The organism is Alcaligenes sp. DN25, assembly GCF_023674485.1.
Lineage (GTDB): Bacteria > Pseudomonadota > Gammaproteobacteria > Burkholderiales > Burkholderiaceae_B > Alcaligenes > Alcaligenes phenolicus.
The window spans coordinates 2,330,666-2,443,740 of sequence record NZ_CP098408.1; the positions used below are offsets into that span (position 1 = coordinate 2,330,666).

The following is a 113,075-nucleotide window of genomic DNA, read 5'->3' on the forward strand; positions in this document are numbered from 1 at the left end:
GGCCTTCTGGCATCACTTCGATAATGCGGGTTGCCACGCCGGAGACGAACTCGCGGTCATGAGACACGAAGATCAGGGTACCTTCAAACTTTTCCATGGCCATCTGCAAGGACTCGATCGATTCCATATCCAGGTGGTTGGTCGGTTCGTCCAGGAGCATGACGTTGTGACGACCCAGCATCAGACGCGAGAAAGTCATGCGGTTTTTCTCGCCACCCGACAGCACTTTCACGGGCTTGATGATGTCATCGGCCGAGAACAACATGCGGCCCAGCACCGAGCGCAAAGACTGATCGTCGTCGCCGGCCTGACGGAACTGGCTGATCCAGTCAAACACATTGTCTTCGGTATCGAACTCGTCCGAGACGTCCTGAGCCATATAGCCGATATCAGCGTTCTCGGACCAGACCACCGAGCCGCTGTCAGGAGTCAGATCACCGGCCAGCAAACGCAGCAAAGTCGTCTTACCCACACCGTTCGCACCCACAATCGCAATTTTCTCGCCCGCTTCAATCATGGCCGAGAAGTTCTTGATGATGGGATGATCGTAGGACTTGCTCAAGCCCTCGACCGTCACGGCCAGGCGGTGCAGAACTTTTTTCTGTTCAAAACGAATAAACGGGTTCTGACGCGAAGAAGGCTTCACTTCGATGGTCTCTGCCTTCAGGCGACCAATCTGTTTCAGGCGCGAGGTAGCCTGACGGGATTTGGACTTGTTGGCGGCAAAACGGCGCACAAAGTCCTGCAGCTCGCCAATACGCTCTTTGGCCTTGGAGTTGGCCGCCAGCACACGTTCGCGCGACTGCACCGACGCCAGCATGTAATCGTCGTAGTTGCCGGGGTAGACACGCAGCTCGCCGTAATCCAGGTCAGCCATGTGAGTGCAGACCTGATTCAGGAAGTGACGATCGTGACTGATGATGATCATGGTGCTCTGGTAGCTGTTGAGCACATCTTCCAGCCAACGGATGGTGTTGATATCCAGGTTGTTGGTCGGCTCGTCCAGCAGCAGGACATCCGGGTTGGAGAACAGGGCCTGTGCCAGCAGCACACGCAGTTTCCAGCCCGGAGCCACTTCGCTCATGGGCAACTGATGCTGTTCGACCGGAATTTCCAGACCCATCAGCAATTCACCGGCACGGCTCTCGGCGGTATAACCGTCGTACTCGGCAAAACGGGCCTCCAGTTCGGCGGCCTTCATATAGTCTTCTTCGGTGGCCTCTGGATTGTCGTAGATGGCATCACGCTCTTGCATGGTGTTCCACATTTCTGTGTGGCCCATCAGCACCACGTCCAGCACACGTTTGTCTTCGTAGGCAAACTGGTCCTGACGCAGCTTGCCCAGGCGCACGCCCGGATCCAGCGATACATTACCCCCGCTTGGCTCCAGGTCGCCGCCAATGATTTTCATGAAGGTAGACTTGCCCGACCCGTTGGCACCAATCAGGCCATAGCGGTTGCCTCCGCCCAGTTTGACACTGACGTTTTCAAATAAAGGCTTGGCACCAAACTGGATCGTTAAATTAGCGGTGGAGATCACGTAAACGTACTTTGAAAAAGGTTGAGTTCAACCCAGTAGTGTATCAAGCAGGCGCGAAATCCGTTAGTGTTCGTGCTCATCCAGAACCAGATAAGCCATACCGTCCTCGGTAGCCAGGCCCACTTCCTTGCCAATAGGCAGGCTGACCTTGACGTCCACATGGCCATAAGGCAGGCCCGTTACGACCGGGACTTTAACGGTTTCACGCAACCAGCGCACCACCGAATCCATATCAAAGCCGTTATCCGAAGCGCCTGTCTTGTAAGCCGTAAAACGGCCCAATACCACCGCCATCTGACGATTGAGCACGCCGGCATGCCAGAGCTGCGTCAACATGCGCTCGACTCGGTACGGTGCTTCACCCACGTCTTCCAGGAACAAGATACCGCCGTTGATATTGGGGAAGTACGGCGTGCCCAGCAAGGAGCAAACCAGGGCCAGATTGCCGCCCCACAGAACACCGTGACCATCGACGGCATCCGAACCCTCGGACTCAAAGCTGAACAGCTCCAGCTCGCCACGCATCAATTCGCCAAACAGTTCGGTCGTCAATTCATCGGTTTCATCGCCACCAAAGTCCGCAATGGCGGTGGGGCCGGTGTAGCTGATGGCGCCAGTTTGCGCCAGCAAGGCCAGATTGAAGGCCGTGAAATCCGACATGCCGACAAAACGCTTGCCACTGTCGGCTACCGCGCGCCAGTCGATCTGGCCCAGAATGCGGCTTAAACCGTAGCCACCGCGTGTCGCCATCACAATGGGCTGAGGCTGTTGCAAGGAACGCTGTACCGCGGCCAGACGCTGAGCGTCCGTACCGGCAAAGCGTTCATCCACCGCCAGGGCGTCCGGGTCTATGTCCACGGCAAAGCCCAGCTGGTTCAGGCGCTGGCTTGCCAGCTCCAGGCGCTTGGGTTCAAGGATCTGGCCAGAGGGCGAAAACAGGTAAATGCCCGAACTGTCCTGCTGCCCACAATGGCACTGGCCATGTTCGTGGTGATGGTGATGATGGTCGTGCTCGGGGCTGCTCATGATTAACCTTGAAAATAAAGTGCTGACATTTTAGCGAGACTACTGGGCGCCATCCAGCGGCGATTGGACTGTTTGAGCCTGCTTTTGCAACTTCTTCTGTTCGCGTCGTTCGCGGAAAAAATCCCGCAAGGCCTGGGCCGCCTCTTCGGACATCAAACCACCCGAGACTCGGGTGTGGTGATTCAGAGTGGAATGCAAATGCAAGGACTCCACACTGCCACACACTCCGGTCTTCGGATCGGCTGCGGCCCACACCACCCGCGACAGACGCGCATGCAACAAGGCCCCCAAGCACATCATGCAAGGCTCCAGCGTCACGAACAGGCTGGCTCCGGGCAAACGGTAATTGCCAACTTTACGCGTCGCGGCGCGCAAGGCCACGATCTCGGCATGCTGGGTGGGATCGTGATCACAAACCGTGCGATTGGAGCCCACAGACAGCAACCTGCCGTCCGCATCCAATAGTACGGCACCTACGGGCACCTCGCCGATGCTGGCCGCCAGTTGAGCCTGCTCCAAGGCTAAAGCCATAGCCTGAGCATCACTCAAAACGTCACTCTCTGTTGGCGGTGGTAAGCTAGTTGGCATCGTCAAATCCATTGCGTTATTCAAACCCTGTCGGCACAGCAAAAGGGTCATTTTACTGTCTATGCAGAACACTCCTGATTCTCACGCTATTTTGCGTGTTCGAGGCCTGAGCAAACAATACGCAAACGGGCATCAAGCCCTGCACGCTTTGGACCTGGATATTTGGCGGGGCGAGATTTTTGCCCTGCTCGGCTCCAACGGCGCAGGCAAAACCACCTTGATCAGTATTATCTGCGGGCTGGTCAATCGCAGCAGCGGCACCGTTCTGGTAGATGGCGCAGACAATGTCGCCGACTACAAGCGCGCCCGCCAGAAAATTGGCCTGGTGCCGCAAGAGCTAAGCGCCGATTCCTTCGAGACAGTCTGGAATACCGTCAGCTTCAGCCGTGGCCTGTTTGGCAAAGCCCCCAATCCGGCCCTGATCGAACAGATTCTGAAGGACTTGTCGCTATGGGACAAGAAAGACAGCCCCTTGATTACGCTCTCGGGCGGCATGAAACGCCGCGTCCTGATCGCCAAGGCGCTTTCCCATGAACCGGAAATCCTGTTTCTGGATGAACCTACCGCCGGTGTGGACGTGGCCTTGCGCCAAGGCATGTGGGCCTTGGTGAAACGGCTGCGCAGCCAGGGGGTCACCATTATTCTGACCACCCACTACATCGAAGAAGCCCAGGAGATGGCCGACCGCATCGGCTTCATCAATAAAGGTTCACTGCAACTGGTGGAAACCAAAGACAATCTGATGCGCCGCCTGGGCGGTAAAACCCTGAGCCTGAATCTGGCCGAGCCGATCAGCGCCCTGCCCGCTGCGCTGGAAACGCTGGGACTGCAAAGCACTGCCGACGGCATGAGCCTGCTCTACCCCTTGACCAACCGCGAACAAGGTCATGACTTGAGCAATTTGCTGGCGGCAGTTGGGCAAGCGGGGCTGACCATTACCGACATCCATACCCGCGAGCGCAGTCTGGAAGATATTTACGTTGAGTTTGTAGGGGCACAGTCATGAACTGGTACGCCATCCTGGCCATTTATCGCTACGAAATGTCACGCACCCGACGCACCCTGCTGCAAAGCATCGTAGCCCCCGTGATTTCCACCGCCTTGTATTTTGTGGTGTTTGGCGCTGCCATGGGCCATCGTATCAATGAAATCGGCGGCGTGCCCTATGGCGCGTTTATCGTGCCTGGGCTGACCATGCTGTCGGTGTTGACCCATAGCGTCTCCAACGCCGCCTTCGGAATTTACTTTCCGCGCTTTACGCGCAATATCTACGAGATTCTTTCTGCCCCCATTTCACACTTCGAGGTGACCTTGGCTTTTGTGGGCGCAGCAGCCACCAAGTCACTGTTTCTGGCGGCCATCATCCTGATCACGGCGCGGCTATTTGTGCCTTACGAAATTGCCCACCCTATCTGGATGCTGTGCTTTCTGGCCTTAACCGCCCTGACCTTCAGTCTATTGGGTTTCATTATCGGTATCTGGGCCGACAACTTTGAAAAGCTGCAATTCGTGCCCATGCTGATTCTGACGCCACTGACCTTTTTGGGCGGCACCTTCTATTCCATCGACATGCTGCCCGAGTTCTGGCAGAAACTGACCTTGCTGAACCCGGTGCTGTACCTGATCAGCGGCTTTCGCTGGAGTTTCTTTGATCTGGCCGATGTGAATGTGTGGCTGAGCCTGGGCATGACACTGCTGTTTTTAAGTGTGTTTCTTGCCGTGGCGGGCTGGATTTTCAAAACGGGCTATCGATTGCGCCCGTAAATAAAAAAGGCCGGGAATATTTCCCGGCCTTTTTTTGAGAACTCGAACAGGACACGCAGCCGCTAGATACTGAACGTCTCCTCAGAACAGTTCAATCGGGATGCACAGCGCAATCCATAAAACTGGCTTGCTCTCCATACTGACGCAGCTTTGCTTCCAGCACGGGTGCAGGCACCCCTTCAATCGGCTTGTAGCCCAGACGCTGCCAATAAGCCACGGCAGGCCCCAAGGACACCAGACTGCAGCGACGCAAGCCACGCTGCCAGGCATAGCGGCGACCGGCTTGCAACAAAGCTCCGGCCACCCCACGGCCTTGCGCGCGACGCATCACGGCGCAGTCGTGAATAAACCATTGGTCTGCGGGCGAAGGCAGGCTATTCAACGCATCGCCCAGGGACGGCGGCAAAAGGCCCGCCCAAGGGTAGGACACCAAATAACCCTGCAGTTGATTATCGGTATCACGTGCCACCCAGCAGCTATCCGGAGCCAGATCCAGACGGTTCTGATAGAAGCTGCGGTCTTCCAGAATATCCGCGTCGTACACATCCGCCTGGACTTCCAGCACCTGACCCAGATCGTGCACACGCATTAATTCAATTCGTACATTCATAGCTGATACACGGCGGCGTCACGTCGCCACCGTGCCGTTTCACTCGGTTTAGTCGCGGAAGTTATCGTACTGCAAAGGCAATTCCACATCGGTCTGTTTCAACAGAGCGATGGCAGCCTGCAAGTCGTCCCGTTTCTTGCCGGTTACACGCAGTTTTTCACCTTGAATCTGCGTCTCCACTTTCAGCTTGGCGTTCTTGATGGCGGCGATCAGTTTCTTGGACGTAGGTTGGTCCAGACCTTGACGCACTTTCACTTTCTGCCGCGCGCCGGCCACGTTTTCCAGAACCTTCTCGGTCTCCAGGCAGCGCACATCAATACCGCGGGCAGCAATACGGCCACGCAGAATCTGCATCATTTGCTCGAGCTGAAACACGCTGGGAGCCGATTGCAAAATGGTGTTCTCGTCTTCGAGTTCAAATTTGGCATCCGTACCTTTGAAGTCAAAACGGGTAGCCAGTTCGCGGCTGGCTTGTTCCACTGCATTACGCAGTTCGTGGGTGTTGACCTCGGATACAACGTCAAAAGATGGCATTCCTAACCGTCCTGTTCCTTAAGTGCAGACAGGCCGCATGAAGCGACCTGTGTGCTTTTTAGAAAACGCTGGTCTTAGTCCGAAGCGGCTTGCTTGGCCTGCTGACGCAGCGCGAATTTCTGTATTTTACCTGTTGCCGTTTTGGGCAACTCCATAAAACTGAAATGTCGCGGTATTTTAAAGCCAGCCAAGTACTGACGGCAATGCGCTCGCAGTTCTTCCACCGTCACTTCCGCACCGGGGCGTAGCTCCACATAAACGTGAGGCGCTTCACCCCAACGCTCGTCCGGCTGGGCTACAACGGCCGCCGCCTGCACGGCTGGATGGCGATACATGACGTCTTCAATCTCGATGGAAGAAATGTTCTCGCCCCCGGAAATGATGATGTCCTTGCTGCGGTCCTTGATGCGTACGTAGCCGTCCGGCTCGCACACGGCCAGGTCGCCGGTATGGAACCAGCCACCGCCCAGGGATTCCTGGGTGGCCTGCGCGTTCTTCAAATACCCCTTCATGGTGATATTGCCGCGGAACATGATCTCGCCCATAGTCTCGCCATCGGCAGGAACGGGCTCCATGGTTTGCGGATTCAAAACCTGTACGCCCCCTTGCAGGTGATAACGCACACCTTGACGGGCATTGCGCTGCGCACGTTCCTGGATATCCAGTTCACTCCAGGGTGCATGCTGCGCACAGACCGAGGCGGGGCCATACGTTTCGGTCAGGCCGTAAACGTGGGTCAGCGCAAAGCCCATGCGCTCCATCCCTTCAATCATGGTGGCCGGAGGTGCAGCGCCTGCCACCATGGCCGACACGCCCTTGGGCAGCCGAGACTTCAGCGCTTCGTCGGAGTTGACCAGCAGAGAGTGCACAATCGGCGCACCACAATAGTGGGTGACGCCGTAATCGACCATATTGTCGACCATGGCCTGGGCTTCCACCTTGCGCAAACAGACGTTCACACCAGCACGGGCCGCAATCACCCAGGGGAAAGTCCAACCATTGCAATGAAACATGGGCAGGGTCCACAGATAGACCGCGTGCTTGGGCATGTCCCATTCCAAGACATTGGACAAGGCCCCCAGATACGCGCCACGGTGGTGGTAGACCACGCCTTTGGGCTTGCCGGTGGTACCGCTGGTGTAGTTCAGGGCAATCGCATCCCACTCGTTGGCGGGCAATTGCCAGTCGTAATCCGGGTCACCACCGTCCACGAACTCTTCGTAGGTTTGCGAGCCGATACGCTCTGCGCCGGTGTCAAAATAATTGTCCACGACGTCGATGACCAGAATGGGCTCTTTGCTTTCGCGCAGGCTCAAGGCTTCTTTCATGACGGCGGCAAATTCGCTGTCCACCAGCACCGCACGCGCTTCGCCGTGATCCAGCATATAAGCGATGGTGCTGGCATCCAGACGGGTATTCAAGGTATTCAGTACGGCACCGCACATGGGCACACCAAAGTGTGCCTGAACCATGGGCGGAGTATTGGGCAACATCACGGCCACGGTATCGCCTTTGCCAACCCCAGCCTTGGACAGCGCACTGCCCAGCTGACGAGTACGGGCATACAGCTGCGACCAGCTCATCTTGATGCCGTTTTGGGCGGGCCCGTAAACCAGAGCCGGGTAGTCAGGGTAGACAAAAGCACTGCGCTCGATGAAATCCAGCGGCGACAAAACACGATAATTGGCGTCTGTCTGGGGCAAATCCTGATCGTAAATACTCACCACAAAGTCTCCAAAAAAGGGCGGGCTAACCGAAATTCACGGCGGTCCGTCTGATAATTGCGCTCTTACATTAGCTGGCTACGCGCCTTTGGGCAAGATCGCCTTTTTAGCTATAGAGGCGCATAATGACACGCTATCCTAGGTATATATCGCGACCGGCTGACTGCTCGCTGACAGTTTGCCCCCTACCTGAAGGCTCTTCATGCCCGTAGCCATGCTGTATATTGCCGCCGGTGGTGCCCTGGGCGCATTGGCGCGTTGGTTCCTGAGTCAGGCTTTGAATGCCCTGTTCCCCACCCTGCCCCCCGGTACTTTGCTGGCTAACTTGATTGGCGGCTATTTAATGGGTATCGCAATGGCCTATTTCAGCGGCTTGGGCCTGGGTCACGAAGGCTGGCGCATGTTCGTCATGACGGGCTTTCTGGGTGGCCTGACCACTTTTTCCACCTTTTCCGCCGAGATCATGACCTTGATGATGCAGCAGCGTTATCTGTGGGCCATGGGCGGCATTGCCATCCACGTTGCCGGTTCCCTGCTCATGCTGGGTCTGGGCATGGCCACGTGGAGCCTGTTTCGGGGGCAAGCATGATAGACGTCCATTTTCTTCAGGCCGGCTCCCCTCCTCCTGATGTCGAGCAGCGTTTTGGCAACCAGAATGCCTGGTTCAAACGCGCTTTGCAGCCCCTGGATGTCAATGTCCACACCTGGCGAGTCCATCAGGATGATGCCCTGCCAGCGCCGGACTGCCCCGACCCGGTGGTAATCAGTGGTTCCTGGAACATGGTCACCGACAAACTGGACTGGAGTGAAAACCTGGCCGCCTGGATTCGGGAACGCTATCAGACACAAATGCCTTTGCTGGGTATTTGCTACGGCCATCAGTTAATGGCCCACGCCTTGGGCGGGCGCGTGGATTACCACCCCAAGGGGGCCGAGGTCGGCTACCTGCCCATTCACTTGTCCGAGCAGGCCCACGAGCATGAACTGCTTGCCAATCTGCCCATGCAATTTCCTGCCCTGCTGACGCACCAACAAAGCGTATTGAGCTTGCCCGAGCATGTGGAAATACTGGGCAGCTCTGCGCATGATCCGCATCAAATATTGCGTTATGGCCCCGCGCAGTGGTCGATTCAGTTTCACCCTGAATTTTTTGCCGGCCTGCTACGTTACTGCGTGCTACGCAAGGCCGAATCCTGGCGAGCCCAAGGCATAGATCCCCAAACACTGGCAGACCCTATTCAGGACACGCCCGACGCCCATCGTCTGCTGTGCAATTTTGTACAGGCTTACTCGTCCAGCGGCCCTAATGGCCGACGGAAAAACTCGCCGGGCGTTTGACCCATCAAATCCCGAAAAGCCGCCACAAAGGCCGACATGCTTTCATAGCCACAAGCTAACGCAACATCAGTGACACGCTCTTGCCGCTCCAGCAAAGGCAAGGCACTCATGACGCGCAGTCGCTGACGCCAGACCCGGAACGTCAGCCCGGTCTGCTGACGAAACAGACGGCTCAGGGTTTTTTCTGACAAACCCTGTTGCTCTGCCAAATCCTGCAAACTCCAATCGCCCGAAGGCTGGGCCTGCAATTGTTCGCAGACCTGCAAAAGACGCGGGTCCGAAGGCCAAGGCAGAATCAAACCACTTTCAGGCGCCGCCAGCAAACGATCCAGCAGGACTTGCACCAGACGCCCCTGCGCCCCCTCACGCTCGTACAGCACAGGCAAAAGGCTGAACTCGCGTATCAGTTCACGCAGCAAGCGGTCTACCACAACCACTCGACACACCGTAGGGGCCTCTGGCAAGGCGCTGACATCAATATAAAGACTACGAATCTGCGCATCAGGCGAGCTACGCACCCCATGTTCCACACCCGCAGGCACCCACACCGCCTGCTGAGGCGGCGCCATGAAACGCCCGCTGGCAGTACGCACTTCGATCACCCCCGTCAGCGCATAGGAAAACTGCACCCAGGGATGCCGGTGTGGGCGGGCAATGGCCTGATTGGGCAAGGTACGCTCCTGACCATATAAAGGCCTGGGTAGATAGCGCAACTGCTGCAAACTCTCCGGAATTCGCTCCGCAGGCATCAGAATGTCCGTTTGTCGATAATCCATATCCGTTTAGCGATAAACCCCCAAAAAGGTCTACGGTAAAGTGAGGCCTTTCATAACGCAAGCCTTTCAAGCCTCTAACAAACCCATGTTCTCTCAACTGCGACTGCTTTTTGACAACTTCACCCTGATCCTGATCGGCGTAGTGGCACTGGCAAGTTTCTTTCCCGCCTACGGCCAAGGTGCGGTGTTCTTTGACGTGATCACTGGCCTGGCGATTGCCCTGCTGTTTTTCATGCACGGGGCCAAGCTATCCCGCGAAGCCATCATTGCTGGGGCCACCCACTGGCGTTTGCACCTGCTGGTCTTTGGCTGCACCTTTGTCATGTTCCCCCTGCTGGGCCTGCTGTCCAAGCCCATCTTGCTGCCATTGCTGGGCATGCCCTTATTTGTGGGCATTCTGTACATGTGCGCCCTGCCCGGCACCGTGCAATCGGCCATTGCCTTTACCTCGATTGCTCGCGGTAACGTGCCTGCCGCGATTTGCAGCGCCTCGGCCTCCAGCCTGATCGGTATTGTGCTCACCCCCGTCTTGTTGAAACTGCTGCTTGATGCAGACGGTGGTTCGGCCACTTCGACCCTGGACGCCATCAAGAAGATCAGCCTGCAATTGTTGTTGCCTTTTGTGGTCGGCCACTTGATGCGCCCCCTGATTGGCAAATGGATGGATCGCAACCGTAAATGGCTGCGCAGCGTGGACCAGTCCTCCATCTTGCTGGTGGTCTACACCGCTTTCAGCGCCTCGGTGATTGGTGGCCTGTGGCAAACCGTACCGCCCAAGTCCCTGGCTATCCTGGCCGTAGTCTGCCTGGTCTTGCTGGCCATCATCCTGTTCCTGACCACCTGGCTGGCCCGCAAGCTGGGCTTCAATAAAGAAGACGAAATCACGATTGTCTTCGGTGGCTCCAAGAAAAGTCTGGCCACTGGCGTACCTATGGCCCAAGTGCTGTTTACTGGCGCCGCCATTGGCCCAGCCCTGCTGCCCATCATGATCTTCCACCAGATCCAGTTGATGGCTTGTGCATTCATTGCGAATAAGTATGCGCAACGGCCTGAGACTCCTGAGGAAGCGATCAGCTTGCAAAAGGCCTGATAGCACTCCATCGTCAGCAGCCCCCGACACGTGGGGCTTGCTTTGGAGACAGCGGCACAAAAAGAAACCGGCTTGATGCCGGTTTCTTTATTTATAGATTCGAGATGTAGACAAAGATATCGGTGCCGCCGTACTTGAACGAGCCATCGGGATTTTTTTGAGTGAGCACCTTGCGCAAATCGACCGGATGTAGCCAGCCTGCTCCCAGCAAACCGCCATTGATCGCCCGAATTTCGGTCCCTCCAACCGCGACGGCAGCATGGAAGAACTCCATGCCCTTGACTCGACAAAAGCCAATGGCCTTGCCGCCAGGCAAGGAATTCCGACCATCCCACATTCTGCCTTCAGCAAACTTGAATACCGGCAGCCAGTTCTGCGCCGAAATGGAAGTCAGCTGATCAAAACTGATTTTCGCATTATATAAATAACGCATATAAGCAGCGGCGTCATAACACACCCCTTTCATATAAGCCGTAATATCATCTGGCCCATGGATCAAGTGATTATCTGCATAGATAATTCTATCGGGCGCCGAAAGCTTCGCCGTCTTCGTTCCTTTCTCTGTCAAATTCATGGCTAAACCCTTGTAAACAGATAAAAAACAAGGGCCTATAGTAGCAGTCGAATTCTGTTAAAAACCTGAAACCAAGCTTGATTATCGATTGAATTAACTAATTGAAAACAAGGCGACAGCCTAATTAGCATCTTTATATTATTTGAATAAAAACTTGTTTATTCAAAAAAATAAAAATCAGTCAAAAATAAAAAGAAAAAACCGGAATCAATAGCAGCAAAATATTTCTATTTCAGCTTATTGATCTTGTCGTTCAAGGTTGCAGCAGACAACTCCCCGGCTCGGACATCCACCAAACGTCCCTGCTCGTCCAAAAACAAGGTGGTAGGCAAGCCACGGCTGCGCACGGCCTGGCCCAGCTGCATTTGCGGGTCGCGCCACATATTATCCAGCTCCAGATTCTCGTCTATCAGGTACTTCTGGATCTCGGCCAGTTCCTCGCCCTGGTTCGCAAACACGATATTCACGTCGGACCGGGTGGATTGCACTTGCTTGAAGGCAGGCATTTCGCGGCGGCACGGAGGACACCAGCTGGCCCACAAGTTAACGACCGTGACCTTGCCTTTATACAAATCCAGATTTTCCGGCGCACTGACATCAAGCTGCATAGGGATCAAGTCTATCTCGGGCAATGGCATGGCGGTTTCCACTCCCCCTCGCCCTGTCGCGACCATGATTAGCGAAAATGCCGCAACACCAACGGCCAACCCTCCCGATACAGCAGGCAAAACGGCCTTGTCACGCAGCACGCGCCACAGCACATAGAACCAGCCTGCCGTCACGGCTGCCGGAATCATCAGACCGCCGTCGCGCAAATCCAGCCAGCTCAAGGGTTCGCTTTGATAGAACTGCCATTGCTGGATCAGAAAACCCAAACGACCGACCAGCACACCCAGAATCATCGCGCGCCACAGCACCGATTCGGCTCGGGTCTGCTTGCGTCTATCCAGCCAGGCGGCCAGAAACAGCCCCAGCAATGCCGCGACCATAAAAGCAAATAGAGACGTGGCAAAGGTAAAGGGACCGAGCTGTATGCTTTGCATAAACATAAATCCTGACAAGACCAAATAAAGATCGACCCGCCATAAGCGGGTCGGGGCAATAAGTACAGACAGCGTCGCTGCTAAAAGATTCCCTCAATCAGGAGGCGCTACTCAAAATCTGCATGAATTGGCCCATTTTCATTTTGCATTTGATGCCCGGTTCCAGCTCGACTCCACTGCTGACATCAATCGCATAGGGGCGATGCAAGGCGACTCGTTCGGCCACATTGTCGATACGCATGCCTCCGGCAAGGACCAGCGGCGGCAGCCCGTCATGGCCTTCCAGACACGCCTGCAGCCCCTGAATCAGCTCCGGATCAAAAGCCGTACCGGTGCCGCCATAGGCATCGTGATAACCATCCATCAACCAGGCACGGGCATCCTGATACTTCAAGCATTGTTCCAGCAGGCCATCCACTGTATCCAGACCAGGCGCACCGACTCGGAAAGCCTTGATATACGGATGCGCGTAGCGACGGCATTCTTCCGGGCTTTCTTCACCGTGAAATTGCAGCAAGTCCGGTTGCACCTGTTCCAGAATTTCTCGAACAAAGCTCTCGGACGCATTCACAAACAGGCTGACTGCCTGCACAAACGCCGGCACACGGGCGCGCAGGGCAACAGCCTGCTCCGTACTCAGCATACGGGCACTTTTCGGGTAAAAGACAAAACCCACCGCATCCGCGCCCAACTGCACGGCAGCATCAATATCCTGCGCTCGGGTAAAGCCACAAATCTTGACTCGGGTACGGCTGAACATCACACATCCTTGAATAAGAAACGGGGGCCAGATGCCCCCGTGTGAATCATGAAATAAGCTTATTGGAAACTGCTGGCCGCGTCATCCGTTCCAAATCCGTAGCTGTCAGAACCGTAAGTCGATTCCGTACCAAACTGGATTTGCGAATCCTCCAGCAGAACTTCGCCGTGCTTATAGTGCGTAACCAGTCCGGGGAAGACCAGTACCGTTGCCACCATCAACAACTGAATGATAATAAACGGTACCGAGCCCCAGTAAATATCCGTTGTGGCCACACGCTTGATGCGCTCGCCCGTCACCTTGTCGGTGTAGTCCTCTTTGGGGGCCACCGAACGCAGGAAGAACAGCGCAAAACCAAAGGGCGGGTGCATGAAGGAGGTCTGCATATTGACCGCCAGCAAGACACCGAACCAGATCAGGTCAATGCCCATCTTGTCGGCAATCGGCCCGAGCAGCGGCACAATAATGAAGGCCAGCTCAAAGAAGTCCAGGAAGAAAGCCAGCAGAAAGGTCAGGATACTGACGATAATCAGGAAGCCCCACTCGCCACCGGGCATGTCGATCAAGAGGTGTTCCACCCACAGATCGCCATTAATGCCACGGAAGCTCAGGCTAAAGACGGTCGAACCCACCAGAATGAAGACCACGAAGCAGGACAGGCGGGTCGTCGATTCCATGGCCTGACGCAGCAGCTTCCAGGACAGGCGGCCGCGAGATACCGCCATGATGATGGCACCGACCGCCCCCATCGCCCCACCCTCTGTGGGCGTTGCCACCCCAATAAAGATCGTACCCAGCACCAGGAAGATCAGGAACAGCGGGGGCACCATCACAAAGACCACACGCTCGGCGATCTTGGACAGCATTTTCAGCTTGAGCAGCTTGTTGATCAGCGCGATCACCCAGGCCGTTACGCCCCACAACAGCAGCAGCACGACAATGTGCTCGTCCATCGGGATATTGGGATGCGTGGCAAAGTAATGCTGCGAGCCGAAATACGCCACGGCCGAGGCCACAATCGTCAAGGCGATCAGCGAAGTCAAACCACGACTGCCGTTAGGCTCTACATACACACGGGCCTCGGGTGGCAAGGCGGGAGCCGACTTGGGCTTGATGTAAGACATCACCACAATGTACAGAATGTAGATCGCTACCAGCAGCAGACCCGGCAGCATGGCGCCACGGTACATATCACCGATGGAGCGGCCCAGTTGGTCAGCCAGAATGATCAGCACGATGGAGGGCGGGATGATTTGCGACAAGGTGCCTGAGGCGGCAATCACCCCGGTTGCCAGCTTGCGGTCATAGCCGTAGCGCAGCATGATGGGCAAGGAGATCAGGCCCATGGAGATGACGGAGGCCGACACCACACCCGTTGTAGCTGCCAGCATGGCACCGACCAGCACCACAGCAATTGCCAAACCACCACGCAAAGGCCCAAAGAGCTGGCCAATGGTATCGAGCAGATCCTCTGCCATGCCTGATCGCTCTAATATCAGGCCCATCAAGGTAAAGAAGGGAACCGCCAACAAGGTATCGTTCTCGACAATACCAAATACACGTTGAGGCAAGGCCTGGAACAAGGCCGGCTGCATCATGTCCAGTTCAATGGCAACCAGTCCGTACAAAATCCCGATTGCCGACAAGGTGAAGGTAACGGGAAAGCCCAATAGCAAAAATACGATCAAGTTAAAAAACATGATCGGAGCCAGATTATCAACGAGAAATTCCATTATTACTGGCCCTTGGAAACAGAGGTTGTCGCTTCATTTGCCTGGGCCATCTCGCGAATCTCCTGGGCAAGTTCTTCTTCTGCACTCAGTCCGCCATTCCTTAATAAAGGATTAGGACAGGCACCAAGCAAAAAGCCTATGCATTTGATCAGGTGGGATACCCCTGCCAACGCTAACAGAGCAAAGCCGACGGGAATCAGCAACTTGACCGGCCAACGTACCAGCCCCCCCGTATTGGAAGACTGCTCGTTAAGCACGTAGGACTGCTCAAAAAATGGAATCGAGAGCCAGAAAATCAGCAAGGTCGCGGGCAGGAGAAAAAAGATCACGCCGATAATATCGATCCAGATCTGAACGCGCGGCGGAAAACGTTCCGCCAGGGCATCCACCCGAACATGCTCGTTCACAAAGAAGGTATAACCAGCGGCCAGCAAGAAAATTGCACCGAACAAATACCACTGCAATTCCAGCCACTGATTGGAACTGACGCCGTAGACCTTGCGTACTACAGCGTTAATCGCACTGACCAACACCACGATCAGGGTCAGCCAAGTCACGGACTTACCAACGACCGTATTCAGACGGTCGATCAAACTAGACAATCGTAAGAAGAATTTCATGGCCTTGCTCAGGATATGGTCGCCTTCAGGATTCGCTTGTGGCTAATGCTCGAAGGTGGTCGGCCTTATACAGATAAGAATGTAAGAGAAGAAAATGGCTTCACATTTTATACGATTGAAGCATGTGAAGCCGGTTCGAATACCGGGGATAAACCCTTTAGAAACGGACTAAATCATGATTTTTTCAGGCCGTTTCACCAAAACGCAATCCACTTAACTCATAGAGCAAATCGTAGGGATTGCTGGCGGGAATATCGAACTGCTTGGGGTAATCCACCCCGGCCAGATACAGGCCACTGGCATCGAAAGTCGGGGCTGACAAGCGGCGATCGCGCTGTGCCAATAAATGCAGCACCCAATCAGGCGGCTGACGGCCTTGGCCGATATAAATCAGCATGCCCATCAGATTGCGGATCATGTGATGTAAAAAGGCATTGGCGCTGAAACGGAACAGGAAAAAGTCGCCCTGCTGTTCAATCCGAATCTGCGACATGGTGCGCACCGGACTGGCCGCCTGGCATTGCGAGGAACGAAACGCGCTGAAATCATGTTCGCCCACCAGGTGCTGGGCGGCCTCTTGCATCAGAGCCAGGTCCAAAGGACGAAACACCCAGGCCACTCGACCATGCAACAAGGGGGAACGCACCCGGTGCTGGCGCAGCAGATAAACGTAATGACGGCCTTGGGCCGAGAAGCGGGCATGAAAATCATCCGGCACTTCGCGTGCCCATTGCACGGATACAGAGTCCGGCAGCAAGGCATTCAAGCCGCGTACCCACGACTCCAGGCTGCGCTCGGCAGCCGTATCCAGATGAACCACTTGATTGAGGGCATGAACGCCAGTGTCGGTGCGACCGGCGCAGATCGTAGAAACAGGCTGGGCCGTAAAACGGCCCAGTGCCTGCTCCAGAACATCTTGAACGGTGTTGCCACCGGCCTGACTTTGCCAACCCAGCCAGGGCGTCCCTTCATAGCAGACACCCAATGCAATACGTCTCATGGTGGGTTTGCCTTACTGACGAACGGGAGGCTCGTCCGAAGGCGGCTGATCCAAGTCCAGATTAATTTTTTCCAGCTTTTCCCGAACCATCGCTTCACTGACAGGCGCAGGGGAATCATCGCCATGGCGATTTTCAGTATTGGCACGACGCAAAACCCAGGTCACCAGGACCACAATCAACGCCAGTACCACGGCCATCACGACCAACATATTTTCTTGAATCCAGGACACGGTCTTTTTTGCCTTGTTAACTGCACCGGCCATCTTGCCCTGTTCGGGCTCGGACGGCACGGAAATCGCTCCTGCCACGGCGGCAGAAGAAGCGGCGCCTGAGGCGCCAGAAGAAGTACTACCAGTAGCAGCATCGCTGCCGGAGTCACCCAGACCCAGCTCCTGCGCTGAATCCAGGATCAGATCTTTAGCGGCCTCGCCTTGAGACTGCAAGGCACGGCCCAGGGTGGAGACATTCTCTTCCAGCTGCGAGACACGATCGCCGGTCTCGCGCAGCTCGTGCTGCATTTGCTGTTTGGCGTCACGGGCATCTGCCCCTGCCGACAATAGCAAACGATCCTGGCCTTGCACCTGAGCACCTGGCTCGCCGGAGCCTGTTTGTGCTACACCTTGAGACGCATCCGCCTGATCCTGCCCTGCTTGCGCAGCGGAGCGCAAGGCCTGAGCCTGGTCAACATAGAAGCGGCGAGCTTGGGCATCGTCAATGGACAACATGGCCGCCGCATCAGGAATCTGTAGCGTTTGGCCCGCCTTCAGGCGATGCATATTCTGGTCGATGAAGGCATTCGGGTTCTGCTTTTGAACCGCCATCATCCACTGATAAGAGCTGACACCATCCACCGCATGGCGGCGCGCCAAGGCATGCAAGGTATCACCCGATTTCACGCGTACCGCACTTTGGGTCTGCACACTGGATGCAGAGCTCGAAGCAGAAGCCTGCACGGATACCGGTGCCCGATACGCTGCCTGTGGCTGAGCCACTGCCTTCACGGCCACCGGGGCCGGAGCCAGTACGCTGACCTGATGCAGGAACTGCCCGCTATCACTTTGAATCTGCAAGAGCACATCGGCCACCGAGCCCGAGAACATCTGCTCGGAGGACAACCGAATGCGTCGTACTTGCCCCTGCCCATCCCGCTCGATCACGGCCTTCAAGGAGTCCAAGTCAACCGGAGGGGTCAAGCCCGCCTGTTGCCAGGCGGACAAGGGGGCAGGTGTCACCTTCAAGGACAGGCTTTCTTCAGGGCTGATCTGTCGAATGCCCACATCCAGCTTGAAAACCTGATTAGGAGCCGACACAAAACGACTATGACCGATTTCCAGGGCGGAAACCGGCGCAGCCGCCAGCATCCCGGCCAATAGCAGGGCCGAACCCAGCGTACGTACAGGATGCAGGCGGCCAGCCATGATTAGAGCTCGCCCAAAGCGATGCGCAACATGCGGCGCAGCGGTTCAGCCGCACCCCACAGCAACTGGTCGCCAACCGTGAAGGCGCTCAGGTACTCGGGGCCCATGTTCAGCTTGCGCAGACGGCCCACAGGGATATCCAGCGTGCCGGTGACGGCAACTGGAGTCAGCGCTTGGACCGTGGCTTGACGCTCGTTAGGCACAACCTTGGCCCACTTGGAACCTTCAGCCAGGATGTCGGTGATCTCGTCCAGCGGAACATCGCGGGTCAGCTTGATGGTCAGTGCCTGGCTGTGGCAGCGCATGGCACCGATACGCACGCACAGACCGTCGATAGGAATGTGCTTGTCCTGTGCACCACGGCCCAGGATTTTGTTGGTTTCCACACCGCCTTTCCACTCTTCACGCGTCATGCCATTGCCCAGATCGGAGTCGATCCAGGGGATCAAGCTACCGCCCAGGGGTACGCCAAAGTTTTTCTGAGGCAGATTGGGGTCGCGTTGTGTCTGCAAGACACCGCGGTCAATATCCAGAATGGCCGATGCGGGATCGTCCAGCAGGCTGGAGACGGACTGGTTGATCAGACCGAACTGAGTCAGCAGTTCGCGCATATGCTGTGCGCCACCACCGGAAGCAGCCTGGTAAGTCATGCTGGTCATCCACTCAACCAGATTCTGGTTGAACAGACCGCCCAGACCCATCAGCATGCAGCTAACCGTACAGTTGCCACCGATGAACTGCTTGCCACCTTTGGCCAGTGCAGCATCGATAACAGGACGGTTGATCGGGTCCAGCACGATCACGGAGTTTTCGTCCATGCGCAGCGTGCTGGCCGCGTCAATCCACAAACCATTCCAGCCAGCGGCACGCAGCTTGGGGTAGATCTGGCTTGTGTAATCTCCACCCTGGGCGGTCACAATAATTGGCAACTTTTTCAAGGCGTCAATATCGTGGGCGTCCTGCAATGGGCCAGCACCGTCAGCCCACGAAGGAGCTGCGCCGCCAGCATTGCTAGTCGAGAAAAACACCGGCTGAAAAAGGGAAAAATCGCCTTCGTCGCGCATGCGCTGCATGAGCACGGAGCCCACCATCCCACGCCAGCCGACCAAACCTACCGCTTGAGTCATGGTAATACCACCTGGATATATAAAAAAATAAAACGATAAAAGATACTATCGCAAAGCCTTGAGCACTGCATCCCCCATAGCACTGGTGCTCAGCAATTGGCAACCGTCTTCGTAGATGTCGCCGGTACGCAAACCTTGTTCGAGCACGCTGGCAACCGCCGCTTCGATACGCTTGGCCTGGTCTTCTGCATTGAGCGAGTAGCGCAGCAACATGGCAGCGGACAAAATGGTGGCCAAAGGATTGGCCTTGTCCTGACCGGCGATATCGGGTGCCGAGCCGTGGCTGGGTTCGTACAAACCTTGCTGGGATGCGTTCAGAGATGCCGAAGGCAACATGCCAATGGAGCCTGTCAACATGGCTGCTTCATCCGATAGGATATCGCCAAACAGGTTGCCTGTGACAATCACGTCAAATTCTTTTGGTGCGCGCACCAACTGCATGGCGGCATTGTCCACGTACATGTGGCTCAATTCCACGTCCGGATACTCACGGGCCACATCAATCATGATGTCACGCCAGAACTGGGATGTTTCCAGCACATTGGATTTATCCACGCTGCACAAGCGCTTCTGACGTTTTTGTGCGGCCTGGAAACCCACGTGAGCGATACGGCGCACTTCGCTTTCAGCATAGTGCATGGTGTCAAAGCCCTGACGCTCGCCCGCGAAGTTGCCCTCTTCCACCGTACGCACGCCACGAGGCTGACCGAAGTAAATATCACCTGTCAGTTCGCGCACGATCAGGATATCCAGACCGGACACAACTTCTGGTTTCAAGGTAGAGGCGTTAGCCAGTTGCGGGTACAGGATGGCGGGACGCAGGTTGGCGAACAGGCCCATGGCACGACGCAAACCCAAAATGGCTTGTTCGGGACGCAGGTGACGCTCCAGCGAGTCGTATTTCCAGCCACCCACGGCGCCGAACAGCACAGCGTCGGAGTTTTGAGCCAGGCTCAGCGTTTCAGGTGGCAGGGGGTGGCCGTGCAAATCGTAAGCGGCGCCGCCCACTGGAGCCACGGTCATTTCCAGATCCATGCCCAGAGCACCCAGTACGCGCTGCGCCTGTTCGGTAATCTCGGGACCGATGCCATCACCGGGCAATACTGCAATTTTATGAGTCATGATGAGTAGGACGTAAAAATTAGGGAATAAGTGTGAAGAACTCCGGCCTGATGGCCGGAGCATCTTGGCTGCCCCGGAAAGGCAGCAACAGCTAAGCTTCTACAAAACCTGCGCCCAGGCTCAAGGCTGACCAACCAGCCAGGGGTGACGGGCCAGACGCTCGGCTTCGTACTGACGGATCATGTCCGCTTTCTGCAAGGTCAGGCCAATTTCATCCAGACCATTCAAGAGGCTGTGCTTGCGCGACGCATCGATAGTGAACGGCAATTCACGGCCTTCAGGCGTGATCACGCGCTGTTCGGCCAGATCAATACGCAGCTTGTAGCCGGGGAAAGCTTTGACTTCATCGAACAGGCGGGCAATATCCAGCTCGTTCAGGACGATGGGCAGCAAGCCGTTCTTGAAGCTGTTGTTGAAGAAAATATCGGCAAAAGACGGCGCGATAATGGCGCGAAAACCATATTGCATCAAGGCCCAGGGAGCGTGCTCACGGCTGGAGCCACAACCAAAGTTCTTGCGCGCCAGCAGTACGGAAGCGCCCTGGTAGCGGTCCTGGTTCAGCACAAAGTCCGGGTTCAGCGGGCGGCGGGAATTGTCCATGCCGGGCTCGCCGTGATCCAGATAACGCAACTCATCAAACAAGTTGGGGCCAAAGCCGGTGCGCTTGATGGATTTGAGGAACTGCTTGGGGATGATCAAGTCCGTATCCACGTTCTCCCGATCCAAGGGAGCGACCAGACCTTCATGAGTAGTAAATGCTTGCATGGTGTGGATTTCCTCAGTTGAACGAACGCACGTCGACAAAATGGCCGGCAATGGCAGCGGCAGCCGCCATGGCTGGGCTGACCAGGTGGGTACGACCACCCTGCCCCTGACGTCCTTCAAAGTTACGGTTGGAGGTCGAAGCGCAACGCTCGCCCGGTTCCAGACGGTCAGCGTTCATGGCCAGACACATGGAGCAACCAGGCTCACGCCATTCAAAACCGGCGTTCAGGAAAATCTTGTCCAGACCTTCTTGCTCGGCCTGACGTTTCACCAGACCGGAGCCGGGAACAATCATGGCCTGCTTGACGTTGGAAGCGACTTTGCGACCCTTGGCCACGCTGGCAGCCGCACGCAAGTCCTCGATACGGGCATTGGTACAGGAGCCAATGAACACGCGGTCGATACGGATGTCGGTCAACGGCATATTGGGCGTCAGGCCCATGTACTCCAATGCACGCTCCATGCCATTGCGGGTGACTTCGTCTTTTTCTTTCTCTGGATCGGGTACGCGGCTGTCGATAGGCAAGACCATTTCAGGCGAGGTGCCCCAAGTCAACTGAGGGGTGATCTGACTGGCATCGATGCGAATCACGCGATCAAACTCGGCACCTTCGTCAGTGTGCAAGGTGTTCCAGTAAGCCACAGCCTGATCCCACAACACGCCTTTGGGCGAGTAAGGACGGCCACGCAGATACTGAATGGTTTGCTCGTCCACAGCCACCATGCCTGAACGTGCACCGGCTTCAATCGCCATATTGCACACGGTCATGCGGCCTTCCATAGACAAGGCGCGAATTGCCGAGCCGCCGAACTCAATGGCGTAACCGGTACCACCAGCAGTACCGATCTGACCGATCACGTACAGGATCAGGTCCTTGGCAGTACAGCCAAAAGGCAGCTTGCCGTCCACCTGGATCAGCATGCTTTTGCTTTTCTTCATCAGCAAGGTCTGAGTGGCCAGCGTGTGCTCGACCTCCGAGGTACCAATACCAAAGGCCAAAGCGCCCACGGCACCGTGCGTGCTGGTGTGAGAGTCACCACAAACCACGGTCATGCCGGGCAAGGTCGCGCCCTGCTCGGGGCCGACAATGTGCACAATGCCCTGACGCACGTCGTTCATGCGGAATTCGGTAATGCCGAATTCTTCGCAGTTGGCGTCCAGGGTATCGACCTGCAGGCGCGAGATCGGGTCTTCAATACCGTTCTGACGGGAGGTGGTGGGGACGTTGTGGTCCGCCACAGCCAGGTTGGCACTGATGCGCCAAGGCTTGCGGCCGGCCAGAGTCAAGCCTTCAAAGGCCTGGGGGCTGGTCACTTCATGCAGCAAGTGGCGATCAATGTAGATCAAACAGGTGCCATCCGTGTCCTGATGCACGACGTGTTCGTCGAACAACTTATCGTATAAGGTTTTTGCCATTGCGCTCTCGCGATTCAGTTGAAATTACAGTCCGCACAGAGCGGGCTGCACATTAATTTTTTCTTATTATGACAGGCGCAGTAACTGGGACAAGACCAGTTTCCATACTAGTATTGGGACTACCACCCTAAATAGAAACATGCCCCTGAAAAAGGTCCCCCGGAGCCTTGTCAAAGAAAGCTCTGAAAGACCAACATCGTCAGCCTTGGCGATTGCTTCAGGCCGGACTCTTGTTCAAGAAGGTTCAGCAATGGCCAAGCTCAAACGCTCTACCCATTCATCGGCCATGCCCTGATCGCTAATATTGGCAAAGCCCATCAACAGCCCCTTATGCACCGCAGGCGATATTTGCCAGTCGCTCAAAGCCTGAACGGCCAGGCCCTGTTCCTGGGCAGCCTTGGCCAAAGGCCGGTCATCTTCTGCCCTCCCCAAATTGGCAAGCACATGAATCCCGCCTGCCTGGCTTTGCACCTGCAAGCGCTCCCCCAATATCTGTTGCAGCGCCTGTACCAAATAAGCCCGACGTTGTGCATACAAAGCCCGCATCTTGCGCAAGTGCCGCGCAAAGTAGCCCTGCTCCATGAAGTCCGCCACGGTAGCCTGCGTCAGGATGGAACCCGGCCCGCCTGAATAGTGAGCCGCCTGCTGGAAACGCTCCACCTGGGACAAGGGTGCGACCAAGTACGCCAGCCGCAAACCGGGATTCAGAACCTTGCTGAAGGTGCCGGTATAGATCACCCTGTCGTCCCTATCCAGACTTTTCAGGGCAGGCAAAGGACGCCCATGATAGCGAAACTCGCTGTCGTAATCGTCCTCCACAATCCAGGCCTGCTGCTGTCTGGCCCACTCCAGCAATTGCAAACGCCTGGGTAGGGACATGGCCATGCCCATAGGGCTCTGATGAGTGGGGGTCACGATGGCAAAGCGTGCCTGTGGGCAATGCTGCTGCCCGGCTATAAGGTTCAGGCCCTCTTCATCCAGCGGCACCGCATGCACGTGCATGCCGGCCTGCTTCAAGAACTGGCGGGCAAAAATATAGCCAGGATTTTCGTACCAGCCCGCGTCACCCGGATTCAGAACGCTACGACACACGAGCTCCAGCGCCCCCCAATACCCGGCCGTCACAAAGATCTGCTCCGGCAGACAAGCTATGCCGCGCGATACGCCCAAATAAGCCGCAATAGCCCGCCGCAACGGCGCATAGCCCACCGGATCGGGGTAACGCATTGCCACGCCCCCCAAAGAGCGCTGATTCTGGTTGGCCAGTCGTGCCCAGGTCTTGCGCGGAAAGGCATCCAAAGCCGGCAGGCCCAGCTGAAATGGCAAAGGGGGTGAGTCTTCTGCTGGTGCATATGGCGAGGCACGCAGGGATGAGGCAGGGACACTGGCATATCTTTTCGCAGCCAAACTGGCCAACTGCGGTGACACCACCGTTCCTGCCGGCCCTCGAGCCAGAAAGTAGCCTTCACCCAGCAAGATTTGATAGGCCTGCTCCACCGTACCCTTGGCCACATTCAGCTCACTGGCCAGACTGCGTATGGATGGCACCCGGTCGCCGGGGCGCAATTGGCCTGCAGCAATCGCATCCCGAAAGCGCTCGTACAACTGCTGATAAACAGGAATGCCTGGTTCCCGGCTGGGTTTCCAGTGGCGTAGATCCATACCCATGTCCTAGTCAATTACTGATTTCTTGTCACTGATGACTGGGACATTACTCAGGGATAATCAACAAGTAAAGCAGATAGCCCGGCTTGATGACTAGACTGCTACAAACAGCGCATCAAACACAGCCACAGAACCAAAGTCTGCCCTGCCCTCTGTCTTACTTTCGATTGGATACGCCATGAGTACACTTCGCCTTCCCTACGACACCCTGTCTCCCAAAGCCTATCAAGGCCTGCTGCAAACGAAGCTTGCTTTGGACAAAAGCACTCTGGGCAAAGAGTTGATTGAGCTGGTTAATTTGCGCATTTCGCAAATCAACGGCTGCTCCTTCTGCCTGGAGATGCACGCAGCCTCCTTGCGCAGCTCGGGCGTGGCCAATGCCAAGATAGACAGCCTGGCAGGCTGGCGTGTCAGTGCGCACTTTAACGAACGCGAACGCGCGGCCCTGGAATGGACAGAATCCGTGGTGGATGTTGCTCACACTCATGCACCCGACGAGCACTTCGAGCCCTTGAAAGCCCATTTCAGCGATACAGAAATTTCGGATCTGAGTTTTGCGATTGCCTTGATGAGCGCCTTCAATCGCTTGGCCATCAGCATGCGCAAGTGAACGCGAAGGATGATTCTGCAGCGGCAAGAATCAAAAACCCTACGCCAGAAGTCAATCGTCAGACGGAATACGACCGTTCAGCGGCAACACTGAACGGTCAGCTTATTTGCCAACAATCCCGCCTTTACCGCAGGCCTTACCGCAAACACATCAAGCGATCCCTGAACTAGCCATGCAGCAAACCCCCGAAGCTTGGAGTAATGTCCAAGTTCCGGGGGGGGCAGTTCAGGGGCGGCTCCCCAATCTGCAGGAATGCGACTACTTCAGATCGGCCTTCAGGGTTTCCAGAGCCGCTACGGCGCACGCTTCGTCCAGGTGGCCGCCAGGGGCACCGCCCACGCCGATGGCGCCTATCGTGTCATTGCCGACCTTGACCGGCACGCCGCCGCCCAGCAGCAGAAAGCCCTGGATATCGCCCAGATTGGCGGCACCGGCATTTTTCTGCGAACCCTCCAGCATGGCGCTGGTCAGGCTGCGGGCCGAAGCGGACGTATAGGCCTTGTCGATGCTGGCATTGACCGTATGCGGACCGGCCTGGTCGGCACGTTGAAACGCACGCAATACGCCGGCGCGGTCAACCACAGCCGCAGACACGTTGTAACCTTTGGCCGAGCATTGCTTGACGGTTTCAGCAGCCAAACGGTTAGCCAGATCCAGGGAGATGTTTTTTTCGGTCAGCACACCCTGGGCCTGGGCGGCACCAGCGGCAAACAACAACGCCATCAAAAGGGAAGAGCGCAACATAGCAGTAATCTCCATTTATCAGTTCCGACAACACTGTCGGCATGGAAAAACTATACTTGCGCCGCCCGAACGTGACTATTCGGACGCTTACCCTGGCATCTACGTAGTTTTACGGAGAGACACTCACCAAGCTGGCGTAATGCCGAATCAGGTGGGCCAGGTTATCGACCTGCAGTTTGGCAAACAGGTTGGCACGATGCGTTTCAACTGTACGGGGCGACAGCGACAGCACACGACCTATCTCCTTGTTGGTCAAGCCCTCGACAATCAGCGCCAGCACCTCGCGCTCGCGCTCGGACAAACTTGTGTAGCGTTCACGCACCCACTGGTCGGCCGCAAGCCGCTCACGACGGCGCACGTGCTGACGCACGGCCTGCTGAACCGTGTCCAGCAACACATCGTCACTGACCGGCTTTTCAAGGAATTCGACAGCACCCGCCTTGAAGGCGCGCCGGCACATATCCACCGTGCCGTGCCCGGTCAACAGAATGATAGGCTGATCCACGCCTTGTTCAATCAGGGTATCGAGCAAGGTCAATCCACTGATGCCGGGCATGCGCACATCCAGAATCAATGCCCCGATAGACTGCCGATCAAAAGACTCCAGAAACTGCTGCGGATCCGCCCAAGTCTGCACCCGTAACCCGACTGTGCTGATCAGCAAGGACAAGCTTTGACGCACGGCGGCATCATCGTCCAGCAGGTGGATCAAGGGCGACAGGCTAGAGCCATTTTCAGTAGGGTTCATGATGCTTCCTCATCCACGAATTGCAGTTCCAGCGCAAACACGGCTCCCCCCATGGGATCGTTGAACGCCTTCAAGCCGCCGCCCATGGCCTGAGCCAGCGACTCGCTCAGGCTCAGGCCCAGCCCCAGGCCGTCGGAGCGCGTCGTAAAAAAAGGCTCGAACACACGATCCAGATGCTGCGGGACTATTCCCGGACCATTGTCACGCACGGTCAATTCCACGCGCCCTTGGCGCTGCAACACCTCGAGCCAGATGCGCGGATTGCTGATCTGGGCTACGCCCAAAGCGGATACGGCATTATTGAGCAGATTGTGGATGATTTGTCCGAGCGCCACGGGTTCACCAACAACAACGACATCGTGTGAAGGAAGGCGTTTTTCCAGGGTAATACCATGCCGCTCCAACTCCGGCATCAGCAAATGCACAGCCTCGCCCAACACCCGCGTCAAGGACACCGGGCAGCACTGCTCAGCCAGACCGCTTTCACGCAAGCTGTGCCGCAGGCGTGTCAACACGCTGGCCGCACGCTTGATCTGCTCCACCGAATGCGCCATGGCTTCACGTGCCGGCTCCAGGTCGGGGGGATCATCCTGCAAGAGCCGCAGGCTGGCTTGTGTATTGGCCAATACGGAGGTCAAAGGTTGGTTCAATTCATGCGCCAGGCCCGCGGCCATTTCACCGAGCGCATTCAAACGGCCCACCTGACCGATACGCAGCAACTCCTGAGCGCGCAAGGTCTGTTCACGCTGTTTGCGCACATAGATGACCAGCGCCACCAGCAAGGCACTGGCCAGGGCGAACAGTGCCGCCTGTCCCCAAGGCAGGTCGGCATAGCCCACGACGCGACGCGTGTGCAATTGAAAGGGTTGGCTGGTGGAAGTCATTGTCTTGCCTGACTGGAATACCACAGGCCCGGCATGGTCCAACCCAGGACTGATCACCCATTGTTGGTCCTGCCACTCCAGCACCACGCGCACGGGACTGCCATCACGCCGAAAAGGCCATTCGTCCCAGGCGATGGCGGCATTCAAATCCAGCAGCACGGCAAAGCTGGCCGGATGCGCCGCTACCAGCAGAACATAGCGCCCTTGTGCCAGTTGCACATCCGTCAACACGGCGCGCTCGGCCTTTAGAGACTGCAACTGCGCCTGCTGCCATTGAGGATTGGCCCACGCGACGTCGCTCTCTTCGCGATAGATCGCCATGATCTGGGGAAACATGGCTTTCAGCGTTCCCAGACGTTCAATGCGCTGCACGGGCGGCTGCAACAGGGCCAGCATTTGTAAAATGGCGTCATGCTGGGCCAGACGCTGGCCCAGCAGCCGGTAGGCTATATTGCTTTGCACCGTGAATGCCTCCTGCTGCCGCGCCAGTTCAGCGCGCGTCAACACGATGGCGCCGGCCAAAGACAGGCCGAGCCAAATCAACAAACCATACAGAAAAGTGCGATGGCGCGATTTCATGAGTGCATTGTGAGTATGGGAAACAATCAGATAAATAGGTCGACGGATCGAGAAACCAGGCTTTCCTATACTAAACAATGTCCCTGTCCCGCGCCGTTGCGAGCGGCAAGGTCTGGATCTCAGTTCCCACTCCATGATGAGAGCTGAGCTTGGCAATCTCCAACAAAGCCTCATCAAGGGTGTTGTTCATTTCAGATCATGAACCTCTGAAGCCAGCCTTTCACGGCTTGGCCGCCTGCTGATACAAGGGCATGACGCGTTCCGAGATCGCCTGCAAATCCGCAATACGGGTTGAGGAAGCCGGGTGAGTAGAGAGGAACTCCGGCTGACTTCTGCCCTGCTCCAGGGCCCCCATCTTCTGCCACAAGCTGACCGCAGCACGCGGGTCGTAGCCTGCACGCGCAGCCAGCTCAACCCCGATCAGATCGGCCTCGGATTCGTGAGTGCGGCTGTTAGGCAGTTCAAACATGACTTCGCTGAGCGTACCGCCCAAATCGTTCACAGCCTGCACACCAGTCAGGGCGGAGAGCACCGTCAAACCGAAAGAAGTCGCCATTTTCTGGGAAACCTGCTCACGCGAATGCTCGCGCAAGGCGTGAGCAATCTCATGCCCAATGACAGCAGCCAGTTCCGCGTCCGTTGGCTGAATCCGTTTGATCAAGCCGCTGTAAACCGCCATCTTGCCGCCCGGCATGCACCAGGCATTAACTTCGTCCTCATTGATGACGTGGACTTCCCAATTCCAGGAACGGGCGTCCGCCCGGAAAACACCGACTTGATCGATCAGGCGTTGGGCAATGGACTTGACCCGACGAGTCTGGGCCGCATCGGTATCCAGCGCCTTTTGCTGCCGAGCCTGGGACAAGACCTGAGCATAATTCTGGGCCGCCGCCTGATTGAGCTCGGCCTCGGACACCAGATTGGAGATAAATTGTTTGCGTTCGACACCTACCGTCCCGCTTTCCGTCGTCTGCACCGTGGCACAGCCCGTCATGGCCAGTATCAACCCCGCCGCCAAAAAGCGTTTTCCTTTCGCAATACCTTTCATGCTCAGCTCCAAAAAACAAACCTGACAAGAAAATGAAGTGCTAGGGTCCTGCGCAAACCCTCAGTTTCAGACGCCGCACTGCGAACGATGACGCAGACAATGATCCATCAAGACAATGGCCAGCAAGGCTTCGGCAATCGGCGTGGCACGAATACCCACACAAGGGTCGTGACGGCCCAGTGTCTGCACTTCAACCGCTTCACCGGCTCGATTCACGGAAGGACGCATGGTACGGATGCTGGCAGTAGGCTTGATCGCCAGAGAAACCGTCACGGCCTGCCCGGAGGAAATACCACCCAATACGCCACCGGCCTGGTTGGTCTTGAAACCATCGGGGTACAGCGCATCACCGTGCTCCGAGCCTTTTTGCGTAATGCAATCAAAGCCAGCGCCAATGGACACGCCTTTTACCGCGTTCAAACCCATCATGGCATGGGCGATATCGGCATCCAGACGGTCGTAAATAGGTTCACCCCAGCCAGCGGGCACGCCTTCGGCCACAACTTCAATGCGTGCGCCAATCGATTCGCCTTCTTTGCGCAGCTCGTCCATATAGGCTTCCAGCTGCGGCACCACGTCCATGTCTGGCGCGTAAAAGGGATTCTGCTCGACCACATCCCAGCTTTTGAAAGGAATGGCGATGGGGCCCAGTTGGCTCATATAGCCGCGAATCTTCACGCCGAAGTGCTCGGCCAGCCATTTCTTGGCAATTGCACCGGCCGCCACGGTAGGCGCAGTCAGGCGAGCTGAAGAGCGACCACCACCACGCGGGTCGCGGTTCTCGAACTTCTTCCAGTAGGTGTAATCCGCATGGCCGGGACGGAAGGTATCCAGCAGATTGCCATAATCCTTGCTGCGCGCATCGGAGTTGCGAATCAGTAGGCTAATGGGCGTGCCAGTTGTACGACCTTCGTAAATACCGGACAGAATTTCCACCTGATCCGGCTCACGGCGCTGAGTCACGTGGCGCGAGGTGCCAGGACGGCGGCGATCCAGTTCAAACTGAATATCCTGTTCAGACAGCTCCAGGCCCGGAGGGCAGCCGTCGATCACTGCGCCGATCGCTGGACCATGAGATTCGCCGTAATTCGTGACGCGGAAGCTTTTACCTAGAGTATTGCCGGACATAGAGAAAGTGAACGCAAAGAAATGAGGAAAAATGAAAGACAGGCACGATTATGGCATTGTTCCCGAATCCGGACATGCGCCGCGCCCGGTCTTTCAGGAAGAGCAACTGACGGCCAGCTCCGCACTGCCTTCTGGCGGCGGCATGGCATAGGCCTCAAAACCGGCCCGCTCGGTGTATGGGTCGCGCAGCAGCATCAGCAAGGTGTCGATTTCGCTGGCGTCATCCTTGGCAGCAGCCTGGATGGCCTGCTCAGCCAAATGGTTACGCAGCACATATAAAGGATTGACGCGATTCATGGACTCGCGCTGCTCTGGCGTGTCGGAACCGTCCAGCTTCAGACGCTGGCTATAGGCTTGCCACCAGGCCCGGGCCTGATCTTCGGAACCCTCAAACAGGCTCAGGAAAGCCTCGGGTGCCTTGCTGGCCTGTGCCAGAGCACGGAAGGACAAGGTGAAATCCGCCCCGCTGTTGTGCAGCAAGCGCCACCAGTCATCGACCAGTTGCGCGTCATCCGCCTGCCAGGTGCGCAGGCCCAGCTTGGCCTGCAAATTGGCGTGATAGCGCTTCAGAAAACTGGCTTCAAACGTCTGCAAACGCTCTTTCACCGCATCCACATCTGGATCCAGCACCATCAAGGCGCTGGCCAGGCGGTACAGGTTCCAATGCACAATCGCAGGCTGTGCATTCCAGGCGTAACGACCTTGATTGTCGCTGTGATTGCAGACGTGATTCACGCGGAATCGGTCCATGAAGCCGTACGGTCCGTAGTCAATGGTCAGGCCCAGAATGGACATATTGTCGGTATTCATGACGCCGTGGCAAAAGCCGACAGTCTGCCAGTCGGCCACCATTTCTGCGCTGCGATGCGTCACTTCCTGCAAGAAGCGGCAGACGCGCTCCTGCTCCGAATCGCCTTCGACCAGCAGTTCCGGATAGAACTCGCGCAGCACATAGTCCAGCAATTCACGCACACGGCTTGCGTCGTTGGCCCAATGTTCAAACGAGCCAAAACGCACAAAACTGGGGGCAACACGTGTCACAATCGCGCCCGTTTCCACGGTTTCCCGGTACACAGGCGTATCCGAAGTGACCAGGGCCAGGGCCCGGCTGGTGGCAATGCCCAAACCGGCCATGGCCTCACTGGCCAGATATTCGCGCACACTGGATCTCAGCACGGCACGGCCATCGCCCATACGGGAATACGGGGTTTTACCGGCGCCCTTCAACTGCAATTCCTGCGGGCCCGTGGGGGTGTCGATTTGCCCCAGCAAATGCGCGCGGCCATCGCCCAACTGTCCTGCCCAGACACCAAACTGGTGACCGCTATAGACAGCCGACACCGTCAGGCCACCCGGCAAGGGGGCTTGGCCGCTGACTACATCCAGAAATTCCTGTTCCCCCAAACGGGAGACATCCAGACCCAGTTGCGCCGCCAATTCCTTATTGACGTGCAGCAGGCGGGAATTGGCCAGGGGTTGCGGCGGAACCGCCGTATGGAAAGCCGAGGGCAAATCCGCAAAATGATGACTGATGGCCAGGCCATCGAACAAGCTGGACATACAGACCCCCTTAGGCCGATTTGGCGGCTTTGGCAGCCTCGGCTTTTTCGGCCTTGCTGCGCTGCTTGGCCGCTTTCTTGGCTGGCCAAAGATAAAAAATGGCGCAGAAATAATAAATCAGGGACAAGACAATTTCTGCAATCGCCCAGGGCATAACTTCAGCCACCGGGTCCGACCAGGCACGCATGACCCCTTCTGCGAAGTACAGCAGAATCATCATGGACGTCCATTGCAGGGTATATAAATTGCCCTTGAGCACGCTGCGCAGCGGCAGCACCAAAGGAATCACTTTCAGCACCAGCCAGGAGCCACCAGGTTTCAAGGGCGCAAAATGAAGCTCCCAGGCCAGGCACAAAGCAATCAAGGCGACCAAAGCCAGGGCCGCCACTCGATGAAGTATGGGGTTTAAAGGTTCATGCATGCTGTTATTATCACCTGAACCCTGTCGAAAAGCAGCGTCCGCCGCATCAAACCGCTATGAAAAACGACGAGAACTTCCCTATGCCCTCTGAGCAAGCTGAACAAACAGACTTGAACCCAGATAACACCGATCCTGTCTCCGCGCAGGAGCCCCCGCCCGCCCCCACCGCCAAGCATCACTTTTTAAGTGTGGCGCGCTTTGCCATCAAGCGGGTGGCTGAAAAAGATCTGATGAAGGTGGCCTCCAGCCTGACCTACACCACGATCCTGGCCATTGTCCCCATGCTGACGGTGGTACTGGCGCTGTTCACGGCCTTTCCACTGTTCCAGGAATTTGAAAGTGCCCTGGAAGGGTTTTTGACCCGTAACCTGATGCCCGAAGTGGTGTCAGAAAACATCATGTTGTATCTGAACCAGTTTGCCTCCAAAGCGTCAGGCCTGACGGCGGTAGGCAGCTTGTTCCTGATTGTCACGTCCATCATGCTCATCATGACCATTGACGAGACCTTCAACAATATTTTCCAGGTACACGTGCAACGCCCACTGGGACAACGCCTGCTGGTGTACTGGGCCATTATTTCGCTGGGCCCGATTCTGACCGGCGCCAGCCTGTGGGCCACGACCATTCTGGCTCGGGAGTCCTTGGGTTATATCGGCGACTTGTCCGGCATAGTGACCTTTGCCCTGTCTTACGTCCCCTTCCTGTTTACCGCCCTGGGGCTGACGGCGCTGTTCATGTATGTGCCCAACCGCCGCGTATGGTGGCGCGATGCGCTGATTGGCGGGGTGGTTACCGCTGCCTTACTGGAGCTGATGAAGGCCGGTTTCGCCTTTTACCTGACCCGCTTTCCCACCTACACGATTATCTACGGCGCCTTTGCCATCCTGCCGATCTTCCTGCTGTGGATCTACATTTCCTGGCTGATCGTCCTGCTGGGTGCCTCCATGGTGGCGATTCTGCCCGACTGGCGTGGCCGCAACTGGGTCAAGACCAATGTGCCCGGCATCGCCTTTACCGATGCCGTGAACCTGCTCTACCAGCTGTGGCTGAACCGTCAGAGCCAGCAGGGACTTAGCGTACGTGAACTCAGCCACAAGCTGGAACGCGACCCGGACGAGCTCTACAGCATTTTATGCAAGCTCAAGTCCATGGGACTGATTGCTGACACCCAGCAAGACAATGACGAACAGTGGGTACTGAGTTGCGATCTGCGTCAGGTCAGCCTGAAACAACTTACCAAGGCATTTCTGCTGGACCGCTCCCATACCCACGAGGGTCCGCTAGAATATGTATTCAATTATCTTTCTCAGTTTTTCGATCAGCGACTATCCAATCTGGAAGAACTGTTTGAGTCGCCGCAAGGCATTCTGACAGGACAACCAGCCATACTAAACGCCGATCCCGGTCAGGAGACCCAGTATGCTAAAAGTCAGTGAAATCCTGCGTGTCAAGGGAGACACGCTTTATACAGGCACCCCCGAAATGACCGTTGAAAAAGCGGTACAGAGCATGAGCGAGCTGGATATTGGTTCGCTGGTGATCATGGAGCATGGTCAGTTGGTGGGTATGTTGACCTTTCGCGAGATCATTCGCCACTGGCACGCTCAGGGCGACAAGGCCCAGGGCTTTACGGTGCGCAGCATCATGGATGACGCCCCTGTCAGCGTCACCCCCAACACCAGCGCCGACGAGGTACAGCGCCTGATGCTGAACAACCACGCACGCTATATGCCCGTGATGGACGGTCCGGTGCTGATGGGAGTTATTTCCTTCTTTGATATGGCCCGCGCCATTGTTCACGCCCAGCAGTTCGAGAACAATATGCTCAAAGCCTATATCCGCGACTGGCCTACCGATTCCGAGCAAGCCAGCGCATCTTGATCCCCTGGATCTGGCCGCCTTTACTGACGGCGTTGCAATTCTTCCCAGGCCTGCGCAAGCAGGCCTGGATCGTTTTTGGCCAACCAATGGTGATCTGACAAGGTACGACGCCACTGACGTGCGCCCTTCTTGCCGTGCGGCCAGCCCAACATGCTCTTGATCACAATGCGCAACGGCACACCCGCCTGAACATGGTGCCGGGCATAAGCAATCATCTGCTCCACCACGGCATCCTCGTCCATCAAGGGATGCTCGGGCCAGAGGCGACGATGAATCTCGCTTAATACCGCTGGCGTATGCCAGGCTGCCCGGCCCAGCATCACGCCATCGAACTGTTCTTCCAGCTCTACCGCCTGATCCGGCTCCTGAATGCCACCATTCAAGATGAACAGTGCTTCAGAAAAGTCCTTTTTCAACTGCATGGCCATGTCATAGCGCAAAGGCGGAATCTCCCGATTGTCCTTGGGCGACAAGCCTTTCAAGACCGCATTGCGGGCATGAACCGTAAAGACTCGACACCCGGACTCGAACAAAATCCCCACAAAGTCCCGCACAAAGTCGTAGGACTCGTTGTAATCCAGCCCCAGCCTGTGCTTGACCGTCACGGGCACAGAGACCGCGTCCTGCATGGCTTTGACGCAGTCTGCCACCAATTGCGGCTCGTTCATCAAACAGGCACCGAAAGCGCCTTTTTGAACCCGCTCCGAGGGGCAGCCACAGTTCAGATTAATTTCGTCGTAGCCCCACTTTTCACCTGCCAGAGCGCTGGTCACCAAGGCGTCCCGGTCGCTGCCACCCAGTTGCAAGGCCACCGGATGCTCTGCCTGATCAAAATCCAGATGACGTGCCTGATCGCCGTGCGTCAGTGCACCCGTGGTGATCATTTCAGTAAACAGCAAAGCGCGCGGCGCCAGCAGACGATGAAAAAAGCGGCTGTGGCGGTCAGTCACGTCAATCATGGGCGCCACACTCAAACGCCACATCTGGCTGTCCGGCATCACAAAATTAGTCATAAACAGGGAACAAATAGCCTGATTGCAGGCTTGGTGAAAAAGGGAAAACACCCATTTTAATGGTTTCAGCCGACCACAGGATGAAGATAAAGCGCGGTAAATCGCCGCAAGGCTCCAAAAAGCGGGCGCACTGGTCTAAAATCGGCCGTTTGACATACTTGCGCGCCTGATAGTGCGCCAACAACCGGACCCTCACTGAAAGCATGGCTGTTTTTACTTCTGTCAGCGAACTTGACGCCCGCGAACTGCTGGAACAATACACAATTGGCGAATTTGTTTCCTTACGTGGCATTACCGCCGGCATTGAAAACACCAATTACTTTCTGAGCACCACCCAGGGCGAGTACGTTCTGACCTTGTTTGAAGTCCTGACGCTGGAACAACTGCCTTTCTATATCGAGCTGATGCACCACCTGGCCGCCAAAGGTGTCCCAGTGCCCGAGCCCATGACTCGCCGCGATGGCAAACGCATCTGTGTCATGCACGGCAAGCCTTGCTCGATTGTGACGCGCCTGCGTGGTGGTTACGAGCCCGAGCCCACGGTTGAACATTGCCGCCAGATCGCCCGTACACAAGCTCAGGCCCACCTGGCTGCGCAGGACTTCCCTCTGGAACAACCCAATCTGCGCGGCCTGAGCTGGTGGCAAGCCACCGTGCCCCAGGTTCTGCCCTTTCTGGACGAGAGCCAGTCCGAGCTTATCCAGACCGTCTTGCAAGAGCAAAGCCGTTTTGCCGACAGCGACACCTATCGCTCCTTGCCACAAGGCCCGGCTCACTGCGACCTGTTCCGCGATAACGTGCTGTTTGCCGGCACCTCGGAAGCGCCCCAGATGGGCGGCATTATCGACTTTTACTTTGCCGGTTGCGACACCTGGCTGTTTGATGTGGCCGTTGCCGTAAACGACTGGTGTATCGACCGCCTGAGCGGTGCCCTGAACCTGGAAAAAGCCCAGGCCTGGCTGGAGTCCTACGCCCAGGTGCGCCCCTTTACCGAAGCCGAGCACAGCGCCTGGCCTATACTGATTCAGGCCGCCGCGCTGCGCTTCTGGATCTCGCGCCTGTACGACTTTTATCTGCCCCGCCCCGCGCAAACCCTCAAGCCGCATGACCCGCGGCACTTTGAGCGTGTGCTGCGCCAGCGTCGCGACCATGCTGTACCGGCGCTCCCTCGATAAACACGGATACTGATATGCAAGCTGCCAAGCTCCCCTTTCTTTACGGGTGGTACTGGATTCAGGAAGGATTGCGCTTGTTCAAGCTGCAACCGGCTGCTCTGTTCTTCTGGAGCTTGATCACCTCCATCCTGATCAACCTGAGCAATATTTTCCCCATCATCGGCCAGATGGTGCTGATCGTGCTGGTCCCGACCATGACCTTTATCATTCAGAATGCCTGTCGCCGCATTCATGAGGGAGAGGTCATTCGCCTGGGCATGTGGACCGAGCCCTTGAAGCCCGCCCCGGTACGCAACCGCCTGATCAAACTGGGCATCATTTACTTGTTGGCCTGCCTGGTCGTCGGCTTTGTGGCGACTTTCCCTTTTGTGAATGAGCTATCCCAGTTGATGGACAACAGCAATGCCACTCCACAGGAAGTCATGGCGGCCTTTCGCAAGCCCATCATTTTGTTCTTCGTGCTGTACCTGGGCCTGTCCGCCCTGTTCTGGCACGCTCCGGCCCTGGTAGGCTGGCATGCCATCCCGGTCAAGCAAGCCCTGTTCTTTTCCATGGTGGCTTGCTGGCGCAACAAGGCCGCCTTCCTGCTGTACGGCCTGTGCTGGGCGGCTGCTTTCTTCGCCATCCAGACCCTGGGCGAATTGCTGCTGGGTGCAGGTTTAAGCCCAGGCACGGCCACCATGGTGCTGACGCCTATCAATCTGGCGATGGCTGCCATCCTGTACGCCAGCTTCTACCCGGCTTACCGCAGCGTGTTTGGTGATCCGATGCGCGACGCCGCACAAGGCTAAGCCCGGTCCAGCCATACCCCGCCCCCTGTTTGACGTATTTCCTGCAGGGCGGCGGCCCAGGGCGAAAACTGCTCCGGCCCCGACAGAGAAGTGACCGGCGCCTCCAGTACCGATCTGGCTTTTCTGTGCCAACGTATCGCTCCCGCAGGTACAGCCGGACAAAACCTCAAGGGCTGATCATCTTCATCCAGAAAGCAGATATCCAGAGCCTGCCGCATTCCCCATAGGTGCACCGCCCTACAAGGCCGCAGCCACACCGCAACTGCGAAACTCTTGTTCTGTGGCAATGCCTTCCAGCCACGCCAACGGGCCCAGAAAATATTGGCGTCGAACAGATACAAGGGCTGCTGTGGCACCTGTTGCAGCGGCTGTTTGATCAGTACTGAGATAGACATCGCCCTAGCCTCCCCCTGCCAGCCAAGGGCCTAACAGGCTCATCGCAATCACCAGAAACGTGCAGGGGAAAATGCACACGACCAAAGGGGCCAGCAAATAAACAGGCAGCTTGAGGGCTCTTTGCTCAGCTTCCAAGTGCAAATGACTACGCAATTTTTCAGCTTGAGCGCGTAGCAACAAAGCCAAAGACAAACCCGTGTCCTGTGCCAGTTCCAAAGACAAAGCCAATTCTTCCAGCTCTGCCTGCCTGAAACTCAAAGCGACATTGCGCATGGCTTGCGGCAAACGTCGTCCCGCCCGAACCTCGCCCTGTACCTTGTTCAAGCTGATCAGCAGACTGCCTTGCGGTAGGGCCTGCGTTGCACGCGCCCAGGCTTGCTGCAAGCCCAGTCCGGATTCGACAGCCAGCACCAGCAGATCCAGAAAAAATGGCAAGTCCCGGCGGCAACGGAAATGATACTGACGCTGCAGTTTTCTTCCTCGTGAGATAGCTTGCAGTACGCTCAGGAAGAAGCCAGTCACAGCCAGCCCTGCAAGCTCCATCAATGAGGCTCCCTGAGTTAACAAGAAAGCACTGACAAGACTCGTGAGCAATCCAGTCAAGGCCAAACGTTTGCTTAAAAACCCCCGTACTTCCTTGGCATACGAACCCCACAATCGCTCGGGCCACTCATGCATAAAAGGCAAGGACAGGCAGAGATTCAGAGTTCTGGAAAACGGGGCTTCCCAAGCCTGCCAGGCCGCCTGCCCCAAACTGCTGCCTCCTTGCAGCAAAAGCAGATAACGACCGCGCCAAGCCCACAGGAATGCCATCAGGAACAAGGCTGCACTCAAGGCAGAGAGCATCCAGATCAGTGTGAGCATGATCACCCCTCCCCTCGCAGGATCACTTGCATCCACCACAGCCCCATCAGCAGCATGGCCACTAGCGCCCCCGCCACCCAAACACCCAATGTGTTGAACCAGGCCTGCTCAAATGCCGTGGCATCCAGAAGGTACAAGGCGCCCGCCACAAAACCCGGCAAGCAGAACATGATGCGCGCCTGCAAACGGGCCTGCGCGGTCAAGGCAACAATCTTGTCCTCGATGGTCAGTCGCGCCCGAATGGTTTGCGCCAATATTTTCAAACGCTCCCCCAATCCAGCCCCCGTGCTCTGGCCCATCTGCAAGGCACTGAACAACATGGCCAGTTCTGACACCGGCACTCGATCCAGAAGGTCTTGATACGAGTCCTTGGCACTCACCCCCAAGCGCTGCTGACGCAATAGCAAACGCAGCTCTTGCCCCAAGGGCGCAGGCAAAGATTGAGACAGCTGCTGCAAAGCCGCTTGCAAGGCCAAACCTGCTTGCAGGCTCAAGGCCAAAGACAGAACAAAGTCAGGCAACTGTCGTCGTAAGCTTGCCAAGCGCCGCTGTCCCATCCAGCGCAGAACCAGTAAAGGCGTGACTGCAGCCAGCAGGGCTACCATCGCTGCCAGCCAGAACGACTGCATCAGCCACCAAGCCGTCAAAAAGATCAGGGGCAATAAAGCCCAGGCCCCAAAAGCCAAATACTGACTGCGCACAAATACAAAATGTGATTGCAAACTCTGCTCGGACTGCATGAGCAGTTGCTGCCTATAACGCTTGGCAAGACGCTGTCCTGAACGTAGCAATACATAGGCCAACGCCGTGGTACCGAAGACAATAAGCAAAATACTGAGAAATCTCATGATTGCCTCTCTGCAGACGAAACATGTTCGGAACGCAAGCCACTGGCGGCAAAACCGAACTCCGGGCGATAGCGGTACAAGGTTTGCAGTTGAATACGCTGCGCCTCGATGCCGGTCACCTCCACAATCTCGTGCACCAAACGCTTGCCATCAGGCAAGCGGCTCAGTTGCACGATAATGTGCAAAGCCCGCGCGATATGCTCTCGCACAACCAGCAAAGGCAAATCCAGACCTGCCATCAACACCATCCCTTCCAGGCGGGACAAAGCATCGCGAGGCGTATTCGCATGCAAGGTCCCCATCGAGCCTTCGTGGCCGGTGTTCATGGCCGACAACATATCGAAAGCTTCTGCGCCCCGGCACTCCCCCACCACAATCCGGTCTGGCCTCATTCGCAAGGCTTGTCGTAACAGGCTCCGTATATCCACTTGCCCCTGACCTTCTGCATTCGCGGGTCGGGACTCCAAAGCCACCCAATTACTGTGCTGCAACTGCAGCTCAGCCGCGTCTTCCAGGGTCACGATTCTTTCACCTGAATCAATGCAGGTGCTAAGCACGTTCAGCAAAGTCGTTTTGCCTGTCCCGGTTCCACCCGAAACCAGAATATTGCAGCGTCGCTGCACCGCCTGTTGCAGGAAAGCGGCCATCTCCGGCGACAAACTGCCCGTCTGCAACAGATCCTCCAGCCCCAGGCGTCGTTTGGGGAACTTGCGTATGGTCACGCAGGTTCCCTTGACCGCAATGGGCGACAGTACGGCATGAAAACGCGAGCCATCGGCCAAGCGCCCATCCACTGCGGGCGAGCTGATATCCAGCCGTCTACCCAAGGGAGCCAGGATGCGGTCAATAATCGCCCGCAAGGCCGACTCGCTGCTGAACACCAGAGGATGGGCCTCAAGCCGCCCCGCCTGCTCAACAAATACCCGATCATAATGATTGACCATAATTTCCGAGACCGAGGCATCAGCCAGTAAAAGCTCCAGAGGACCCAAACCCACCGCTTCGGCACAAACACTGGCTTGCAGTCTGGCTTGCTCATGCTTGGGGACAGCACATTGGGCCTGGATCAAACGACCCAAGCAATCAAAGGCTTCCTGCTCCAACTGTTTGTCTGTGACGCGGGAGAGGTCTCGACGCTCCAATTCCAACGCACTCAACAAGGCTTGATGTAGGCGTTGCTGTTCCTGTCTGAACAGATCACTATCGGATACCGGAAGATCAGCTTGCCCAGGAGGGAAAAAACCTTGCTCACCTTGTGGTGTCTGACGCGGTTCTTCCATCGTAAAGGACTGCGGTATTGAGGTTTCCGGTGGGTTTCCCAAGTCCGAAACGGCCATATCAACTCTGGGCTGAACCTTCTGCCCAAAACCGGCAATCCGCAACTTGAACCCTCCCAGCACCAGGACATCACCCAAGCGCAAAGGCCCATCGTCATAAACCCGTTTGCCGTTAAGCTGTACGCCCGTCAAAGAGCCGTGATCCTGGATGTACACCGCCCCCGCCCGCTTCAGAAAACTGGCATGCTGGCGCGCGATACGCCAGGACGGCAGAACCACATCACAGGCCGGGTCACGCCCTATCAAGGCCGGCAAACTGACCGTGCAGGGGCGCGTCGTCCCCAGCTCCGACTCAAGCTCAAGGTTCAACACGAAATACCTCACTATCAGGTTCTACCCATTGCGACCAGGTACCTCGCCCTGCTCCCTTGGGGATGGCACGCACAGGTGTATTCAAGCGTGGAGCATCAGGAAAGCTTTGATCCAACCACTGGGTAGCATTCGCCTGCCGAGCCAGCAAATCAGGATGCTCTGCCGCCACCAAAGTCGGGGTCACAAATACCGCCAACTCCGTTTCCTGTCGGGCAAAGCGTTCGGAACGAAACAAGGCGCCCAACACTGGCAAACTGGCCAATCCCGGTAGACGATCCACATGCCGGGACTCTTCACGCGAGATAAACCCTGCCAGCACCAGCGTTTGTCCTGAACGGACATTGAACTCGGTCGAAGCTCGTCGGGTTTTCAAAGACGGCCCGGCGGGTTGGGACAGGCTGGCATCAAGGGAGCTAACCTCCACCTCGATCTGCGAACGCACCAACCCGCCACGCTCGACTCGCGGCACAATGCGCAGCGACACACCGTAAGGCTTGAAGCTGGTCTTGCTGTTTCCCTTGTCGTCCGTGGTGGTGTAAGGCAGCTCGCCCCCGGCCAGAAACTCGGCTTGAGAACCACTGCGTGCCAATAGCTGCGGTTGCGCCAGTACAACCGCATGTCCTTCCTGTGCCATGGCCTGAACGCGAGCAGACATCAAGGCGCCAACACCAAAGAATGCTGCCCCCTGCTTGGCAGGAAACGCCAAAGGCAAAACAGCTTCACCTGGCCTGTCCAAAAACTGATGAGTAGCCGCATCCCAGGCACCGCCCATACTCAAACCACCCTGAGAGCTCCCATCCCAACGCACTCCCAGCTCTCGCAGACTGTTGCGCGGCACCTCCACTACCTGCACATCCAGCAAGACCATCGGTTCCCAACCGTCCTGCTGCGTGAAATCCAGCAATTGAGGATGCTCCTGACTTAATGCCTGAATGCGTTGCTTGTCCTGATCACTTAAACCTTCTCCTTCCAGCACCAGCTTGCCACCCAGTTCGCTGATGCGTAACTCGGGAATGCGTTCCAGCAAACTTCGTAGCTCCGCCAAGGTTTGCCTATGATTTTCTGGCGACACCTCAATTTGGTAGGACTGGCTTTGCCCGGAATGGGACCAGACTTGCACCACCGTGCTGCCCGTCTTGCGTGCAAACAGAATCAATTCGCCCGATTCCGTGGTGACAGCGTGAACAATATCACCGTCGCCGACCGCCACCCGCTCCACCTGCGTGTCAGGCAGAACCATCAACTCACCGACTTGCAGCCCCAAGCCCTGGGCCTGGCTTTGCAAAGTTGCACTACACAGGGCACCAGACAGCAAACTCACAGCGGCCCGCCTACACCAATAGCGATTTTTGCTCATGGCTGCTGCCCCACAGAAAAGCCGTCCGGCATATCCAGCCAACCCAGACGCTCCACTTCTGTCTGGCCAAGTTGCCCTGCCGGTCTGTTGCCGTACAAAACTTGTACAGGCTGTTTGGGCCTTGCACCCGGCCCCAGACCCAGAATGTCAGCCAGCTCACCCCGCACGGCAGCCTGATGGGGTGTATGGTCATCCGGATTGCGCAGCAAGGCACTGATGCGTCCATGTTGCCTGGCTGCCAGCAACTTCAAGGCATCGTCCGGGCCTACATCCAGGGTCAAGGTGTTGTAGACGTCCTGATCCAATCTGGCCGTGGTCGAGCCTTCACCCGACCTTTGTCCGGTCGCCAGAACCAGAACAGACTGCAGCAAGGGGGCCGTTACCCGCCGCTGCCGATCATCAAAACTGACATAGATATCGATCAGATCTCCTGGCCGGATCAACCCCGACACCGAACTGATCGCATCCACCGGCACAGTCAGGGCACGCCTGCCAGAGAGCAATTGCTGTGAAAATGGACTGCTGACCTCCTGCACATGCGCCTTGCTGATCAAATCCCCTGCCCGCAAAGGCTGGCTGAGCACTTGCCCTAGCAGACTCTCAAACTGCGCTACATCCCAGCTGTCACTAGGCACCAGTTCAGCAGGAAAGGCGCGGGCGGCCAAATGCTCCGCCTGCAACACCGTCCCCGCTGTCAGACTGGAGGCGGCTACCACCCTATCCAATTGCACACGATGCGCCGCTTGCCGCAGAGCCTCTTCCTGCCGGTCCAAGTAACGGCTGCTGGTCCCGGCGGCCATCAAACCAGCCACCAAGGCCAGCAGGCCAAACCCTGCGCTGGGATGACGGCATAGCCACAAGAATTTCACCCGTATCATGAGGCCTCCTTTCCACAGGCACGGCAGATCAAGAGCAAGTAGCGCTGCCGCTCATGCTCCAGCTCCATGACATCCAGTTCGGCCGGGCCTTTGCGCCAATAACGCTCGCCCGCCTCGGCTCCCCAGTCCTTGCGCCGCAAATCGGCTCGCCATCCAGGCTCGGCCTTCAACAGCCAGCTTTGCACTTGCCCTGGCTGTTCGTGTTGCCACAGGACGGCACCAGCAACGGGTGGCGCTGACCAAACCGATGAGGGGGAAACAGGCTGACTGTGTTCGGAAACACTTAACAAACCCGACAAGGTCGAGGCCTGTATATCCTCCAACCACAAAACGCAATTCCTGCCATCTTTGGCACGCAGAAATACCCATTGCCCTTCCAATCTGATTGCGCCGTAATGAGCTCCACAGAATGGCTCCAAACGAGAAGCCAAAGTCTGCGCATCCAGGTCTGTGCTCAGTCCCCAGCTATACACAGGTCCAACATCGGTCTGTGCCATTTGCCCTTGACCCCACTGAACTTGGGAGTCCTGCAAAGGTAGGAGCAAGGGCCGCGTTTTGGCCGGCAAAGGGCTGAACATCAAGAAAAACAGCAAGATCAAGGCAAGCAGCTGTCTCATGGTCGCTCCTTGGGGCCATGATCCGGCACGTAATCCTGCCACCGGCTCAGCCAATCCAAATCGGCTCGTGTCCGCCCCCAGGCCGCGTCCATACGCCCTGCCTGCCGTATCGTTTCTCTGGCAGCGGGCCGGCTTGAGGCCATGGCCTCACCCCAAGCAGTCGTACTGTTTTCCAGACGCTGACGTGTTTGTTGTGTACTGCTAGCCTGCCCCGCAGCCGCCCACAGCCGGGATTGGCGCTGCAACTGTGTTTTGATGGACAGAGTTGCCAGCCAACGCGGCCACGGAATGGAAACACGCGACTGTGCCGTCCAGAATCCACTGCGCAAGCTCAAAAGCTCCCATTGCAAGGGCTGGGTTGTCGCTATCGGCGACTCCGAAAAACGGGTCGGTACTGCTTCTTGAACGGGGCTGCTCGCTGCTCGAACTGGCTTGCCATGGGCATCGTGCGTGAACAGGCTCAAGTGTGTACTCTGCTGCATTTGCTGCAAGCGATACTGCTGCTGCATCAGCCAACGTCCCGCCATCACCATCAGGCCCAACACCACACCCAGCAAACAGGCCTCGACCAGTGCGATCCCTTTTTGTCGCGTGTTCATAATTGGCGGCCTCCTGCATCCATCAGCCGTGCCTGCCAAAAGGGCAAAAACAGGCTGGGCTTGGCATCCACACCAGAATCTGCCCTATCCGGTGGCAGGGAGAAAAATGATTGCGCCGCCGCCCGTGTATGAACGGTTTGTCCCCAATGGCCTTGAGCCTGTAATGTCAGCACCAGATCGGGGCCTGCTCTCTTTTCAGAATCAGCCAAGGCATACCCGTCTACCCATGACCTTTGACTCCAGGGTCTGGCATCTCGCCGCGCCCAGGATTGCGCCACTGTATTGCCTTGAGCCGATAGCAAAGAGCTATTGCCCTGCTCCAGCGCCCACTTCCAGAAGCTCTGCCCTGAAAAGTCGTCTGGCGCATCAATTCCGGACGCATGAGTTGGCGTTTGCAAGGCCCACGCCATGGCATATTCACGGAAATAACAGCCTATCCAACGGTTGGAGCGAACCATATGCATGGACTGCGTATCGTTGGAATGCCAGCGGCCCGAACGGTCAAACTCGGTACGACCAGCACGACGCAAACGATGCTGCCTCAAAGGGCAACGCCGATCGACACCGGGATAAGAGCGAGCCTCGTAATCCCGTGGGGACAGAAACCCGTATAAAGACACCAGATGCGCCAAGCCCGACTGCCATTGGGCTTGTCCGGACTGTAGCAACAGAAACTGCGGCCAATCGTCCTGCTCAAACTGCCAGCGAATGGCTTGAGCCGGCCAATCCGGCAAACTGCCATCCAAGGTCGCCTGAATAATGGCTTGTCGCCGTTGCGGTAAACCCTCTACCAATTGCTCTTGGGCCAGCGCCAGCACGTCCTGAATCAAACGCTGATGGGCATGGAAAGCCTGCTCCAAAGCCTGCTGGTTGTCTCCAGCAGAGCGCGCCTGGGTATACGCCAGCCCCTGTGCAGGGCCAAACATCATGGCGACCAAGTGCACAGGCGGATTCGCCCTACGCGCTTGCCCGGACTGGGTTTGCGCTGCCCTGTCCCATGTTGCCAAGGTCAATAAATGCCCCAAAGCCAGTTGATGCCCCAACTGCGCCCGATTGATATAAGCCAGCAAGTTCAAGGTACGTGCCTGCTCGGTGGCCGCACCATAGGCAGCCGCATCCAGCACCAGGGACAAACGCCCTTGCTGCTCGGCAATCCGGTTCACATGAAAGTAGCCGCCCCAGGCGACAGACAGAAGTGCCAGCGCTATCAGCCCCCAGGCCAACACCGCCCCCTCTTGTGGTCGGTTGGGCGGCGTCATTGCGCATTGCCCGTAAAGGATTTCAGGCTCTTGGCACTGCCTTGAGCGGCCGCAGCAGAAGCGGCCGATTGCGCTTGCTGAGTCTGCTCGGAGCCATCCTCCCCCGCCAGTTCCTTGGCCATGGCCGCGGTCTGATTACGAATCACCTGACCAAAGGACTGATAAACGGCAATAGCCGCCACCGCGACCAAAGCCACAATAATTAAATACTCGACCATGCCCTGGCCGCGCTGCCGTCTGATGAACTGTCTCATTGGAATCTCCCAAAAGTCAGTTCACAGTCTGCCCCTTGGCAGCGGGCCAGAATATTCGCAAAAGCCGAGCGGGATGGGTTTGTCCGGCTTTAATACCTATGGGCTCATTACGCCCCGAAAAGCATGTTACTCATGAGTAGTGACCGCGTACCCCAAAAAACAACTTGCTCACTGCACGGCCAATAAAAATGCCAGTCAGTGTTAACTGACTGGCATTACGCCTGGAGGCGATTTTTTCTTCAAGCCGATGGTTTAGACCAGACGCACCTCTATGCTACCCAGACCGTCGATCGCCCCGTGCATCACATCGCCACGTTCCACCGAGCCGACACCGGCTGGGGTTCCCGTGAAAATGATGTCGCCTGGGAACAATTCGAACAGGCCCGACAGGTAAGCGATGGACTCAGCCACATTCCAGATCAGCTGATTCAAATCGCCGGTCTGGCGACGCTCGCCGTTGACGTCCAGGGTGATAGCACCTTGGGACAGCTCGCCAATACGGCTGCGTGGGACCAGAGGGCCGGTCGGCGCGGAGTGGTCAAAGGCTTTGCCCACTTCCCAGGGACGACCAGCTTTTTTAGCTTGCGTCTGCAAATCCCGGCGGGTCATGTCCAGACCCACCGCGTATCCCCACACACATTCAGCAGCCTGCTCCACAGTCAGATCACGCCCGCCCTTGGACAAAGCCACGACGAGTTCGATCTCGTGATGCAGATCCTGGGTGCGAGAGGGATAAGGCATGTCGCAGACCTGGCCGGGCAGCACGTTCAAGATGGAGTCCGCCGGTTTGCAGAAGAAAAAAGGATCTTCGCGACCGGTAAAGCCCATTTCCTGTGCATGCTCGACGTAATTGCGGCCGACGCAGTAAATGCGGCGTACAGGAAAAACCTGCTCACTGCCCTGTACGTTCAAGGCCGCAACGGCGGGTGCGGGAATGACGGTACTCATTTTGCCTGGCCGTCAGCAAAGCGCTTGGCACCGTCTACCAGCTCTTTCTTGGCAGCTTCGATACCGTCCCAGCCCTTGACCTTGACCCATTTACCTTTTTCGATGTCTTTGTAGTGCTCGAAAAAGTGCTTGATGCGCTCCAGCTCTTCAGGCTGCAGATCTTCAGGCGACTTCACGTTGCGGTACAGGGGGTACAGCTTGTCGGTAGGCACGGCCAGCAGTTTGGCATCGCCACCGCCTTCGTCGTCCATATGCAGCACGCCGATGGGACGGCAAGGAATCACGGCACCGATCTGGATTGGGAAAGGAGCAATCACCAGCACGTCAACCGGGTCGCCATCGTCCGAAATGGTTTGCGGAACGTAGCCGTAGTTGCAAGGGTAGTGCATGGCGGTCAGCATGAAACGGTCCACAAAAACCACGCCGTTCTCGTCAACTTCGTATTTGACGGGGTCCGAGTTCATGGGGATTTCGATGACTACGTTGATCTCGTCGGGCAGTTTTTTGCCAGCAGGTACTTGGGCGAGGCTCATTCGTGCAAACCTTTAAAAATAAAAGAAATTAATCGTTGGAGCGTCGAGGACGATCCGAAGTTTGAGAGAGATCGACCCCAGGGATGGGAGCCGTATCAAAGTAATCATCCAGATCCGAAGAGGAGCTCAAGCTGTCTTGCGAAGGCGTGGCAGCAGGAGGCACTGGCTCGGCCACCACAGGCAATGGACGGCCCTGATCCGGCAGGTCCTCGGCCACGACGCTGGCGGCATAGGTGTAATGCGGCAGATCGTCGTCATCCTGCGATGGCAGGCTGTCTGCATCGGTATGGCTAGGGTCATGACGAGTATCGGCTGCTGGCAAAGCCGTGCTGACCGCCAGAATCGGTAAGGTGCCGGCCATGGAGGCGGCCTTGCGCCAGTAAGAGACGGCTTCGTCGTGACGACCCAGGCTATCGTACAGATTACCCAACAAAGCATGATTACGCAGATCGCCCTGGATTTTCAGGCTACGCAACAGGTAATGCTCGCCCTGCCCCCACAATTGGCTGGTCAGGCACAGATGGCCCAAGGTGGACAGCAAGACCGGATTGTTGGGCTGACTGCGCAGCCACTCTTCGGCCTTGGCCAAGCGGCGGCCCACATATTCAGGTGGGCACTGGGCGTAGGCTTCCAGCAAGCGGCTGTCGAAACTGACTGCAATCGCAGGCTCCAGGATACGACCGGCTTCTTCGTAATTACCTTCATGTTCTTGAATCAGGGCAGCTTCCAGCGCGACGCCGGGCAGGATCTTTTCTTCGGACTTCAGATCCGACCATAAGGCCTTGAACTGTTCAGCACCACCCACACGCAAACGAGCAGCAGCGGCAAATTCGATGTGGTTCAGTGCCTCTTGACGTTCGATCCCACTGCGGCGCACCAGCAAACGGGTCAACTCGTAAACACGTTCAGCATTACCTTGCTGACGATAGGCGCGCAACAACAAACGAGTGGCGTGCAAGTGGCGCGAACTGGCATCCTGCAAATCCTGCAGCAGCTCGATGGCTTCTTCGGTACGATTCTGATCCAGGTACAGCTCGGCCGAAGCCACGGCACTGGCCTCTTTCAAACGAGCATCATCGCCAGCGGCAGCACGAGCGGCGGCCAAGGCTTCGTCACGTTGAGCAATCTGACCTTGATAATGCGCAGCACGCGCTGCTGCCAAACCTGCCACGACCTTGCTGGACTGCGAGCGGGTTTTGCTCATCAGCTTCATCAAGTCTTTTTCAGCTTGCTCGTAACGACCTTCCAGAATGCTGATCCATCCAGTTTCCAGCAAAGCCTGGTCACGGCGTTGAGCGCGACGACCACGCCACAGGCGGAAACGCTCCGGACCATCGCTGAACCAGGCCAGCAGGCGCAGCAGTACGTACAGCACGATGAACAGCCCCAGCGTGCACAGAACCACGTAAGTCAGCGAGGCGCGCGCCAGATAATGCGGCGTGACTAAATAGACGTTACCGGCGTGTTCACGCAAGACCAGAGCCAGCGCGACTGCGGCGATAAATAAGATGAGAGTCCAGAACCAAGTACGCATACCTTACCCCTGCGCCTGAGCGGGCTGTTCCGTCTCGGACTGAGCGGGAGTCGCAGACTCAGTCTGTTCGGCAGCAGGAGCAGCGGGCTCCTCCTGGCTGGCAGGCTCTGTGGATTGAGGAGGGTCGGACAAAACAGGATCCGTATCGCCCTGCTCGGTCTTGGTGTCGTCGGCATTATCCTGACTGCGACCGGCCTGAGCCTGACGCAGGCTTTCAATAGCCGCCAAGGTGTTATTCACGGTAGGCAAACGAGCACCGATGCGGGTGTCCTGCAATTGGCGTGTCAGACGCAAGGCCTGCTGAACCTGACCGGACTGCGTATCAAAACGTTTTTCCAGCGCTGTCGCTATTGCATTCAGCTCGGTCTGCCAAACGGCGGACTGGTTCATCATCATGGCCAGTTGGGCGGCCATAATGCGCAGACGCAGGTTCTCTCGCAGACGGGCAGCCTGATCCGGCGACATCAGCAAGGCGGCGGCATCGTCGACACGGCGGATGGAGACAAACTGCCCCAGATCGTGGCTGACCGAGCGCCAGGCGCTGCTACCCCACTGTTCCACCGTATTCCAGCTGCGCTCCCACCAAGGGGCATCAGCGGCCAGTTCTGTCGGTTCCTGAACGTCGGACTGCAAGTCCAGCGCTTCAGTATTCGCACCACCGGCAACGTCATCCGGCACCAGCAAAGGCGCTTCCGAGACGTAGCGCGACAAGGTGTCCAGTTGACGCGACAAGGAGGCCACATCCACCGTGGCAGCGGCGCGCAGGCGTTCCAGATCGCCATTCAGTGTTTGTTGCAAGGAAGCCAGACCGACGCGATTGGCCCGTGCCAATTGCGCCTGAGCAGCTTCCAGAGAAACGATGGCATTGGCCACATTGCCACCCAGCATCAGCTGTTGCTGCGCAATCGTGGCGAGGTGATCAATATCGTTCAGCAAAACCAGTTCCGACCCGCTGTCTGTCATGGTCTGGAAGGCTTGGCTCAGATCATGAAACTGTTCGGTGGAATCGTTAAAGGATTTTTCCAGCTGGGCAAGCTTGTCGGATTGACGCTGCGCCAGGGCCAGGGCCTGCTGCGCGGTTTGGCGCGCCTGCTCTGTGGTGTTGATATTGGTTGCCAGCTGGGCTTGCAGCTCGGCCTTATGCTTTTCCAGCAATGAATTCTGGTACCAAAGACCGGCAGCGGCCAGCACCACCACAACAGCCGTCAAAGCATAAGCCGGACCCGCGCCACTTTTACGCTTCTGCGGCGCAGTGGTGCTGTCTTTGGGTTCGGAATACGGACGAGGAGCCGCTGTATTGGCTGGGCTGGAAATGGGAGTCTCCGGTTCGCTTGCGGATGCGTTCTCTGTTTTATCGTTCATGGCAAGATTGTAATCCGTGTGAGGCTAATCGCGCGAGAGCACCGCCATCAAGGCAGCGACAATGTCATCATCGTCTGGCGTACACCTTTTTACCATTGGTGGCGCTGCGATTCCAGCCTGCAACAATAAGGACTGTAAATGTTCTTCAATACGCGGATGTATGACCACATAGGCACATTGCGCCCAAACATCCAGTAAACCCAGGCTTTGTACATTGGCGAAAACCGCATCGGCGCTTTGAGAACTGCTGAGCAACACGGCCAGACGGCCCGCCTGCAAACTGTCACGAATTTGACGGCCCTGCTCTGTACTCCACTGGGCGGGGCTACGCTGGTAAATCGCCAGGCGCTGGACCTGAATACCGTGATTTTCCAGCTGCTGTCCCAACCATTCACGACCGCTATGACCGCGCACAATCAGAACCCGCTCAAATTGCGCCAGTCGAGGCTCCAGCACCGCCCACAGAGCCTCTGAGTCCTGCAAGGAATCCGTATTTTCAGGGTGAAGTACGGCATCTGGGGAAACGCCCGGCTGGGCGCGCAAACAGGCGGCGGTAGCAAAACCAACTGCAGCCAGCAATACCTTGTCAGGCCAGCGTTGACCGCGCGCTTGCAAAGCCGCAAAGTAAAAATTGACCGCACTGCTGCTTACAAAGAGCACCAAGTCAAAATCCTTGGGATCTTGCCATTGTTCTTCGGACAGGTTTTGCGCTTCCAGGCTCAAGGCGGGCATAAGCAAGGAAGAAAAACCCTGCGCGGCCAAGGCAGCCGACAGGGTTTCGTTCCGTCCCGCGGGGCGGGTCAATAATACACTGGGCAGGTTCATGCCGCTTTACTCGCCTTCTGCGGGCTGTTCCGTAAGCAAGCGATCCAGAATGGCTTGAGCACCTTGCTGCTTCAGATCTTCCGCCAGCGACAGGCCCAAGGCTTCCGCATCTTTGGCCGCACCCGTGATCTGAGCGCGGTACACCGTGGAGCCATCAGGTTCGGCAACCAGGCCGCTCAGGCTCAGCTCCTCGCCATTCAGGGTGGCATAAGCCGCCAATGGCACCTGACAGGAACCACCCAAGGCACGCGATACGGCACGCTCGGCCAAGGCACATACGTGGCTGGTGGAATGCGCCAAAGGCGCCAACCATTGAGCTACATCGGTACGAGTTTTCAGAATCTCGATGCCCAAGGCCCCCTGCCCGGCGGCAGGCAAGCTGTCTTCGGTCGAGATGTAATCGCGAATACGCTCGGCCAATTCCAGACGACGCAAACCAGCCGAAGCCAGAATAATGGCGTCGTAATCGCCACGATCCAGCTTGGACAAACGGGTCTGAACATTGCCACGCAAGGGACGGATGTCCAGGTGCGGGTAGCGCTCTCGAATCTGGGACTCACGGCGTAAACTGGAAGTGCCTACGATGGCACCAGCAGGTAAAACCGCAAGATTGGGATAAGTATTGGAAACAAAAGCATCGCGTGGGTCGTCCCGCTCCATGATGATGGGCAGATCAAAGGACTCGGGCAACACCACCGGCACATCTTTCAGGGAGTGCACCGCCAGATGGGCGCGGCCATCCAGCAAGGCGGTTTCCAGCTCTTTGACAAACAGGCCCTTGCCACCCACTTTGGACAGCGTACGATCCAGAATCTGGTCACCACGGGTTGTCATTTCCAGCAAGGACACCTTGCACTGCGGGTATAGCTGCTGCAAAAGGTCGCGAACATGCTTGGCTTGCCACAAGGCCAGTTGACTGGCACGAGTGGCAATAACCAATTCCTGAGGAGTAGAAGCCACAGCGGTCATGCAGCAAAATAGCGCACGATGGCGGCAGCAACAATACCGATAATGGCCAGGATCCCTAAGCCTTGCAGCAGGGACAAACCGCTTTCCTGACCTTTGGCGTCGGAGGATTTAAAAATTGCCATAGAACTAAGCTTCCTTGGTAGAACCTTTACGGTGCGCCAGCCATTTGCCCAGCGCCACCACTAATAAGGCACAAACAATCTCGACCCCGAGTTTAACAGGCTGGGGCTGCACGCCAAATTGATTTTCCACAATCTTGTCCGTGACCAGCATGCCGCCTGCAATCCAGCCCAGCAAGGCACCGCCCAGGGTGACGACAATAGGGAAACGGTCGATCAGTTTCAAAACCAGGGTGCTACCCCAGACAATAATGGGGACACTTAGCAATAATCCAAAGATCACGTAGCCCAGTTGATGATCCAGGTGCGCGTTTTGGGCCGCACCGGCAATGGCAATCACGTTATCCAGGCTCATCACGAAATCCGCAATGATGATGGTTTTGACGGCAGCCCAGATGGTTCCGCCCCCTTGAATATTGCCGTGTGCGTCGTCGTCCGGCATCAGCAGCTTGATCCCGATCCACAAGAGCAAAAGACCGCCCACCACTTTCAAAAACGGCAGATCCAATAAGGTCAGAGCAAAGAAAATCAGGACTACACGCAGGATAATTGCGCCTGCTGTCCCCCACAAAATGCCTTGCATGCGCTGCTGCCTGGGCAAGTTGCGACAGGCAAGTGCGATCACGACGGCATTGTCGCCACCGAGCAAAATATCAATCAGTACAATTTGAAACAGTGAACCCCAATGCAGGGTTTGGAGGAATTCAATCATTTCGTTCCCGTATAGCTAAACGTGAGTTCTCTTCCCAGCCGCGGGACAAACGTTCTTTTTCTGTCGCCAGGCTGTCCCAAGACAACAACGCCCCTTAAAGCAGCAAACTAATCCTAGCCTGTGCAACATCGGGGCTTCTTTTTCTTACTTGATTCGTTTGAGCATGATCAGGCTGGCCAGATTCGGGAAGGAATGCGCCGGGTTGTGGTGTTTTTCTTGACGAAACCGGCTGGCCAATTTTGCCCGGCTGCACAGGGCAGCCAGACAAAGAGCCCGCCAAAGCGGGCCCCGGTACTACTATTTACAGCACTTCTTTGAGCAGCTTGCCCATTTCGGATGGGTTGCGAGTGGTACGAATACCGCAAGCTTCCATCACTTCCAGCTTGGCGTCGGCCGTGTCGGCACCACCGGAGATCAGGGCACCGGCGTGACCCATGCGTTTTCCGGGAGGCGCTGTCACACCAGCGATAAAGCCAACAACGGGCTTGGTCATATTGTCTTTAGCCCACAAAGCCGCGTTGACTTCGTCTGGACCGCCGATCTCGCCAATCATGATAACGGCATCGGTATCAGGATCGTCGTTGAACATCTTGAGCACGTCGATGTGCTTCAGACCGTTGATTGGGTCGCCACCGATACCGACAGCCGAGGATTGACCCAGGCCCAGTTCGGTTACTTGAGCAACGGCTTCGTATGTCAGCGTGCCGGAGCGGCTGACCACACCGATGCGGCCCTTGCGGTGAATGTGGCCGGGCATGATACCGATCTTCAGCTCGTCAGGAGTGATCAGACCGGGGCAGTTCGGGCCCAACAACAGGGTTTTGCGGTTTTCTGCGCGCATGCGGTTGCGCACTTCCAGCATGTCGCGAACAGGGATGCCTTCGGTAATGCAGATAACCAGGTCCAGGTCAGCTTCAACAGCTTCCCAGATGGCAGCCGCAGCACCTGCGGGCGGAACGTAGATAACCGACACGGTTGCGCCAGTTTCAGCCTTGGCGTCGGACACGGAGGCGTAAATAGGTACACCTTCGAAATCCTCACCAGCACGCTTGGGGTTCACGCCAGCCACAAAGGCTTCCATGCCGTTACCGTATTCACGGCACATGCGGGTGTGGAACTGGCCGGTCTTGCCGGTGATCCCTTGCGTGATGACTTTGGTGTCTTTATTGATCAGAATCGACATTTGCTAATCCTCAACCTTTTCTTACTTGGCGGCAGCGACAACAGCAGTCGCCGCTTCGGCCATGGTGTCAGCACTGATGATGGGCAGACCGGAATCGGCCAGCATTTTCTTGCCCAGCTCTTCGTTGGTACCCTTCATGCGTACCACCAGAGGCACGTTCAGGTTGACGGCCTTGCACGCAGCGATCACGCCTTCAGCGATCACGTCGCAGCGCATGATGCCGCCGAAGATGTTAACCAGAATGGCTTTGACGCCCTTGTTGGCCAACATGATCTTGAAGGCTTCAGTAACTTTTTCGGCCGTAGCGCCACCGCCCACGTCCAGGAAGTTGGCAGGCTCGCCGCCAAACAGCTTGATGGTGTCCATGGTCGCCATGGCCAGACCTGCACCGTTCACCAGGCAGCCAATGTTGCCGTCCAGCTGGATGTAGGCCAGGTCGTACTTGCTGGCTTCAACTTCAGCAGGATCTTCTTCAGCCAGGTCACGGAAAGCCACGATATCGGGGTGACGGAACAAAGCGTTGCCGTCGAAGTTGAACTTGGCGTCCAGAGCGATGATGTCGCCCGAGCCGGTCAGGATCAGAGGGTTGATCTCGGCCAGTTCAGCGTCGGTTTCGGTGTAGCACTTGTACAGCTTCTGGAATTCAGCAACGGCTTTTTCGATAGAAGCGTCAGGAACGCCGATACCGCGAGCCAGCTTGGTGGCTTGCTCGTTGGTCAGGCCAACAGCAGGGTCCACGAATTCTTTCAAAATGGCGTCGGGGTCGCGCTCGGCCACTTCTTCAATTTCCATACCGCCTTCGCTGGAAGCCATCACGGCCACGCGCTGGGTAGCACGGTCGGTAACGATACCGACGTAGTATTCCTTCTTGATGTCCGCGCCTTCCTCGATCAGCAGGCGACCCACTTTCTGGCCTTCAGGGCCAGTTTGGTGAGTGATCAGCTGCATGCCCAGGATTTCCGAGGCCAGTTGACGCACTTCGTCCATCGAGCGAGCCAGCTTGACGCCACCGCCCTTGCCACGGCCACCGGCGTGAATCTGGGCTTTGACAACCCACACAGAGCCACCCAGCTCCTGCGCAGCTGCAACCGCTTCATCGACGGAGAAGGCAGGAATTCCGCGTGGCACGGCAACGCCAAACTGCTTAAGCAGTGCTTTGCCCTGATATTCGTGAATTTTCATGTGATACCTGTCAGTCTAAAAACACAATAAAAAAAGAAGGCAGGAACTCCAGGCCTGAGCCCGAGACCTGACTAAAACAAAAAACTAATCCACCCCGTCTGTGACTTTAGGTCGATACCAGACGGGATAAAACTCCTCAACCACGGGACCGCTCAAACGCAAGGCATGGCAGCCATCCAGATGGAAAGGCTGCTTGTCGGTGCGATAAATCTCTGATTCCCCGCTGCTGCGACGTCGCCCGGCCATGGTTTGTACGGCGGCGGTTGGCAACACTTGTGCCAGCTCGCTCATGTGCGTACAGCCAGCCGAACGCCCAAAGCGCTCTTTGACACCCTGACGAAACTGCTTGAGCAAATTCAGGCCCACCAACTTCTGGTAGGCGTCCGCAATGGACGAACAGTTGTCCTGGTAAGGGGCTGCATCGTAGACCGCCACGGCATCCACAATGGCAAAGCTGCTATCGATAGTGATACGCAGATGCATCAGGTGGACAGGATCACCTGCCTTATGGGTTTGGCCGTTGCGTATGGGAAAGTCGTAGGACTTCACATCCAGCAGCGAGGCCTCCAGGTCCCAGAGGCCATCTTCCCGTGCAAACGACTCTACCGTGATGGTACGCGTATGCAATGGTTCACGGGCGACGGACGGCGGGGGCAAAGGCATTGATATGAACGGGGCGGCAAGATTGAAACTGATCAAGTATAACGCACCTCGTATGTTCCGTATCAGCCACTTACATAATCTGTAAGCGCATCCCAAGCGGGCCAAACACAGGATCTACGCGGTGTCGATCCTACGGTATACCAAATTTGCATGAAAAAAACGACCACCTGACGGGCGGTCGTTTTCATCCAGCCTGGGAAATCGAGTGGCAGGACGAAAAGCGCCCTGCCCTGTCAATCTATTCAAGCGGCTTATTTCAAGCCTGCACCAAATCAGGCTGCCGCCCGCAATGCTTTGGCCGCATCCACCATGGCCAGCAAGGCAGCCTCAGTTTCAGACCACGCCCGCGTCTTCAAACCGCAGTCGGGATTCACCCACAAACGGTCGGCGGGCAAGCGCTTGGCCGCCTCCCCCATCAAGCGCACTATCCAGTCCTTATCAGGCACATTGGGCGAGTGAATGTCATAAACGCCTGGGCCTATATGATTGGGATACTCAAAATTCTCGAAGGCATTCAGCAAGAGCATATTGGAACGCGAGGTTTCAATCGTGATCACATCCGCGTCCATATCGGCAATGGACTGCATGATGTCGTTGAACTCCGAATAGCACATATGCGTGTGAATCTGGGTTTCATCGGACACCGCGCTGGTGGACAGGCGAAAGCAATCCACCGCCCAATCCAGGTAGGCCTGCCAATCACCCTGACGGAGCGGCAAGCCTTCGCGGAAAGCGGGTTCATCCAGCTGGATGACACGAATGCCGGCCTGTTCCAGATCAGAAACTTCATCCCGCAAGGCCAAAGCCAGCTGGCGACAAGTATCGGCACGGGGCTGGTCGTCACGAACAAAAGACCACTGCAACATCGTCACTGGCCCCGTCAACATGCCTTTGACGGGCCGATCAGTCAGTGATTGGGCGTAGGAGGACCAGGCCACACTCATGGGCGTGATGCGCAGCACATCCCCAAAGATAATAGGCGGCTTTACGCAACGCGACCCGTAGCTTTGTACCCAACCGTTTTGTGTAAAGGCAAAACCACCCAGCAGTTCACCAAAGTACTCCACCATATCGTTGCGCTCGGCCTCGCCATGCACCAGCACGTCCAGACCTATCCGCTCCTGAAAACGAATAACTTGCTCGATTTCTGCCTGCATGGCTTTTTCATAAGCCGCATCACTCAGGGCTCCCCCACGCCAGTCGCGGCGAGCAGTACGAATTTCCGTGGTCTGAGGAAACGAACCGATCGTGGTGGTGGGATAGGCGGGTAACTTCAGCTTGTTGCGCTGGGCCTGGATACGCTGCGCGAAGGGCGTACGTTGACGCTTGAGCTGGTCAATCTTGGCCATCTGGGCTTGCACGGCAGGATTATGCGTGCGCTTGGACTCACGGCGCGTTTGCAAAGCAGCTTGCTGAGCTCGAACCGCTTGCTGACCCGCTTCGTCCAAAGTGCCGTCCAGCAATCCTTGCAACAGTCTCAGCTCATCCAGTTTTTGCACCGCAAAGGACAACCAGCTCTTCAATTCAGCGTCCAGGCCGGTTTCACTTTGCACATCCACAGGGACATGCTGCAGCGAGCAGGATGGCGCAATCCACAGGCGCTCGCCCAAAACCGCTTTCAAGGGCGTCAAGGTTTGAACCGTTTTTTGCAGATCGGTGCGCCAAATATCCCGACCCGAAATCACACCGGCAGACAGCACCTGGTCTTGCGCCAATACCGCTTGTACGGCCTGCAAAGCAGCTGGAGCACGCACCGCATCCACATGCACACCCGCCACGGGCAAATCCTTCAATACCGCGACGTTCTCATGCAGATCATCAAAATAAGTCGCCAGCAGCAGCTTCAAGCCGGATTGATTCAGACCTTGATAGACGCGACGGAAGGCGTCTTGCCACGCTTGAGGCAAATCCAGAACCAGAACAGGTTCGTCAATCTGTACCCATTCCACACCTTGAGCTTTGAAACGGGCCAGCACTTGTTCATACACAGGCAGCAAAGTATCCAGCAAGGCCAGCTTGCCCGCGTCTGCCGAGCCCTCATAGGCATCGCCCTTGCCCAGCCACAACCAGGTCAAGGGTCCGGGAATCACGGGCTTGACCTTGTGCCCCAGAGCCTTGGCCTCTTCAATCTGCTCAAACAAGCATTCACGGGCAATCCGGAAGCTTTGACCTGGTGTGAATTCGGGCACGATGTAGTGGTAGTTTGTATCGAACCACTTGGTCATTTCACAAGCAGCGGCAGGGGTGCCGCTGGGCGCACGGCCACGCGCCATGCGAAACAAGGTATCCAATGACACGGGTGCATTTTCAGCCTGGCCGAAACGGGCGGGAACCGCTCCCAGCAAGGTGCTCCACTCCAGAATCTGGTCATACCAGGCAAAATCGCCCACAGGCACCGTATCCAGCCTAGCCTTGCCTTGCAAACCCCAATGCTGGGCGCGCAAGGCTTTGCCTGTTTCCAAAAGCTCTTGCTGGCTTACCTGACCGGCCCAATAGGCTTCCAAAGAGCGCTTCAATTCGCGCTGCGCGCCCATGCGAGGAAAACCCAGATTATGAATAATAGTCATAGTAAGCCCATAAATTAGAAATAAAAGGCCCGTATCAGGCGCCTGAAATCTATTGTGCCTGTATACTTACTTGAAAAAAAAATCAAATACACCATGCTAATTATGAATTTTCCTCAACATGCTTGAAATCCGCCATCTCGAAACCCTGAGCGCCATCCGCGACAGCGGCAGCTTGCAAGAAGCCGCCGAGCGCCTGCATGTTACGCAGTCCGCCCTCTCGCACCAGCTTCGCGACCTGGAAGTGCGGCTTCAAGTGCAATTGCTGAACCGCCGCACCCGCCCTGCCCGCCTGACCACCGCCGCTCTGCGTATTCTGACGCTGGCCGATGACATCCTGCCGCGTGTACGCGCCACCGAGCGCGATTTGCAAAGACTGGCCGCCGGACGCACGGGACGCCTGCATGTGGCCATTGATTGCCACTCCTGCTTTCAATGGCTGATGCCAGCACTGGACGCATTCAGGCAGCAATGGCCTGACGTCACGCTGGACTTGAGCGCGGCTTTTTCCTTTGCGCCCTTGCCCGCCTTGATGCGCGGGGATCTGGATGTGGTGATCACCTCGGACCCGCAGGACAATCCGGCTGTCCATTACGAACCCCTGTTCCGCTACGAGCTGGTGCTGGCTGTCTCCAACCAGCACCCCTTGTCGCAGTACCGCTATGTAGAACCTTTCCAATTGACCGATCAGGTTCTGATTACCTACCCGGTAGAACGCAATCGTCTGGATATTTTTACGCAGTTCCTGACGCCAGCCGATGTGGAGCCCGCTGCGATTCGGCAGGCCGAGCTAACGCCCATGATCGTGCAACTGGTTGCCAGCCAGCGCGGTGTGACAGCTTTGCCGAACTGGGCGTTGACGGAGTTCCTGAACCCGGCCTCGATTCGCACTTGCCGTTTGGGAGAGCACGGTATCTGGCGCACGCTATACGCCACGGTACGTAGTGAGGATTTACAAGCGGACTATGTGCAGGCCTTTTTGGCACAGGCACGAGAGACCTGCTTCAAAAGCCTGCAAGGAATCGTGGCGGCGCAGTCTTGAGCCATTTAGCAATGGCATGGCAAAACTCTGTTGCAAGCACTATGTAAATAGAGGAAAAGTACAGGCGGGCGGGCTCATGCCAACTTGAACGAGGCCACGTTTTTTGATGGCGGCAGCAGACAAGCAAGAAACACAGCAAAACGAAGCATTGCAGATGGCTTATTCAAGCCGGATCGTCTTCCCAATCACCCAGAATCTGCTGCAAGATACGGCCCGAGAAGCCTCGGCTGGCCATGAAGCGATATTGCTTGGCGTAACTGCGGGGGTCATCGGGCGGCGCACTGAATTTCTTGCCCCATACTTGCTTGGCCCGTTCCAGCTCGGTCGCCATCAACTCTTCTTTGATAATTTCGGTCTGTTCCACATCCACGCCATGCTGGCGCAGTTCTTGCAGAATGACTCGGGTGCCCACACGCGAGGCACGGCGATTGACGACACTATGTGCGAAGCGCTCGTTGGACAGCCATTTCTGTTCGACCAGGGCGTCGAGCAAGGCCTCCACTTCTTCAGCACTTTCTGCATGGGGCGCCAGACGGCGGCCCAACTCCAGGCGCGAGTATTCGCGTCGGGATAAAAAATTCAACGCTCTGGCTTTAAGAGACAGCCCCGGCCGTTTGGACGGGGCTTTCTTTTCAGCAGCAGGAGCATTGTCGCCCAAGCTATCTTCTACGTTTCTGCCCGCCCGAGTGGGCCGGGCAGAAAGCGCAGCAACGCGCTCCCTTTGAGCTTGTTTACGTTCCCGGATTTCCTCCGGGTCTGTCTCAAAGGGTTCGTCATCGAACTCTGGGGGAAAAATCAGACTTCTCCCTCGGCCGGATCAACCACAGGAGCAGCGGCTGGACGGCTGACAGCAGCGCTCATCAGGGCAACGCCCAGCTTTTCACGCACTTTGTTTTCGATTTCGCGGGCCAACTCGGGACGCTCTTTCAGGAATTCGCGCACATTGTCCTTACCCTGACCAATGCGGTTGCCGTCGTAGCTATACCAGGCACCTGCCTTGTCGACCACGCCAGTTTGTACGCCCAGATCGATAATCTCGCCTTCACGGGAAATACCGCTGCCATACATGATGTCGAATTCGGTTTGCTTGAAAGGAGGCGCAACCTTGTTCTTGACCACTTTAACGCGGGTCTCGTTACCCACCATTTCGTCGCCACGCTTGATGGAACCGATACGGCGAATATCCAGACGCACGGAGGAGTAAAACTTCAGCGCGTTACCACCCGTGGTGGTTTCAGGGTTGCCGAACATGACGCCAATCTTCATACGGATCTGGTTAATGAAGATGACCATGCAGTTAGCGCGTTTGATGGTAGCCGTCAATTTACGCAGGGCCTGGCTCATCAGACGGGCCTGCAGACCGGGCAAGGAATCGCCCATATCGCCTTCGATTTCAGCCTTGGGAGTCAAGGCGGCCACCGAGTCGATAACAATCAGGTCTACCGAACCCGAACGCACCAGGGCTTCGGTAATTTCCAGAGCCTGCTCGCCGGTATCAGGCTGGGAGATCAACAGATCACCCAGATTCACGCCCAGTTTTTGAGCGTATTGCACGTCCAGCGCGTGTTCGGCGTCAATAAAGGCACATGTGCCTTTGAGCTTTTGCATCTCTGCAATCACTTGCAGGGTCAGCGTGGTTTTACCCGAAGATTCCGGACCGTAAATTTCAATAACGCGACCACGTGGCAGACCACCGACGCCCAAAGCAATGTCCAGACCCAAGGAACCCGTGGAGACCACCTGGATGTCATGCTCGACGTTGTCGTCGCCATAACGCATGATCGAGCCCTTGCCGAACTGCTTTTCGATTTGCGACAGAGCGGCGGCCAGCGCTTTGGAACGTTCCGAGGCCACTGCTTTGCTGTTTTTATCGTCCATGAAAAATCCTTGACTGTGGAATGGCGCCCCAACGGACGGGCACGGCAATTAAAAATCAAACCTAATTATTGCATCAAATTATACTGTATATATACACAGATATTCAAATAAATTAACTAGCCGGCATCGTTATCCCCTACTGACCAGCCTTACAGCCTTGTGCAACAATGCCGAACAGCCACTCAATCATCTGTTTGTGTAGGGTCATGCGCATACTAATAGCTGAAGACGACAGTATTCTCGCGGATGGACTTTCTCGCTCCTTACGCTACGAAGGCTATGCGGTTGATGTCGTGCACGATGGCGATAGCGCCGACTCGGCCTTGCAGCTGCAAAGCTTTGACCTTCTGATCCTGGACCTGGACCTGCCCAAAAAGCCCGGCCTGTCGGTGCTGCAGTCAATCCGCCAACGCCAGGACACCCTCCCCGTTCTGATCCTGACTGCCAGCGATACGGTCGAACAGCGTGTGCGCGGTCTGGACCTGGGCGCGGACGACTATATGTCCAAACCCTTTGCCCTGACCGAACTGGAAGCCCGTGTACGCGCCCTGACGCGTCGCAGCACCGGCACCAGCAGCGCCTTGCTGCATCACAAACGACTAAGCTTCGACCTGAAAGGTCGCATGGCTTATATAGACAATCAGCCCCTGGAGCTGTCGGCGCGTGAAACCAGCTTGCTGGAGATTTTCCTGTCGCGCAGCGGCCGCATGATCAGCAAGAACCAGTTTGTGGATCTGCTCTGTGAGTGGGGTGAGGAAGTCACCCCTAACGCCATCGAGGTCTATATCCACCGCCTGCGCAAAAAACTGGAGCCTAGCGGCGTACGCATCCTGACCGTGCGTGGTCTGGGATACTGTCTGGAACCGGAAAAATTGCGAGAAGACGCTCCAGCCTAAAGGATCGTCCATGCAGCACGCTACGCCCCCAACCAGCAACAAGGCTGCGCCTGCCAAAGGCAAGCGTGTCGCACCACGCCCGCTCATTCACAAGATCATGATCTGGATTTTCGGGCCTTTGTTTTTGCTGTGGACGGTAGGCATTGTCATTACCTACTTCATCGCCCAGCACATTGCGAACTCCCCTTACGACCGCACCTTGCGCGATCACCTGGACTTGTTACGAGTGGAAATCAGCCATCAGGATCTGAGCCAGCCCATCCATTTATCGCACGGGGCACAGACAATTTTGCGTCAGGAAAGCCCGACCCCTACGCTATGGCAAATCCGCGATGCCAATGGCGAGCCACTGGCTGGCAACGCGAATTTGCCGGTTCCCGACAGTTGGGGGTATGACACCGACCTGCTGCGCTACCGGGACGTTATTCTGGACGATCAAAGCCTGCGGCTGGCCTATGTCTGGGGGGGCAAGGACAAAAACGACATGCCCTTTCTGGCGGTTGCTGCCGAAACCAATGAACATAGAGCGGTGCTACACAGAGAAATTCTGATCGGGATGCTGACACCACAATTCATTCTGGTACCGCTGGCGGCCATGCTGGCGGGCCTGGGGCTGACACATGGCCTGGAGCCGCTGAACCTGCTGCAAGCGCGCTTGCGTGCTCGTGCTCCCGGTGATTTATCGCCGGTAGATCAAGAGCAGGCACCTGCCGAAATTGTGCCGCTGATTGATGCCATGAATGGACTCCTGGCCCAGCAGGCACAATTTTCAGCCACCCAAAGGCAGTTTGTGGCCAATGCGGCCCACCAGTTGAAAACGCCGCTGGCGGGGATACGCACCCAAGCCGAACTGGCCCTGCGCGAGCGCGACCCCAGGCAGACCGAAGCCAGCTTGCAACAACTGGTACGCGGCATCGACCGGGCCACGCGCCTGGTCACCCAAATGTTGGCCTTGGCCCGTGCCGAAAGCAGCGATGTCCTGTACGCCCCTACCAAACAAACCCTGGACCTGAATACGCTGACTGAATTGCATGTAGGCCAGCGTGTGCCCGATGCCTTGAAACTGGGGCTGGATCTGGGGCTGGAAAACACTGCCAAGGCTATCCTCTTGCAAGCGGATCCGGTCCTGCTCGATGAGCTGATCAACAATTTGCTGGATAACGCCCTGATCTACACCCCTGCTGGCGGCTGGATCACCATGCGTACCGGCCAGACTCAAGGCAAGGGCTGGTTGGAAATCGAGGACAACGGCCCCGGCATTCCCACGGAACATAAAGCACGAATTTTTGATCGTTTTTATCGCATCATGGGCAACCAGGCAGACGGTAGTGGCCTGGGGCTGGCCATTGTGCGGGAGATTGCCGACATTCACGGCGCCTCCATCGACTTCATGCCACTGACTGGGGGCCAGGAAAGCGGCCTGCGCTTACGCGTCAGTTTCCCACTGTCTTTGCCTTGGAGAGCCTGAGCACATGCCCCAGACAATCACCAGTGCAACCTTCCCGAAAGCCAAGAATAAGCTGGACACCCAGGGTCGCAAAGTTATTTTTGCCTCCGCCCTGGGCACCATGTTCGAGTGGTACGACTTCTATCTGTACGGCTCCATGGCCGCCATTCTGGCGCAACACTTCTTTTCCGCCGTTAATCCGACAGCCGGCTTTATCTTTGCCTTGTTGGCCTTTGCCGCCGGTTTTGCCGTACGCCCCTTTGGAGCCTTGCTCTTTGGTCGTATTGGCGACCGCGTGGGCCGCAAGTACACCTTTCTGATCACCATCTTGCTGATGGGACTGTCCACCTTTTTGGTCGGCGTACTACCGAGCTATGAAGCCATCGGGATTGCCGCCCCCATCATGCTGATCGTCCTGCGTCTGCTGCAAGGCCTGGCCATGGGTGGCGAATACGGCGGTGCCGCCACCTATGTGGCTGAGTACGCGCCCCAGCACCGTCGCGGTTTTTACACCAGCTGGATTCAGACCACCGCATCCGTGGGTTTGCTGCTGTCCCTGCTGGTCATCATGGGCATACGCAGTCTGGTCGGGGAAGAAGCATTTGTGGTTTGGGGCTGGCGCATTCCCTTTCTGATTTCCGTGCTGCTGCTGGCGATTTCCGTCTGGATACGGATGAACCTGAAAGAGTCACCTGCCTTCCAGCACATCAAGGAAGAAGGCACGCTGTCGACCTCGCCCATTACCGAATCCTTCGGGCGCTGGGCGAATCTGCGCATCGCCTTGCTGGCACTGTTCGGCCTGACGGCCGGCCAAGGCGTGGTCTGGTACACGGGGCAGTTCTACGCCTTGTTCTTCATCACCCAAATGCTGGGTTTGCATGCCACCTTGGCGCAAACCTTGATGGTAATTTCACTGCTACTGGCCACCCCGCTATTTATCTTTTTTGGCTGGCTGTCGGATCAAATCGGGCGCAAGCCCATCATCCTGACGGGCTGTTTGCTGGCCGCCCTGACCTACTACCCGGTCTTCCAGGGCCTGGCCTATTTTGCCAACCCCGCTTTGGTCCAGGCGCAGCGCAACGCGCCCGTCACTGTTATTACCGACCCGGCCAGTTGCTCCTTCCAGTTCAATCCGGTGGGCAGCCACACCTTCACCAGCTCTTGCGATATCGTGAAGTCCTACATGGCCAGCCACGCGGTCAGCTACAACAACGTCAAGGGTTCACCCGGTCAGGTGGCCCAGGTACGCATTGGCGATCATGTGATCGATGGTTTTGAAGGCGGACATCTGAGCCGCGCCGATTTTGCCCGTCACTCGCAAGAGTTGCGCAATGAGTTGACTCAGACCATGCGCCAGTACGGCTACCCGGACGGCGCAGACCCGGAGCAGATCAATAAAGTGATGCTGGTGGTTCTGCTGACCTATCTGGTGGGGCTGGTAACCGCGGTCTACGGCCCCATTGCGGCCATGCTGGTGGAGATGTTCCCGATCCGCATCCGCTACACCTCCATGAGCCTGCCTTATCACATTGGCAATGGCTGGTTCGGGGGTTTTTTGCCCACCCTGTCCTTTGCCATGATTGCCGTCACTGGCAATATTTACGATGGTTTGTGGTACCCGATTCTGATCTGTCTGGTGACGGTTGCGATTGGTGCGCCCTTTGTGCGGGAAACCCGCCATAACGACATCAATCGTTAGCCAGTCCAGGCAAAAAACGCGTTGCACCGGCCATTTCCCGCGCTCTGTCAAGCAAATGCAAGGGTCCGTAAATGGCGGGGCGGCACAGGAAGATCTGCGCGTACAATCGAACATTGCCTCGGGCTTTACGCCCGCCCTTTTTCTTCTGTTTATTTATCTTCGTATCCATGTGGTTTAAGAATCTACGCATCTATCGCCTCTCCCCCGACTGGGTATGTTCCGCCGAAGAGCTGGAAGAAGCCCTTTCCAAACACAGCTTCACCCCTGGTTCCAGCCAGGAACCGCTAAGCCTGGGCTGGGTCAGCCCACGCGAGAACAGTGCTCTGGTGCACGAAGTTAACGGTCAGTACCTGATCGCTCTGCGCGCCGAAAAGAAGCTGCTGCCCACCACAGTGATCAACCAAGTCGCTCGTGAGAAGGCTCGTGATATCGAAGAGCAGCAAGGCTACAAACCTGGCCGCAAGCAAATGAAGGAAATCAAGGAACAAGTCATTGTGGACTTGATGCCTCGTGCCTTCGCCGTCTCGCGCGACACCCGCGTCTGGCTGGATACCCGCAACCACTGGCTGGCTATTGATGCCGCGGCTACCGCCAAGAGCGACGAAGTTCTGGGCCTGCTGGCCAAGAGCGTGGAACCTTTCCCCGTGCAGCCTCTGTATACCGAGCAATCACCCGGTGCCGCCATGACCTCCTGGCTGGTGGACGAAGAGCAACTGGCCAACTTTACTGTGGACCAGGACACGGAACTGCGCTCCACCGGCGATAGCGGTGCCGCCGTGCGCTACGTAAAGCAAAGCGCCGACATTGACGAAGTGCGCAAGCACGTTGAAGCCGGCAAGCAATGCACCCGTTTGGCCATGACCTGGGCGGATCGCATCAGCTTTGTGCTGACCGATGCGCTGGACGTCAAACGCGTGGCCCCACTGGACATCCTGACTGAAAAACAAGATGTGACGGCCGTCAACGATGACGAAATCTTTGACGCTGACATGACCTTGATGACCTCCGAGCTGGCCAAGATGATCAGCGATCTGGTCGAAGTCCTGGGCGGCGAACGCAAGTAAACCCGGACCACACAGCCCGCTTGGCTGAACCGCCCTTCAGGCCAGCTCCTGCTGGGCGGCGCGATACACACCGGGCGTCATGCCCGTCCAATGGCGGAAAGCCCGGTGAAATGTCGCTGGCGAACTGAACTTCAATGCGTAAGCAATTTCAGCCAGCGACATATCTTTGCGCAGCAATTTGAAAATCGCCAAATCTCGGCGCAGCTCATCCTTGATCCCCTGAAACGACAGGCCTTCATCTTGCAGCCTGCGTATCAGCGTGCGCGCCGACATATGCAATTTGCCGGACACATCCTGCAAGGTGTAGCCTAGGTCGGTATGCAAGATTTCCCGCACTTTGAGGCGCAAGGCATGCTCGTGATAGGAGGTAAAAATCCAGTCACGCGGCGCACGCTCCAGAAAGGCTCTGGCCTCAACCTGAGTGCGTTGTGGCCGTACCTGCCCCAACTCCACGCCAAACAAGATATGCGAGCACGGCGCATCAAAACTGACTGAAGCGGGAAACAGCACCGAATAGTCCGCCGCAAAAGCCGGTCTGGGAAATGCAAAGGCCACTTGCTGCACCGGCACCTCGCGCCCCATCAGCCAGGACACAATACCGTGCGTCAGCTTCAGCATCAGTGCATGGCCGAAACGATGCACATAGGCGGTGGGATAACGCGGCACCAGCTCAATGCCCAACTCTTTATCCGTGCGTATCAGATTCAGGCTGAAATCATCCAGCAGCAGATTCCAGAACTGGGTGAAACGGTACAAGGCCACATTGATGGATGGCGCGTCCCGCACGGTGCGCACAATGTATTTCAAGGCCCCGGCGCGTATGGGCCGAGTCCAGAAACCCATCATCTCATCGCCCGTTTTCCTGGCGCTTTCCTGATACAGGCGCACCAGTTGATCACGCGTCAAACGAGCGCCGGGCCGATCAATAAAATCTTTCACGATGCCCGCCTGCTTCAGGCAATGATCCAGCACATGTTCGGAATAGCTGGTGCGCAGGCTATGAAACCAGTCCTGAACCAGATCCAGCGCCACGGTGGCCGTATGGGCTGCATCAACGGGCACCGGGAGCGTGCCGGGCAAAGCATTCATTTCCTATGACCTCTCAAAGATTGTCACTTTTTGCATATTCGACGTCAGTATTCGCTATTGGGTAAGGTGCTAAACCATCCTATGCTGACACACATAATACAAGGAGACATCACCATGTTAGGCACTGGAAATATGATGCATATGCCCTTGCTCATCAGTTCAATTCTCACCCACGCCGTAGAGAATAACCCTGAGCAGGAGATTGTTACCGCTTTGGATAATGGCGAGCTTCATCGCTACAGCTATCTTGAATTTGCCCACCGGGTTCAGGATCTGGCTCTGGGACTGCGCCGAGAAGGCCTGCAGCCCGGCGAACGCGTGGCAACTTTGGCATGGAACACCTACCGCCATCTGGAAATTTACTACGCCACTTCGGGCATCGGTCTGATCTGTCACACCGTGAACCCGCGTCTGACGCGCGAGCAAATTGCCTTCATCATCAATGATGCTCAAGACACGGTGATGTTCTACGACGAACATTTTGAAGAAATGGTCAGCTATCTGCGCGGCCAATGCCCCACCGTCAAGCAGTGGGTACGCATGGGCAGCCAGGCTCAGGGCCCCTTGGCCGATGAATACGAAAGCTGGCTGGGCAATGACAGCACGGGCTTTGAGTGGCCTGTGTTTGATGAAAATACTGCCAGCGGCCTGTGCTACACCTCCGGCACAACGGGTGATCCCAAAGGTGCCCTGTACACCCATCGCTCCACCCTCTTGCATGCCTACGCCTCGGCCCACCCGAACGCACTGTGCATTGCCAGCGCTGACGCCGTCATGCCTTTGGTCCCCATGTTTCACGTCAATGCCTGGGGCCTGCCTTACTCCGGCCTGATGTCCGGAGCCAAAATTGTTCTGCCCGGTGCAAATTTGCAGGGAGAGCGCATTTACTCCCTCTGCGAACGCGCTGGCGTCACCTTGTCCGCCGGTGTACCCACCATCTGGAAAACCGTGCTGGACTATGCCAAAGCCAATGGCAAGCAATTCACTACCCTGAGCCGCATCCTGATCGGCGGTTCCGCTTGCCCACCCAACATGATTGCCGCCTGGGCGGGCTACGGCATTACCGTGCGCCACGCCTGGGGCATGACGGAGACCTCGCCGCTGGGCACTGTTTGCCAATTGCTACCCAAACACAGCGATCTGCCCGAAGCCCAGAAGCAGCACGTGCTGGCCTCGCAAGGCCGTGCCCTGTTCGGCGCACGCCTGAAAACTGTTGACGACGAAGGCAATACCTTGCCACGCGACGGCAAGAGCAGTGGCCACCTGCTGATCCAGGGCAACTGGATCTTGGACCGCTATTACGGCAAACCCGATCTGGCCAGTGAAAACGGCTGGTTCCGCACGGGCGACGTAGGCTCCATCGACGCCGATGGCTACGTCTACATTACCGACCGCAGCAAGGATGTAATCAAGTCCGGTGGCGAATGGATCTCCTCGATCGAGATTGAGAACATCGCCATGGAAGAGCCTTTGGTTGAGCTGGCTGCCTGCATCGCCCAGGCCGACGACAAATGGGGCGAACGCCCCGTGCTGTTCGTGGTGCCACGCGAAGGCGCTGAGCTGGACGAGGCCCACATGCTGGAGCGCTATCAGGATCGCGTCACCCGCTGGTCCGTACCCGACAAAGTAATTTTCATCGACCAGATGCCGATGACGGCAACTGGAAAGATTCAAAAAATGGCACTGCGCAAAATGCTGGCGGATCAAACCGACCCCAGCTGATTTGCACCACTGCCCTCGCATTTACGTAACACAAGGAGTTTTTTATGGCCGCCCCTTTCCTGCTCACCACCGAGTTGGACAACATCGGAATTGTCACGCTGAACAAGGCGCACAAGCGCAACGCCCTGGATGAAGATGCCATTGCTGAAATTGATGCGTACTTCTCCAATATTCCCGAGCACATCCGGGTCATTCTGATGAAGGCAGAAGGCGACCATTTCTGCGCGGGCCTGGATCTGAAAGAACACCATGACAAGGAACGCGGCGCCGTGGATTTTCTGCGCGTCTGCCAAAGCTGGCACCGTGCTTTTGACAAGATCGAACACGGCGGCATCCCCGTCATTGCCTGCCTGCAAGGCGCGGTCGTGGGTGGGGGCCTGGAACTGGCTAGCGCAGCGCACATTCGCGTGGCCGACAGCAGCACCTTCTTTGCCCTGCCTGAAGGTACACGCGGCATCTTTACCGGCGGTGGCGCGACCGTTCGCACCGCAAAAATCATTTCTCCCAACCGCATGATCGAACTGATGCTGACAGGCCGCGTGCTCGATGCCGTGGAAGGAGAGCGACTGGGGCTGGCGCACTACGTGTGCAACAACGAAGCCAACCCCAAAACAGCCTATGAGCTGAGCCTGGAACTGGCCCAGCGCATTGCAGGCAATGCCATCTTGTCGAACTACGCCATTGTCAGCTCGATCAGCCGCATTGCCGATATGTCTGCCACCGATGGCCTCTTTGCCGAGGGCTTGATGGCAGCAGTAGTTCAAACCGGGCGGGACGTGCAGGAACGCTTGGGGGAGTTTGTTAATAAGAAAGCTCATAAAGTGAAGCCGACCAAATAATATCGGCCAGGCGGACATGGGCAGTAATCACAACAATACGGAGACAAAACCATGCTGTCGCATCAAGAGTTAAGCCGGCAACTAGCCGGGCTACAGGAATATGAGCAACTCAAGTCGCAGCGTCGGCGTCTGGCATTTGCCTGCGCCGGCATCTGCCTGGGGCTGACCGGCCTGTTTATCGTGACGGCCATTTTTTGGCCCGGCGTTCTAACCCATGACCTGGGCAGTGGAGGAGCTGTCAACAGCGGCATGGTGTACGGGGTAGGACTGATTCTTGTGTCCTGGTTATTAACAGGCGTGTATATCCACGTCGCCAACACGCGCTTTGATCCGCTTTGCGAACGTGTACTGGCAAAGGTGCGCCCATGAATACACAAGCGATTCTGATTTTTGCCGCCTTTGTGGTCGTGACCCTGGGCATCACCTACTGGGCCTCGTCGCGCACTCGTTCCAGCTCGGACTTTTACACCGCCGGGGGTGGCATTACCGGCACGCAAAATGGGCTGGCCATTGTGGGTGACTACATGTCCGCCGCCACCTTGCTGGGTATTTCGTCCCTGGCCTTTACCAACGGCTTTGACTCGCTGTTGTATGCGGTCTGCGCCTTCATGGGCTGGCCGGTCATCATGTTTCTGATTGCCGAGCGCTTGCGCAATCTGGGCCGCTACACCCTGAGCGACATCGTCTCGTACCGCCTGGATGAACGCAGCACTCGCATCTTTACCGCGATCAGCTCGCTGACCGTGGTGCTGTTCTACCTGATCGTGCAAATGGTCGGCGCAGGACAACTGGTGCAACTGCTGTTTGGCATCGACTACACCTATGCCGTGGTGGCCGTGGGCTTGCTCATGATGGTGTACGTCGTGGTGGGTGGCATGGTGGCAACCACCTGGGTACAAATCATCAAGGCTATCTTGATGATGGGTAATGGCTTCTTGATGGCTGGCCTGGCCCTGTACTACTTCAACTTCGACTTTTCCGCCCTGGTCAGTGCGGCGGCCGAACACCACCAGGCTGGCGCGGCCATGAAAGGCCCCTGGAAGCTGATGGCTGATCCGTTCTCGGGCCTGTCTCTGGCGGTGTCACTGGTGTTTGGTATTGCCGGTCTGCCTCACATCATGATGCGTTTCTTCACCGTGCCTGATGCACGCGCTGCCCGTAAATCGGTCTTCGTCGCAACGGGTTTGATGGGCGTCTTCTTTGTGGTGATCTGCTTCCTGGGTCTGGCTGCCATGGCCATCCTGCCCAACTACCCCGAGTTCTATGTGGACGGCAAGGTAGGCGGCATGGTGCTGGGCGGCTCGAACATGCCCATCATGCACCTGGCAACGGCTTTGGGTGGCAACCTGCTGTTTGGTTTGCTGGCCGCCGTGTCCTTTGCCACGATTCTGGCCGTGGTCAGTGGTTTGACCCTGGCCGGTGCCTCGGCAGTTGCACATGACCTGTACGCCAAAGTCATCCGCCGCGACGATGTCACACCCTCGCAAGCCATGCGCGTCAACCGTCTGGCCTCGATCGGCATTGGCATTGTCGCTATTTTCCTGGGCCTGCTGTTCCGTGACCAGAACGTGGCGTTCCTGGTTGCCCTGGCCTTCAGTATTGCCGCCTCGGCCAACTTCCCGGTCTTGCTGATGTCCATGTACTGGCGCGGCATGACCACTCGTGGTGCCATTTATGGCGGTTTGAGCGGCCTGCTTGTGGCCCTGGGCCTGGTGATTCTGTCGCCAGCCGTCTGGGTCCGCATTCTGGGCTTTTCCGAAGCCGTATTCCCTTACGACTTCCCCACCCTGATTTCCATGCCTTTGGCATTCTTCATGATTTACTTTGTATCGAAACTGGACAGCAGCAGCCGCGCCAGCGAAGACCGGGATGGCTTTGACGCCCAACAGGTCCGCGCTGAAACTGCAGTCGGTATTGCTGCTGTCTCTCACTAGATACTTGGTACTCTGGCGGTAGCCCAGCCCGATCGGGTTACCGCCCCTTGTTTTAATTCATCCCAGCAGGAGCATCACCATGACAGAGTTAAACACCCCCGAAATTGCTCACTACATCGGAGGTGGCCAGCAGGCTGGCGCCGGTACACGTACTCAACCGGTGTACAACCCGGCCACCGGCCAGGTCAGCGCCAAAGTCAAACTGGGTAGCCAGCAAGATATTGACGCCGCTGTGGCCAGCGCCCAGGCCGCTTTCCCCGCCTGGGCCGACACCCCACCGCTACGCCGCGCCCGTGTGCTGTTCAACTTTTTATCCTTGCTCAACGAGAACAAGGAAAAGCTGGCAGCCATGATTACGGCCGAGCATGGCAAAGTTCTGTCCGATGCAATGGGCGAAGTCACCCGCGGTATTGAAATTGTGGAATTTGCTTGCGGCATTCCTCAACTGCTCAAAGGCGATTTCACCGAACAAGTCAGCACCAATATCGACAACTGGACCATGCGCCAGCCCTTGGGTGTGGTGGCCGGTATCACCCCGTTCAACTTTCCTGTCATGGTGCCCATGTGGATGTTCCCCGTTGCCATCGCGGCGGGTAACACCTTTGTGCTCAAGCCCAGCCCTATCGACCCCAGCCCCAGCCTGTTCATTGCCGAACTGCTGAAACAAGCCGGTCTGCCCGATGGCGTGTTCAACGTGGTGCAAGGTGATAAAGACGCGGTTGAGGCACTGGTCAATCACCAGGACGTGCAAGCCGTCTCCTTCGTGGGCTCCACCCCGATTGCCAACCGCATTTATGAAATGGGCGCCATCGGCGGCAAACGCGTGCAAGCCCTGGGCGGTGCCAAGAACCATCTGGTCGTCATGCCGGATGCCGACATCGACCTGACCGTGGACGCCCTGATCGGTGCCGCCTACGGCTCGGCTGGCGAGCGTTGCATGGCCATCTCGGTAGCCGTGCTGGTGGGTGACTCTGCTGATCGCATCCTGCCCAAGCTGGAAGAACGTACTCGCAGCCTGAAGATTCTGAATGGCACCAATGCCGCCGCCGAAATGGGCCCCATCGTGACACAGCAAGCGCGCGAGCGCATCAGCAGCTGCATAGACAAAGGTGTACAGGAAGGCGCCAAACTGTTGGTCGACGGTCGCGAATTTGACGGCGCCAAAGCCGGTGAAGGTTGCGAGAACGGCTTCTGGATGGGTGGCACCCTGTTCGATCACGTCACCCCCGACATGAGCGTGTATCAGGAAGAAATTTTCGGCCCTGTGCTGTGCTGCGTACGCGTACCGGATCTGGCCAGTGCCATTGAACTGATCAACAAGCACCAGTTCGGCAACGGCGTAGCGTGCTTTACCAGCGACGGCAACGTGGCCCGTGAATTTGGCCGCCGCATCCACGTGGGTATGGTTGGTATCAACGTGCCAATTCCAGTGCCAATGGCCTGGCACGGTTTTGGTGGCTGGAAGAAGAGCCTGTTTGGCGATATGCACGCTTATGGTGAAGAAGGTGTCCGCTTTTACACCCGCCAGAAATCCATCATGCAGCGCTGGCCTGAAAGCATCTCCAAGGGTGCGGAATTCGCCATGCCTACGTCCAAGTAAATCACGAACAAAAAACCGGGGCTCTGAATCAGAGCCCCGGTTTTTTTAATGCTTGCGTGTACTTAGCGCTGACACCTGCTCAACTTAGTACATGCCGTGGAAAACCGCATCATCAGGACCGATGTGCGAAGGAGGATTCCAGGTCACATCGCGCATGGAATGCTGCACCAGCGTTTCCACACCCAGCAGCACAGCAAAAATCGCCATACGCACGGGAATACCATTGTCAGCCTGACGGAAGATGGCCAGTCGAGGGTCGTGGTTCAGATCCACGCTCAAATCATGGGCACCTTCACGGCTATCGCGTGGCAGTGGGTGCATCACGATTACATCGGGGCCGCAGCAGCGGTCAATAATGGCTTTATTGACCTGGAAGTCGGCCGTGAAGCTGCCGTCCTGCCCTTCTTCGAAGCGCTCTTTCTGCACACGCGTAGCGTAAATAACATCCACACCAGGCAAGCCCTTTTCCAGGGACGTCGTCTGCTCGATGACGTGCTTACCTTGCTTGGCCACCTGCTCCACAATGTGCTCGGGCATTTCCAGGCCGGGGGGCGAGATCAGGGTGAACTTCAGGCCACGGTACATACCCAGCAACTTGATCAGGGAGTGCACGGTACGGCCATATTTCAGATCCCCTACCAGGGCGATATGTGCGCCATCCAGCAACTTGCCCAGGCGGGAGAACTCCGTGCTGATGGTGTACAGATCCAGCAAGGCCTGGCTGGGGTGTTCGCCCGCGCCGTCACCACCGTTCACCACAGGAATATTGGTGGCACGCGCAAATTCCGCGACCGAACCTTGCTCAGGGTGACGAATCACCATGGCATCCACATAGCCGCTCATGACGCGGCTGGTGTCGTAAATGGATTCGCCTTTGGCCATGGAAGAAAAGGTAAAGCCAGTGGTATCGCACACCGAACCACCCAGGCGGCAGAAGGCCGAGCCGAAGCTGACGCGAGTACGGGTGGAGGCTTCAAAAAACAGGTTACCCAGCACCGCCCCTTCCAGCACGCGCGACACTTTTTGACGGCGGGCGATGGGCTGCATGATATCGGCCAGGCTGCACAGTTCTTCCACGGTTTCGCGGGTGAACTGGTCTACGGACAAGAGCTGATGCTTGCCGCCGGTGGCAATACGGTCACGCAAAGGACCGGACTGTGCGCTTTGCGCATACTTGCTCAGCAAGGCTTCGTTTTCCACGATTTCCGTGACAAAACGCTGCACCACTTCGGGCATGGCCCGCGACTCCAAAGAGCCTTCAGGCAGCAGCCAGGTATCCAGTGCACGACGCTTCACCCCAATACGTGCCGCAAAAACGTCACGAGTCAGGTTCAGGCGACGCATTGCATCACGCAAAAAAACTTGTTGGGAGACGGCCATATTAGCTCTCGCTTATGAAATATACGCAATGCGCACATTTTAAGACTGCGGCTGATAAAAAAGCGAGCAAGAATTGAGACTATTGCAGAAAATACAACGACACTCTACGCAGCAGGCTTGAAACGCTGCTGTCTGAACGTAGCGTTCAAATGGAAGGCAAGCTAAGGATGTTGCCGATAAGGCATAGTGTAGGGCTGGGCTTCGTCATTATTGGGAACGACAAAACCGTCGTAATCTTGCTGGCCGGAGGTAAGCCACTCGCTATGCTGATAGGCAAAATCGGCCAGGCCCAAGGTACCCCATACGCCAATTACAAAAAGAGCCAGGCTCAAGGCCAGAAAGAAGGCCGAACAGAAACCGGGTATCCAGGCCCAGCGTCGCCCTGCTTTGGAGCTGTGCCACGCCAGGGTCCAGTGACTCCAGCACAAGGCCAGAAACGCCGAAACCAGCCCCATCAGAAAAACGAACAAGGGCAGGCGCAAAAAAGCGGGGACGAAAACAGATCCAATCGCTCCAGTGCCCATCAGCATGATGAACAGCAGCGCAGCCCCATGCAGGCAGACCAGAACCCGAAAAGAAAGAATATAAAAAGCGAGACTGCCTGGCGGGGTCACCATACCGACTTTCCTGTTAGTAACAAGAGCGGCGGGTTTGCACCCACCGCGTTTTTCAAAAAGCCGGGCATGGGTGAACCCAGGACCAGGACAGCATTCAGACGAGCCAGCAGCGCTTACTTCTTACCGTTGGTCTGGGTAGCCTGTGGACCGGCAATCGCGCGGGCAGCAGCCAAAGCGTTAGCTTCCGTACCGACCATGAAAATCAGGCGACCATCTTTAACGGGCGAACCGTAAGCAGGGGCAGCCAGCATGGTGTCACCCACGACCAAAGCCAGACGCTTTTTGGGGAACTGAGTGGTAACTTGCAGCAGACGCTGAGCAGCCTCTGGAGTCAGATCCAAAGCCAGCAAACCTTCTTTGCTGTCGTTGGTGCCGGCTTGCACGCCAACCAGATCCTCACGCACCACCACGGCACGCGGATTCACAAACAAGACACCATTAGGTTGCACGTCGACACGTGCCCAACCCGCTTGTTCCTGAGTATCAGCCAGGAAGATCTGTACAGGCGCAGCTTGCTGCTCGGCACCAGCTTGAGCCTGAGGCTGCTGAGCACCCGTCGCAGGCGTGGAGGGAGTGGTTTGCGTTGCGGCGCTGGAGGTGCCAGCCTTGTCGCTCGGCTTTTCTTGAACGGTTTGACAAGCGGCCAAGGCGACCAGGCCAACAGGAGCCAAAATTCGAGCGAGTGTGCGTAAAGTCATCATAGTGAAGTTCCCCCCTCTCTTTACGAAGAATCAATAAGGATAGCAGTGTATCAGTCATGTAAAAGCGCAAGCGGTTAATCTTTGTTAAAGCTTGTCATTTGCGCACCCCTAATTTGTACGCTGACTTGATCCATTAAGCGACCTTGTTCAGTTTTCAACTCAATGCGCAGCGTTCCGGGTACCAATGGAATTCGCAGCTGCGCCCCCTTTCCTGCTTCTACTCCCTGCACCCACCATACCAAGGGCTCGGTAATCTGCCCTTGGGCCAACAAACGCAATTGCTGGTTTTGCGGTGGAATATCCGGGTCCAACGCAAAAATGGTGCCATTGACCGGCTCGCGGATACGGGCCGGGCCGGCATAGGCCAGATTCACATCACTTAATTCCACACGATCGGTCTGCGTGCCTTCAACAAAAAACTCTTCCCGGCCAGGCTCCATGGCGGGTACAAACTCAATCTGGCGCACCTGCACCTGTGCAGGCATGGCCGTTTGACGACCGGGGCGACGCTGGTTCAAGAGCGAAATCACCTCGTGCCAGATCGGGGCTGCCCCGCTGACACCTGATACATCTTGCATACTTTGGCCAGCACTATTTCCCACCCAAACGCCAACGGTATAGTGCTCTGTCCAACCCAGGGCCCAGTTGTCACGCATGTCTTTACTGGTCCCGGTTTTAACCGCACTCCAAAATGGTGTACTCAAAGCACTGTCCAATCCAAAGGTCAGCACCCGAGCCTGACGGTCCGACAACATATCACCCACAATCCAGCTGGCCCCCTCATCCATCACAGAATGAAAGGGAGCGGCTTGCTGATCCATACGTGTTTGCACAGCTTGCGTCTGGCCCAAATTGGCCAGTGCACGGTAAGCATTGGTCAGTTCCAGCAAGGTGACATCGGCACTGCCCAAAGCCAGGCTATACCCATAGAAATCGCCATCCTGGCGCAGATTCAGGCCCAGTGCACGCAGGCGATCCACCAAGTTGGCAGGCCCCAGCATGGTCAGCACACGCACAGCAGGAATGTTCAGGGAAGAAGCCAGAGCATTGCGCGCACTGACCCAGCCCACAAACTGCTTATCGTAGTTTTGCGGGATATACAGGCCATTGCCGGTGGACAGATTCAGCGGCGAATCCTCCAGCAAGGATGCGGCGGTCAACAGGCGCTTTTCAATCGCCATCTCATACAAAAAGGGCTTGAGCGTGGAACCGGCTTGCCGCAAGGAACGGGCATGGTCTACCTCGGCCGCCTCGGACAGATCGCCACTGGAACCCACATAGGCCAGGACCTGTCCGCTATGGTTATCCAGCACCACCACCGCAGAATCCTGAACACGTGCGGTGCGCAGATCCAGCAAGTGGCGCCGCATACTGGCTTGCACTTGAGTTTGCAGGCGCGTATCCAAGGTCGTACGAATACTGTCACCGGCCTTGATTTCAGGATTCTGATCCAGAACCCAACGGGCAAAATGAGGGGCCAGTTGGGCTTGCCCCAAAGGGGCCTGTCCGGCCCGGCGCAAAGCCACCGGCACCAGATTACTTAATTCTCGACATAGTTCGGCGCGTCCCATCTCTTGCAGGGTCGTACACGCCCGGCGCTCGACCATCAAGGCCGAGGCATTGGGGCCGCGCAGCAAAACTGCGGCAATGGCAGATTCGCGTGCATCCAGCGCAGCGGCCTGCTTTTGAAACAAGGTACGCGCCATCGCGTCCACCCCGACCAGCTCACCCCGAAAAGCCACCTGATTCAGATAGGCTTCCAGAATTTCCGGCTTGGTCCAGGTGTCTTCCAGCGACTGGGCGGCCACCACCTGATCCAGCTTTTGCCAGACCGAGCGCCCACCTCGACCACCAATCAGATCCTGATCCATCAGGCCGGCCAGCTGCATGGTAATCGTAGAAGCACCGCGACTGCGTCCGGCAAACAGGCCATCCCACGCGGCGGAGCCCACTGATAACCAGTCCACCCCACCGTGAGATTCAAAACGGCGGTCTTCAGACACCAGGACCGCCATTTGCAAGGCCGGAGAAATTTGCTCCAGCGCGACCCAATCGCCGCGCCGTTGACGAAAGTCCAGACGGACTCGCTGGACAAGCTGGCCCTGACGATCCAGGACCTGCACATCGGACGATCGGTAGGCTTGCCGAACTTCCTTGTAGCTGGGCATGGCCTGCCCGGGACTGGCCCACAGGGCCAGTCCCAACACCAGCAGTCCTGCTTTAATTTGCTGGTGCATCCACAACTTCCAGAACTTGCTCGTTAGGCCAGACAGCAAACACGTCGGGCTCGTACAGGGCTTCAGCACGGCTGGCTGGCAGCACGAACTGACCCACTGTATTCAGACGCACCGTGTAGCTGACTTCGGTCGTGCCTTCTTCAAAGCGCTCGTAGTAAGCACGGTAGCCATCAAAGCGGCGTTCGACAAAGCTGGGCCAATGACCGGACTGCTCTTCACCGGCCGTTGCCATGGCAGAGTCGCGACCCAGGCCGCTGCCCAGGATAGTGGCACCGGCAGGAATCGGGTCCGACACCACCACCCAGCTTGCCTGACCTTGAGCCTTGACCTTGATCTTCACGCGCATGATGTCGCCACGACTCCATACACCGGGTTTGGCCTGCTCCACGGCTTCGATGTGACGCTCCATGCTCAAACCAGCCGCAACAGGCTTGGTCACGGGCACCGCAGCCAGGGAGCGAACTTCGATCCAGGCCTTGCCCTCACCCATTTGCTCAACGCTCAGGTTATCGGCCTGATCGCCGCGCCAAGGCACATCAATCCTGGAAGAGCGCACACCCTGACCGTCAGGTTTGAGCATGTCCCAATCCACCACCTGGGCACTTTCCGAGCCCAGAATCACCATGGACTGACCGCTAGGGTTCTGTTCGTGATGACGGCTGAACTGTTCAATAGCCAAACTACCCAAGAGGTTTTCAGTGGTCATGCGCCATGCACCACGTTGCTGCTCCGCCAACAGACCCTGGGCCAGACGAGGCATGTCCTCGGTCCAGTCCGACATTTCATTGGCCAGCAGCATCAGGCGAGCCTGGTTGGTCACGCGGCTGGTCATGGCCCATGGGCTGCCGTTAAGCGCGTCCTCACCAAAGACCAGACGGGTACCACGGCTGACCAGACGTGCCTGAATCAGATTCATGGCTTCTTTACGTGTCTGCTCGGCTTTCTTGATGCCCGGCAAACGCTGAGTCAGATCCACCCAGGCCAGCAGGATTTCAGTGGGCCAGCTTTGCAGGTTCAGTTCCACCGAATCCAGCATGTTGACGCGAGCACGGCCGTACTTGGCCAGCACGGCCGTCGCACGAATCACTTCAAGATCCCGCTCTTGGCGAGAGACCGTTTGCATGCTCGGGATACGACCATTCACCACGTTTTCCAGCGCTTGCAGCATCTCGTTGCGGAAGCCGTCCGGGATGGGATAGTTCAAGCCCATGGATTCCGCAATGTAGCTGATATCCAGGATGTAGCTGGTCAACACGCGGCTACCCCACCCATAGCTACTGGGGAAGTAACGCAACAAACCACTCTCGTCCATATAAGACGGCATGCGCTGCATCAGGCCAGCCCACGCCTCTTCGGAACGCAGGCCCATGAAACGCGAGGCTTGCTGTTCAAAGCAGCTGTAAGGATAGCGTTCAAACCAGGCACGCACCCCTTCCATACCGCCACCCAAGGAGGAACGGAACAACATTTGCAGACCACCTTGAACCACGCCTTGTTCGTTCTTCAAGGCACCGGCCGGTGCCTGCACCGACATGTTCAATGGCTCATCCATACCCACGGCAACCAATGTTCCCTGCTGAACCGTAACGGGGGTCGCGGTAAAGACTTCCTGCTTGATTGCAAGGCTGTCTTTGGCAGCCTTGCCCGTGGCGCCGGACTGCTGAACTTCCTGTGCATCCACCCTCCACTCCATCTGGTGCGAATCGGCCGAACCACTGGACAGTGGAACCGACATGGGCCAGGAAACCACTTTAGCCGAGCCCGAAGCCAGCTCAACGGTTTGCTCTGGCAAGGCCGCCGAGGGCAAGCCTTTACCACGGTACTGCGCCTGCACCTTCACGGTCATGGCACGGGGGCTGCTGTTACGCAGCGTCACTTGGGCCTGGTAATCATCACCCTCACGAGCAATGGCTGGCAAACCGGAAATGATTTGCAGGTCTTGCGTTGTGACGATCTGAGCCGAACCACTACCAAAGCGGTCGCCCGCCAGATCGGCGACGGCCACAATCCGGTATTGGGTCAGGGAGTCTTTCAGCGGCACGGTCACCGTTGCGCGACCTTGTGCGTCCAGCTCCACATTGCCTTTCCACAGCAGCAAAGTATCCAGCAATTCACGAGTGGGGCTCTTGCCACCGCCACCACCCGCTGCGACAGCCTTGCGACCATAGTGACGACGACCCACGATTTCAGACTGCGCCGTGGCGGTCTGCACGTTGTAGCCGCGCAAGGCACGCATGGCGTTGAGCAGGTTCCAGCTATTGTTCGGGCTCAGTTCCAGCAAGGCTTGATCCACAGCCGCCAAGGCCACGGACGCACCGGCTGCCGGTGTGCCATCGGACTTGAGGACCTGAATATCAACCTTGGCCTGCTCACGAATCGCGTACTGGCTGCGATCCGTCGTTACCTTCACATCCAGTGCATCTTGCTGGCTGCTGACTTCAATGCTGGCCAGACCAAAACGATAGCTAGGCTTGGACAAGTCCACGGTAGTTGTCGGGGCAACAAACTCACCACCGCCTTCCGAGTAGGCTTTGTACCAAGTCAGAGGCTGACTCCAGCCCCAGCTAAAGAAAGAGTACCAAGGCACTTCACGCAGACGGCCACGCAGAACCAGCACGGACACGTAAACGTTCGGCCCCCATTCGGGCTTGATCTCCACGCTGACGTTAGGGCTGTCGCCTTCCAGCTGAACCACTTGAGCCTGCAAGACACCTTCACGCTCCACCGACACCAGGGCCGTGGCCTCGCGGAACGGCATGCGCACCTGGAACTCGGCTGTCTCGCCAGGAGCCCAAACTTTCTTCGCAGGAATCACGTCGATACGGTCATCGTTCTGACCACCGAACCACAGGTAACCGGAGCCACTGACCCAGACGGTGCTGGCAGCAACGGACTCGCGGCCTTCGCCATCGCGTGCAATGGCACGCAGCTCGACCTGACCGCCCTTCTCCAGTTTCACATCACACTGCACCAGACCCTGATCGTCGCTGCGACCTTCGCAGATCGTGCCCAGGTCTTCGCGCTGCTCCTGATTGTCGTAGCTGTAGAAGCCACCCACCATACGCTTGCGGATCGAGAAACGCTGCACATTGGCCGCCTCAATACGCACAGGCACGTTTTTCAGTGGCTTGCCGTCCGGGCTCACCGCGATAGCCGAGAGCTTGGTGGACGAACCGGCTGCCAACCAGCTACCTGCACGCAGACCCACCACTACATCGGCCGGCCATACGGACACGGTTTGGGTCAAGGTTTGAATTTCACCGTTCGGATCGGCAAAAGTGGCTTCTACCAGAAATTCGGAAGGACGATCCACCGCAGGCAACTCATCCAGCGTGGCACGCAAACCACCCTGTGCATCCAGCTGAAAGCGCTTCTTGTTCAGGAAAACACGGGAGTCCGAGACATCAGACTGTTCAACTTTCTCGGGAGGGACAAAGCTGAAATCGTCATAGGCGCTGAAGGACGTTCCTGCCGAGCGGACGACCGCCGACAACTGAACCGGCAAGTAATCGGCCGGGCCACCAGACAGGTACTGCAACTGCAGGTCGGCCTGCAGTTCTTTGGGTTTGACCAGATAAGGACGATCCTGACCGTCACCCAGCTTGATACTGCCGCCCAACACAGGCAGCTTGAACTGCTCTACGCGGAACCCGCCGAAGTTGAAGTACTGATCCTCGCCTTCGGTTCGCAAGCGATACACACCCAGCTCGGCGTCCTTGGGGATTTTCCAGTCGGTCAGAGCAAATACGCTGCCTGCCGCTGTCTTTTGCCACTTCAAGGGCAGCTCAATTCGCTTGCCGCTGCCATCGTGCTCGACAATCATGGTGTCGGGATAGCGAGCTGGAGCCTTGAAACCGTCACGCACGCGTTCGCGTACATAGTGTTTCATATGGGCCACTTCACCCGCACGGAACAGATTGCGATCCATCACAGTGTGAGCAATGGCCTCATCGCGACCGCCCCAGTTGTAAGGCACATTGAAGCGCCAAGGCTCGATACCCGAATTCCACTCGCTCAAGGCAAAGCTGAAATCATCTTTACCACGAGCCATGGGGTTGTTCTTGTCGATTCGCGCCGTCACGAACAAACCGGACAAGCTGGTTTCCTGGCAGTAATCCGGGCTGGACACCGCCTGCGGGTGATGGAACATCCCATTCTCGTCTGTTTCACCTTGCAGCAGCTCTTCACCACGGCAGTTCATCACGCGAATTTTCGCGCCGGGCACGACTTTGGCATCATCCAGTGTCGTGACCCAGACCAGCAAATCGTCACCACCTTTCTTGATATGCACACCCAGGTTGGTCACCAGCACAGAGCTACGCACGTACATGGTACCGGCCGCCTCCAGCAAGGAAGCTCCCAGACGTGGAGAAGCGACTTCCAGAACATGGAAACCAGGCTCTTTCAGCGGCACGCCAATCAATTCAAAAGGACGCTCGCCTTTTTGATCCATGCCGGGCAAGTCCAGCTTCTTCAGATCCTTGCCTTGCAACAGGGGCTGAGCACGCAGATCCAGGTAGCCGTTCTCATTCAAAGGAGCGGTGACATGGAAGTCACTACCCATCATGGTCTTCAGATAGTCGGGGGTGACCGACCAGGAATAGTTCAGCTGGCGCAGACGGGAGAACCAGGTCAGAACTTCCTTGTCGTCCTTCACGGCAAGAGCCCCCACCTGACCGGCGGACACCAGCATTTGCTGAGTTGTCAGATTGGCTTCGACATTACGCAGGCTCAAGCCAATGGCTGGCGGATCGGAATCGTCCGATCCGTCACGATCCGCATGGCCGAAACGCTCCACAATCCCGAAAGGCTCCACCGCAAACTTCACCAGCGGCGGATAGGTCGTGGTGCTCATGCCGTTGCTCAGTACTTGCGGGTTCTTCAGGCGGCGACCTGCGTCGTCCGTCAGGCTGTCCGGAATCTTGACCGTCAGCTTGGCGTTTTCAGGGAAAGGACCCTCGAAACGCACGTACTGGCCAGGCCCACGATCCTGCCATGCCTCGTCGCTATCAGACTTGGGTTCCCAAACCTGCTTGCCGGCTTCCAAACGAATCTGGCTCAAGTACTCGTAAGCGACGGGCGCAGAGAACTGAACACCGAAGCTGCCAACCGGCGTGCAAGGCGCTTCTGCGCGCTCACGCATGCAAGTGAGCGAGGCGGTAAACTCGGGGCGCACGTTGTAATCGTAGGTATAGCGGTCCGTATTAGGGACGCCCTTGCGATTCTCAATCTGGGTCATGATGCCCGGCTCCAGCACCACCGACACGCTGGCATCCGCTGGCAGGGGACGCGCACACTGGACGGCCTGGTATCGGTCGTCTACCTCGTCCACATAGAACTCGGCGCGAACCATGGCGTCGCGCTCGGCACCCTCAATGGCTTTCAAGCCAATACGCTCGCCAATACCCTCTACCCGGCAATAGCCGTTCTTGACTAAAGAGGCGCTATTAACCGGCGCATTGAAGCTGAATAGAAAGACCTGGTCTTCATCAATAATGTTGTAATACGGGCGGTTGCTTTCCAGAATGGCGCCGCCTGAATTAAAACGATATTGAGCCGGTCCGCTAATCGCTTCATTATTGATGCTGCGAAAACTTTTGGACACGACGGCCGTACAACTCAAGCCTGGTCCTGGACGCTCGTCGAATTCATAAATCCAGCGGCGCGAATCAAGCCAACGGCCCTGACCGACTACCGAAGGATCATCACACTGCACCTGAACGGGTGCAGGCAATTGCGAATCCCCAAAATGAACTGCGGGTGTGGCAAAGGTGACTTTGACATCCCGCAAATCCGATGTCGCCCCTTGGGGCGAGAAACTGCTTATCGTAATGGCTTGGGCGCTACTGACACCCAGCAAGAACATCAAACCCAGCAAAGACTGGCGATGCATCGTTCTTCCCCTATGGAATGTGCTATTTTCGGCGCCAGTTTAATAGAAATCAGACCCTCTGAGCGTGTCTGACTAGCCCCGAAAGCGCATAAAGAATGCCACCAAGTGCAACAGAAAAAGACACCGGGCTTTAATTGTTCACGACACCCGTTTGTAGAAGCATTCATGGCATTTGAAAGAAAAAATTTCAAATGCGACCAATACCCTGCTTTTTTCCCAAAACTGGCGGCATCCACTACGATAAGAAACATAATTGCCCAGGCAGTCACTGGAAAAGCACGGTACTCGCCCCATATGGGTTAAGGCTTGCACGATCAATCCGCTTAGATTTCAGGACAGACACATGAGCACGATGACACTGCAGGAACTGGATAAAACCCGCGAGGAATGTCGCAAACTAATCAGTCGGCGCGCTCTGCTGTCAGCAGCGGCAGCCGTGGTGCCCATCCCTGGTGTGGATGTGGGTACGGATGTGGCGATTCTGATGAAAGTCATCCCCATCATCAATGCGCGCTTCGGCTTGACGGCCAACGATGTGGACGCCCTGAGCCCGGAGCTGAAAAAGCTGGTGGTCGTGGGGGGAACCAGTATGGGCCTGGGCATGGTGGGACGCGTGCTGACTACAGATCGCGTGGTCAATATTCTGGTGCGTCTGGGAGCGAAGAAACTGGCCGGGAAATACGGCGCCAAATATGTGCCTTTGATAGGCAGCGCCATTTCCGCTTCCATCAGCTTTGTAGTGCTGCGCAAAGTCGGCAACCAGCATATTGAAGAATGCTATGAAATTGCCCGCCGCCTGGCACTGGAGACACAAAGGAAGGAAGCCGTCCACACCATTGATGGCGGTGAGGAAGGCTTGATCCGCGAAATCAAGGGCTAAGCCCTTGATCCCGTTTAGGCCGCAGGAACCACGCCCGGCGTTTTGCTGCGGCCATTCAACATATAGTCCATCAGCTCGCGCACCGATTTCATGGCTTTGCCAAAAGGCAAGGCTTCGGAACTACGGAAGAACAGACCGCGCTGTACATCACCTTTCAGAGCATAGGCCAACTGACGATCAATGCAAAACTGACCATGACGCTGCACGCCATCGCGCAAGCCACAATGTGCCAGGCAATCAAAGCCTTCCGTGCAAGCACGCTCTCGCGCCACCGATTGCAGCTTTTGCTCTTTGTGCAAGTAAGCATCCAGCCACGGCGTACGCACGGCACGGGCAGGCAGTCCGGCCACGCTCATAAAGGTCACGATGTCCTTGGGCTCGGCATCCAGCAACACACGCTTGAAGTTCTCATGCGCATCACCTTCTTCGGTGACGGCAAAGGCAGTACCCATTTGCACCCCATCTGCACCCCAATCCATTAATTGACGTAGCTGTTCCGGACGATGAATCCCGCCGGCGGCGATCAATGGAATACGCTCGGCCTCCAGGCCCAGCTCGCGAAACAAGGCACGGCAGCCCTCCAGAACGCGCTGGAAAGCATATTCAGGTTTGTTCAAGGATTGGTCATCGGCGGCCCCCAGGTGGCCTGCGGCAAAACGGGGATTTTCCAGAACGACTGCATCCGGCAAACGCTTGCGGCGCAGCCATTTCTTCACCAGTAAAGTGACGCCGCGCACATCCGACAAGATTGGAATCAAGGCAACTTTGGGATGATCCTGAACCAGCTCAGGCAAATCCAGCGGCAGGCCAGCGCCCACCACCACGGCATCTGCCCCGCTTTCGCAAGATTGACGCACATACTCGGGATACTGCGAGACAGCCTTCATGATATTGACGGCGATGCCACCGTTGCCACCCGAGCGCTCTCGGGCACGATTGATCTCGCGGTCCAGGGCCTGCAAATTGGCTGCATCGACCACGCCTTTTTCGACATCACCCTGGGTGCTGTCCATCAGGTCTTCGTGATGACGCCGTAAATCCACGCTGGAGATCGTCCCCAGCCCGCCCAATGCGGCCACAGTACCGGCCAGCCGGGACGCCGAAATACCGACTCCCATGCCGCCTTGAACAATAGGCAAAAGCAGTTTTCCCTTCAGGGACATGAGACGTAAATCCGTCTTTAGCACGATGTTGATACCTTAGGTTGATGCAAGAACCTGCCGGCCACGTCGGGACCAGAAACAGGGCAATAGAATCGTGGCCGTCTGCAAGGACGGCCACTGTGTTAAATCAGGCGGGAATAGCGGGCACCGCTTTCCTGGCTCAAGTACTTGTCGAACACCATGCTGTAGGCGCGCACAAACAAACGGCCTTTGGGCAGAACCTGGATGGATTGGGCATCGACTGTCAGCAAGCCAGCGTCGGCATAGCTGTTGAGCTCTTGCAGCTCGGCAGAGAAATAGCTGGCAAAATCAATGCCGTAACGCGCTTCCAGACGCAAGATAGGCACTGGCATGCTGCACATCAAATGCATGATGACTTCCGCCCGCAGGCGATCGTCCTGCTGCATCACAATACCCCGCTCGATGGGCAAACGCCCCCGGTCTATATCGGCGTAATAATTGCGCAGGCTGCGGGCATTTTGCACATGCATGGTGCCCACCTGACCAATAGACGACACGCCAAAAGAAACCAGATCGCAGGCTGCGCGGGTGGTGTAGCCCTGGAAGTTGCGGTGCAGGCTACCGTCCAGGCGGGCCAGATTCAGCTCGTCGGTCGGCAAGGCAAAGTGGTCCAGACCGATATAGACATAGCCTGCATCCAGCAGACGCTGCGAAGACATCAGGAACAGTTGCAGACGCTGGTCGGCATCGGGCAGTTCTTCTTCATTGATTAAACGCTGCGCCTTGAATCGCGTTGGCAAGTGCGCGTAGTTATACAGAGCGATGCGATCTGGTCGCAGTTGCACCAAGGAGTCAATGGTGATGGCAAAGCTTTCCAGGGTCTGCAAAGGCAGACCGTAGATCAGGTCCGTGTTGATGGACTGGAAACCGGCAGCCCGGCTTTCTTCAATGGCGCGTTTGACCATTTCGAAGGGCTGAATACGGTTGATCGCTTTTTGCACATTGGGGTCAAAATCCTGCACCCCGAAGCTGGTACGGTTAAAACCCAGAGCCGCCAAGTTCTGGAGCGTGCCTTCCGCCAAGGTACGCGGGTCGATCTCGATGCCCAGTTCGGCATCGTCCGTGAACGCGAACTGCTCCTTGAGCTTGGCCATCAAGCGGGCCAACTGTTCATTGTCCAGGAAAGTGGGCGAGCCGCCGCCCAAATGCAGTTGTTCGGTGCGCCGGTCTTCACCCATATATTGGGTGACCATATCAATTTCGCGCAGCAGGTAATCCAGGTACTGCTCGCTCTTGCTACGATCCTGCGTGATGATCTTGTTGCAGGCACAGAAATAGCAAAGCGACTGACAAAACGGGATGTGCAGGTAAACCGACAGAGGCGGATTACTGCTGCTCAAGGCGCGCCGCGATAATTCGTGAATATAAGGCTGAGCAGGAAAGTCCTGAAAAAAACGATCTGCAGTGGGATAGGAGGTATAGCGAGGCCCGGAACGATCAAAACGCCGGATCAGGGCTTCAGAGATTTCGATATCCGGCGCGGTGGGGGCGCTGGCATCCGATGCTTCCAGTGTTTGCGGCATAAAGGGTCCTCCTGCACGAGACCTGTTTCTTCTAGTCAAGCATTTATTGTGAGAGAAAACCTCAAGCATGCGCTTGACCTGCATCAAGGCCGCAATAACTAAAAAAACGCTTTTTTTATGGCTGTTGGACTGAATTTAGCTTCATATATCGTATTATTAAGCGCTAGCCGCCTAAATTACCGCCTGTTGGAGTCAGATGTATTTGCTCGTGATCCTAGCTCTACCGTTTATCGGTAGCTTGCTATCTTCCCTGATGCCCGCGAACTCTCGCAAACTCCAGGCATCTCTTGCAGGCGCTGTCGCCGTTACGTGCGCCTTACTCACTCTCTACGCCTATCCGGACATTGCTCGCGGAGAGGTGCTGGAGTCGTCACGCTCCTGGATACCCGCCCATGGCTTGACCTTCAAGCTGCGCATGGACGGCTATGCCTGGCTTTTCAGTATCATCATTACCGCCATGGGGGCCTTGATCGCCCTTTATGCGCACTATTACCTGTCCGCTCAGGATCCGGTCCGACGTTTTTTCTCCTTTCTGCAAGCCTTTATGGGCTCGATGCTGGGGGTGGTGCTGTCGGGCAATCTGATCCAGCTGGTCGTGTTCTGGGAGCTGACCAGTCTGTCCTCCTTCATGCTGATTGCCTACTGGTATCACCGCATGGATGCGCGACGGGGTGCGCGGATGTCGCTGATCATTACGGGAACCGGCGGTTTCTGCTTGTTGGCGGGCGTGCTCATGCTGGGCCAGGCTGCCGGCAGTTACGACCTGAGTGTGGTACTGGAGTCGGGCGAGCAGATTCGCAATCACCCCTGGTATACCGGGATGCTGATCCTGATTGCCTTGGGTGCACTCACTAAAAGCGCGCAGTTTCCCTTCCATATCTGGCTGCCTCACGCCATGGCCGCCCCCACACCTGTGTCCGCCTATTTGCACTCGGCCACCATGGTCAAGGCCGGGGTATTCCTGCTGGCGCGCCTGTGGCCTGCCCTGTCGGGCACCACGGAATGGGCTGTCATTATTGGCGGCGCTGGCCTGTGTTCCCTGACGCTGGGGGCTTATGTGGCCATGTTCCAGCGCGACATGAAAGGCGTACTGGCCTATTCCACCATCAGCCACCTGGGTCTGATTACCTTGCTGTTGGGCCTGAACAGCCCACTGGCTCTGGTCGCGGCGCTGTTTCACATGATGAATCACGCGACGTTCAAGGCCTCCCTGTTCATGGCTGCCGGTATCGTGGACCACGAGACCGGTACCCGTAACCTGAACCGGCTTTCCGGTTTGCGCCACGCCATGCCCTTGACTGCCACCTTGGCTACCGTTGCGGCGGCTGCCATGGCCGGTGTGCCGCTATTGAATGGCTTCATCTCCAAAGAAATGTTCTTTGCCGAGACCATTCTGGCCAGCAATGGCAACACCTGGGAATATGCTCTGCCCGTGGTGGCCGTAATTGCGGGCTCCTTCAGCGTGGCCTACTCCTTGCGCTTTATCGCACAGGTGTTTTTTGGCCCCGTCGCCAAGGACTTGCCCCGCGAGCCACACGAGCCGCCTCGCCGCATGTTGATCCCCAGCGCGATTCTGGTACTGACCTGTCTCTTGGTCGGCATTATTCCCAGCCTGACTTTTGGCCCCTTCTTGCATACTGCGGCCAGCGCCATTCTGGGTGCAGAAATGCCTCAGTACGACCTGGCCGTCTGGCATGGTTTCAACCTGCCCCTGATCATGAGTCTGGTCGCCACAGGCATGGGCGTGATCTTCGTTCTGATCATCAACCGCTTCTACAGGAACCGCCAAGGCCGTACGCCTTTGCTGACCCGTGCTGATGGCCGACGCTTCTTTGAGCTGGCCATGGAGTATCTGGAAGTGGCAGCCAACTGGGCCGTGGGCAAGCTTTACTCGCCACGCCTGCAGCGTCAGACCTTGCTGATTATTGTGGCCACAATCTGTGTTGCTGCCCTGCCTCTGGTTCGCGGCAACTGGTTCAAGTCCACTATTTCCACCCCCATCGACCTCTTCTTTGCCCTGATGTGGGCAGTCGGAATTGCCTGCGCGATTGGTGCGGCTCGTCAAGCCAAGTTCCACCGCCCGGCCTCCTTGCTGCTATCTGGTGGCGCTGGACTGGTTACCAGCCTGACCTTTGCCTGGCTTTCCGCCCCTGACCTGGCGCTGACCCAGTTGGCGGTGGAAGTGGTCACCGTTGTGCTGATTTTGCTGGGCCTGCGCTGGCTGCCGCAGCGCGTCAGTGATATGCCTGGCGGCCAGGACAATAGTGGTCGTGCCCTGTTCCGCCGTAGCCGCGACTTGATTATTGCCATTCTGGCCGGTTGCGGTATTGCCGCCCTGGCCTACGCCATGATGACACGCCCTCACCCCAGCGGCATCTCGCCCTTCTTTATCGAGAAGGCCCTGCCCCTGGGCGGTGGCGCGAACGTGGTGAACGTGATTCTGGTGGACTTCCGCGGCTTCGATACCTTTGGTGAAATCGTGGTGCTGGGCATTGTGGCCCTGACGGTCTTTGCGCTGCTGCGACGCTTCCGTCCACCGATCGAAGCCATCGCCCAGCCTCTGGCCCGTCGCCAGAACGTCAAGGACAGCCGCGAAGCCGTCTTTGTGGAGCCGGATCCCAAGACACCGTTACCAGAAGGCATCATGCAAATTCCAGCAGTATTGCTGCGCCTGCTGTTGCCTATCTCCACGCTGATCGCCCTGTACTTCCTGCTGCGTGGGCACAACCTGCCCGGCGGAGGTTTTGTGGGCGGCCTGATCATGGCAACCGGCATTATCTTGCAATACATGGTTAGCGGCGTGGTGTGGATGGAGTCCCGCCCTCTGATTCAGCCTCAAACCTGGATTGGCTTGGGTCTGCTGACAGCCGGTGTGGCTGCCATGCTGGTTTGGGCCTTCAACAAGCCCTTCCTGTCTGCCCAAAGCTGGGATCTGCATCTGCCCCTGGTGGGCGACGTCCATACCTCCAGCGCGCTGATCTTTGACATTGGCGTATTCATGCTGGTGATTGGTTCCACCATCCTGATTCTGGTCGCGCTGGCCCACCAGTCCCTACGTTTTTATCGCAAACTGCCGTCGCTGCAATCCGCCTCGAACGCTGCATCCGGGATGGAGAATAAATAATGGAAATCGTGCTTTCAATTGCGATTGGTGTGCTGGCGGGCTCGGGCGTCTGGCTCCTGCTGCGCCCGCGTACCTTTCAGGTCATCATGGGGCTGGCTTTAGTGTCCTATGCCGTGAACCTGTTCATTTTCAGCATGGGCAGGCTCAAAATCAGCGCCGCTCCCGTTATTAACGCCGGCAAGCTGGGGGCCGACTATGCCGACCCCCTCCCCCAAGCGCTGGTCTTGACCGCTATTGTGATTGGCTTTGCTACCACCGCCCTGTTTCTGGTCGTCATTCTGGCCAATCGTGGCCTGAGCGGTACTGACCACGTTGATGGCCGCGAGGAAGACGATCTGTGAGTCTACTCAACCAACACCTGCCCGTATTGCCCGTTGCCATCCCCATGATGGCCGCGGCCCTGATGGTGATGCTGCGCGACAAGCGCCGTCACTACAAGCTGCTGATCGCTTTCAGCTCCTTATTGGCCCAGTTGTTCTGCGCGGTCTATCTGCTCTTGTTGGCCGATGGCACGCTGGACCCGATCTGGCCCCAGTCCGTCGGTGTCTACCTGCTCGGTGACTGGCCCGCTCCCTTCGGGATTGTGCTGGTCGTGGACCGGCTGGCCGCCTTCTTGCTGGTGCTGACCAATGTGCTGGCCTTTTGCTGCTGGTTCTATTCGCTAGCACGCTGGGATCGCGTGGGGGTGCATTTCCACTCCTTGTTCCAGCTGCTCTTGATGGGCCTGAACGGCGCCTTCCTGACAGGTGACCTGTTCAACCTGTTTGTGTTCTTCGAGGTTCTGCTGGCCGCATCCTATGGTCTGATGCTGCACGGTTCGGGCGCGGCCCGCGTCAGTGCCGGTCTGCACTACATTGCCGTCAACCTGATCTCCTCCTTCTTGCTGCTGATCGCCATTGCCCTGGTTTACGGTGTCACCGGCACCCTGAACATGGCTGATCTGGCTCTGCGCGCCGGTTCCATGCCGGACTCGGACCGTCTGGTTTTTGAAGCGGCCATGGCCATCCTGGGTATTGCCTTCCTGATCAAGGCCGCCGCCTGGCCCCTGAACTTGTGGCTACCCAATGCTTATGGCAATGCCAGTGCGCCGGTCGCTGCCATGTTTGCGATCATGACCAAAGTAGGTATTTACGCACTGCTGCGTATCGGCTCCTTGCTACTGCCTACGGGGGCACCTGCCGCCTTTGGCGTGGCCTGGATGTTCCCCGCCGGGATCGCCACGCTCGCCTTCGGCGCTATTGGTGTCATGGCCGCACAGCAACCCGAACGACTGGCCAGTTATTGCATCATCGTGTCCTCCGGCACCTTGCTGGCCGCCTTGGGCATGCCCGGCGTCATCCTGACCGGCCCTGCCCTGTACTACATGCTCAGCAGCGTTCTGGCCTTGGGTGCTTTCTTCCTGCTGCTGGAACTGGTTAGCCGTACCAAACCTTTTGGTGCCGACCTGCTGGCCGTCAGTCAGGAGGTCTTTGACCTGGACGACCCGGAGTCCGAAGACAATAGCGATGACGTGGTAGGTGTGGCTATTCCTGGCGTGATGGTGTTCCTGGGCATGTCCTTTATTGCCTGCGCCTTGCTGATTGTGGGCCTGCCACCGCTGTCCGGTTTTGTGGCCAAGCTGTCCTTGCTGACAGCCGCGCTGAAAGCCTCGGGCCAATCGCCAGAACCTCTAAACGCCTGGATTCTGACCGCTGCCGTGCTGATTTCCGGCGTAGCCGGTTTGATCGCCATGGTACGTGTGGGCATTCGTCTGTTCTGGAGCAATAGCTCCCTGACGATTCCCCGCCTGAAGCTGATCGAAGCTGCTCCCATTGCCAGCATTATTGTGGCTTGCGGGATCTTGAGCTGGTATGCCGGCCCGATCACCACCTACCTGGAACAAACAGCCCAGCAACTGGACGAACCCCGTATTTATATAGGGTCCGTCCTGCGGCAGAACCCGCTACGTTCTGTTCAAGCGGAGTGATTCTGATGCGACGCTATACCAAACATTTTTTCCTGCCCTTGCTACTGCTTGGCCTGTGGCTGCTGCTGAACGACTCGCTCTCGGCCGGTTACGTGGTGCTGGGCCTGTTCCTGGCTATCGCCCTGAGCTTGGCGGCCATTCCATTTCGTCCGGTTAAGGCCAGCATCCGCCACCCTTTTCTGGCCTTGAAACTGATTTGCCAAGTGGCCTGGGACATTGTGCTGTCCAATATTGCCGTTGGCCACTTGGTTCTGAAAGGCGGCAACGCGCCCCGCCCCGGCTTTCTGGCCATCCCGTTGCAACTGACTGACCCACATGGTCTGGCAGCCTTGGCGTGCATCATTACCTACACCCCAGGGACCGTCTGGTCCGGCTTCGATTACGAGACCCGTGTCCTGACTTTGCACATTCTGGATCTGCAAGACGAACAGGTCTGGTTAGACACTATTCAGAAGCGCTACCAAGGACCGCTACTGGAGATTTTCCAATGATAGACATTGTTTACTGGGCCTGTCAGTTTGCCCTGGGCTGCTTTGTCCTGGGCATGGGCTGCGCCGTCATCCGCCTGCTTAAAGGCCCCTCTGCCGCCGACCGCGTGCTGGCGCTGGACACCATGTACATCAACGGCATGCTGGCCTTGCTGGCCCTGGGCATTCGTTTTGACTCTACCTTGTACTTTGATATCGCCTTGCTGATTGCCCTGTTTGGTTTTGTAGGCTCGGCAGCCATGGCGAAATTCCTGCTGCGTGCCGAGGTGATCGAGCCATGAATACGCCTTTACTACCTTGGTGGCTGGCTGTCCCGGTTGCCCTTTTGCTGGTTCTTAGCGGCATCGTGGCCCTGGTGGGTTCGGCTGGCTTGCTGCGCTTCAAACACTTTTATTCACGCATCCATGCTCCCACCATGGGGAACACGCTGGGTACGTTCTTCATGGTGCTGGCCGTCGCCATCAGCGCCAGCCACCTGATGAGCCGCCCTATCCTGCATCCGCTCATCCTGAGTGTGCTCTTGATCATTACCTCGCCGGTCACCGCCATCTTTCTGATGCGCGCTGCCATCAAACGCGAACATCGCCAACGTCTGGCCGAATATGGCCCGGACGAGCCAGGCTATCTGGACATGCCACATAAAGCGCCTCTGCCCAAAGATTTGGCTCAACCACCAGCTAGCGGCAAGACCTAAATCAAGCAGAGAGGGTTTAGACAAGTTTTATTACCCTCACTTGCAACTGCTCCACTTATACTAGTAAGTGTTTACTGCGTATCGGGAATTGCCCCATACGCAGTCGCTTTTGGGGCTTTGCGGCCTGCTACTCATACCTGCTCGTAACAGTGCTCGCCAAGCCGGTGATTCCCTTAGCAAGTAAAGGAGTGAGATCGATGAGTCTACTTACACGCCCATCCCGAGTTCTGAGTGCTGGCTTGCTCAGCCTGGGTTTGCTGTCCTCTGCTGCCTGGGCTCAAACCCCATCCCAAGACTACCGACACGACATCCAGCGCTGTGAGCAATTCAAAGGCGACCAGCGCACCACTTGCCGTCGCGAAGCCGGTGCCGCGCTGCAAGCCGAACGTCAGCACAAGCTGGACAAGCGCGATCACAATCTGGATGCCAACCGGCAAGCGCGCTGCCATCGCTTACCCGCTGATCGCCAGCAAGACTGCCTGAAATCCATGACCGGCCAGGACACAACGGTACGCGGTAGCGTGGAAGGCGGCGGTATCCTTCGCGAAACCACGACTGTGGTGCCTGCTCAGTAAACGCAGAAAACACGGCCATTCATAATAGCTAGCCAGATAAAAAGAATGGGCCTTTTCAAGGCCCATTCTTTGTTTCTACTGACTGCAATAGCTAGCTGCAGCTGCAAATGTCTCCACCTACAGCTCCACCTGTATCCCCATCTCCACCACGCGATTAGGCGGGATCTTGAAAAAGCGCGTGCTACGGCTGGCATTGCGCGCCATGAAAGCAAACAAGCGACGACGCCAGCCCAAGTACCAGGGCTGACGGGATTGGATCATCACCGTCTGGCGCGACAGGAAGTAGGACGTCTGCATAGGCTCCAGATTCAGCTCCGGGTGCTCCAGAGCAATCTGCTCCAGCAACTGCGGCACATTGGGCTCTTGCTTGAAGCCCCAGGAAGCCACCGCCTGCCAGCTGCCTCGGCTTAGACGTTGCAGGCTATAGCGCTCCCCAAAAGGAACGTAAGGCACACCGGCACTGGTTACGGTCAAAAACAGGACCTGTTCATGCAGGACTTTATTGTGTTTCAGGTTATGCAATAAGGCCGGAGGAACCGAGTCGGGAATGGTGCTCATGAACACCGCCGTCCCTGGTACACGGGTCGGAGCGTACTCCTCCAGGCTCAGCAAGAACTCTTTTATCGGCTGCTTGTTTTCAAGCAGACGTTCGTGCAAGGCGGCTCGTCCCTGACGCCAGGTCAGCATCAAGCCCAGCAGCACAGCACCCACCAGCAAAGGCAGCCAACCGCCTTCCAGAATCTTGAGCGCATTGGCCGAGAACAGCAATATGTCCAGAATCAGGAAAACACCCAGGAGCCCCAGCCAGGCCCAGCGCTTGATTCCGCTAGCGCGGCGCGGCAGCAGTACCAGAGCCAGCAAACTGGTCATCAGCATGGTACCCGTGACTGCAAAGCCATAAGCATGGGCCAGGCGATCCGAGGAGCCAAAGCTCAGGACCAGAATCATCACCGCCACGCATAGCAGCAAATTCACACGCGGCAAGTAGATCTGCCCTTCTTCTTTGGCTGAAGTATGTTGAATCACCATGCGCGGCCAAAAACCAAGCTGCACCGCCTGACGAGTTACAGAAAACGCACCGGATATCACGGACTGGGAGGCGATCACCGTTGCAACCGTTGCCAACATCACCATGGGCACCAAGGCCCAGTTGGGAGCCAGGAAGAAGAACGGATTACGAATGGCGGCTGGGTCGGAAATCAACAATGCGCCTTGGCCGAAATAACACAGGACCAGGCAGGGCATGACAATCATGAACCAGGCTTTACGAATTAAAGGACGGCCAAAATGGCCCATATCGGCGTACAAGGCCTCGGCCCCCGTCAAGGCCAGGACCAAGGCCCCCAAAAGCAAAAAGGTTTGCCAGGGAGCCTCAGCAATAAAAGCCACGGCCCACCGTGGGTCCAGGGCCATCAAAACTTGGGGATGCTCAATAACACGCCATAGACCCAAGCCACCCAGCACCAGAAACCAGGTCAACATAATGGGGCCGAACAACTTACCCATGGTGCCCGTGCCATGGGACTGGATCAGAAACAAGGCCAGCAAGACGCCCAGAGCCAAAGGTACGACCCAAGGGTCCAGCACGTGAGACACCATCCCTATGCCTTCCAGCGCCGACATCACGGAGATGGCCGGGGTAATGATGCTGTCCCCATAAAACAAGGCAGCACCAATCAGCCCCAGCACCACAATAATCTGCCGACGTGGCCCCTGAATGCCGCGTGCCGCCAATTCCATCAGGGCCAGCGTGCCGCCCTCACCTTTATTGTCCAGACGCAACACCACTGTGACGTACTTGATGGAGACCACCAGAGTCAGCAGCCAGAACAGCAAGGACAGCACACCATAGACCTGTTCAGCACCAGGCTGTCCGTAGGCGCTCAAGGCCACTTTCATGGTGTAAAGCGGGCTGGTTCCAATATCGCCATACACCACGCCTAAAGCGCCCATTAACAAGGCGGCCTGAGCCGCTTTTTTGGGGTTTTCTGTTGCTGTGTTCAAGGCTTAGTTTCCAATCAAAGTATCGTGCCGGGTCAGACGCGCACCAATACGCGGACCGGGAAAAACAATGGTGATGCGAGTACCAGGAAAATCAGGACGGCTCATCAGGCTCCACCAGGCGCCATGCGCACGGGCAATCTCCTGCACAATGGCCAAGCCCAAGCCAGAACCTCCTGCTTGGGTACCGGGGGAGCGGTAAAAGGCTTCAAACACACGTTGCTGCTCGCTTGCCTCAATACCCGGCCCATGATCTTCCACTGACAAGGAGGGTGGATTGCTGGCCACCCGCAAGACAATACGGTCTGTACCTTGTCCATAACGCAAGGCGTTATCCATCAGATTTGACAATAACTCCCGTAGGAGCACGGGGGCAGCATCAATCCAGACCGGCTTTTCAGGTGCCAGCAAATGGATTTCCACACCATGCTGACGCGCCTGCAAGAACCAGTCACCGCCCTCCTCGCGCGCCCATTCACACAAGTCCAGACGCACAAAGCTGTCTTTAATATTGGTGTCCGCATCAGTACGTGCCAGCACCAACAACTGCTGGCCCAGACGAATCATGCGGTCCGAGACACTTTTGATGCGCTCGGCCCGTTGGCGGATATCTTCTGGCAAAGGCCTTGCCAGCATCAGCTCGGACTCCAGCTGCAAACCCGTCAGGGGTGTGCGCAACTGATGCGCTGCGTGACCAATAAAGCGCTTTTGCGCCTGCAGGGTATCACGCTGACGTTCCAGCAACTCGTTGAAGTGCTCCACCAGCGGCACAATCTCGGCGGGCAAGGCACTGGCATCCAGACGCTCGAAGTCATCATCAGCACGGTTACGGATTTGCTGCGATAAATCATCAATGGACGCCAACTGCGAGCGAATCCCCGACAGCAATACCCAGGCAATCAGACTGACCAACAGCACCTGGCTCAGTGCCATGGTCCAGAAAATGTCGCGCAGCAGCCAGTCTTCCAGGCTCATGCGACGCGTCAGTATCCAGGTAACGCTCAAATCGAGCACCACCAGAATGGAGATCGGGGGAAACAAACGGCCCATCAGTTTGCGGGCCAAAGAACCGGGAGCAAGAAAGCGCTCCAGCCAGCCTCGCAACAAGGAGGTTTTTACCGCTGGAGAAAGATGCTGATCGGGCATGGTTGACCTAAGGTTTCAGGCAGCGGGCACGGGCTGCCGTTATGCTCCGGCCACGCTCTCCACATCGAGCAAATAGCCAAAGCCGCGCACAGTCTGTATGACAGCCCCGGTGCCTTCCAGGCGCTTGCGCAAACGATACACGTAGACTTCGACTGCATTGTCGCTGAAATCGGCATCCCAGGCAGACAAGGAGTTGATAATTTGCTGCTTGGTGACAACACGGCCCGCGCGCATCATCAGCATTTCCAGTACGGACAGCTCGCGCACCGACAAGGTCACACGTTGACCGGCACAGCGCAGCTCGCGGCCAATGGTATCAAAGCTCAAGGGACCCACATCAATAATGGGCTGTACCTGACCACTGCGGCGGCGGCCAAAAACACGCACGCGGGCGGCCAGCTCGGACAGGTCAAAAGGTTTGATCAGGTAGTCGTCAGCACCGGCATCCAGGCCGCCGACACGATCATCCACGCCATCACGCGCAGTCAGAATCAGGACGGGAATAGCGTTGCCCTGCTGACGCAATTGGCGCAGCACGTCCAGGCCACTGATACCGGGCAAGTTCAAGTCCAGGAGCAGAAGATCGTAGACCTGGGCGGCCAACTCCTTCAAGGCACTTTCGCCTTCCTGGAGCCAGTCAACAGCGTAGCCCTGATCGTTGAGAAATTCCTGCAGTGCGGCGCCCAGTATGGCGTCGTCTTCGATAACTAGTACACGCATTCGGGGGATTTTATTACGAAACTGGCCCCTCGCGTTGCAGATGCAAAGCGAGGGGCCAGAAAAAACAACACGAAGAAGAACCTGGAATTACAGAGCGGGTTTAGGCTCAACGGCCTTCTGGTCGGCGACGGTGCCTTCCTTGGCCTCGCCCTCATCACCCGCGGCCTTGGTCGTTGGACCTGGACGCGTAATGAAACCCAGACGGGTCAGGCCGGAAGCTTTGGAGCGGCTCATGACCTGGGCCAGTGTTTCGTAGCGAGTATCGGTATCGGCACGGATACGCAATTCAGGCTGAGGCTGATCCTTGGAGTAAGGGGCCAGCGTGGCGGTCAGGTCTTCCAGCGCCACCGGCTGCTCGTTCACGAAGATCTGCCCTTCTGCGTCAATCGCCAGATCAATCGTCTTGGGATCTTGCTGGACTGGTTCAGACGTCGCCTGGGGCAGCTGAATCTTGATGGAGTGCGACAGCAGCGGAGCAGTGATCAGAAAGATCACCAGCAACACCAGCATGACGTCGATCAGCGGCACCATATTGATTTCGGACAGCGCGGAGCCCGAATTGCGATTATCAAAGCTGCCAAAAGCCATGATTAGTGCTCCCGCTTGGCAGCCGCTGCCGAGCTCGATGCTGCACCACCGCCCGAGCTAGGGACACGACGCAGAACAGGTTGGTTATCTTGCACAGGCTGGCCTGTGGTCAGGAAAGTAAACAGATCGTGAGCAAACGCGTCCAGCTGGGACAGGTAAACGCGGTTGGTACGCACAAAAGCGTTGTATGCCAATACGGCAGGAATAGCCACGGCCAGACCCAGACCGGTCATCACCAGGGCTTCACCCACAGGACCGGCGATCTTGTTCAGGGTTACACCATCGGACAGACCGATATTGATCAGTGCGTGGTACACACCCCAAACCGTACCGAACAGACCCACAAACGGAGCGGTAGAACCCACCGAAGCCAGCAGCGTCAGGCCGTTTTCCAGCTTGGCGGTTTCTTCATCCATGACTTTACGCATGATGCGCGAGACAAAGGCATCGGTAGAGCCTTTCTCTTCCAGACGCATGGCGCCGTATTTCACATGGTGTTTTTGAGCGTGAATAGCGTGACTGGCCAGGTGGCTGAACGGATCGCGGGCACCGTGGGTGGCAATTTCGTTTTCAACCTGCTCCAGGGAACTGGCGGACCAGAACTCGCGCATGAAACCTTGCGAGCGGCGCTTCAGGCGGAAGGACAACACGCCTTTGACGATGATCAGGTACCAGCTGGCAACCGACATCAAGGCCAGAATCACGAACAAGGTCTTGCCGACCACATCACTTTGCTGGATAAAGTGCAGCACCCCGGTCGCTTCCTCAGCGGCAGCAACACTGGCGGCAGCCTGATCTGCAACAGGCCCTGCAACTTGTGCCAGGCTTACCCATACGCTTTGAAATAGTTCCTGCATCATTGATATATCCTAGTAAACAAAGTCGAAAGGAATATCGGCCATGGCACGATAGGCCACACCATTTTCCGTATACGGTTTAAAACGCGCTGTGCGTACTGCTTTCAGTGCCGACTCATCCAGACGTTCATAGCCTGAGGAGCTTTGCACTTTGGCTTCCAGCACGGTTCCTTGGGTTGAAATCACTACACGAACCACCACGCGGCCCTGCTCACGACGGCGCTCGGAAGCCCGGGGGTACACCGGCACAGGACGACGTCCCAAATAATCTACACGACCAATCAGCTTGGGCCGATCACCATCCGTAGAACGGGCGGCAGTTTGGGAGGACGTATTGTCCGTAGCTGGACCTGCTTGAGCGGCAGGAGCGGCTGGTTGAGCAGGCTGCGGTGTTTCTGCCGGTGGCACCTCGGGCTTGGGCTGTGGCTTGGGCTTGGGTTTCGGCTTGGGTTTTGGTTTGGGCTTGGGCGGCTCGGGAATCGGAGGTTTTTCCACGACAGGCTCTGGCTCGGGTTCCGGCTCAACAACCGGTTCTGGCTCAGGCTCGGGGTCCGGTTCCACCTCGGGCTCGGGCTCAGGTTCCGGCTCGGCCACCACTTCCTCAGGAGGGGCACTGACCTGCTCTTGCTGAACCGGGGACTCCGACACTTCCACCAAAGTCACCCCAACAACATCCATGGGGGCAGGTTCACCCACAATCTTGGGGGTTTCCGTCCACAAGATGGTAGCCACGACACCCACGTGCAATCCCAGTGCCAATGCCAAACCAGTTGCCTTCAAGGCCAGCATCGAGCGATTATTCTTTTGAGAAGCAATTCCGGTCATAATCCGTTCTACACATTCTGCAACCCGCATGGACCATGACGGGACCGGACAGGATGCCCAGTGAAGTATCGAATCTTAACAGAAACAGGAATGATTCTCAATACTAAATTCCTGTAATATTTCCTGCTCCAACCCGCCCTGCAAAAAACCTCCAGATACTAACGCAGACAGGCTGACCTAGGGTCAGCCTGTTGCGAATAATTTGCAAGAAATCAGGACAATCGCGCTTCGGTTTGAGATTCGATAGGGAAAGCGCTGAACTTGCGTGGCAAGGCTAAAGCCCGCTCACCAGGCCGCAAGCCCAGCTGCGACCAACGCTGATGATCGAACTCGGCTTCCCAAGCACGCTCGCCCTCGTTCAAGGCCAGTTCAACCCGTACTGTCGCCCCCAAGGGAATAATGCGCTGCACGGCCACGACGATGCCCTGGCCATCCAATTGACGCTGTAAATCCAGGTCATGCGGGCGCACATAGCCTACTGCTTCCCCCTGACCCGCATCCTGAGCATTCAAGGCCTGATTGGACTCGAATTGTCCCAACTGAGGATCAGCCACAAAGCGTCCGTGCTGGAACTGACCCGGCAAGCGATTCGCCGCCCCCAGGAACTCATACACAAAAGGACTGGCAGGGTGGTTATAGACATCCTGCGGGGCGCCTTCCTGCTCAACCCGGCCTTTATTGAGCACCACAATACGATCAGCCACTTCAATGGCCTCTTCCTGGTCGTGCGTCACAAACAAGGTACTGATATGGAGGTCATCATGCAGACGACGCAGCCAGGAACGCAGTTCCTTGCGCACCTTGGCATCCAAGGCACCAAACGGCTCGTCCAGCAACAAGACACCCGGTTCCACCGCCAAGGCACGTGCCAGAGCAATACGCTGCCGCTGGCCACCCGACAAGGCCGCTGGGTAGCGATCGGCCAGCCAATCCAGCTGCACCAGCTCCAACAGCTCGTGCACACGCTGACGAATCTGGGCTTCGGGCAAGCGCTGCTTGCGTGGCTTAATGCGCAGACCAAAGGCGACGTTTTCAAATACCGTCATGTGGCGGAACAGGGCATAGTGCTGGAACACAAAACCCACCTGGCGATCACGCGTGCCCACAGCAGCCACATCCTTGCCGTTGATCAGCACCTGACCCGCATCCGCATGTTCCAGGCCAGCCACGATACGCAGCAAGGTCGTCTTGCCGCAGCCCGACGGCCCCAGCAAAGCCACCAGCTCGCCCGCTGGGAAATCCAATGTCACATCACCCAGTGCCGTAAACGCACCAAACTGTTTAGATAGATGACGAACTTCGATACTCATAATGAACTCCGAATGCGATCATCCACGATGACCGTCTTGAACCATTTTGCGCTCGGCCCACAATTTAAGCGCCAACGTCAGTAAAGCCAAGACCGCCAGCACCGAAGCCGCCGCAAAAGCGCCCACCGTGTGATAGTCGTTGTACTCAATCTCTACATGCAAGGGCAGCGTGTTGGTCTGGCCCCGTATATGGCCCGAGAGCACCGACACCGCCCCAAATTCACCCATGGCACGGGCATTGCACAGAATCACACCATACAGCAGGCCCCACTTGATCTTGGGCAGAGTCACCCGCCAGAACATTTGCCTGCCATTGGCCCCCAGCACCCGCGCAGCCTGCTCTTCCTCGCTGCCCTGCATTTGCATCAGCGGAATCAACTCACGCGCCACGAAAGGGAAAGTGACAAACAAAGTCGCCAAAACCAAACCGGGCAAGGCAAATACGATACGAATGTTATTAGCGTCCAGCCAATCCCAAAATGGGCCTTGGCGACCAAAAATCAGTAAAAACATCAAACCGGCAATGACAGGTGATACCGAGAACGGTAGGTCGATCAGCGTCGTCAGAATGCTTTTGCCACGGAACTCAAAACGCGCAATCGCCCAGGAGGCGGCCAGACCAAACGCGATATTCAAAGGCACGGCAATCACGGCAACCAGAACTGTCAGGCTGGCGGCATGCAAGGTATCGCTCTCGCTCAAGGCGGACAGATACGGCATGATGCCCCGGCTAAAAGCCGTCATGAAGACCAGGATCAAAGGCAGGAGCAAGAACAGCACAAAGAACAGCAAGGCAATGCCAATCAATAAGGCTTTGACGGCCAGACCTTCATCCTGCGCCGCCCGCAAGCGCGCCGTATGTACCGGCACCGCCTGCACAGATGAATCCATCGTCAGGCTGCTCATCGTGCGCCCTCCAAAGTCAAAGGCGCTGCCACCTTGGCTGCCTTGCCACTAGCCTGGCCCGAATGACGCGACTGCAAGTACCACTGCAAGCGATTGATCGCCAGCAAGATAATGAAGGACAGCACCATCATCAAAACGGCCAGCGCCGAGGCTCCGGCATAGTCAAACTGCTCCAGCTTGATCACGATCAGCAAGGGTGTAATTTCCGAAACCATAGGGACATTACCGGCAATGAAAATCACGGAACCGTACTCACCCACCGCACGGGCAAAAGCCAGCGCTACGCCCGTCAAGCAGGCGGGCAAGATAGCGGGGAGAATCACCTTGGTGACCGTCTGGAAGCGATCGGCCCCCAGGCAAGCACTGACCTCCTCCTGCTCCTGTTCCAGCTCTTCCAGAACCGGCTGCACGGTACGCACAACAAAGGGCAGTCCAATAAAAACCAGGGCGATCAGCACCCCCCAAGGGGTAAAGGCAATCTGCCCAACATAAGGTTCAGCCCAGGAACCGATCCAGCCCGTAGGCGCATAAATCGCCGCCAAGGAAATGCCGGCCACCGACGTTGGCAAGGCAAAGGGCAAATCAATCAAGGCATCCACAATGCGACGACCCGGAAAGCGGTAACGCACCAAAACCCAGGCCAGAATCAAGCCAAATACACCATTGATCAACGCCGCCAAAGCGGCCATCCCAAAGGTCAGTTTCAAGGAAGCCAAGACGCGTGCAGCACTGATGGTTTCCCAAAAGGCCGACCAACCCATAGAGGTGGTCTTGAGCAAAACAGCAGACAAGGGGATCAGAACAATCAGGCTCAAATAGCTGATGGACAAACCCATGGTCAAGCCAAAGCCTGGCAAAGCCCGCTGCTTGCGAGCAGCGGGCAGAAATCCCCAAAGACGAGCCTGTGACATCGAACGGTCCTCGGTGATAGTGGGGTTACTTGCTCAAGTAGATGCTGTCGAACACGCCACCATCCGCAAAGTGCTTGGCCTGAACCTGAGTCCAACCGCCCAGCTCATCGTCAACCTTGTACAGTTTCAACGCCGGGAACTGATCGCGGTACTTGGCGGCCACCGACTCCAGGCGAGGACGGTAAAAATGACGGGCGGCGATTTCCTGACCTTCCGGGCTATACAGATATTCCAGATAGGCCTGAGCCACTTTTTCCGTGCCATGCTTGGCGGCATTGGCATCTACCAGCGCCACGGGCGGCTCGGCCAGAATACTGCTGGAAGGCACCACAATATCGAAGCGATCGGGCCCCAGATCCTTGACGGACAAGAGCGCCTCGTTCTCCCAGGCAATCAATACATCGCCAATGCCCCGCTCCACAAAGGTTGTGGTCGATCCACGCGCACCGGAATCCAGCACGCTGACGTTGCGATACAGCTTGGCCACAAAGTCACGGGCCTGCGCTTCATCCCCATTGCCTTGCTTCAGGGCGTACAACCAGGCCGCCAGATAGTTCCAACGCGCCCCTGCCGAGGTTTTAGGGTTAGGCGTAACCACCTTCACATCGGAGCGAATCAAGTCGTTCCAGTCGTGAATCCCCTTGGGATTACCCTTGCGCACCAGCAAGACAATCGTGGAGGTGTAAGGCGTACTGTTGTCTGGCAGGCGAGCCTGCCAGCCTTTGTCCAGCAAACCGGACTGAGCGATCTGATCAATATCGGAAGAAATACCTAGCGTCACCACATCAGCGGGCACGCCATCAATCACGGTACGGGCCTGCTTGCTGGAACCACCGTGGGAACTACGGATGACTACACTGTCACCGGTTTGCTCTTTGTAATGCGCCTGGAAAGCCTTATTGAATTCACCATACAGTTCACGCGTTGGGTCGTACGAAACATTCAGAATACTGACCTCGGCTGCAACAGCGGTTGCCGCCGCCAGCACCAACGCCAGCAAAGCCCCTGCCCGAACGCCGTTCCACTTCTGTTGAATCCGCTTCATTTCCCACCCCCTAGAAACCATTTCCAAGCAATGAGAACGAGTCTAGCAAGGGTGTTACACCCGGCTAAATACCGATTCTTTGGTTAGATATAGCGGGGAGATGGAGGGGACCGAAACGGCCGCCAGATCCAGAGTGCTCAGGGTCCGGGAATCAGCCTGGCAACTGCCCTTTTTCCAACACCAGCTCCCACATCGCTTTTTGCTTTATATATTTGTGCGATGTCATGTGCTGGACAGAAATCCGGCGCCATTCGGCCCCAAATAACTGCTCTACACTGGCCTGATCAAAGAAACGCTTGCAATTGCCTTGGTCGCGATAGAAGTTGGCTTCAATCAACTCGCCCTGCCCGGCACCGAAATTCACATCTTCGGTGGAGTTCAGGCGACATGAAAACAAGGCACCGGGCCGCAAGCTATTCCAGATTCTGCGCACAATGGCCTGGGTTTCATCCCAGGGGAAATAATGCAGGGACAAGCTGGCCAGGACCAGCTCAAGATTATTCGCCGCCTGCGGCCAGGGACCTCGCGTATCCCTGCACTCAATCAAAGCCTCGGAAGCGCTGCTGTGCGATTGCCACACCTTCGGGTGAGAGGTCAAAAGCCATCACCTTCAATCCTGCCTGGGTCAAGGTCAACGTATCGTCGCCAAAACCACAGCCTATCTCCAGTACCGGCGAAGAAATTTCACGTTGAGCGATCAAGGGTCACCAGCGATCAAGCCAAGGGTCCGAATACATAAACACGTTTCTCGTACAACAAGAGGAAAAATCAGGTCGCTGGGACGTCAAGGTCACGGACCAGTAAAGTCAGGACAATCACCGCCAACAGGCACTCGCCCACATTGAACCAAAGGTGCCAGGGCTTGGACTTGTCACTATTGCCCAATGCGTAACGTATCCCTCTGTAATTGATCCAGCCCAGGCACACGACCAGCACCGGCCACAAGATCCATAGCGGCGGGAAAAACAAAAGAAACATAAAGGCCAGCCATGCCAGAATCAAGGTGGCAAGAGGGGACAGGCAAGAAAGTAGTTTGCTCATGAAGACCCGAGGAACGCATATCGACAAGGTGTAGTGTTGCCTGAATAGCCACTACGCTCAAGACCGGGCAGCTGTTGCTAGTATCGCTGCCTTGCCTGTGCTTTGCCTTTGCCTTTGCCTAGCAGCAGTTCAAACGGGAGAGGCATGACAAGTTGCAGGAATAAGCCTTTGTCGCCACTCCCCGTATTTCAGCTTCTCACGCAGAACGCTCGAATCAAGATCATCGGCGTGGCACCTGCATCAGTTCCTTGCCCGCCTCGTCATAGACAAGGACCGCCTTGTCTTCAACCGTAAACTCCATCAAGTCACGACCAGCCACAACCGGACCTTGATCCTCAACACGGATACGAATATCTTCGTCGTAGGCTTTGGGCAGGTAATCCATCATGGCCTTGGGGCCATAGTCCCCAATAGAGTCACCCTCATACGACACTTGTGAGCAGTGGACAGAAGCACAATATGTCCACATGGAGGGGGAAACATAAATGAAAAAGCCGAACCCAATATTTCAAAGGGTTCGGCTTTATCGACCGACGCTACACTTGCCTATGCAGGCAAGCAGGGGGTCAAACGATCTGGATCTGGGTAGCGCAAGGGCCTTTTTGGCCAACGCCAGCAACGAAGGAAACGCGTTGGTTCTCCTCCAGAGATTTAAACCCAGAACCCTGAATTTCACTGTGGTGCGCGAAGAGGTCTTTATCGCCACTCTCCGGCATGATGAAGCCGAAGCCTTTTTCGTTATTGAACCACTTCACAATACCAATTTCTGTTTTCAATGTATGTCCTAATTAATCAGGGGAAAAATGTCCCTGGACACACTATGGACGCTATCCGCATATATTGATAGCACCGTTACAAACTAAGCGGTTGGAGCACCCTGCCGGTTTCGCCACTTGCGACCCAACACAAGGGTGATTATTGACACGCAACACGACTAGTCCTTGTTAGCGGGTGAATGCCTTACCAATGCTTACATGGTTTCAGTAGGCATATCTGGCGACAAAGGGCACGGGTCTGGTAGAGCAGCGTTAGTATGAATTGACCTGAAATACAAACCAAACAGGCACAAAAAAAGCACTTAGTTTTACCTAAGTGCTTGATTCGACTAGCAAAAGAAATGGTGGGTGCTGAGGGGTTCGAACCCCCGACCTACGCCTTGTAAGGGCGCCGCTCTACCAGCTGAGCTAAGCACCCATTTCTTTGATGCCGTTCTTCTTGTGAAGAAAAAGAATTATAGGACCAAAGATTTTTTTTTGCAAGTCTTTTGCGTAAATTAATTTAAAAATTAATTCACAGCGTCTTTCAGAGCCTTACCGGGACGGAACTTGGGCACGTTTGCGCCTTCGATCTCGATGGTTTCACCGGTACGTGGGTTACGACCCGAACGGGCAGCGCGTTCCGACACAGCGAAGGTGCCAAAACCAACCAGAGTAACCGTATCTTTTTCTTTCAGCGTGGTGGTCACGGCATCGATAAACGCATCCAGTGCACGACCAGCGTCAGCTTTGGACAGATCGGCTTTGGTGGAAATGAATTCGATAAGCTCGGTTTTATTCATTGAGAAAATACCCCTGAAAATTATTTTACGGGCCCCCAGCGGGAACCAGTTTGTGGCGGTCAGACTTAATAGTGACAAACGACAGGGCAAGCAAGCACTACCGTCTGCCATGGCTACCGGGCGCACAAGTGCCCCGGTTGGCTACCGCGTATTAAGCCTTCGTTTAATACCCGTGTCAAGCAAAAAAACCCCTGTAACCCGCATCATTGCTCACTGTTGATACAAGTTGCAGGACTTTCCCTATTTTGCATCGAGAAACTTAACAGGCTGCCTCAAATATGTTATTTGGGCTTTGAAACCCCAAAAAATTAGCTGGCTGATACTACGTTTTTGAACATTTTTTCAAGCGCTTGCGCACATCCAGCAGCGACTCTGCAAGCCGTCGCTCGCATAAATTTCCTTTTATGCCTCGCACTTAGCCTCACCCTACCTTCTTGTCTGAGGGCGAGAAGCTTCATTTCTGCACCCCTCTCCTGAACACCAACCATGCCCATATCGAAGCGGCCTGCCCTCCTACAATTTTCTGCATTGTTTGACTGTATTTCGGTACTTGCTACCGTCAAGGAGCGCAGCGATGCACGGCAAGGTTTATTTGGTTGGGGCGGGACCTGGCGACCCTGAACTTCTCACACTACGGGCTTTATACCTGCTGCAACATGCAGATGCGGTGGTCTATGACCGCCTGGTCAGCCGCGCCATCATGAGCTGCATCAATCCGGAGGCCACCTTGCATGACGTAGGTAAAGTTGCCGCCTGCAAGCCCAGCATGCAGGACGAAATCCACGACACGCTCTTGTCCTTGAGCAGAACACATCAGCGCGTTATTCGCCTGAAAGGCGGTGATCCCTTTATTTTTGGTCGTGGGGGCGAAGAGCAACTGTATCTGCAACAACATGGAGTCCAGGTTGAAGTCGTGCCCGGCATTACGGCAGCGACAGGTTGTGCGGCTTCTCTAGGCATTCCCTTGACCCATCGCGGGCTGGCCAGCAGTGTGCGCTTTATCACCGGGCACCTGCGCGACAACCAGGGGCTGGAACTGAACTGGGCCTCCTTGTCTGATCCCACCTGTACGCTGGTGTTCTACATGGCCATGGCCAATTGCAGCCATATTGCCCAGGCCTTGATTCAACATGGGCGCAGCCCGCATACGCCCATCGCCTTGGCACAAGATGCCACGCTTAAAAGCCAGCGCTGGGGCTTGGGTACTTTGCAAACACTTCCACAGCTTGCGCAAACCTTCAGTCCCCCAGCCTTGTTGATTATCGGCCAGGTGGTGCAGTTGCATCCGGATTACCCGCAACCCGCCTCAAACACGCAAAATGCCCTCGCCTGCGCACCCTCCTGGGCCTTGATGTGAAAGGTTTGCACCTCCCTTTCAAGCTCAGTGGCAGGCAGTTTCTGGCCAACATGTGGCTAGCCGTGCTGCTCTCCCTTCTTTGGCCACAACAAGCCGCTGCTGATGAAACCGCTTTGACACCGGAGCGGCAAGCCTCTTTACGGACGCTGCTTCATCAAGAATGCGGCTCATGTCATGGCTTGCTCCTGAAAGGAGGCCTGGGGCCTGCTTTAACGGCTAACGCCTTGCAAGACCAAAGCGCACAGCAGATCGCCCTGACGATCATGCAGGGCCGTCCCGGAACAGCCATGCCTGCCTGGAACCGCTTCTTGCAGCCAGCGGAAAGCCTCTGGCTGGCTCATTTTCTTCTCCATGAATCGGATGCAGCACCATGAAAGCACTGATGACTCTGAGCCTGCTTGTCGCTTTAAGCGGCTGTGCCAACCCATTACGCGGCACGAATGACCTGGGGCTGGTTGTAGAGCGTGCGACGGGCAGTGTGGCTGTCGTTGAAACCAGTCATCGCAGCCGCTTGGCACGAATTGAAGGTTTGGGTGATCTGTCCCACGCCCATATCACCTACTCACGTGACGGGCGTTATGGCTATGTCTTTGGACGGGACGGCGGCCTGAGCAAAGTGGACCTGCTTCAACAAGTTCTAGTTCATCGCATCATTCAGTCCGGCAATGCCATAGGTGGCGCCATCTCCCAGGATGGCAAGCTGATTGTGGTGCAAAACTACGAACCGGGTGGTATCAAGGTTTTTGATGCGGACACCCTGGCCCTGATCAGTGAAGTCCCGTCTTACTACGCCCCCAACAAACGTGCCAAAGTGGTTGGTCTGGCGGACTTACCCAATCAGCAATTTGCCTACTCCTTGTTCGAGGCAGGTGAAATCTGGCTGACCGATTTATCCGACCCCTTACGCCCCACAACACGGCGTTTTGCAGCGGGTCGTCAGCCCTACGATGCCATGGTCACCCCGGATGGGAGGTACTACATTGCCGGACTGTTTGGCGAGGATGCCCTGGCCATGCTGGATTTGTGGAATCCTGAAAATGGAGTCCAAAAAATCTTGCAAGGCTATGGTCGGGGAGAGTCCGCCCTGCCCGTCTACAAAATGCCGCATCTACGGGGTTGGTCCTTGGCTGGTCAGGACTTATTTTTACCGGCCATTGGACGCCATGAGGTTCTGGTCGCCAGCACCGTGAACTGGCAAGAGAAAACTCGCATTCCGGTTCATGGACAACCCGTTTTTGTGATGGCTCAGCCCGATGGCCGTCAGGTCTGGGTGAACTTCGCTTTTCCAGACAACGACAAGGTACAGGTGATTGATGTCGCCACCCTGGAAGTGGTTCAAACCTTGGACGTAGGCAAAGCCGTTCTCCACATGGAATTCACCCCTAGGGGTGAGGCTGTCTGGATTTCAGCGCGAGACGACAACAAAGTCAGTGTGTACGACACCCACAATTTCAAGCGTCTGGACAGCCTGGATATTCAGCACCCGAGTGGAGTGTTTTTTACGCATCGGAGTGGTCGCATTGGTTTCTGATCTTTCCCCTTCTGCCTTTCAACTATTGAACGCCTGGCAACATGGCTTCCCCTTGGAACCCCGACCGTTCCGCACGCTGGGACTGCTCTTGGGGCTTAGCGAACAAGCCGTGATGGACTACCTGCAACGCTGGCAAGACCGAGGCATCATCAGCCGTATCGGGCCAGTACTGAACCCTGCCTGTATGAGCAGCACTTTGGTGGGCATGCATGTGCCCGCCAAGGATCTGAACACGGTTGCAGACTGGATCAGTGCCCTGCCCGCCGTGAACCACAACTACGAGCGCGAACACGCCATCAATCTCTGGTTTGTGCTGACCTGTGCGAATGAACAAGAACGGCAGGCGGCCTTGGAGCACATCGCTGAACATACCGGCTTGTTGCCCTTGTCCTTGCCCATGATCCGGGCCTATCACATTGACCTGGGGTTTAGCCTTGTTCCACATACCAAGAGCACCAGCCCCTTGTCGCCAAGCAAGGGGCTGCCCGCATTAGGCAGTACTGAACGCAAACTGCTGGAGTGTTCTTTGCAAGGTTTGAAGATTCAAGCCGACCCCTTCAAGCCTTGGGCAGAGCAAGTACAGATCAGCGAGAAACAAGTGCTGCAACAGCTACGCGGCTTTCTGGAACAAGGCATATTCCGGCGATTTGGCGTGGTCCTGCGCCATCGAAAACTGGGCTACCAAGCCAATGCCATGTGTGTCTGGACGGTAGACAAGCATCGCATTGATGCCCTAGGCGAGGAGCTGGCCAGGCAAGACGACATCACGCTGTGCTATCAGCGGCAGCCCTGCCCGCCACATTGGAATCACAATCTGTTTTGCATGATTCACGGCAAAAACCGTCAGGACGTACTGACAAACCATGCGGAGTTGAATAATCGTTTTGACTTGGGTCAGCTCCCGCAGGAAGTGTTGTTCTCCACTCGCTGCTTCAAACAACGAGGCGCACTGCTTAGCCCGGCTCATCATGACTGATCATCACACCCCACCATTGCATGCGCCGGTTGAACTGGACAACACCGATCGCCACATTCTGAATCGCCTGCAAGATGGTTTCCCCATCTGCTCCCGCCCCTTTGCACAGTTGGCACCTGATTTTGCCTTGAGCGAGTCTGCCTTGATTGCACGTGTCCAGCACTTGCGGCAATCCGGGATATTGACCCGCTTTGGGCCCCTCTTCCAGATCGAGGCTTTAGGCGGTGCTTACTGCCTGGTCGCTATGGCCGTACCCGAAAAACGCTGGGACAGTACCGTCATAGCCGTCAACCGCCATCCTGAAGTCGCTCACAACTACCGGCGCGCCCATGCCTTGAATATGTGGTTTGTACTGGCTACGGCGACACCGCAAGACATCGAATCCTGCCTGCAGACAATTGAAGCTGAAACCGGCCTACCCGTCTTTGCTTTTCCCAAAGAGCAGGAATACGCCCTAAGCCTGAAACTGGAGCTTTGATATGGTGCATTTGAATCCCGCCTATACCGCACTGATCCATGCCTCGCAGCGGGGTTTGGCGATAGAGCCACAGCCCTACCTAAAACTGGCGCAAGAGTTGGGTGTATCCGAAGCTTATGTCATGAAGCAGTTTCAAACCATGCTGGACCAAGGCTTGATACGGCGCATTGCAGCCATCCCCAATCACTATGCTCTGGGCTACGTAGCCAATGGCATGTGCGTCTGGAATATCACGGACGACAAGCTGGACCTAGTCGGTACATGGCTAGGCTCGCAAGCCGGAGTCAGCCACTGCTATCGTCGTCCGCGTCGTCTACCCCAGTGGCCGTACAACCTGTTCGCCATGCTGCATGGCAAGGACCATGACACGGTACGTGCCCAGGCACAGAGCATCAGCCTGCAAATATCGCAGCGCTTTCCTGGCGTCCTGCACGATCACGATATTTTGTTTTCCACGGCCATTCTTAAAAAGACCGGCCTGCGTCTACGGAGGCCTTGAGCATGTTCCGGATATCCCGTTTTGTTGCTGCCCTGCACGCTCCTGTTACGCCGACACGCGTCAGCAAGGCCCCTGTGGTGATCTGGAATCTGATACGTCGTTGCAATCTGCATTGCAGCCACTGCTACTCTGCCTCTACCAACAAGGACTTCCCTGGCGAGCTGAGCTACGAACAAGTCTGCACTGTCATGGATGACCTGCATCAATTCGGTGTACGCGCCCTGATCCTGTCCGGCGGCGAACCTTTGCTACGCCCAGATATTTACGACTTGGGCCGACGTGCGAAAACACTGGGCATGTACGTAGGACTATCGTCCAACGGCACCTTGATAACCGAGCAAAATATTGATCAGATTGCCAACTGCGGCTTTGACTACGTAGGCATCTCCCTGGACGGTTTGCAGGCCCGCCATGACCGAATTCGTGGAGAGGACGGAGCCTACGCGGCCTCCTTGCACGGCTTGAGACTATGCCGTGAAAAACAGTTGAAAGTAGGCCTGCGCTTTACCCTGACTCAAGAAAATGCAGTTGATCTAAATGGCCTGCTGGCTGTGATGGAGCAGGAACAAATCGACCGCTTTTATCTCTCTCATTTGAACTATGCAGGTCGGGGTTTGGGCAACCGCGCCCTGGCCAGTCACCACGCCGTCACCCGGCAGGCTATGGAGCAGCTTTTCACAACCTGCATGACCTATCAAAAAGCCGGCAAACCCAAAGAGTTC

Annotated in this window: 111 protein-coding genes and 1 tRNA gene (2 of these 112 running past the window's edge); 35 read left to right on the plus strand and 77 right to left on the minus strand. The window is 56.7% G+C overall.

What is annotated here, in order from left to right; genetic code table 11:
• The 3 genes from NBV64_RS10885 to tadA all read right to left on the minus strand — a co-directional run.
• Positions 1 to 1,540, minus strand: the 5' portion of a protein-coding gene (locus NBV64_RS10885; RefSeq protein WP_009462110.1) for an ABC-F family ATPase. It extends 59 nt beyond the left edge of the window; the window shows 1,540 of its 1,599 coding nt (coding positions 1-1,540); it begins with the start codon at positions 1,538 to 1,540; its stop codon lies off the left edge, out of view.
• Between the two features lie 63 nt (positions 1,541 to 1,603).
• On the minus strand, positions 1,604 to 2,566 hold the full coding sequence (locus NBV64_RS10890) for an LD-carboxypeptidase (RefSeq protein ID WP_021446533.1): 963 nt from the start codon (positions 2,564 to 2,566) through the stop codon (positions 1,604 to 1,606).
• Positions 2,567 to 2,605: 39 nt separating this feature from the next.
• Entirely contained in the window at positions 2,606 to 3,154 is a 549-nt protein-coding gene (gene tadA, locus NBV64_RS10895; RefSeq protein WP_051316269.1) for a tRNA adenosine(34) deaminase TadA, read from the minus strand.
• A gap of 61 nt (positions 3,155 to 3,215) precedes the next feature.
• Between tadA and NBV64_RS10900 the strand changes: the two genes are divergently transcribed.
• Both NBV64_RS10900 and NBV64_RS10905 read left to right on the plus strand, forming a co-directional pair.
• Entirely contained in the window at positions 3,216 to 4,160 is a 945-nt protein-coding gene (locus tag NBV64_RS10900) for an ABC transporter ATP-binding protein (protein ID WP_009462116.1), read from the plus strand.
• The gene (locus NBV64_RS10905) at positions 4,157 to 4,918 is read left to right on the plus strand and encodes an ABC transporter permease (protein ID WP_115633765.1); all 762 of its coding nucleotides are present in this window, start codon (positions 4,157 to 4,159) and stop codon (positions 4,916 to 4,918) included. Before NBV64_RS10900 ends, NBV64_RS10905 begins: the two co-directional genes overlap by 4 nt.
• Positions 4,919 to 5,009: 91 nt before the next feature.
• On the opposite strand, the gene NBV64_RS10910 is transcribed toward NBV64_RS10905, so the two are convergent.
• The 3 genes from NBV64_RS10910 to NBV64_RS10920 form a co-directional block, all read right to left on the minus strand.
• The gene (locus tag NBV64_RS10910; RefSeq protein WP_420869931.1) at positions 5,010 to 5,528 is read right to left on the minus strand and encodes a GNAT family N-acetyltransferase; all 519 of its coding nucleotides are present in this window, start codon (positions 5,526 to 5,528) and stop codon (positions 5,010 to 5,012) included.
• Positions 5,529 to 5,576: 48 nt separating this feature from the next.
• Entirely contained in the window at positions 5,577 to 6,062 is a 486-nt protein-coding gene (locus NBV64_RS10915; RefSeq protein ID WP_009462123.1) for a YajQ family cyclic di-GMP-binding protein, read from the minus strand.
• A gap of 74 nt (positions 6,063 to 6,136) precedes the next feature.
• Positions 6,137 to 7,789, minus strand: a complete 1,653-nt coding sequence (locus NBV64_RS10920; protein WP_009462125.1) for an acyl-CoA synthetase — start codon at positions 7,787 to 7,789, stop codon at positions 6,137 to 6,139.
• A 199-nt stretch (positions 7,790 to 7,988) separates the two neighbouring features.
• Between NBV64_RS10920 and crcB the strand changes: the two genes are divergently transcribed.
• Complete coding sequence (gene crcB, locus NBV64_RS10925) at positions 7,989 to 8,375, plus strand: fluoride efflux transporter CrcB (RefSeq protein ID WP_009462127.1); 387 nt, start codon at positions 7,989 to 7,991, stop codon at positions 8,373 to 8,375.
• On the plus strand, positions 8,372 to 9,124 hold the full coding sequence (locus tag NBV64_RS10930) for a glutamine amidotransferase (protein WP_009462129.1): 753 nt from the start codon (positions 8,372 to 8,374) through the stop codon (positions 9,122 to 9,124). The genes crcB and NBV64_RS10930 overlap by 4 nt, the downstream gene beginning before the upstream one ends.
• Here the strand turns inward: NBV64_RS10930 and NBV64_RS10935 are convergent.
• Complete coding sequence (locus NBV64_RS10935) at positions 9,073 to 9,900, minus strand: AraC family transcriptional regulator (protein WP_035271826.1); 828 nt, start codon at positions 9,898 to 9,900, stop codon at positions 9,073 to 9,075. The genes NBV64_RS10930 and NBV64_RS10935 overlap by 52 nt on opposite strands.
• Before the next feature lie 85 nt (positions 9,901 to 9,985).
• Here NBV64_RS10935 and NBV64_RS10940 point away from each other — a divergent pair, with 85 nt between their 5' ends.
• Positions 9,986 to 10,990: a bile acid:sodium symporter family protein gene (locus NBV64_RS10940; RefSeq protein ID WP_009462133.1), complete on the plus strand. Its 1,005-nt coding sequence runs from the start codon at positions 9,986 to 9,988 to the stop codon at positions 10,988 to 10,990.
• A gap of 91 nt (positions 10,991 to 11,081) precedes the next feature.
• Here the strand turns inward: NBV64_RS10940 and NBV64_RS10945 are convergent, their stop codons facing one another.
• From NBV64_RS10945 to pdxR, 12 genes are all read right to left on the minus strand, one after another.
• On the minus strand, positions 11,082 to 11,564 hold the full coding sequence (locus NBV64_RS10945) for an urea amidohydrolase (protein ID WP_250755777.1): 483 nt from the start codon (positions 11,562 to 11,564) through the stop codon (positions 11,082 to 11,084).
• A 227-nt stretch (positions 11,565 to 11,791) separates the two neighbouring features.
• Positions 11,792 to 12,607 (minus strand): TlpA disulfide reductase family protein, encoded by an 816-nt coding sequence (locus tag NBV64_RS10950; protein WP_009462137.1) that lies wholly within the window; start codon positions 12,605 to 12,607, stop codon positions 11,792 to 11,794.
• 97 nt (positions 12,608 to 12,704) lie between these two features.
• Positions 12,705 to 13,367, minus strand: a complete 663-nt coding sequence (locus NBV64_RS10955) for a phosphoribosylanthranilate isomerase (RefSeq protein WP_009462139.1) — start codon at positions 13,365 to 13,367, stop codon at positions 12,705 to 12,707.
• Positions 13,368 to 13,426: 59 nt separating this feature from the next.
• On the minus strand, positions 13,427 to 15,100 hold the full coding sequence (locus NBV64_RS10960) for a TRAP transporter large permease (RefSeq protein ID WP_021446531.1): 1,674 nt from the start codon (positions 15,098 to 15,100) through the stop codon (positions 13,427 to 13,429).
• A gap of 2 nt (positions 15,101 to 15,102) precedes the next feature.
• On the minus strand, positions 15,103 to 15,720 hold the full coding sequence (locus tag NBV64_RS10965; protein ID WP_009462141.1) for a TRAP transporter small permease subunit: 618 nt from the start codon (positions 15,718 to 15,720) through the stop codon (positions 15,103 to 15,105).
• A gap of 184 nt (positions 15,721 to 15,904) precedes the next feature.
• Entirely contained in the window at positions 15,905 to 16,720 is an 816-nt protein-coding gene (gene truA / locus NBV64_RS10970; protein WP_009462143.1) for a tRNA pseudouridine(38-40) synthase TruA, read from the minus strand.
• 12 nt (positions 16,721 to 16,732) lie between these two features.
• Positions 16,733 to 18,139: a type IV pilus assembly protein FimV gene (locus NBV64_RS10975; RefSeq protein ID WP_250755779.1), complete on the minus strand. Its 1,407-nt coding sequence runs from the start codon at positions 18,137 to 18,139 to the stop codon at positions 16,733 to 16,735.
• 2 nt (positions 18,140 to 18,141) lie between these two features.
• Complete coding sequence (asd, locus tag NBV64_RS10980) at positions 18,142 to 19,266, minus strand: aspartate-semialdehyde dehydrogenase (RefSeq protein ID WP_009462145.1); 1,125 nt, start codon at positions 19,264 to 19,266, stop codon at positions 18,142 to 18,144.
• Between the two features lie 45 nt (positions 19,267 to 19,311).
• Positions 19,312 to 20,388, minus strand: coding sequence for a 3-isopropylmalate dehydrogenase (leuB, locus tag NBV64_RS10985; RefSeq protein ID WP_250755781.1), 1,077 nt, complete (start codon positions 20,386 to 20,388; stop codon positions 19,312 to 19,314).
• A 120-nt stretch (positions 20,389 to 20,508) separates the two neighbouring features.
• Positions 20,509 to 21,153, minus strand: a complete 645-nt coding sequence (leuD, locus tag NBV64_RS10990; protein WP_009462149.1) for a 3-isopropylmalate dehydratase small subunit — start codon at positions 21,151 to 21,153, stop codon at positions 20,509 to 20,511.
• Positions 21,154 to 21,166: 13 nt separating this feature from the next.
• Positions 21,167 to 22,570: a 3-isopropylmalate dehydratase large subunit gene (gene leuC, locus NBV64_RS10995; protein WP_009462151.1), complete on the minus strand. Its 1,404-nt coding sequence runs from the start codon at positions 22,568 to 22,570 to the stop codon at positions 21,167 to 21,169.
• Between the two features lie 234 nt (positions 22,571 to 22,804).
• Complete coding sequence (gene pdxR, locus NBV64_RS11000) at positions 22,805 to 24,232, minus strand: MocR-like pyridoxine biosynthesis transcription factor PdxR (RefSeq protein WP_250755783.1); 1,428 nt, start codon at positions 24,230 to 24,232, stop codon at positions 22,805 to 22,807.
• 181 nt (positions 24,233 to 24,413) lie between these two features.
• On the opposite strand from pdxR, the gene NBV64_RS11005 reads away from it, so the two are divergent.
• The gene (locus NBV64_RS11005) at positions 24,414 to 24,845 is read left to right on the plus strand and encodes a carboxymuconolactone decarboxylase family protein (RefSeq protein WP_088450159.1); all 432 of its coding nucleotides are present in this window, start codon (positions 24,414 to 24,416) and stop codon (positions 24,843 to 24,845) included.
• A gap of 258 nt (positions 24,846 to 25,103) precedes the next feature.
• Here the strand turns inward: NBV64_RS11005 and NBV64_RS11010 are convergent, their stop codons facing one another.
• From NBV64_RS11010 to NBV64_RS11040, 7 genes are all read right to left on the minus strand, one after another.
• Positions 25,104 to 25,604 carry a GlcG/HbpS family heme-binding protein gene (locus NBV64_RS11010; protein ID WP_031231990.1) on the minus strand — a complete coding sequence of 167 codons (501 nt, stop codon included), beginning with the start codon at positions 25,602 to 25,604 and terminating at the stop codon, positions 25,104 to 25,106.
• 94 nt (positions 25,605 to 25,698) lie between these two features.
• Complete coding sequence (locus tag NBV64_RS11015; RefSeq protein WP_009462156.1) at positions 25,699 to 26,337, minus strand: response regulator transcription factor; 639 nt, start codon at positions 26,335 to 26,337, stop codon at positions 25,699 to 25,701.
• On the minus strand, positions 26,334 to 27,800 hold the full coding sequence (locus NBV64_RS11020) for a sensor histidine kinase (protein WP_250755785.1): 1,467 nt from the start codon (positions 27,798 to 27,800) through the stop codon (positions 26,334 to 26,336). Before NBV64_RS11020 ends, NBV64_RS11015 begins: the two co-directional genes overlap by 4 nt.
• Positions 27,801 to 28,020: 220 nt before the next feature.
• On the minus strand, positions 28,021 to 28,848 hold the full coding sequence (locus tag NBV64_RS11025) for a M48 family metallopeptidase (protein ID WP_009462160.1): 828 nt from the start codon (positions 28,846 to 28,848) through the stop codon (positions 28,021 to 28,023).
• Positions 28,849 to 28,914: 66 nt separating this feature from the next.
• Positions 28,915 to 29,976, minus strand: coding sequence for a chorismate synthase (gene aroC, locus NBV64_RS11030; RefSeq protein WP_021446527.1), 1,062 nt, complete (start codon positions 29,974 to 29,976; stop codon positions 28,915 to 28,917).
• Positions 29,977 to 30,069: 93 nt separating this feature from the next.
• Positions 30,070 to 31,536 (minus strand): protein adenylyltransferase SelO, encoded by a 1,467-nt coding sequence (locus tag NBV64_RS11035; protein ID WP_250755787.1) that lies wholly within the window; start codon positions 31,534 to 31,536, stop codon positions 30,070 to 30,072.
• Between the two features lie 10 nt (positions 31,537 to 31,546).
• Positions 31,547 to 31,957, minus strand: a complete 411-nt coding sequence (locus NBV64_RS11040) for a DUF2069 domain-containing protein (protein WP_009462169.1) — start codon at positions 31,955 to 31,957, stop codon at positions 31,547 to 31,549.
• A gap of 56 nt (positions 31,958 to 32,013) precedes the next feature.
• Here NBV64_RS11040 and NBV64_RS11045 point away from each other — a divergent pair, with 56 nt between their 5' ends.
• Both NBV64_RS11045 and NBV64_RS11050 read left to right on the plus strand, forming a co-directional pair.
• Positions 32,014 to 33,393 carry a YihY family inner membrane protein gene (locus NBV64_RS11045; RefSeq protein WP_009462171.1) on the plus strand — a complete coding sequence of 460 codons (1,380 nt, stop codon included), beginning with the start codon at positions 32,014 to 32,016 and terminating at the stop codon, positions 33,391 to 33,393.
• Entirely contained in the window at positions 33,377 to 33,838 is a 462-nt protein-coding gene (locus tag NBV64_RS11050) for a CBS domain-containing protein (protein ID WP_009462173.1), read from the plus strand. The genes NBV64_RS11045 and NBV64_RS11050 overlap by 17 nt, the downstream gene beginning before the upstream one ends.
• Before the next feature lie 20 nt (positions 33,839 to 33,858).
• Here NBV64_RS11050 and dusA read toward each other — a convergent pair whose 3' ends face one another.
• Both dusA and NBV64_RS11060 read right to left on the minus strand, forming a co-directional pair.
• Complete coding sequence (gene dusA / locus NBV64_RS11055) at positions 33,859 to 34,851, minus strand: tRNA dihydrouridine(20/20a) synthase DusA (protein WP_250755789.1); 993 nt, start codon at positions 34,849 to 34,851, stop codon at positions 33,859 to 33,861.
• Positions 34,844 to 35,032 (minus strand): hypothetical protein, encoded by a 189-nt coding sequence (locus NBV64_RS11060; protein WP_250755790.1) that lies wholly within the window; start codon positions 35,030 to 35,032, stop codon positions 34,844 to 34,846. Before NBV64_RS11060 ends, dusA begins: the two co-directional genes overlap by 8 nt.
• 22 nt (positions 35,033 to 35,054) lie before the next feature.
• Between NBV64_RS11060 and NBV64_RS11065 the strand changes: the two genes are divergently transcribed.
• Complete coding sequence (locus NBV64_RS11065; RefSeq protein WP_250755792.1) at positions 35,055 to 36,026, plus strand: homoserine kinase; 972 nt, start codon at positions 35,055 to 35,057, stop codon at positions 36,024 to 36,026.
• A 14-nt stretch (positions 36,027 to 36,040) separates the two neighbouring features.
• Entirely contained in the window at positions 36,041 to 36,817 is a 777-nt protein-coding gene (locus NBV64_RS11070) for a BPSS1780 family membrane protein (RefSeq protein ID WP_026483380.1), read from the plus strand.
• On the opposite strand, the gene NBV64_RS11075 is transcribed toward NBV64_RS11070, so the two are convergent.
• The 22 genes from NBV64_RS11075 to metE form a co-directional block, all read right to left on the minus strand.
• Positions 36,814 to 37,212, minus strand: coding sequence for a hypothetical protein (locus NBV64_RS11075; RefSeq protein WP_250755793.1), 399 nt, complete (start codon positions 37,210 to 37,212; stop codon positions 36,814 to 36,816). The two genes, NBV64_RS11070 and NBV64_RS11075, sit on opposite strands and share 4 nt — an antisense overlap.
• Positions 37,213 to 37,216: 4 nt before the next feature.
• Complete coding sequence (locus tag NBV64_RS11080) at positions 37,217 to 38,077, minus strand: type II secretion system F family protein (RefSeq protein WP_250755795.1); 861 nt, start codon at positions 38,075 to 38,077, stop codon at positions 37,217 to 37,219.
• A gap of 2 nt (positions 38,078 to 38,079) precedes the next feature.
• Positions 38,080 to 38,925, minus strand: coding sequence for a type II secretion system F family protein (locus NBV64_RS11085; RefSeq protein WP_250755796.1), 846 nt, complete (start codon positions 38,923 to 38,925; stop codon positions 38,080 to 38,082).
• Entirely contained in the window at positions 38,922 to 40,571 is a 1,650-nt protein-coding gene (locus NBV64_RS11090; RefSeq protein WP_425541735.1) for a TadA family conjugal transfer-associated ATPase, read from the minus strand. The genes NBV64_RS11085 and NBV64_RS11090 overlap by 4 nt, the downstream gene beginning before the upstream one ends.
• Entirely contained in the window at positions 40,561 to 41,931 is a 1,371-nt protein-coding gene (locus tag NBV64_RS11095) for a type II and III secretion system protein family protein (RefSeq protein ID WP_425541736.1), read from the minus strand. Before NBV64_RS11095 ends, NBV64_RS11090 begins: the two co-directional genes overlap by 11 nt.
• On the minus strand, positions 41,928 to 42,809 hold the full coding sequence (gene cpaB / locus NBV64_RS11100; RefSeq protein WP_250755802.1) for a Flp pilus assembly protein CpaB: 882 nt from the start codon (positions 42,807 to 42,809) through the stop codon (positions 41,928 to 41,930). The genes NBV64_RS11095 and cpaB overlap by 4 nt, the downstream gene beginning before the upstream one ends.
• Positions 42,806 to 43,426, minus strand: coding sequence for a hypothetical protein (locus tag NBV64_RS11105; protein WP_250755804.1), 621 nt, complete (start codon positions 43,424 to 43,426; stop codon positions 42,806 to 42,808). The genes cpaB and NBV64_RS11105 overlap by 4 nt, the downstream gene beginning before the upstream one ends.
• Positions 43,423 to 44,025, minus strand: coding sequence for a pilus assembly protein TadE (locus tag NBV64_RS11110; RefSeq protein WP_250755805.1), 603 nt, complete (start codon positions 44,023 to 44,025; stop codon positions 43,423 to 43,425). The genes NBV64_RS11105 and NBV64_RS11110 overlap by 4 nt, the downstream gene beginning before the upstream one ends.
• Positions 44,022 to 45,284: a hypothetical protein gene (locus NBV64_RS11115; protein ID WP_250755807.1), complete on the minus strand. Its 1,263-nt coding sequence runs from the start codon at positions 45,282 to 45,284 to the stop codon at positions 44,022 to 44,024. Before NBV64_RS11115 ends, NBV64_RS11110 begins: the two co-directional genes overlap by 4 nt.
• Positions 45,281 to 45,538 carry a hypothetical protein gene (locus NBV64_RS11120; RefSeq protein ID WP_009462197.1) on the minus strand — a complete coding sequence of 86 codons (258 nt, stop codon included), beginning with the start codon at positions 45,536 to 45,538 and terminating at the stop codon, positions 45,281 to 45,283. The genes NBV64_RS11115 and NBV64_RS11120 overlap by 4 nt, the downstream gene beginning before the upstream one ends.
• Positions 45,539 to 45,790: 252 nt before the next feature.
• Positions 45,791 to 46,486 carry a fumarylacetoacetate hydrolase family protein gene (locus tag NBV64_RS11125; RefSeq protein WP_009462199.1) on the minus strand — a complete coding sequence of 232 codons (696 nt, stop codon included), beginning with the start codon at positions 46,484 to 46,486 and terminating at the stop codon, positions 45,791 to 45,793.
• Entirely contained in the window at positions 46,483 to 47,019 is a 537-nt protein-coding gene (gene ppa / locus NBV64_RS11130) for an inorganic diphosphatase (RefSeq protein ID WP_009462201.1), read from the minus strand. Before ppa ends, NBV64_RS11125 begins: the two co-directional genes overlap by 4 nt.
• 28 nt (positions 47,020 to 47,047) lie before the next feature.
• Positions 47,048 to 48,553, minus strand: a complete 1,506-nt coding sequence (locus tag NBV64_RS11135; protein WP_250755809.1) for a heme biosynthesis HemY N-terminal domain-containing protein — start codon at positions 48,551 to 48,553, stop codon at positions 47,048 to 47,050.
• A 3-nt stretch (positions 48,554 to 48,556) separates the two neighbouring features.
• Positions 48,557 to 49,915 carry a uroporphyrinogen-III C-methyltransferase gene (locus NBV64_RS11140; RefSeq protein WP_250755811.1) on the minus strand — a complete coding sequence of 453 codons (1,359 nt, stop codon included), beginning with the start codon at positions 49,913 to 49,915 and terminating at the stop codon, positions 48,557 to 48,559.
• Positions 49,916 to 49,939: 24 nt separating this feature from the next.
• Positions 49,940 to 50,740: a uroporphyrinogen-III synthase gene (locus tag NBV64_RS11145; protein WP_250755812.1), complete on the minus strand. Its 801-nt coding sequence runs from the start codon at positions 50,738 to 50,740 to the stop codon at positions 49,940 to 49,942.
• 6 nt (positions 50,741 to 50,746) lie between these two features.
• A complete protein-coding gene (gene hemC / locus NBV64_RS11150; RefSeq protein ID WP_250755813.1) occupies positions 50,747 to 51,709 on the minus strand; it encodes a hydroxymethylbilane synthase in 963 nt (320 codons plus the stop codon).
• Complete coding sequence (locus tag NBV64_RS19090) at positions 51,706 to 51,831, minus strand: hypothetical protein (RefSeq protein ID WP_003799533.1); 126 nt, start codon at positions 51,829 to 51,831, stop codon at positions 51,706 to 51,708. Before NBV64_RS19090 ends, hemC begins: the two co-directional genes overlap by 4 nt.
• Before the next feature lie 4 nt (positions 51,832 to 51,835).
• Complete coding sequence (locus tag NBV64_RS11155; protein WP_250755814.1) at positions 51,836 to 52,540, minus strand: TerC family protein; 705 nt, start codon at positions 52,538 to 52,540, stop codon at positions 51,836 to 51,838.
• 301 nt (positions 52,541 to 52,841) lie between these two features.
• Positions 52,842 to 53,723, minus strand: coding sequence for a succinate--CoA ligase subunit alpha (sucD, locus tag NBV64_RS11160; RefSeq protein ID WP_009461784.1), 882 nt, complete (start codon positions 53,721 to 53,723; stop codon positions 52,842 to 52,844).
• Positions 53,724 to 53,744: 21 nt separating this feature from the next.
• Positions 53,745 to 54,905, minus strand: a complete 1,161-nt coding sequence (gene sucC / locus NBV64_RS11165) for an ADP-forming succinate--CoA ligase subunit beta (protein WP_009461782.1) — start codon at positions 54,903 to 54,905, stop codon at positions 53,745 to 53,747.
• An 84-nt stretch (positions 54,906 to 54,989) separates the two neighbouring features.
• Positions 54,990 to 55,568: a DUF2889 domain-containing protein gene (locus NBV64_RS11170; protein WP_035272843.1), complete on the minus strand. Its 579-nt coding sequence runs from the start codon at positions 55,566 to 55,568 to the stop codon at positions 54,990 to 54,992.
• Between the two features lie 272 nt (positions 55,569 to 55,840).
• Complete coding sequence (metE, locus tag NBV64_RS11175) at positions 55,841 to 58,135, minus strand: 5-methyltetrahydropteroyltriglutamate--homocysteine S-methyltransferase (RefSeq protein WP_250755815.1); 2,295 nt, start codon at positions 58,133 to 58,135, stop codon at positions 55,841 to 55,843.
• 118 nt (positions 58,136 to 58,253) lie between these two features.
• Between metE and NBV64_RS11180 the strand changes: the two genes are divergently transcribed.
• On the plus strand, positions 58,254 to 59,174 hold the full coding sequence (locus NBV64_RS11180) for a LysR family transcriptional regulator (protein WP_026483398.1): 921 nt from the start codon (positions 58,254 to 58,256) through the stop codon (positions 59,172 to 59,174).
• Between the two features lie 163 nt (positions 59,175 to 59,337).
• Here the strand turns inward: NBV64_RS11180 and recX are convergent, their stop codons facing one another.
• Entirely contained in the window at positions 59,338 to 59,832 is a 495-nt protein-coding gene (gene recX, locus NBV64_RS11185; RefSeq protein ID WP_274984778.1) for a recombination regulator RecX, read from the minus strand.
• A 137-nt stretch (positions 59,833 to 59,969) separates the two neighbouring features.
• Complete coding sequence (gene recA, locus NBV64_RS11190; protein WP_021446515.1) at positions 59,970 to 61,052, minus strand: recombinase RecA; 1,083 nt, start codon at positions 61,050 to 61,052, stop codon at positions 59,970 to 59,972.
• Positions 61,053 to 61,258: 206 nt separating this feature from the next.
• Between recA and NBV64_RS11195 the strand changes: the two genes are divergently transcribed.
• The 4 genes from NBV64_RS11195 (at position 61,259) to NBV64_RS11210 (ending at position 66,158) form a co-directional block, all read left to right on the plus strand.
• On the plus strand, positions 61,259 to 61,948 hold the full coding sequence (locus NBV64_RS11195) for a response regulator transcription factor (RefSeq protein ID WP_003799515.1): 690 nt from the start codon (positions 61,259 to 61,261) through the stop codon (positions 61,946 to 61,948).
• A gap of 10 nt (positions 61,949 to 61,958) precedes the next feature.
• On the plus strand, positions 61,959 to 63,416 hold the full coding sequence (locus NBV64_RS11200) for a sensor histidine kinase (RefSeq protein ID WP_250755816.1): 1,458 nt from the start codon (positions 61,959 to 61,961) through the stop codon (positions 63,414 to 63,416).
• Positions 63,417 to 63,420: 4 nt separating this feature from the next.
• The gene (locus NBV64_RS11205) at positions 63,421 to 65,094 is read left to right on the plus strand and encodes an MFS transporter (protein ID WP_035272847.1); all 1,674 of its coding nucleotides are present in this window, start codon (positions 63,421 to 63,423) and stop codon (positions 65,092 to 65,094) included.
• A 167-nt stretch (positions 65,095 to 65,261) separates the two neighbouring features.
• Complete coding sequence (locus NBV64_RS11210; RefSeq protein ID WP_009461768.1) at positions 65,262 to 66,158, plus strand: recombination-associated protein RdgC; 897 nt, start codon at positions 65,262 to 65,264, stop codon at positions 66,156 to 66,158.
• Positions 66,159 to 66,194: 36 nt separating this feature from the next.
• Here the strand turns inward: NBV64_RS11210 and NBV64_RS11215 are convergent, their stop codons facing one another.
• On the minus strand, positions 66,195 to 67,247 hold the full coding sequence (locus tag NBV64_RS11215; protein WP_009461767.1) for an AraC family transcriptional regulator: 1,053 nt from the start codon (positions 67,245 to 67,247) through the stop codon (positions 66,195 to 66,197).
• Positions 67,248 to 67,361: 114 nt separating this feature from the next.
• Here NBV64_RS11215 and NBV64_RS11220 point away from each other — a divergent pair, with 114 nt between their 5' ends.
• From NBV64_RS11220 to NBV64_RS11240, 5 genes are all read left to right on the plus strand, one after another.
• Complete coding sequence (locus NBV64_RS11220) at positions 67,362 to 68,969, plus strand: long-chain-fatty-acid--CoA ligase (RefSeq protein ID WP_250755817.1); 1,608 nt, start codon at positions 67,362 to 67,364, stop codon at positions 68,967 to 68,969.
• Positions 68,970 to 69,013: 44 nt separating this feature from the next.
• Positions 69,014 to 69,808 carry a crotonase/enoyl-CoA hydratase family protein gene (locus NBV64_RS11225; RefSeq protein WP_009461766.1) on the plus strand — a complete coding sequence of 265 codons (795 nt, stop codon included), beginning with the start codon at positions 69,014 to 69,016 and terminating at the stop codon, positions 69,806 to 69,808.
• Positions 69,809 to 69,859: 51 nt separating this feature from the next.
• Positions 69,860 to 70,177, plus strand: coding sequence for a DUF485 domain-containing protein (locus NBV64_RS11230; RefSeq protein WP_009461765.1), 318 nt, complete (start codon positions 69,860 to 69,862; stop codon positions 70,175 to 70,177).
• Positions 70,174 to 71,742: a cation/acetate symporter ActP gene (actP, locus tag NBV64_RS11235; protein ID WP_250755818.1), complete on the plus strand. Its 1,569-nt coding sequence runs from the start codon at positions 70,174 to 70,176 to the stop codon at positions 71,740 to 71,742. The genes NBV64_RS11230 and actP overlap by 4 nt, the downstream gene beginning before the upstream one ends.
• 79 nt (positions 71,743 to 71,821) lie before the next feature.
• Positions 71,822 to 73,342: a CoA-acylating methylmalonate-semialdehyde dehydrogenase gene (locus NBV64_RS11240; protein WP_021446512.1), complete on the plus strand. Its 1,521-nt coding sequence runs from the start codon at positions 71,822 to 71,824 to the stop codon at positions 73,340 to 73,342.
• An 84-nt stretch (positions 73,343 to 73,426) separates the two neighbouring features.
• Here the strand turns inward: NBV64_RS11240 and NBV64_RS11245 are convergent, their stop codons facing one another.
• The 5 genes from NBV64_RS11245 to NBV64_RS11265 form a co-directional block, all read right to left on the minus strand.
• The gene (locus NBV64_RS11245) at positions 73,427 to 74,722 is read right to left on the minus strand and encodes an aspartate carbamoyltransferase (RefSeq protein ID WP_026483408.1); all 1,296 of its coding nucleotides are present in this window, start codon (positions 74,720 to 74,722) and stop codon (positions 73,427 to 73,429) included.
• A gap of 161 nt (positions 74,723 to 74,883) precedes the next feature.
• Entirely contained in the window at positions 74,884 to 75,339 is a 456-nt protein-coding gene (locus tag NBV64_RS11250) for a hypothetical protein (protein WP_021446511.1), read from the minus strand.
• Positions 75,340 to 75,452: 113 nt separating this feature from the next.
• Positions 75,453 to 76,040, minus strand: coding sequence for a hypothetical protein (locus NBV64_RS11255; protein WP_009461761.1), 588 nt, complete (start codon positions 76,038 to 76,040; stop codon positions 75,453 to 75,455).
• A gap of 74 nt (positions 76,041 to 76,114) precedes the next feature.
• The gene (gene pbpC, locus NBV64_RS11260; RefSeq protein ID WP_250755819.1) at positions 76,115 to 78,277 is read right to left on the minus strand and encodes a penicillin-binding protein 1C; all 2,163 of its coding nucleotides are present in this window, start codon (positions 78,275 to 78,277) and stop codon (positions 76,115 to 76,117) included.
• On the minus strand, positions 78,261 to 84,170 hold the full coding sequence (locus NBV64_RS11265; RefSeq protein WP_250755820.1) for an alpha-2-macroglobulin family protein: 5,910 nt from the start codon (positions 84,168 to 84,170) through the stop codon (positions 78,261 to 78,263). The genes pbpC and NBV64_RS11265 overlap by 17 nt, the downstream gene beginning before the upstream one ends.
• Before the next feature lie 343 nt (positions 84,171 to 84,513).
• Here NBV64_RS11265 and NBV64_RS11270 point away from each other — a divergent pair, with 343 nt between their 5' ends.
• Complete coding sequence (locus NBV64_RS11270) at positions 84,514 to 85,050, plus strand: hypothetical protein (RefSeq protein ID WP_009461759.1); 537 nt, start codon at positions 84,514 to 84,516, stop codon at positions 85,048 to 85,050.
• A 14-nt stretch (positions 85,051 to 85,064) separates the two neighbouring features.
• Here NBV64_RS11270 and NBV64_RS11275 read toward each other — a convergent pair whose 3' ends face one another.
• Together NBV64_RS11275 and hemN are read right to left on the minus strand one after the other, a co-directional pair.
• Complete coding sequence (locus tag NBV64_RS11275) at positions 85,065 to 86,213, minus strand: NAD(P)H-dependent flavin oxidoreductase (RefSeq protein ID WP_021446508.1); 1,149 nt, start codon at positions 86,211 to 86,213, stop codon at positions 85,065 to 85,067.
• Between the two features lie 122 nt (positions 86,214 to 86,335).
• Positions 86,336 to 87,757, minus strand: a complete 1,422-nt coding sequence (gene hemN / locus NBV64_RS11280) for an oxygen-independent coproporphyrinogen III oxidase (RefSeq protein WP_021446507.1) — start codon at positions 87,755 to 87,757, stop codon at positions 86,336 to 86,338.
• Positions 87,758 to 87,953: 196 nt separating this feature from the next.
• On the opposite strand from hemN, the gene NBV64_RS11285 reads away from it, so the two are divergent.
• From NBV64_RS11285 to NBV64_RS11315, 7 genes are all read left to right on the plus strand, one after another.
• Positions 87,954 to 90,881, plus strand: a complete 2,928-nt coding sequence (locus NBV64_RS11285; protein WP_250755821.1) for a monovalent cation/H+ antiporter subunit A — start codon at positions 87,954 to 87,956, stop codon at positions 90,879 to 90,881.
• Entirely contained in the window at positions 90,881 to 91,222 is a 342-nt protein-coding gene (locus tag NBV64_RS11290; RefSeq protein ID WP_009461754.1) for a Na+/H+ antiporter subunit C, read from the plus strand. Before NBV64_RS11285 ends, NBV64_RS11290 begins: the two co-directional genes overlap by 1 nt.
• A gap of 44 nt (positions 91,223 to 91,266) precedes the next feature.
• Complete coding sequence (locus NBV64_RS11295; protein ID WP_250757232.1) at positions 91,267 to 92,847, plus strand: monovalent cation/H+ antiporter subunit D; 1,581 nt, start codon at positions 91,267 to 91,269, stop codon at positions 92,845 to 92,847.
• Between the two features lie 5 nt (positions 92,848 to 92,852).
• A complete protein-coding gene (locus NBV64_RS11300; RefSeq protein ID WP_250755822.1) occupies positions 92,853 to 93,338 on the plus strand; it encodes a Na+/H+ antiporter subunit E in 486 nt (161 codons plus the stop codon).
• The gene (locus NBV64_RS11305) at positions 93,335 to 93,616 is read left to right on the plus strand and encodes a K+/H+ antiporter subunit F (RefSeq protein WP_009461751.1); all 282 of its coding nucleotides are present in this window, start codon (positions 93,335 to 93,337) and stop codon (positions 93,614 to 93,616) included. The genes NBV64_RS11300 and NBV64_RS11305 overlap by 4 nt, the downstream gene beginning before the upstream one ends.
• Positions 93,613 to 94,029: a monovalent cation/H(+) antiporter subunit G gene (gene mnhG, locus NBV64_RS11310; protein ID WP_250755823.1), complete on the plus strand. Its 417-nt coding sequence runs from the start codon at positions 93,613 to 93,615 to the stop codon at positions 94,027 to 94,029. Before NBV64_RS11305 ends, mnhG begins: the two co-directional genes overlap by 4 nt.
• Before the next feature lie 197 nt (positions 94,030 to 94,226).
• Positions 94,227 to 94,604, plus strand: a complete 378-nt coding sequence (locus tag NBV64_RS11315; RefSeq protein WP_009461749.1) for a hypothetical protein — start codon at positions 94,227 to 94,229, stop codon at positions 94,602 to 94,604.
• A 117-nt stretch (positions 94,605 to 94,721) separates the two neighbouring features.
• Here NBV64_RS11315 and NBV64_RS11320 read toward each other — a convergent pair whose 3' ends face one another.
• The 17 genes from NBV64_RS11320 to NBV64_RS11395 all read right to left on the minus strand — a co-directional run bounded on the left by NBV64_RS11320 (position 94,722) and on the right by NBV64_RS11395 (position 107,512).
• On the minus strand, positions 94,722 to 96,557 hold the full coding sequence (locus NBV64_RS11320; protein WP_250757233.1) for a potassium transporter Kup: 1,836 nt from the start codon (positions 96,555 to 96,557) through the stop codon (positions 94,722 to 94,724).
• A 54-nt stretch (positions 96,558 to 96,611) separates the two neighbouring features.
• Positions 96,612 to 97,751, minus strand: a complete 1,140-nt coding sequence (locus NBV64_RS11325) for a sensor histidine kinase (RefSeq protein WP_153230374.1) — start codon at positions 97,749 to 97,751, stop codon at positions 96,612 to 96,614.
• A 39-nt stretch (positions 97,752 to 97,790) separates the two neighbouring features.
• Positions 97,791 to 98,471, minus strand: a complete 681-nt coding sequence (locus NBV64_RS11330; RefSeq protein WP_009461744.1) for a response regulator — start codon at positions 98,469 to 98,471, stop codon at positions 97,791 to 97,793.
• 87 nt (positions 98,472 to 98,558) lie between these two features.
• Positions 98,559 to 99,059: an ExbD/TolR family protein gene (locus tag NBV64_RS11335; protein WP_250755824.1), complete on the minus strand. Its 501-nt coding sequence runs from the start codon at positions 99,057 to 99,059 to the stop codon at positions 98,559 to 98,561.
• 2 nt (positions 99,060 to 99,061) lie between these two features.
• On the minus strand, positions 99,062 to 99,919 hold the full coding sequence (locus tag NBV64_RS11340; RefSeq protein WP_009461741.1) for a MotA/TolQ/ExbB proton channel family protein: 858 nt from the start codon (positions 99,917 to 99,919) through the stop codon (positions 99,062 to 99,064).
• A 9-nt stretch (positions 99,920 to 99,928) separates the two neighbouring features.
• Positions 99,929 to 100,732: an energy transducer TonB gene (locus NBV64_RS11345; protein WP_425541757.1), complete on the minus strand. Its 804-nt coding sequence runs from the start codon at positions 100,730 to 100,732 to the stop codon at positions 99,929 to 99,931.
• 221 nt (positions 100,733 to 100,953) lie between these two features.
• A complete protein-coding gene (locus tag NBV64_RS11350) occupies positions 100,954 to 102,051 on the minus strand; it encodes a sulfate/molybdate ABC transporter ATP-binding protein (RefSeq protein ID WP_009461727.1) in 1,098 nt (365 codons plus the stop codon).
• Between the two features lie 18 nt (positions 102,052 to 102,069).
• The gene (cysW, locus tag NBV64_RS11355) at positions 102,070 to 102,957 is read right to left on the minus strand and encodes a sulfate ABC transporter permease subunit CysW (RefSeq protein ID WP_250755825.1); all 888 of its coding nucleotides are present in this window, start codon (positions 102,955 to 102,957) and stop codon (positions 102,070 to 102,072) included.
• The gene (gene cysT, locus NBV64_RS11360) at positions 102,954 to 103,868 is read right to left on the minus strand and encodes a sulfate ABC transporter permease subunit CysT (RefSeq protein ID WP_035274669.1); all 915 of its coding nucleotides are present in this window, start codon (positions 103,866 to 103,868) and stop codon (positions 102,954 to 102,956) included. Before cysT ends, cysW begins: the two co-directional genes overlap by 4 nt.
• A 25-nt stretch (positions 103,869 to 103,893) precedes the next feature.
• A complete protein-coding gene (locus NBV64_RS11365) occupies positions 103,894 to 104,913 on the minus strand; it encodes a sulfate ABC transporter substrate-binding protein (protein ID WP_250755826.1) in 1,020 nt (339 codons plus the stop codon).
• A 151-nt stretch (positions 104,914 to 105,064) separates the two neighbouring features.
• Entirely contained in the window at positions 105,065 to 105,511 is a 447-nt protein-coding gene (locus tag NBV64_RS11370) for a class I SAM-dependent methyltransferase (protein WP_250757278.1), read from the minus strand.
• Positions 105,453 to 105,614: a class I SAM-dependent methyltransferase gene (locus NBV64_RS19155; RefSeq protein WP_336971620.1), complete on the minus strand. Its 162-nt coding sequence runs from the start codon at positions 105,612 to 105,614 to the stop codon at positions 105,453 to 105,455. The genes NBV64_RS11370 and NBV64_RS19155 overlap by 59 nt, the downstream gene beginning before the upstream one ends.
• Positions 105,615 to 105,681: 67 nt before the next feature.
• The gene (locus NBV64_RS11375; RefSeq protein WP_250755827.1) at positions 105,682 to 105,954 is read right to left on the minus strand and encodes a hypothetical protein; all 273 of its coding nucleotides are present in this window, start codon (positions 105,952 to 105,954) and stop codon (positions 105,682 to 105,684) included.
• 220 nt (positions 105,955 to 106,174) lie between these two features.
• Positions 106,175 to 106,342 (minus strand): hypothetical protein, encoded by a 168-nt coding sequence (locus tag NBV64_RS11380; protein WP_022983143.1) that lies wholly within the window; start codon positions 106,340 to 106,342, stop codon positions 106,175 to 106,177.
• A 178-nt stretch (positions 106,343 to 106,520) separates the two neighbouring features.
• Positions 106,521 to 106,730 (minus strand): cold-shock protein, encoded by a 210-nt coding sequence (locus tag NBV64_RS11385; protein WP_274984779.1) that lies wholly within the window; start codon positions 106,728 to 106,730, stop codon positions 106,521 to 106,523.
• Positions 106,731 to 107,072: 342 nt separating this feature from the next.
• Positions 107,073 to 107,148: transfer RNA gene (locus NBV64_RS11390), tRNA-Val, on the minus strand.
• A gap of 91 nt (positions 107,149 to 107,239) precedes the next feature.
• Positions 107,240 to 107,512 carry an HU family DNA-binding protein gene (locus tag NBV64_RS11395; protein WP_003799450.1) on the minus strand — a complete coding sequence of 91 codons (273 nt, stop codon included), beginning with the start codon at positions 107,510 to 107,512 and terminating at the stop codon, positions 107,240 to 107,242.
• Positions 107,513 to 108,086: 574 nt separating this feature from the next.
• Between NBV64_RS11395 and cobA the strand changes: the two genes are divergently transcribed.
• The 7 genes in view from cobA to nirJ are tightly spaced (at most 50 nt apart) and all read left to right on the plus strand, a layout consistent with a single transcriptional unit that may run on beyond the window.
• Positions 108,087 to 108,869 (plus strand): uroporphyrinogen-III C-methyltransferase, encoded by a 783-nt coding sequence (gene cobA, locus NBV64_RS11400; RefSeq protein ID WP_250755828.1) that lies wholly within the window; start codon positions 108,087 to 108,089, stop codon positions 108,867 to 108,869.
• Positions 108,870 to 108,919: 50 nt separating this feature from the next.
• Complete coding sequence (locus tag NBV64_RS11405; protein WP_035272739.1) at positions 108,920 to 109,243, plus strand: c-type cytochrome; 324 nt, start codon at positions 108,920 to 108,922, stop codon at positions 109,241 to 109,243.
• Positions 109,240 to 110,400 (plus strand): cytochrome D1 domain-containing protein, encoded by a 1,161-nt coding sequence (locus tag NBV64_RS11410; RefSeq protein ID WP_009461551.1) that lies wholly within the window; start codon positions 109,240 to 109,242, stop codon positions 110,398 to 110,400. The genes NBV64_RS11405 and NBV64_RS11410 overlap by 4 nt, the downstream gene beginning before the upstream one ends.
• Positions 110,381 to 111,376: a siroheme decarboxylase subunit beta gene (gene ahbB / locus NBV64_RS11415; RefSeq protein WP_250755829.1), complete on the plus strand. Its 996-nt coding sequence runs from the start codon at positions 110,381 to 110,383 to the stop codon at positions 111,374 to 111,376. Before NBV64_RS11410 ends, ahbB (NBV64_RS11415) begins: the two co-directional genes overlap by 20 nt.
• On the plus strand, positions 111,369 to 111,854 hold the full coding sequence (locus tag NBV64_RS11420) for an Lrp/AsnC family transcriptional regulator (RefSeq protein ID WP_035272387.1): 486 nt from the start codon (positions 111,369 to 111,371) through the stop codon (positions 111,852 to 111,854). The genes ahbB (NBV64_RS11415) and NBV64_RS11420 overlap by 8 nt, the downstream gene beginning before the upstream one ends.
• A 1-nt stretch (position 111,855) precedes the next feature.
• Positions 111,856 to 112,353 carry a siroheme decarboxylase subunit beta gene (gene ahbB, locus NBV64_RS11425; protein ID WP_009461545.1) on the plus strand — a complete coding sequence of 166 codons (498 nt, stop codon included), beginning with the start codon at positions 111,856 to 111,858 and terminating at the stop codon, positions 112,351 to 112,353.
• A gap of 2 nt (positions 112,354 to 112,355) precedes the next feature.
• Positions 112,356 to 113,075, plus strand: the 5' portion of a protein-coding gene (nirJ, locus tag NBV64_RS11430) for a heme d1 biosynthesis radical SAM protein NirJ (protein WP_250755830.1). It continues 414 nt past the right edge of the window; the window shows 720 of its 1,134 coding nt (coding positions 1-720); its start codon is at positions 112,356 to 112,358; its stop codon lies beyond the right edge, outside the window.

What these genes read in the sequence shown, in the direction of transcription:
- NBV64_RS10890 (WP_021446533.1), bottom strand. Translation starts at nt 2,566, where the DNA reads ATGAGCAGCCCCGAGCACGACCATCATCACCATCACCACGAACATGGC.
- tadA (WP_051316269.1), bottom strand. Translation starts at nt 3,154, where the DNA reads ATGCCAACTAGCTTACCACCGCCAACAGAGAGTGACGTTTTGAGTGAT.
- NBV64_RS10900 (WP_009462116.1), top strand. Translation starts at nt 3,216, where the DNA reads ATGCAGAACACTCCTGATTCTCACGCTATTTTGCGTGTTCGAGGCCTG.
- NBV64_RS10905 (WP_115633765.1), top strand. Translation starts at nt 4,157, where the DNA reads ATGAACTGGTACGCCATCCTGGCCATTTATCGCTACGAAATGTCACGC.
- NBV64_RS10910 (WP_420869931.1), bottom strand. Translation starts at nt 5,528, where the DNA reads ATGAATGTACGAATTGAATTAATGCGTGTGCACGATCTGGGTCAGGTG.
- NBV64_RS10915 (WP_009462123.1), bottom strand. Translation starts at nt 6,062, where the DNA reads ATGCCATCTTTTGACGTTGTATCCGAGGTCAACACCCACGAACTGCGT.
- crcB (WP_009462127.1), top strand. Translation starts at nt 7,989, where the DNA reads ATGCCCGTAGCCATGCTGTATATTGCCGCCGGTGGTGCCCTGGGCGCA.
- NBV64_RS10930 (WP_009462129.1), top strand. Translation starts at nt 8,372, where the DNA reads ATGATAGACGTCCATTTTCTTCAGGCCGGCTCCCCTCCTCCTGATGTC.
- NBV64_RS10935 (WP_035271826.1), bottom strand. Translation starts at nt 9,900, where the DNA reads ATGGATTATCGACAAACGGACATTCTGATGCCTGCGGAGCGAATTCCG.
- NBV64_RS10940 (WP_009462133.1), top strand. Translation starts at nt 9,986, where the DNA reads ATGTTCTCTCAACTGCGACTGCTTTTTGACAACTTCACCCTGATCCTG.
- NBV64_RS10945 (WP_250755777.1), bottom strand. Translation starts at nt 11,564, where the DNA reads ATGAATTTGACAGAGAAAGGAACGAAGACGGCGAAGCTTTCGGCGCCC.
- NBV64_RS10950 (WP_009462137.1), bottom strand. Translation starts at nt 12,607, where the DNA reads ATGCAAAGCATACAGCTCGGTCCCTTTACCTTTGCCACGTCTCTATTT.
- NBV64_RS10955 (WP_009462139.1), bottom strand. Translation starts at nt 13,367, where the DNA reads ATGTTCAGCCGTACCCGAGTCAAGATTTGTGGCTTTACCCGAGCGCAG.
- NBV64_RS10960 (WP_021446531.1), bottom strand. Translation starts at nt 15,100, where the DNA reads ATGGAATTTCTCGTTGATAATCTGGCTCCGATCATGTTTTTTAACTTG.
- NBV64_RS10965 (WP_009462141.1), bottom strand. Translation starts at nt 15,720, where the DNA reads ATGAAATTCTTCTTACGATTGTCTAGTTTGATCGACCGTCTGAATACG.
- truA (WP_009462143.1), bottom strand. Translation starts at nt 16,720, where the DNA reads ATGAGACGTATTGCATTGGGTGTCTGCTATGAAGGGACGCCCTGGCTG.
- NBV64_RS10975 (WP_250755779.1), bottom strand. Translation starts at nt 18,139, where the DNA reads ATGGCTGGCCGCCTGCATCCTGTACGTACGCTGGGTTCGGCCCTGCTA.
- asd (WP_009462145.1), bottom strand. Translation starts at nt 19,266, where the DNA reads ATGACTCAAGCGGTAGGTTTGGTCGGCTGGCGTGGGATGGTGGGCTCC.
- leuB (WP_250755781.1), bottom strand. Translation starts at nt 20,388, where the DNA reads ATGACTCATAAAATTGCAGTATTGCCCGGTGATGGCATCGGTCCCGAG.
- leuD (WP_009462149.1), bottom strand. Translation starts at nt 21,153, where the DNA reads ATGCAAGCATTTACTACTCATGAAGGTCTGGTCGCTCCCTTGGATCGG.
- leuC (WP_009462151.1), bottom strand. Translation starts at nt 22,570, where the DNA reads ATGGCAAAAACCTTATACGATAAGTTGTTCGACGAACACGTCGTGCAT.
- pdxR (WP_250755783.1), bottom strand. Translation starts at nt 24,232, where the DNA reads ATGGATCTACGCCACTGGAAACCCAGCCGGGAACCAGGCATTCCTGTT.
- NBV64_RS11005 (WP_088450159.1), top strand. Translation starts at nt 24,414, where the DNA reads ATGAGTACACTTCGCCTTCCCTACGACACCCTGTCTCCCAAAGCCTAT.
- NBV64_RS11010 (WP_031231990.1), bottom strand. Translation starts at nt 25,604, where the DNA reads ATGGAGATTACTGCTATGTTGCGCTCTTCCCTTTTGATGGCGTTGTTG.
- NBV64_RS11015 (WP_009462156.1), bottom strand. Translation starts at nt 26,337, where the DNA reads ATGAACCCTACTGAAAATGGCTCTAGCCTGTCGCCCTTGATCCACCTG.
- NBV64_RS11020 (WP_250755785.1), bottom strand. Translation starts at nt 27,800, where the DNA reads ATGAAATCGCGCCATCGCACTTTTCTGTATGGTTTGTTGATTTGGCTC.
- NBV64_RS11025 (WP_009462160.1), bottom strand. Translation starts at nt 28,848, where the DNA reads ATGAAAGGTATTGCGAAAGGAAAACGCTTTTTGGCGGCGGGGTTGATA.
- aroC (WP_021446527.1), bottom strand. Translation starts at nt 29,976, where the DNA reads ATGTCCGGCAATACTCTAGGTAAAAGCTTCCGCGTCACGAATTACGGC.
- NBV64_RS11035 (WP_250755787.1), bottom strand. Translation starts at nt 31,536, where the DNA reads ATGTCCAGCTTGTTCGATGGCCTGGCCATCAGTCATCATTTTGCGGAT.
- NBV64_RS11040 (WP_009462169.1), bottom strand. Translation starts at nt 31,957, where the DNA reads ATGCATGAACCTTTAAACCCCATACTTCATCGAGTGGCGGCCCTGGCT.
- NBV64_RS11045 (WP_009462171.1), top strand. Translation starts at nt 32,014, where the DNA reads ATGAAAAACGACGAGAACTTCCCTATGCCCTCTGAGCAAGCTGAACAA.
- NBV64_RS11050 (WP_009462173.1), top strand. Translation starts at nt 33,377, where the DNA reads ATGCTAAAAGTCAGTGAAATCCTGCGTGTCAAGGGAGACACGCTTTAT.
- dusA (WP_250755789.1), bottom strand. Translation starts at nt 34,851, where the DNA reads ATGACTAATTTTGTGATGCCGGACAGCCAGATGTGGCGTTTGAGTGTG.
- NBV64_RS11065 (WP_250755792.1), top strand. Translation starts at nt 35,055, where the DNA reads ATGGCTGTTTTTACTTCTGTCAGCGAACTTGACGCCCGCGAACTGCTG.
- NBV64_RS11070 (WP_026483380.1), top strand. Translation starts at nt 36,041, where the DNA reads ATGCAAGCTGCCAAGCTCCCCTTTCTTTACGGGTGGTACTGGATTCAG.
- NBV64_RS11075 (WP_250755793.1), bottom strand. Translation starts at nt 37,212, where the DNA reads ATGTCTATCTCAGTACTGATCAAACAGCCGCTGCAACAGGTGCCACAG.
- NBV64_RS11080 (WP_250755795.1), bottom strand. Translation starts at nt 38,077, where the DNA reads ATGCTCACACTGATCTGGATGCTCTCTGCCTTGAGTGCAGCCTTGTTC.
- NBV64_RS11085 (WP_250755796.1), bottom strand. Translation starts at nt 38,925, where the DNA reads ATGAGATTTCTCAGTATTTTGCTTATTGTCTTCGGTACCACGGCGTTG.
- NBV64_RS11095 (WP_425541736.1), bottom strand. Translation starts at nt 41,931, where the DNA reads ATGAGCAAAAATCGCTATTGGTGTAGGCGGGCCGCTGTGAGTTTGCTG.
- cpaB (WP_250755802.1), bottom strand. Translation starts at nt 42,809, where the DNA reads ATGATACGGGTGAAATTCTTGTGGCTATGCCGTCATCCCAGCGCAGGG.
- NBV64_RS11105 (WP_250755804.1), bottom strand. Translation starts at nt 43,426, where the DNA reads ATGAGACAGCTGCTTGCCTTGATCTTGCTGTTTTTCTTGATGTTCAGC.
- NBV64_RS11110 (WP_250755805.1), bottom strand. Translation starts at nt 44,025, where the DNA reads ATGAACACGCGACAAAAAGGGATCGCACTGGTCGAGGCCTGTTTGCTG.
- NBV64_RS11115 (WP_250755807.1), bottom strand. Translation starts at nt 45,284, where the DNA reads ATGACGCCGCCCAACCGACCACAAGAGGGGGCGGTGTTGGCCTGGGGG.
- NBV64_RS11120 (WP_009462197.1), bottom strand. Translation starts at nt 45,538, where the DNA reads ATGAGACAGTTCATCAGACGGCAGCGCGGCCAGGGCATGGTCGAGTAT.
- NBV64_RS11125 (WP_009462199.1), bottom strand. Translation starts at nt 46,486, where the DNA reads ATGAGTACCGTCATTCCCGCACCCGCCGTTGCGGCCTTGAACGTACAG.
- ppa (WP_009462201.1), bottom strand. Translation starts at nt 47,019, where the DNA reads ATGAGCCTCGCCCAAGTACCTGCTGGCAAAAAACTGCCCGACGAGATC.
- NBV64_RS11135 (WP_250755809.1), bottom strand. Translation starts at nt 48,553, where the DNA reads ATGCGTACTTGGTTCTGGACTCTCATCTTATTTATCGCCGCAGTCGCG.
- NBV64_RS11140 (WP_250755811.1), bottom strand. Translation starts at nt 49,915, where the DNA reads ATGAACGATAAAACAGAGAACGCATCCGCAAGCGAACCGGAGACTCCC.
- NBV64_RS11145 (WP_250755812.1), bottom strand. Translation starts at nt 50,740, where the DNA reads ATGAACCTGCCCAGTGTATTATTGACCCGCCCCGCGGGACGGAACGAA.
- hemC (WP_250755813.1), bottom strand. Translation starts at nt 51,709, where the DNA reads ATGACCGCTGTGGCTTCTACTCCTCAGGAATTGGTTATTGCCACTCGT.
- NBV64_RS19090 (WP_003799533.1), bottom strand. Translation starts at nt 51,831, where the DNA reads ATGGCAATTTTTAAATCCTCCGACGCCAAAGGTCAGGAAAGCGGTTTG.
- NBV64_RS11155 (WP_250755814.1), bottom strand. Translation starts at nt 52,540, where the DNA reads ATGATTGAATTCCTCCAAACCCTGCATTGGGGTTCACTGTTTCAAATT.
- sucD (WP_009461784.1), bottom strand. Translation starts at nt 53,723, where the DNA reads ATGTCGATTCTGATCAATAAAGACACCAAAGTCATCACGCAAGGGATC.
- sucC (WP_009461782.1), bottom strand. Translation starts at nt 54,905, where the DNA reads ATGAAAATTCACGAATATCAGGGCAAAGCACTGCTTAAGCAGTTTGGC.
- NBV64_RS11170 (WP_035272843.1), bottom strand. Translation starts at nt 55,568, where the DNA reads ATGCCTTTGCCCCCGCCGTCCGTCGCCCGTGAACCATTGCATACGCGT.
- metE (WP_250755815.1), bottom strand. Translation starts at nt 58,135, where the DNA reads ATGACTATTATTCATAATCTGGGTTTTCCTCGCATGGGCGCGCAGCGC.
- NBV64_RS11180 (WP_026483398.1), top strand. Translation starts at nt 58,254, where the DNA reads ATGCTTGAAATCCGCCATCTCGAAACCCTGAGCGCCATCCGCGACAGC.
- recA (WP_021446515.1), bottom strand. Translation starts at nt 61,052, where the DNA reads ATGGACGATAAAAACAGCAAAGCAGTGGCCTCGGAACGTTCCAAAGCG.
- NBV64_RS11195 (WP_003799515.1), top strand. Translation starts at nt 61,259, where the DNA reads ATGCGCATACTAATAGCTGAAGACGACAGTATTCTCGCGGATGGACTT.
- NBV64_RS11200 (WP_250755816.1), top strand. Translation starts at nt 61,959, where the DNA reads ATGCAGCACGCTACGCCCCCAACCAGCAACAAGGCTGCGCCTGCCAAA.
- NBV64_RS11205 (WP_035272847.1), top strand. Translation starts at nt 63,421, where the DNA reads ATGCCCCAGACAATCACCAGTGCAACCTTCCCGAAAGCCAAGAATAAG.
- NBV64_RS11210 (WP_009461768.1), top strand. Translation starts at nt 65,262, where the DNA reads ATGTGGTTTAAGAATCTACGCATCTATCGCCTCTCCCCCGACTGGGTA.
- NBV64_RS11215 (WP_009461767.1), bottom strand. Translation starts at nt 67,247, where the DNA reads ATGAATGCTTTGCCCGGCACGCTCCCGGTGCCCGTTGATGCAGCCCAT.
- NBV64_RS11220 (WP_250755817.1), top strand. Translation starts at nt 67,362, where the DNA reads ATGTTAGGCACTGGAAATATGATGCATATGCCCTTGCTCATCAGTTCA.
- NBV64_RS11225 (WP_009461766.1), top strand. Translation starts at nt 69,014, where the DNA reads ATGGCCGCCCCTTTCCTGCTCACCACCGAGTTGGACAACATCGGAATT.
- NBV64_RS11230 (WP_009461765.1), top strand. Translation starts at nt 69,860, where the DNA reads ATGCTGTCGCATCAAGAGTTAAGCCGGCAACTAGCCGGGCTACAGGAA.
- actP (WP_250755818.1), top strand. Translation starts at nt 70,174, where the DNA reads ATGAATACACAAGCGATTCTGATTTTTGCCGCCTTTGTGGTCGTGACC.
- NBV64_RS11240 (WP_021446512.1), top strand. Translation starts at nt 71,822, where the DNA reads ATGACAGAGTTAAACACCCCCGAAATTGCTCACTACATCGGAGGTGGC.
- NBV64_RS11245 (WP_026483408.1), bottom strand. Translation starts at nt 74,722, where the DNA reads ATGGCCGTCTCCCAACAAGTTTTTTTGCGTGATGCAATGCGTCGCCTG.
- NBV64_RS11250 (WP_021446511.1), bottom strand. Translation starts at nt 75,339, where the DNA reads ATGGTGACCCCGCCAGGCAGTCTCGCTTTTTATATTCTTTCTTTTCGG.
- NBV64_RS11255 (WP_009461761.1), bottom strand. Translation starts at nt 76,040, where the DNA reads ATGATGACTTTACGCACACTCGCTCGAATTTTGGCTCCTGTTGGCCTG.
- pbpC (WP_250755819.1), bottom strand. Translation starts at nt 78,277, where the DNA reads ATGCACCAGCAAATTAAAGCAGGACTGCTGGTGTTGGGACTGGCCCTG.
- NBV64_RS11265 (WP_250755820.1), bottom strand. Translation starts at nt 84,170, where the DNA reads ATGCATCGCCAGTCTTTGCTGGGTTTGATGTTCTTGCTGGGTGTCAGT.
- NBV64_RS11270 (WP_009461759.1), top strand. Translation starts at nt 84,514, where the DNA reads ATGAGCACGATGACACTGCAGGAACTGGATAAAACCCGCGAGGAATGT.
- NBV64_RS11275 (WP_021446508.1), bottom strand. Translation starts at nt 86,213, where the DNA reads ATGTCCCTGAAGGGAAAACTGCTTTTGCCTATTGTTCAAGGCGGCATG.
- hemN (WP_021446507.1), bottom strand. Translation starts at nt 87,757, where the DNA reads ATGCCGCAAACACTGGAAGCATCGGATGCCAGCGCCCCCACCGCGCCG.
- NBV64_RS11285 (WP_250755821.1), top strand. Translation starts at nt 87,954, where the DNA reads ATGTATTTGCTCGTGATCCTAGCTCTACCGTTTATCGGTAGCTTGCTA.
- NBV64_RS11290 (WP_009461754.1), top strand. Translation starts at nt 90,881, where the DNA reads ATGGAAATCGTGCTTTCAATTGCGATTGGTGTGCTGGCGGGCTCGGGC.
- NBV64_RS11295 (WP_250757232.1), top strand. Translation starts at nt 91,267, where the DNA reads ATGATGGCCGCGGCCCTGATGGTGATGCTGCGCGACAAGCGCCGTCAC.
- NBV64_RS11300 (WP_250755822.1), top strand. Translation starts at nt 92,853, where the DNA reads ATGCGACGCTATACCAAACATTTTTTCCTGCCCTTGCTACTGCTTGGC.
- NBV64_RS11305 (WP_009461751.1), top strand. Translation starts at nt 93,335, where the DNA reads ATGATAGACATTGTTTACTGGGCCTGTCAGTTTGCCCTGGGCTGCTTT.
- mnhG (WP_250755823.1), top strand. Translation starts at nt 93,613, where the DNA reads ATGAATACGCCTTTACTACCTTGGTGGCTGGCTGTCCCGGTTGCCCTT.
- NBV64_RS11315 (WP_009461749.1), top strand. Translation starts at nt 94,227, where the DNA reads ATGAGTCTACTTACACGCCCATCCCGAGTTCTGAGTGCTGGCTTGCTC.
- NBV64_RS11320 (WP_250757233.1), bottom strand. Translation starts at nt 96,557, where the DNA reads ATGGGCGCTTTAGGCGTGGTGTATGGCGATATTGGAACCAGCCCGCTT.
- NBV64_RS11325 (WP_153230374.1), bottom strand. Translation starts at nt 97,751, where the DNA reads ATGCCCGATCAGCATCTTTCTCCAGCGGTAAAAACCTCCTTGTTGCGA.
- NBV64_RS11330 (WP_009461744.1), bottom strand. Translation starts at nt 98,471, where the DNA reads ATGCGTGTACTAGTTATCGAAGACGACGCCATACTGGGCGCCGCACTG.
- NBV64_RS11335 (WP_250755824.1), bottom strand. Translation starts at nt 99,059, where the DNA reads ATGGCTTTTGGCAGCTTTGATAATCGCAATTCGGGCTCCGCGCTGTCC.
- NBV64_RS11340 (WP_009461741.1), bottom strand. Translation starts at nt 99,919, where the DNA reads ATGATGCAGGAACTATTTCAAAGCGTATGGGTAAGCCTGGCACAAGTT.
- NBV64_RS11350 (WP_009461727.1), bottom strand. Translation starts at nt 102,051, where the DNA reads ATGAGTATCGAAGTTCGTCATCTATCTAAACAGTTTGGTGCGTTTACG.
- cysW (WP_250755825.1), bottom strand. Translation starts at nt 102,957, where the DNA reads ATGAGCAGCCTGACGATGGATTCATCTGTGCAGGCGGTGCCGGTACAT.
- cysT (WP_035274669.1), bottom strand. Translation starts at nt 103,868, where the DNA reads ATGTCACAGGCTCGTCTTTGGGGATTTCTGCCCGCTGCTCGCAAGCAG.
- NBV64_RS11365 (WP_250755826.1), bottom strand. Translation starts at nt 104,913, where the DNA reads ATGAAGCGGATTCAACAGAAGTGGAACGGCGTTCGGGCAGGGGCTTTG.
- NBV64_RS11375 (WP_250755827.1), bottom strand. Translation starts at nt 105,954, where the DNA reads ATGAGCAAACTACTTTCTTGCCTGTCCCCTCTTGCCACCTTGATTCTG.
- NBV64_RS11380 (WP_022983143.1), bottom strand. Translation starts at nt 106,342, where the DNA reads ATGATGGATTACCTGCCCAAAGCCTACGACGAAGATATTCGTATCCGT.
- NBV64_RS11395 (WP_003799450.1), bottom strand. Translation starts at nt 107,512, where the DNA reads ATGAATAAAACCGAGCTTATCGAATTCATTTCCACCAAAGCCGATCTG.
- cobA (WP_250755828.1), top strand. Translation starts at nt 108,087, where the DNA reads ATGCACGGCAAGGTTTATTTGGTTGGGGCGGGACCTGGCGACCCTGAA.
- NBV64_RS11405 (WP_035272739.1), top strand. Translation starts at nt 108,920, where the DNA reads ATGTGGCTAGCCGTGCTGCTCTCCCTTCTTTGGCCACAACAAGCCGCT.
- NBV64_RS11410 (WP_009461551.1), top strand. Translation starts at nt 109,240, where the DNA reads ATGAAAGCACTGATGACTCTGAGCCTGCTTGTCGCTTTAAGCGGCTGT.
- NBV64_RS11420 (WP_035272387.1), top strand. Translation starts at nt 111,369, where the DNA reads ATGACTGATCATCACACCCCACCATTGCATGCGCCGGTTGAACTGGAC.
- ahbB (WP_009461545.1), top strand. Translation starts at nt 111,856, where the DNA reads ATGGTGCATTTGAATCCCGCCTATACCGCACTGATCCATGCCTCGCAG.